The 112,707-nt window shown below is 49.3% G+C and carries 118 protein-coding genes, 12 tRNA genes and 1 riboswitch (2 of these 131 running past the window's edge); of the genes, 97 read left to right on the plus strand and 33 right to left on the minus strand.

The window, feature by feature from the left end:
- A protein-coding gene (secB, locus tag EWA64_RS09940; protein WP_039431246.1) for a protein-export chaperone SecB crosses the window boundary here: on the minus strand, positions 1 to 361 show its 5' portion. 107 nt of this gene lie to the left of the window's left edge; 361 of the gene's 468 nt are visible here — the first part of the coding sequence; its start codon is at positions 359 to 361; its stop codon lies beyond the left edge, outside the window.
- Positions 362 to 541: 180 nt separating this feature from the next.
- Positions 542 to 976, minus strand: a complete 435-nt coding sequence (locus tag EWA64_RS09945) for a rhodanese-like domain-containing protein (protein ID WP_039431244.1) — start codon at positions 974 to 976, stop codon at positions 542 to 544.
- A gap of 430 nt (positions 977 to 1,406) precedes the next feature.
- Here EWA64_RS09945 and gpmM point away from each other — a divergent pair, with 430 nt between their 5' ends.
- Positions 1,407 to 2,939: a 2,3-bisphosphoglycerate-independent phosphoglycerate mutase gene (gene gpmM, locus EWA64_RS09950; protein ID WP_061893651.1), complete on the plus strand. Its 1,533-nt coding sequence runs from the start codon at positions 1,407 to 1,409 to the stop codon at positions 2,937 to 2,939.
- 105 nt (positions 2,940 to 3,044) lie between these two features.
- Here the strand turns inward: gpmM and EWA64_RS09955 are convergent, their stop codons facing one another.
- The 4 genes from EWA64_RS09955 to rsgA form a co-directional block, all read right to left on the minus strand.
- Complete coding sequence (locus EWA64_RS09955; protein ID WP_061893642.1) at positions 3,045 to 3,932, minus strand: DMT family transporter; 888 nt, start codon at positions 3,930 to 3,932, stop codon at positions 3,045 to 3,047.
- A gap of 81 nt (positions 3,933 to 4,013) precedes the next feature.
- Positions 4,014 to 5,429: an SLC13 family permease gene (locus EWA64_RS09960; protein WP_061893643.1), complete on the minus strand. Its 1,416-nt coding sequence runs from the start codon at positions 5,427 to 5,429 to the stop codon at positions 4,014 to 4,016.
- Between the two features lie 180 nt (positions 5,430 to 5,609).
- Positions 5,610 to 6,467 carry an archaetidylserine decarboxylase gene (asd, locus tag EWA64_RS09965; RefSeq protein WP_061893644.1) on the minus strand — a complete coding sequence of 286 codons (858 nt, stop codon included), beginning with the start codon at positions 6,465 to 6,467 and terminating at the stop codon, positions 5,610 to 5,612.
- 99 nt (positions 6,468 to 6,566) lie between these two features.
- Positions 6,567 to 7,625, minus strand: a complete 1,059-nt coding sequence (gene rsgA, locus EWA64_RS09970) for a small ribosomal subunit biogenesis GTPase RsgA (RefSeq protein WP_061893645.1) — start codon at positions 7,623 to 7,625, stop codon at positions 6,567 to 6,569.
- Positions 7,626 to 7,757: 132 nt separating this feature from the next.
- Here rsgA and orn point away from each other — a divergent pair, with 132 nt between their 5' ends.
- The 13 genes from orn (at position 7,758) to EWA64_RS10035 (ending at position 10,038) form a co-directional block, all read left to right on the plus strand.
- Complete coding sequence (gene orn / locus EWA64_RS09975; protein WP_045569281.1) at positions 7,758 to 8,303, plus strand: oligoribonuclease; 546 nt, start codon at positions 7,758 to 7,760, stop codon at positions 8,301 to 8,303.
- A gap of 158 nt (positions 8,304 to 8,461) precedes the next feature.
- A tRNA-Gly gene (locus tag EWA64_RS09980) sits at positions 8,462 to 8,537 on the plus strand.
- Between the two features lie 33 nt (positions 8,538 to 8,570).
- A tRNA-Gly gene (locus tag EWA64_RS09985) sits at positions 8,571 to 8,646 on the plus strand.
- A gap of 33 nt (positions 8,647 to 8,679) precedes the next feature.
- Positions 8,680 to 8,755, plus strand: a tRNA-Gly gene (locus EWA64_RS09990).
- A gap of 33 nt (positions 8,756 to 8,788) precedes the next feature.
- Positions 8,789 to 8,864 (plus strand) — tRNA-Gly (locus tag EWA64_RS09995).
- Positions 8,865 to 8,905: 41 nt separating this feature from the next.
- Positions 8,906 to 8,982 (plus strand) — tRNA-Met (locus tag EWA64_RS10000).
- 34 nt (positions 8,983 to 9,016) lie between these two features.
- Positions 9,017 to 9,092 (plus strand) — tRNA-Gly (locus EWA64_RS10005).
- A gap of 167 nt (positions 9,093 to 9,259) precedes the next feature.
- Positions 9,260 to 9,336, plus strand: a tRNA-Met gene (locus tag EWA64_RS10010).
- Positions 9,337 to 9,370: 34 nt separating this feature from the next.
- Positions 9,371 to 9,446, plus strand: a tRNA-Gly gene (locus tag EWA64_RS10015).
- A gap of 42 nt (positions 9,447 to 9,488) precedes the next feature.
- Positions 9,489 to 9,565: transfer RNA gene (locus tag EWA64_RS10020), tRNA-Met, on the plus strand.
- A 34-nt stretch (positions 9,566 to 9,599) separates the two neighbouring features.
- A tRNA-Gly gene (locus tag EWA64_RS10025) sits at positions 9,600 to 9,675 on the plus strand.
- 167 nt (positions 9,676 to 9,842) lie between these two features.
- A tRNA-Met gene (locus tag EWA64_RS10030) sits at positions 9,843 to 9,919 on the plus strand.
- Positions 9,920 to 9,961: 42 nt separating this feature from the next.
- A tRNA-Met gene (locus tag EWA64_RS10035) sits at positions 9,962 to 10,038 on the plus strand.
- 519 nt (positions 10,039 to 10,557) lie between these two features.
- Here EWA64_RS10035 and queG read toward each other — a convergent pair.
- A complete protein-coding gene (gene queG / locus EWA64_RS10040; RefSeq protein WP_061894831.1) occupies positions 10,558 to 11,679 on the minus strand; it encodes a tRNA epoxyqueuosine(34) reductase QueG in 1,122 nt (373 codons plus the stop codon).
- 192 nt (positions 11,680 to 11,871) lie between these two features.
- Between queG and tsaE the strand changes: the two genes are divergently transcribed.
- From tsaE to hflC, 8 genes are all read left to right on the plus strand, one after another.
- The gene (gene tsaE, locus EWA64_RS10045) at positions 11,872 to 12,336 is read left to right on the plus strand and encodes a tRNA (adenosine(37)-N6)-threonylcarbamoyltransferase complex ATPase subunit type 1 TsaE (RefSeq protein WP_061894834.1); all 465 of its coding nucleotides are present in this window, start codon (positions 11,872 to 11,874) and stop codon (positions 12,334 to 12,336) included.
- Between the two features lie 11 nt (positions 12,337 to 12,347).
- Positions 12,348 to 14,039, plus strand: a complete 1,692-nt coding sequence (locus EWA64_RS10050; RefSeq protein ID WP_244881489.1) for an N-acetylmuramoyl-L-alanine amidase — start codon at positions 12,348 to 12,350, stop codon at positions 14,037 to 14,039.
- 8 nt (positions 14,040 to 14,047) lie between these two features.
- The gene (gene mutL, locus EWA64_RS10055) at positions 14,048 to 16,027 is read left to right on the plus strand and encodes a DNA mismatch repair endonuclease MutL (RefSeq protein WP_061894829.1); all 1,980 of its coding nucleotides are present in this window, start codon (positions 14,048 to 14,050) and stop codon (positions 16,025 to 16,027) included.
- Positions 16,024 to 16,956 (plus strand): tRNA (adenosine(37)-N6)-dimethylallyltransferase MiaA, encoded by a 933-nt coding sequence (miaA, locus tag EWA64_RS10060; RefSeq protein ID WP_061894828.1) that lies wholly within the window; start codon positions 16,024 to 16,026, stop codon positions 16,954 to 16,956. Before mutL ends, miaA begins: the two co-directional genes overlap by 4 nt.
- A gap of 191 nt (positions 16,957 to 17,147) precedes the next feature.
- Positions 17,148 to 17,411, plus strand: a complete 264-nt coding sequence (hfq, locus tag EWA64_RS10065) for an RNA chaperone Hfq (RefSeq protein ID WP_039431220.1) — start codon at positions 17,148 to 17,150, stop codon at positions 17,409 to 17,411.
- A gap of 41 nt (positions 17,412 to 17,452) precedes the next feature.
- A complete protein-coding gene (gene hflX / locus EWA64_RS10070; protein WP_061894827.1) occupies positions 17,453 to 18,742 on the plus strand; it encodes a ribosome rescue GTPase HflX in 1,290 nt (429 codons plus the stop codon).
- A gap of 45 nt (positions 18,743 to 18,787) precedes the next feature.
- Entirely contained in the window at positions 18,788 to 19,987 is a 1,200-nt protein-coding gene (hflK, locus tag EWA64_RS10075) for an FtsH protease activity modulator HflK (RefSeq protein WP_061894826.1), read from the plus strand.
- Between the two features lie 2 nt (positions 19,988 to 19,989).
- A complete protein-coding gene (hflC, locus tag EWA64_RS10080) occupies positions 19,990 to 20,970 on the plus strand; it encodes a protease modulator HflC (RefSeq protein WP_061894825.1) in 981 nt (326 codons plus the stop codon).
- 50 nt (positions 20,971 to 21,020) lie between these two features.
- Here hflC and EWA64_RS10085 read toward each other — a convergent pair whose 3' ends face one another.
- On the minus strand, positions 21,021 to 21,209 hold the full coding sequence (locus tag EWA64_RS10085) for a DUF2065 domain-containing protein (RefSeq protein WP_039431210.1): 189 nt from the start codon (positions 21,207 to 21,209) through the stop codon (positions 21,021 to 21,023).
- A gap of 174 nt (positions 21,210 to 21,383) precedes the next feature.
- Here EWA64_RS10085 and EWA64_RS10090 point away from each other — a divergent pair, with 174 nt between their 5' ends.
- Positions 21,384 to 22,682: an adenylosuccinate synthase gene (locus tag EWA64_RS10090; RefSeq protein WP_061894824.1), complete on the plus strand. Its 1,299-nt coding sequence runs from the start codon at positions 21,384 to 21,386 to the stop codon at positions 22,680 to 22,682.
- A 236-nt stretch (positions 22,683 to 22,918) separates the two neighbouring features.
- Positions 22,919 to 23,554, plus strand: coding sequence for a flagellar protein MotX (gene motX / locus EWA64_RS10095; protein WP_039431206.1), 636 nt, complete (start codon positions 22,919 to 22,921; stop codon positions 23,552 to 23,554).
- An 86-nt stretch (positions 23,555 to 23,640) separates the two neighbouring features.
- Here motX and hmpA read toward each other — a convergent pair whose 3' ends face one another.
- Entirely contained in the window at positions 23,641 to 24,825 is a 1,185-nt protein-coding gene (gene hmpA / locus EWA64_RS10100) for an NO-inducible flavohemoprotein (RefSeq protein ID WP_061894823.1), read from the minus strand.
- A 143-nt stretch (positions 24,826 to 24,968) separates the two neighbouring features.
- On the opposite strand from hmpA, the gene nsrR reads away from it, so the two are divergent.
- The 10 genes from nsrR (at position 24,969) to EWA64_RS10150 (ending at position 40,818) form a co-directional block, all read left to right on the plus strand.
- Positions 24,969 to 25,394 (plus strand): nitric oxide-sensing transcriptional repressor NsrR, encoded by a 426-nt coding sequence (gene nsrR / locus EWA64_RS10105; RefSeq protein WP_061894822.1) that lies wholly within the window; start codon positions 24,969 to 24,971, stop codon positions 25,392 to 25,394.
- 85 nt (positions 25,395 to 25,479) lie between these two features.
- A complete protein-coding gene (rnr, locus tag EWA64_RS10110) occupies positions 25,480 to 27,939 on the plus strand; it encodes a ribonuclease R (RefSeq protein WP_061894821.1) in 2,460 nt (819 codons plus the stop codon).
- A 39-nt stretch (positions 27,940 to 27,978) separates the two neighbouring features.
- Positions 27,979 to 28,722, plus strand: a complete 744-nt coding sequence (rlmB, locus tag EWA64_RS10115; RefSeq protein ID WP_039439242.1) for a 23S rRNA (guanosine(2251)-2'-O)-methyltransferase RlmB — start codon at positions 27,979 to 27,981, stop codon at positions 28,720 to 28,722.
- 81 nt (positions 28,723 to 28,803) lie between these two features.
- The gene (locus EWA64_RS10120; RefSeq protein ID WP_061894833.1) at positions 28,804 to 29,490 is read left to right on the plus strand and encodes a phosphoglycolate phosphatase; all 687 of its coding nucleotides are present in this window, start codon (positions 28,804 to 28,806) and stop codon (positions 29,488 to 29,490) included.
- A gap of 135 nt (positions 29,491 to 29,625) precedes the next feature.
- Entirely contained in the window at positions 29,626 to 30,642 is a 1,017-nt protein-coding gene (gene trpS / locus EWA64_RS10125) for a tryptophan--tRNA ligase (protein WP_061894820.1), read from the plus strand.
- Between the two features lie 139 nt (positions 30,643 to 30,781).
- Positions 30,782 to 32,113, plus strand: coding sequence for an IS4 family transposase (locus EWA64_RS10130; RefSeq protein ID WP_061893439.1), 1,332 nt, complete (start codon positions 30,782 to 30,784; stop codon positions 32,111 to 32,113).
- A gap of 438 nt (positions 32,114 to 32,551) precedes the next feature.
- On the plus strand, positions 32,552 to 33,640 hold the full coding sequence (locus EWA64_RS10135) for a porin (RefSeq protein WP_061896017.1): 1,089 nt from the start codon (positions 32,552 to 32,554) through the stop codon (positions 33,638 to 33,640).
- A 23-nt stretch (positions 33,641 to 33,663) separates the two neighbouring features.
- Positions 33,664 to 36,855, plus strand: coding sequence for an ExeM/NucH family extracellular endonuclease (locus EWA64_RS10140; RefSeq protein ID WP_061896018.1), 3,192 nt, complete (start codon positions 33,664 to 33,666; stop codon positions 36,853 to 36,855).
- A gap of 110 nt (positions 36,856 to 36,965) precedes the next feature.
- Entirely contained in the window at positions 36,966 to 39,875 is a 2,910-nt protein-coding gene (locus tag EWA64_RS10145) for an ExeM/NucH family extracellular endonuclease (RefSeq protein WP_061896019.1), read from the plus strand.
- A gap of 46 nt (positions 39,876 to 39,921) precedes the next feature.
- On the plus strand, positions 39,922 to 40,818 hold the full coding sequence (locus EWA64_RS10150; protein ID WP_061896020.1) for an endonuclease I family protein: 897 nt from the start codon (positions 39,922 to 39,924) through the stop codon (positions 40,816 to 40,818).
- 85 nt (positions 40,819 to 40,903) lie between these two features.
- Here the strand turns inward: EWA64_RS10150 and EWA64_RS10155 are convergent, their stop codons facing one another.
- Entirely contained in the window at positions 40,904 to 42,175 is a 1,272-nt protein-coding gene (locus EWA64_RS10155; protein ID WP_061896021.1) for an NAD(P)/FAD-dependent oxidoreductase, read from the minus strand.
- A gap of 439 nt (positions 42,176 to 42,614) precedes the next feature.
- Between EWA64_RS10155 and EWA64_RS10160 the strand changes: the two genes are divergently transcribed.
- The 5 genes from EWA64_RS10160 (at position 42,615) to EWA64_RS10180 (ending at position 48,335) form a co-directional block, all read left to right on the plus strand.
- Entirely contained in the window at positions 42,615 to 43,193 is a 579-nt protein-coding gene (locus tag EWA64_RS10160) for an aminodeoxychorismate/anthranilate synthase component II (protein ID WP_061896022.1), read from the plus strand.
- Positions 43,194 to 43,557: 364 nt separating this feature from the next.
- The gene (locus EWA64_RS10165; protein WP_061896023.1) at positions 43,558 to 44,769 is read left to right on the plus strand and encodes an aspartate aminotransferase family protein; all 1,212 of its coding nucleotides are present in this window, start codon (positions 43,558 to 43,560) and stop codon (positions 44,767 to 44,769) included.
- Positions 44,770 to 44,868: 99 nt separating this feature from the next.
- Complete coding sequence (gene astA / locus EWA64_RS10170) at positions 44,869 to 45,888, plus strand: arginine N-succinyltransferase (RefSeq protein WP_061896024.1); 1,020 nt, start codon at positions 44,869 to 44,871, stop codon at positions 45,886 to 45,888.
- Positions 45,889 to 45,905: 17 nt separating this feature from the next.
- The gene (gene astD, locus EWA64_RS10175) at positions 45,906 to 47,363 is read left to right on the plus strand and encodes a succinylglutamate-semialdehyde dehydrogenase (protein WP_061896025.1); all 1,458 of its coding nucleotides are present in this window, start codon (positions 45,906 to 45,908) and stop codon (positions 47,361 to 47,363) included.
- A 180-nt stretch (positions 47,364 to 47,543) separates the two neighbouring features.
- Positions 47,544 to 48,335, plus strand: a complete 792-nt coding sequence (locus tag EWA64_RS10180; RefSeq protein WP_061896026.1) for a DUF1338 domain-containing protein — start codon at positions 47,544 to 47,546, stop codon at positions 48,333 to 48,335.
- A 73-nt stretch (positions 48,336 to 48,408) separates the two neighbouring features.
- Here the strand turns inward: EWA64_RS10180 and crp are convergent, their stop codons facing one another.
- The 6 genes from crp to EWA64_RS10210 all read right to left on the minus strand — a co-directional run bounded on the left by crp (position 48,409) and on the right by EWA64_RS10210 (position 54,089).
- Positions 48,409 to 49,041, minus strand: a complete 633-nt coding sequence (crp, locus tag EWA64_RS10185; protein WP_011079297.1) for a cAMP-activated global transcriptional regulator CRP — start codon at positions 49,039 to 49,041, stop codon at positions 48,409 to 48,411.
- A 242-nt stretch (positions 49,042 to 49,283) separates the two neighbouring features.
- A complete protein-coding gene (locus EWA64_RS10190) occupies positions 49,284 to 50,153 on the minus strand; it encodes a phosphoribulokinase (protein ID WP_061896027.1) in 870 nt (289 codons plus the stop codon).
- 130 nt (positions 50,154 to 50,283) lie between these two features.
- On the minus strand, positions 50,284 to 50,496 hold the full coding sequence (locus EWA64_RS10195; protein ID WP_045569696.1) for a YheU family protein: 213 nt from the start codon (positions 50,494 to 50,496) through the stop codon (positions 50,284 to 50,286).
- 43 nt (positions 50,497 to 50,539) lie between these two features.
- Positions 50,540 to 51,517: a hydrolase gene (locus EWA64_RS10200; protein WP_061896037.1), complete on the minus strand. Its 978-nt coding sequence runs from the start codon at positions 51,515 to 51,517 to the stop codon at positions 50,540 to 50,542.
- Between the two features lie 170 nt (positions 51,518 to 51,687).
- Entirely contained in the window at positions 51,688 to 52,170 is a 483-nt protein-coding gene (locus EWA64_RS10205) for a TIGR02444 family protein (RefSeq protein WP_061896028.1), read from the minus strand.
- The gene (locus tag EWA64_RS10210) at positions 52,167 to 54,089 is read right to left on the minus strand and encodes an ABC transporter ATP-binding protein (RefSeq protein ID WP_061896029.1); all 1,923 of its coding nucleotides are present in this window, start codon (positions 54,087 to 54,089) and stop codon (positions 52,167 to 52,169) included. The genes EWA64_RS10205 and EWA64_RS10210 overlap by 4 nt, the downstream gene beginning before the upstream one ends.
- 165 nt (positions 54,090 to 54,254) lie before the next feature.
- Between EWA64_RS10210 and kefG the strand changes: the two genes are divergently transcribed.
- The 5 genes from kefG (at position 54,255) to EWA64_RS10235 (ending at position 58,588) form a co-directional block, all read left to right on the plus strand.
- A complete protein-coding gene (gene kefG, locus EWA64_RS10215) occupies positions 54,255 to 54,833 on the plus strand; it encodes a glutathione-regulated potassium-efflux system ancillary protein KefG (RefSeq protein WP_065819401.1) in 579 nt (192 codons plus the stop codon).
- A complete protein-coding gene (kefB, locus tag EWA64_RS10220) occupies positions 54,817 to 56,619 on the plus strand; it encodes a glutathione-regulated potassium-efflux system protein KefB (protein ID WP_369435793.1) in 1,803 nt (600 codons plus the stop codon). The genes kefG and kefB overlap by 17 nt, the downstream gene beginning before the upstream one ends.
- A gap of 8 nt (positions 56,620 to 56,627) precedes the next feature.
- On the plus strand, positions 56,628 to 56,828 hold the full coding sequence (locus EWA64_RS10225; protein WP_061896038.1) for a YheV family putative zinc ribbon protein: 201 nt from the start codon (positions 56,628 to 56,630) through the stop codon (positions 56,826 to 56,828).
- A gap of 93 nt (positions 56,829 to 56,921) precedes the next feature.
- Positions 56,922 to 57,512: a peptidylprolyl isomerase gene (gene slyD, locus EWA64_RS10230; protein ID WP_061896031.1), complete on the plus strand. Its 591-nt coding sequence runs from the start codon at positions 56,922 to 56,924 to the stop codon at positions 57,510 to 57,512.
- A gap of 134 nt (positions 57,513 to 57,646) precedes the next feature.
- The gene (locus EWA64_RS10235; protein WP_061896032.1) at positions 57,647 to 58,588 is read left to right on the plus strand and encodes an isoaspartyl peptidase/L-asparaginase family protein; all 942 of its coding nucleotides are present in this window, start codon (positions 57,647 to 57,649) and stop codon (positions 58,586 to 58,588) included.
- Between the two features lie 44 nt (positions 58,589 to 58,632).
- Here EWA64_RS10235 and EWA64_RS10240 read toward each other — a convergent pair whose 3' ends face one another.
- Both EWA64_RS10240 and EWA64_RS10245 read right to left on the minus strand, forming a co-directional pair.
- Positions 58,633 to 58,860, minus strand: a complete 228-nt coding sequence (locus EWA64_RS10240) for a SlyX family protein (protein WP_039436824.1) — start codon at positions 58,858 to 58,860, stop codon at positions 58,633 to 58,635.
- Between the two features lies 1 nt (position 58,861).
- Positions 58,862 to 59,842, minus strand: coding sequence for a WD40 repeat domain-containing protein (locus EWA64_RS10245; protein WP_061896033.1), 981 nt, complete (start codon positions 59,840 to 59,842; stop codon positions 58,862 to 58,864).
- A 129-nt stretch (positions 59,843 to 59,971) separates the two neighbouring features.
- On the opposite strand from EWA64_RS10245, the gene fkpA reads away from it, so the two are divergent.
- From fkpA to rplQ, 39 genes are all read left to right on the plus strand, one after another.
- Positions 59,972 to 60,754, plus strand: a complete 783-nt coding sequence (fkpA, locus tag EWA64_RS10250; RefSeq protein WP_039439288.1) for an FKBP-type peptidyl-prolyl cis-trans isomerase — start codon at positions 59,972 to 59,974, stop codon at positions 60,752 to 60,754.
- A gap of 150 nt (positions 60,755 to 60,904) precedes the next feature.
- Positions 60,905 to 61,627 carry a helix-turn-helix transcriptional regulator gene (locus EWA64_RS10255; RefSeq protein ID WP_039431150.1) on the plus strand — a complete coding sequence of 241 codons (723 nt, stop codon included), beginning with the start codon at positions 60,905 to 60,907 and terminating at the stop codon, positions 61,625 to 61,627.
- Entirely contained in the window at positions 61,624 to 62,019 is a 396-nt protein-coding gene (gene tusD / locus EWA64_RS10260) for a sulfurtransferase complex subunit TusD (protein ID WP_061896034.1), read from the plus strand. The genes EWA64_RS10255 and tusD overlap by 4 nt, the downstream gene beginning before the upstream one ends.
- Positions 62,016 to 62,372 (plus strand): sulfurtransferase complex subunit TusC, encoded by a 357-nt coding sequence (tusC, locus tag EWA64_RS10265; protein ID WP_061896035.1) that lies wholly within the window; start codon positions 62,016 to 62,018, stop codon positions 62,370 to 62,372. The genes tusD and tusC overlap by 4 nt, the downstream gene beginning before the upstream one ends.
- Positions 62,373 to 62,381: 9 nt before the next feature.
- Positions 62,382 to 62,657 carry a sulfurtransferase complex subunit TusB gene (tusB, locus tag EWA64_RS10270; protein WP_061896036.1) on the plus strand — a complete coding sequence of 92 codons (276 nt, stop codon included), beginning with the start codon at positions 62,382 to 62,384 and terminating at the stop codon, positions 62,655 to 62,657.
- 176 nt (positions 62,658 to 62,833) lie between these two features.
- Complete coding sequence (gene rpsL / locus EWA64_RS10275; RefSeq protein WP_039436813.1) at positions 62,834 to 63,208, plus strand: 30S ribosomal protein S12; 375 nt, start codon at positions 62,834 to 62,836, stop codon at positions 63,206 to 63,208.
- 112 nt (positions 63,209 to 63,320) lie between these two features.
- On the plus strand, positions 63,321 to 63,791 hold the full coding sequence (gene rpsG / locus EWA64_RS10280; RefSeq protein WP_011079316.1) for a 30S ribosomal protein S7: 471 nt from the start codon (positions 63,321 to 63,323) through the stop codon (positions 63,789 to 63,791).
- A gap of 75 nt (positions 63,792 to 63,866) precedes the next feature.
- Positions 63,867 to 65,966: an elongation factor G gene (fusA, locus tag EWA64_RS10285; RefSeq protein ID WP_039431130.1), complete on the plus strand. Its 2,100-nt coding sequence runs from the start codon at positions 63,867 to 63,869 to the stop codon at positions 65,964 to 65,966.
- Positions 65,967 to 66,119: 153 nt separating this feature from the next.
- Positions 66,120 to 67,304, plus strand: a complete 1,185-nt coding sequence (gene tuf, locus EWA64_RS10290) for an elongation factor Tu (RefSeq protein ID WP_065819404.1) — start codon at positions 66,120 to 66,122, stop codon at positions 67,302 to 67,304.
- 322 nt (positions 67,305 to 67,626) lie between these two features.
- On the plus strand, positions 67,627 to 67,815 hold the full coding sequence (locus EWA64_RS10295; protein WP_082796319.1) for a (2Fe-2S)-binding protein: 189 nt from the start codon (positions 67,627 to 67,629) through the stop codon (positions 67,813 to 67,815).
- A gap of 77 nt (positions 67,816 to 67,892) precedes the next feature.
- Positions 67,893 to 68,366 (plus strand): bacterioferritin, encoded by a 474-nt coding sequence (bfr, locus tag EWA64_RS10300; protein WP_061893311.1) that lies wholly within the window; start codon positions 67,893 to 67,895, stop codon positions 68,364 to 68,366.
- A 459-nt stretch (positions 68,367 to 68,825) separates the two neighbouring features.
- Positions 68,826 to 69,137, plus strand: coding sequence for a 30S ribosomal protein S10 (rpsJ, locus tag EWA64_RS10305; RefSeq protein ID WP_004410492.1), 312 nt, complete (start codon positions 68,826 to 68,828; stop codon positions 69,135 to 69,137).
- A gap of 14 nt (positions 69,138 to 69,151) precedes the next feature.
- A complete protein-coding gene (rplC, locus tag EWA64_RS10310) occupies positions 69,152 to 69,781 on the plus strand; it encodes a 50S ribosomal protein L3 (RefSeq protein ID WP_045571753.1) in 630 nt (209 codons plus the stop codon).
- Between the two features lie 16 nt (positions 69,782 to 69,797).
- Positions 69,798 to 70,400 carry a 50S ribosomal protein L4 gene (gene rplD, locus EWA64_RS10315; RefSeq protein WP_039431099.1) on the plus strand — a complete coding sequence of 201 codons (603 nt, stop codon included), beginning with the start codon at positions 69,798 to 69,800 and terminating at the stop codon, positions 70,398 to 70,400.
- A complete protein-coding gene (gene rplW / locus EWA64_RS10320; RefSeq protein WP_039440295.1) occupies positions 70,397 to 70,699 on the plus strand; it encodes a 50S ribosomal protein L23 in 303 nt (100 codons plus the stop codon). Before rplD ends, rplW begins: the two co-directional genes overlap by 4 nt.
- A gap of 16 nt (positions 70,700 to 70,715) precedes the next feature.
- The gene (gene rplB / locus EWA64_RS10325) at positions 70,716 to 71,540 is read left to right on the plus strand and encodes a 50S ribosomal protein L2 (RefSeq protein ID WP_045571752.1); all 825 of its coding nucleotides are present in this window, start codon (positions 70,716 to 70,718) and stop codon (positions 71,538 to 71,540) included.
- A gap of 21 nt (positions 71,541 to 71,561) precedes the next feature.
- Positions 71,562 to 71,840: a 30S ribosomal protein S19 gene (gene rpsS, locus EWA64_RS10330; RefSeq protein ID WP_011078827.1), complete on the plus strand. Its 279-nt coding sequence runs from the start codon at positions 71,562 to 71,564 to the stop codon at positions 71,838 to 71,840.
- A 10-nt stretch (positions 71,841 to 71,850) separates the two neighbouring features.
- Positions 71,851 to 72,183, plus strand: a complete 333-nt coding sequence (gene rplV, locus EWA64_RS10335; protein WP_005528535.1) for a 50S ribosomal protein L22 — start codon at positions 71,851 to 71,853, stop codon at positions 72,181 to 72,183.
- An 18-nt stretch (positions 72,184 to 72,201) separates the two neighbouring features.
- Complete coding sequence (rpsC, locus tag EWA64_RS10340) at positions 72,202 to 72,903, plus strand: 30S ribosomal protein S3 (protein ID WP_045571751.1); 702 nt, start codon at positions 72,202 to 72,204, stop codon at positions 72,901 to 72,903.
- A gap of 11 nt (positions 72,904 to 72,914) precedes the next feature.
- Positions 72,915 to 73,325: a 50S ribosomal protein L16 gene (gene rplP, locus EWA64_RS10345; protein WP_004728605.1), complete on the plus strand. Its 411-nt coding sequence runs from the start codon at positions 72,915 to 72,917 to the stop codon at positions 73,323 to 73,325.
- Positions 73,325 to 73,516: a 50S ribosomal protein L29 gene (gene rpmC / locus EWA64_RS10350; RefSeq protein ID WP_004398465.1), complete on the plus strand. Its 192-nt coding sequence runs from the start codon at positions 73,325 to 73,327 to the stop codon at positions 73,514 to 73,516. Before rplP ends, rpmC begins: the two co-directional genes overlap by 1 nt.
- Positions 73,516 to 73,770 carry a 30S ribosomal protein S17 gene (rpsQ, locus tag EWA64_RS10355; RefSeq protein WP_039440288.1) on the plus strand — a complete coding sequence of 85 codons (255 nt, stop codon included), beginning with the start codon at positions 73,516 to 73,518 and terminating at the stop codon, positions 73,768 to 73,770. Before rpmC ends, rpsQ begins: the two co-directional genes overlap by 1 nt.
- Positions 73,771 to 73,933: 163 nt before the next feature.
- Complete coding sequence (gene rplN, locus EWA64_RS10360) at positions 73,934 to 74,305, plus strand: 50S ribosomal protein L14 (RefSeq protein ID WP_039431069.1); 372 nt, start codon at positions 73,934 to 73,936, stop codon at positions 74,303 to 74,305.
- A 14-nt stretch (positions 74,306 to 74,319) separates the two neighbouring features.
- A complete protein-coding gene (rplX, locus tag EWA64_RS10365) occupies positions 74,320 to 74,637 on the plus strand; it encodes a 50S ribosomal protein L24 (protein WP_045571749.1) in 318 nt (105 codons plus the stop codon).
- A gap of 26 nt (positions 74,638 to 74,663) precedes the next feature.
- Positions 74,664 to 75,203, plus strand: coding sequence for a 50S ribosomal protein L5 (gene rplE, locus EWA64_RS10370; RefSeq protein WP_039431067.1), 540 nt, complete (start codon positions 74,664 to 74,666; stop codon positions 75,201 to 75,203).
- Between the two features lie 17 nt (positions 75,204 to 75,220).
- On the plus strand, positions 75,221 to 75,526 hold the full coding sequence (rpsN, locus tag EWA64_RS10375; protein ID WP_039431064.1) for a 30S ribosomal protein S14: 306 nt from the start codon (positions 75,221 to 75,223) through the stop codon (positions 75,524 to 75,526).
- A gap of 29 nt (positions 75,527 to 75,555) precedes the next feature.
- The gene (gene rpsH / locus EWA64_RS10380; protein ID WP_039440281.1) at positions 75,556 to 75,948 is read left to right on the plus strand and encodes a 30S ribosomal protein S8; all 393 of its coding nucleotides are present in this window, start codon (positions 75,556 to 75,558) and stop codon (positions 75,946 to 75,948) included.
- 12 nt (positions 75,949 to 75,960) lie between these two features.
- Positions 75,961 to 76,494, plus strand: coding sequence for a 50S ribosomal protein L6 (rplF, locus tag EWA64_RS10385; protein WP_045571748.1), 534 nt, complete (start codon positions 75,961 to 75,963; stop codon positions 76,492 to 76,494).
- Between the two features lie 9 nt (positions 76,495 to 76,503).
- Positions 76,504 to 76,857 (plus strand): 50S ribosomal protein L18, encoded by a 354-nt coding sequence (gene rplR / locus EWA64_RS10390; RefSeq protein WP_039440276.1) that lies wholly within the window; start codon positions 76,504 to 76,506, stop codon positions 76,855 to 76,857.
- A 14-nt stretch (positions 76,858 to 76,871) separates the two neighbouring features.
- Positions 76,872 to 77,375: a 30S ribosomal protein S5 gene (rpsE, locus tag EWA64_RS10395; RefSeq protein ID WP_011078816.1), complete on the plus strand. Its 504-nt coding sequence runs from the start codon at positions 76,872 to 76,874 to the stop codon at positions 77,373 to 77,375.
- 7 nt (positions 77,376 to 77,382) lie between these two features.
- On the plus strand, positions 77,383 to 77,559 hold the full coding sequence (rpmD, locus tag EWA64_RS10400) for a 50S ribosomal protein L30 (RefSeq protein WP_005379565.1): 177 nt from the start codon (positions 77,383 to 77,385) through the stop codon (positions 77,557 to 77,559).
- A 5-nt stretch (positions 77,560 to 77,564) separates the two neighbouring features.
- Positions 77,565 to 77,999, plus strand: a complete 435-nt coding sequence (rplO, locus tag EWA64_RS10405) for a 50S ribosomal protein L15 (protein WP_061893312.1) — start codon at positions 77,565 to 77,567, stop codon at positions 77,997 to 77,999.
- A 20-nt stretch (positions 78,000 to 78,019) separates the two neighbouring features.
- Positions 78,020 to 79,354: a preprotein translocase subunit SecY gene (secY, locus tag EWA64_RS10410; protein ID WP_039431014.1), complete on the plus strand. Its 1,335-nt coding sequence runs from the start codon at positions 78,020 to 78,022 to the stop codon at positions 79,352 to 79,354.
- A gap of 41 nt (positions 79,355 to 79,395) precedes the next feature.
- Positions 79,396 to 79,509 carry a 50S ribosomal protein L36 gene (rpmJ, locus tag EWA64_RS10415; RefSeq protein WP_000868186.1) on the plus strand — a complete coding sequence of 38 codons (114 nt, stop codon included), beginning with the start codon at positions 79,396 to 79,398 and terminating at the stop codon, positions 79,507 to 79,509.
- Between the two features lie 147 nt (positions 79,510 to 79,656).
- Positions 79,657 to 80,013 carry a 30S ribosomal protein S13 gene (gene rpsM / locus EWA64_RS10420; protein ID WP_039430953.1) on the plus strand — a complete coding sequence of 119 codons (357 nt, stop codon included), beginning with the start codon at positions 79,657 to 79,659 and terminating at the stop codon, positions 80,011 to 80,013.
- Between the two features lie 18 nt (positions 80,014 to 80,031).
- Complete coding sequence (rpsK, locus tag EWA64_RS10425; RefSeq protein WP_001118870.1) at positions 80,032 to 80,421, plus strand: 30S ribosomal protein S11; 390 nt, start codon at positions 80,032 to 80,034, stop codon at positions 80,419 to 80,421.
- 27 nt (positions 80,422 to 80,448) lie between these two features.
- Positions 80,449 to 81,069 carry a 30S ribosomal protein S4 gene (gene rpsD, locus EWA64_RS10430; protein WP_039430781.1) on the plus strand — a complete coding sequence of 207 codons (621 nt, stop codon included), beginning with the start codon at positions 80,449 to 80,451 and terminating at the stop codon, positions 81,067 to 81,069.
- 24 nt (positions 81,070 to 81,093) lie between these two features.
- Positions 81,094 to 82,086, plus strand: coding sequence for a DNA-directed RNA polymerase subunit alpha (locus tag EWA64_RS10435; protein WP_039430778.1), 993 nt, complete (start codon positions 81,094 to 81,096; stop codon positions 82,084 to 82,086).
- Between the two features lie 26 nt (positions 82,087 to 82,112).
- Positions 82,113 to 82,496 carry a 50S ribosomal protein L17 gene (gene rplQ, locus EWA64_RS10440; RefSeq protein WP_039430775.1) on the plus strand — a complete coding sequence of 128 codons (384 nt, stop codon included), beginning with the start codon at positions 82,113 to 82,115 and terminating at the stop codon, positions 82,494 to 82,496.
- 297 nt (positions 82,497 to 82,793) lie between these two features.
- Here the strand turns inward: rplQ and bamJ are convergent, their stop codons facing one another.
- Positions 82,794 to 83,414 (minus strand): BamJ family beta-barrel-assembly machinery protein, encoded by a 621-nt coding sequence (gene bamJ / locus EWA64_RS10445; RefSeq protein WP_061895316.1) that lies wholly within the window; start codon positions 83,412 to 83,414, stop codon positions 82,794 to 82,796.
- Between the two features lie 230 nt (positions 83,415 to 83,644).
- Here bamJ and EWA64_RS10450 point away from each other — a divergent pair, with 230 nt between their 5' ends.
- Positions 83,645 to 84,208: a LysM-like peptidoglycan-binding domain-containing protein gene (locus EWA64_RS10450; protein ID WP_061895315.1), complete on the plus strand. Its 564-nt coding sequence runs from the start codon at positions 83,645 to 83,647 to the stop codon at positions 84,206 to 84,208.
- A 15-nt stretch (positions 84,209 to 84,223) separates the two neighbouring features.
- On the opposite strand, the gene EWA64_RS10455 is transcribed toward EWA64_RS10450, so the two are convergent.
- The 4 genes from EWA64_RS10455 to cpdB all read right to left on the minus strand — a co-directional run bounded on the left by EWA64_RS10455 (position 84,224) and on the right by cpdB (position 88,217).
- Complete coding sequence (locus tag EWA64_RS10455; RefSeq protein ID WP_061895314.1) at positions 84,224 to 85,087, minus strand: DMT family transporter; 864 nt, start codon at positions 85,085 to 85,087, stop codon at positions 84,224 to 84,226.
- Between the two features lie 3 nt (positions 85,088 to 85,090).
- Positions 85,091 to 85,540, minus strand: coding sequence for a GNAT family N-acetyltransferase (locus tag EWA64_RS10460; RefSeq protein ID WP_061895313.1), 450 nt, complete (start codon positions 85,538 to 85,540; stop codon positions 85,091 to 85,093).
- A gap of 71 nt (positions 85,541 to 85,611) precedes the next feature.
- Positions 85,612 to 86,184 (minus strand): Crp/Fnr family transcriptional regulator, encoded by a 573-nt coding sequence (locus EWA64_RS10465; protein ID WP_061895312.1) that lies wholly within the window; start codon positions 86,182 to 86,184, stop codon positions 85,612 to 85,614.
- Positions 86,185 to 86,255: 71 nt separating this feature from the next.
- On the minus strand, positions 86,256 to 88,217 hold the full coding sequence (gene cpdB, locus EWA64_RS10470; RefSeq protein ID WP_061895311.1) for a 2',3'-cyclic-nucleotide 2'-phosphodiesterase: 1,962 nt from the start codon (positions 88,215 to 88,217) through the stop codon (positions 86,256 to 86,258).
- A gap of 300 nt (positions 88,218 to 88,517) precedes the next feature.
- Between cpdB and cobA the strand changes: the two genes are divergently transcribed.
- Genes cobA through cysC form a run of 5 tightly spaced genes read left to right on the plus strand, consistent with a single transcriptional unit; the run spans position 88,518 to position 94,205 of the window.
- Positions 88,518 to 89,390: a uroporphyrinogen-III C-methyltransferase gene (gene cobA, locus EWA64_RS10475; protein WP_061895310.1), complete on the plus strand. Its 873-nt coding sequence runs from the start codon at positions 88,518 to 88,520 to the stop codon at positions 89,388 to 89,390.
- A 57-nt stretch (positions 89,391 to 89,447) separates the two neighbouring features.
- The gene (gene cysD / locus EWA64_RS10480; RefSeq protein ID WP_039430753.1) at positions 89,448 to 90,356 is read left to right on the plus strand and encodes a sulfate adenylyltransferase subunit CysD; all 909 of its coding nucleotides are present in this window, start codon (positions 89,448 to 89,450) and stop codon (positions 90,354 to 90,356) included.
- An 18-nt stretch (positions 90,357 to 90,374) separates the two neighbouring features.
- Entirely contained in the window at positions 90,375 to 91,805 is a 1,431-nt protein-coding gene (gene cysN / locus EWA64_RS10485) for a sulfate adenylyltransferase subunit CysN (protein ID WP_061895309.1), read from the plus strand.
- 40 nt (positions 91,806 to 91,845) lie between these two features.
- Complete coding sequence (locus EWA64_RS10490; RefSeq protein WP_061895308.1) at positions 91,846 to 93,570, plus strand: SLC13 family permease; 1,725 nt, start codon at positions 91,846 to 91,848, stop codon at positions 93,568 to 93,570.
- Between the two features lie 11 nt (positions 93,571 to 93,581).
- Positions 93,582 to 94,205, plus strand: a complete 624-nt coding sequence (gene cysC / locus EWA64_RS10495) for an adenylyl-sulfate kinase (protein WP_061895307.1) — start codon at positions 93,582 to 93,584, stop codon at positions 94,203 to 94,205.
- A gap of 16 nt (positions 94,206 to 94,221) precedes the next feature.
- On the opposite strand, the gene EWA64_RS10500 is transcribed toward cysC, so the two are convergent.
- The 7 genes from EWA64_RS10500 to EWA64_RS10530 form a co-directional block, all read right to left on the minus strand.
- Complete coding sequence (locus EWA64_RS10500; protein WP_039440333.1) at positions 94,222 to 95,124, minus strand: TIGR03899 family protein; 903 nt, start codon at positions 95,122 to 95,124, stop codon at positions 94,222 to 94,224.
- A 341-nt stretch (positions 95,125 to 95,465) separates the two neighbouring features.
- A complete protein-coding gene (locus EWA64_RS10505) occupies positions 95,466 to 95,963 on the minus strand; it encodes a DUF3299 domain-containing protein (RefSeq protein WP_039430739.1) in 498 nt (165 codons plus the stop codon).
- Between the two features lie 6 nt (positions 95,964 to 95,969).
- Positions 95,970 to 97,229: an ABC transporter permease gene (locus EWA64_RS10510; RefSeq protein WP_039430736.1), complete on the minus strand. Its 1,260-nt coding sequence runs from the start codon at positions 97,227 to 97,229 to the stop codon at positions 95,970 to 95,972.
- Complete coding sequence (locus EWA64_RS10515; protein WP_061895306.1) at positions 97,226 to 97,930, minus strand: ABC transporter ATP-binding protein; 705 nt, start codon at positions 97,928 to 97,930, stop codon at positions 97,226 to 97,228. The genes EWA64_RS10510 and EWA64_RS10515 overlap by 4 nt, the downstream gene beginning before the upstream one ends.
- Positions 97,931 to 97,995: 65 nt before the next feature.
- Positions 97,996 to 98,673 carry a zinc uptake protein ZrgA gene (zrgA, locus tag EWA64_RS10520; RefSeq protein ID WP_061895305.1) on the minus strand — a complete coding sequence of 226 codons (678 nt, stop codon included), beginning with the start codon at positions 98,671 to 98,673 and terminating at the stop codon, positions 97,996 to 97,998.
- Positions 98,674 to 98,712: 39 nt separating this feature from the next.
- Positions 98,713 to 99,078 carry a DUF2607 family protein gene (locus tag EWA64_RS10525; protein ID WP_052072630.1) on the minus strand — a complete coding sequence of 122 codons (366 nt, stop codon included), beginning with the start codon at positions 99,076 to 99,078 and terminating at the stop codon, positions 98,713 to 98,715.
- Between the two features lie 134 nt (positions 99,079 to 99,212).
- A complete protein-coding gene (locus tag EWA64_RS10530; protein ID WP_061895304.1) occupies positions 99,213 to 99,764 on the minus strand; it encodes a YtfJ family protein in 552 nt (183 codons plus the stop codon).
- A gap of 261 nt (positions 99,765 to 100,025) precedes the next feature.
- Here EWA64_RS10530 and EWA64_RS10535 point away from each other — a divergent pair, with 261 nt between their 5' ends.
- Positions 100,026 to 100,232, plus strand: a complete 207-nt coding sequence (locus EWA64_RS10535) for a DUF1107 family protein (RefSeq protein WP_039440343.1) — start codon at positions 100,026 to 100,028, stop codon at positions 100,230 to 100,232.
- Positions 100,233 to 100,279: 47 nt separating this feature from the next.
- On the opposite strand, the gene msrA is transcribed toward EWA64_RS10535, so the two are convergent.
- On the minus strand, positions 100,280 to 100,912 hold the full coding sequence (gene msrA / locus EWA64_RS10540) for a peptide-methionine (S)-S-oxide reductase MsrA (RefSeq protein WP_061895303.1): 633 nt from the start codon (positions 100,910 to 100,912) through the stop codon (positions 100,280 to 100,282).
- Between the two features lie 226 nt (positions 100,913 to 101,138).
- On the opposite strand from msrA, the gene tamA reads away from it, so the two are divergent.
- The 3 genes from tamA to EWA64_RS10555 are packed head-to-tail and all read left to right on the plus strand — an operon-like array spanning position 101,139 to position 107,011.
- Entirely contained in the window at positions 101,139 to 102,854 is a 1,716-nt protein-coding gene (tamA, locus tag EWA64_RS10545; RefSeq protein WP_061895302.1) for an autotransporter assembly complex protein TamA, read from the plus strand.
- Entirely contained in the window at positions 102,851 to 106,603 is a 3,753-nt protein-coding gene (tamB, locus tag EWA64_RS10550; protein ID WP_061895301.1) for an autotransporter assembly complex protein TamB, read from the plus strand. Before tamA ends, tamB begins: the two co-directional genes overlap by 4 nt.
- 60 nt (positions 106,604 to 106,663) lie before the next feature.
- A complete protein-coding gene (locus tag EWA64_RS10555; protein WP_039430714.1) occupies positions 106,664 to 107,011 on the plus strand; it encodes a gamma-glutamylcyclotransferase family protein in 348 nt (115 codons plus the stop codon).
- Between the two features lie 54 nt (positions 107,012 to 107,065).
- Here the strand turns inward: EWA64_RS10555 and ppa are convergent, their stop codons facing one another.
- Both ppa and fbp read right to left on the minus strand, forming a co-directional pair.
- Positions 107,066 to 107,593 (minus strand): inorganic diphosphatase, encoded by a 528-nt coding sequence (gene ppa, locus EWA64_RS10560; RefSeq protein WP_039430711.1) that lies wholly within the window; start codon positions 107,591 to 107,593, stop codon positions 107,066 to 107,068.
- Positions 107,594 to 107,735: 142 nt separating this feature from the next.
- Complete coding sequence (fbp, locus tag EWA64_RS10565; RefSeq protein ID WP_061895300.1) at positions 107,736 to 108,752, minus strand: class 1 fructose-bisphosphatase; 1,017 nt, start codon at positions 108,750 to 108,752, stop codon at positions 107,736 to 107,738.
- Positions 108,753 to 109,080: 328 nt separating this feature from the next.
- Here fbp and mpl point away from each other — a divergent pair, with 328 nt between their 5' ends.
- The 4 genes from mpl to thiP form a co-directional block, all read left to right on the plus strand.
- Complete coding sequence (gene mpl / locus EWA64_RS10570; protein ID WP_061895299.1) at positions 109,081 to 110,442, plus strand: UDP-N-acetylmuramate:L-alanyl-gamma-D-glutamyl-meso-diaminopimelate ligase; 1,362 nt, start codon at positions 109,081 to 109,083, stop codon at positions 110,440 to 110,442.
- 62 nt (positions 110,443 to 110,504) lie between these two features.
- On the plus strand, positions 110,505 to 111,143 hold the full coding sequence (locus tag EWA64_RS10575) for a flavin prenyltransferase UbiX (protein ID WP_411292408.1): 639 nt from the start codon (positions 110,505 to 110,507) through the stop codon (positions 111,141 to 111,143).
- 29 nt (positions 111,144 to 111,172) lie between these two features.
- Positions 111,173 to 111,293, plus strand: a riboswitch (TPP riboswitch).
- A gap of 77 nt (positions 111,294 to 111,370) precedes the next feature.
- Positions 111,371 to 112,363: a thiamine ABC transporter substrate binding subunit gene (gene thiB, locus EWA64_RS10580; protein WP_061895298.1), complete on the plus strand. Its 993-nt coding sequence runs from the start codon at positions 111,371 to 111,373 to the stop codon at positions 112,361 to 112,363.
- A 9-nt stretch (positions 112,364 to 112,372) separates the two neighbouring features.
- Positions 112,373 to 112,707, plus strand: the 5' end (the start) of a protein-coding gene (gene thiP, locus EWA64_RS10585; protein WP_061895297.1) for a thiamine/thiamine pyrophosphate ABC transporter permease ThiP. 1,261 nt of this gene lie beyond the right edge of the window; the window shows 335 of its 1,596 coding nt (coding positions 1-335); the start codon lies at positions 112,373 to 112,375; the stop codon falls past the right edge of the window.

The following is a 112,707-nucleotide window of genomic DNA, read 5'->3' on the forward strand; positions in this document are numbered from 1 at the left end:
CCACTAGGCTTGAGATGGTCTCACGCGCGTATGGGAAGAGAATGTTCGGACAGAACGCGCCTAGGCAATGAGCTAACTGACCAGCTTCCATTTTCTCTGCGGTGAAAATACCGCCTTGTTGCACTTCACATAGGAATGCCGTTTCTTCAGCGTTTTTCACCGTCACAGTCAGACGCAGAACCACTTCATAAACGCCTTCGCCTAGCTCACGGCTTTGCGTGTCGAGATCCAGTTTCACGTCTGGGTTCCAATCTTTTTGGAACATCATCGGTGAATTAGGTGCTTCAAAAGAAACGTCTTTTAGGAAGATACGTTGAATTGCAAACTGTTGTTGGTTGTCTTGCGGTGCTGCTTCAGCCATTTTTAAATCCTTCAATAATCGTAAATTCAGGCGTGTCAGTGTATGCCTTGAATGTGTCTGCCTTGAGACTAACCGAGCCACACAATGATGACTAGATGAAGCCTTGATTCCGTGCCAAACATCACATCTTTCTTAGCTGACTGCGCTGATTTTAGTCAGTCAGCCAAGATTGGATGGTGATTAACGCTTGCTGCGTACCAGTGGCAGGTTAGCTTCACTCCAGGCAATCAAACCATTTCTGAGTAGGTTTACATTCTCAAAACCAGCTTTAGCCAGTAGGTTTGCACTTTCTTGGGCGGTTTGACCCGTCTTGCATACAACGATGATTGGGTCTGATTTGTGGTTTTCAAGACCAGCAAAATTACCCGCCTTGATTTCTGATGGCAAAATGTGAACTGCGTCGGTGATATGACCTTTTTTGAACTCGTCTTTAGTGCGGATATCGACGACTACGCCATTTTGTCGGTTGATCAGTGTGGTCATATCGTTCACACCGATCACTTTGTAAGCCGCGGTGGCTGATTTTACAAAGCTCATGATCAGAGCGATAAAAATACCAACCCACGCCAGCGACATAATCATGTTCTGCTGAAAAAACTCGATGTACTCTTGCATGTTCCTAGTTCTCGAACCATAAATCTAACAATAAAAGTGGCAAGGAGTATAACGAGGTTCCGCTTGACTGGCGAGTCAGTTAATACTTTCTCACCAATAATTGGGATCTCTTCTAGCGGAATGGTTGCAAAAATACACCCGCTAAAGCTATTAGACCGATTGGTAATATCCACTTTTAAAATCGTGTTAGGTGGTGAATTATAGTGGTATTGACGCCTGACAAATCGGCAGAAACTGGCGCTTAGGGGTAAGTTGCAAAGATATCGCCATTGACAATGTAATATTGCAACAGGAAATCACCAACATAATTTGATCTTATCCTACAGTTTCGCTTAAAAAGTGTAGTAAAATTACGCTAGTTTTGTTTCAAGGCATGCTAGGGCTTGGAGCCCTGCGCCGAAAGTTACTGAAATTTGACGAGGTCATCACTATGTCTGCTAAGAAGCCTTTGGCTCTGGTTATTCTTGACGGTTACGGTTACCGTGAAGACACTGCAAACAACGCTATTGCAAACGCAAAAACACCGGTTATGGACGCGCTGATCGCGAACAATCCGAACACTCTTATCTCTGCTTCTGGTATGGATGTAGGCCTGCCTGACGGTCAAATGGGTAACTCAGAAGTGGGCCACACCAATATCGGCGCAGGTCGCGTGGTTTACCAAGATCTGACTCGTATCACCAAATCTATCCTAGACGGTGAATTCCAACAGACGCCAGCACTAGTTAAAGCGGTTGACGCTGCGGTGAACGCGGGCAAAGCGGTTCACATCATGGGTTTGATGTCTCCTGGTGGCGTTCACTCACACGAAGATCACATCTACGCAGCTGTGGAAATGGCGGCTGAGCGTGGTGCTGAGAAAATCTACCTGCACTGTTTCCTAGATGGTCGTGACACACCACCTCGCAGCGCAGAAGGCTCTTTAAAACGTTTCCAAGATCTGTTTGCCAAGTTGGGTAAAGGCCGAGTGGCGTCTCTGGTTGGGCGTTACTACGCAATGGACCGTGACAACAACTGGGACCGCGTACAAGTGGCGTACGATTTGCTGACGCAAGCGAAAGCTGAGTTCACGGTGGATTCCGCGGTTGCCGGCCTTGAAGCTGCATACGCACGTGGCGAAAACGATGAGTTCGTTAAAGCGACGGAAATCAAAGCCGAAGGCCAAGAAACAGCGGCGATGCAAGATGGCGACGCGGTGATCTTCATGAACTACCGTGCTGACCGTGCTCGTCAAATCACGCGCACGTTCGTGACGGATTTTGCTGGCTTTGAACGTGCCGTATTCCCGGCGGTTAACTTCGTGATGTTGACGCAATACGCGGCAGACATTCCACTAGCTACAGCGTTCCCGCCAGCCTCTTTGGAAAACACTTACGGTGAGTGGCTATCTAAACTGGGCCAAACTCAGCTACGTATCTCTGAAACAGAGAAATACGCGCACGTGACGTTCTTCTTCAATGGTGGCGTAGAAAACGAGTTTGCCGGTGAAGAGCGTCAACTCGTGGCTTCGCCGAAAGTGGCGACCTACGATCTGCAGCCAGAAATGAGCTCACCAGAGCTGACCGAAAAACTGGTTGCCGCCATCAAGTCTGGCAAATACGACACCATCATCTGTAACTATCCAAACGCAGACATGGTTGGCCACACTGGCGTATACGAAGCGGCTGAAAAAGCGATTGAAGCACTGGATGAAAGTGTGGGTAAAGTGGTTGCCGCAATCAAAGAAGTGGGCGGTCAACTGCTGATTACCGCAGACCACGGTAACGCTGAAATGATGGTGGACCCAGAAACGGGTGGTATTCATACCGCGCACACTAGCCTGCCTGTACCACTTATCTACGTGGGTGATAAAGCGGTGGAGTTCAAGGAAGGCGGTAAACTGTCTGATCTTGCGCCGACCATGCTGTCTCTAGCGGGCCTGGAAATTCCAGCAGAAATGTCGGGCCAAGTGCTAGTGAAGTAACCCTAAGCAATGTGATAAAAAGCCTGGAATGAATCCAGGCTTTTTTTGTATCTGTGCATTGTGATTGAGTGGTTTTTTGTTGGTGAGGCTCATCCTTGCAGAGGGTTACTGAACCAAAATTCCAGTGCCAGTCACGGCGATGATCGCACCAAGCCAAGCATAACGGTTTGGACGCTGCTTGGTGTAGATCCACAAGATCGGCAACAACATGATTGGTGTGGTTGAAGAGAGTAGGGCAACCATACCCACGTTGCCTTCTCGCAAGGCATATAGGATCAGTGTCATACCGACCGCCATGGCAAGAAAGCCATTGATTGCCGTGATGTAGAAAATCTGCCAAGTCATATTTTGCGTTGGCCGCGCGATTTTTGCGCCACTAAAACGCAGCGCACTGTGAGCGATGAAGGCACTGATCATTCGAATCGCCGAGGCAGCAACGGGGTCGATGGCTGTTTGCATCACGGGCTTGGCGATAATGCCGCCGAGTGCCTGACACAACGCCGCCGTTAAACCCAAGCCCACACCAATCCACACACTGCCTTTGATCGTTTCTAAACTGTGTTGACGGCTGCCGCGTCGGCCAAAAAATATCGCCAGCACCACACCGGAAAAAACTAAGCTTGAGCCGATAAACTCCATCGTGGAGAGGGTTTCGCTAAACAGGAAATAGCCCAAGATGGTAGAGAACACTGCGTGGCAAGAAAAAAGTAGCCCGGCTTGGCGCGGCCCCATGCGGTTGAGGCAAGCAAACAGTGCCGTGTCACCGATAAAAATTCCAATCAGCCCAGAGAGCATCATGGGCACTAGATGTTCTTGGCCGACACTCGACCAGCCGCCGGTGAACCAAGCCATGCTAGATAGGATGACGGCGGTGCAGCCCATTCTCCAGCGACTGTAGGCAAACGAGCCCAAGTGTTGTGCAGGCGTGACAGAAAGTAAACTGGCGACAGCCCAAAGCAGAGCCGCCGCCAGAGCAAGCCATTCAAATCCCATAGAAAGGTGATCTCGTAAACGAAAAGATCACCAATATGCCTTAACTTCACTAAGGAGCAAAGAGGCGCGCAGAAGAATTTGTTACCCCAAAATCAGCACCGCACCATAAACGATGACCAGACCAATCACACCGACTAACAGCCCCACTTTTGCCATGTCTTTGCTTTCGATCAGACCCGTTGAGTAAGCCAGAGAGTTGGGCGGCGTAGAGACGGGCAGAATCATCCCGAGTGACGCTGAAAAAGCCACTACCACCAGTAAGCCTTGCAAACCGCCTACGGCCGAGAGGGTACTCATTGAGGAGCCAATCGCAGCCGCTATCGGCATGAGTAAGTTGGCGGTGGCGGTATTGGACATAAAATTGGCCATCAACCAACATACCAACGACAGCGTGACGACAATCGCAAAGGGAGAGAGGGTTTGATAGTCGATGGCATGCGCCAGCGCTTTTGCCAGTCCGGTCTTATCCAAGCCGATGCCAATCGCGATCCCCCCGGCAACCAGCCAGAGAACATCCCAGTTGATCTGTTTGAGCTCTTCTTTGCCCATAATGCCAGTTAAGGTGAAGACGGCGAGAGGAATGATCGCCACGACATAGGTATTCATGCCATGCACTTGCGTGGTCATCCACAGCACTATGGTTAGCGCAAAGGTGATGTAAACCACTATCGCGCGCCAACTGCGCTTAAATTTGCCATCTAACTTAAGCGTCATGGTCGCTTCGTTGGACGGGAAAAGTTTCTGCAGCAAAAACCAAGCGATGGTCAGTTGCACCAACACAAAAGGCAGGCCCATCGACATCCAACTGAGAAAGTCGATGCTGTTGGCGCCAGTCAGATACTGTAGAGCGATAGCGTTGGGCGGCGTACCGATGGGAGTTGCAATGCCGCCGGTGTTCGCCGCTATCGGAATACAGAGCACGAGCGCTTTGATACCTAAGTCCCCTTTAGGTGCAGAGGCGACAATCGGCCCAAGCAGCGCCAACATCATCACGGTAGTGGCGGTGTTGGACATAAACATAGAAAAAACCGCGGTGATCAGCATCAGGCCTAGCATAATAAATTTGGGCTGGTGGCCAAAGGGTTTAAGCAACACGCGTGCAAGGTTGTTGTCCAGTTCGTATTTGGAAGCGGCGATCGCGAGAGCAAAGCCCCCCATAAACAAGATGATGATCGGCGACGAGAAGGCAGAAAAAATATCGGTATAGGCGATGAGATTACCTAGCTCATGCCCTTCGGGCGGGCGACGGAAAAAGTGCAAGCCTTTGTTGGATATCATGATCAGTTCAAGCGCGATGATCAAAATAGAAGTCGCAAACACCGGGACGGGTTCGAGTACCCAAAGCAGTGCTGCGAGCAGGAAAATCGCCAGCAAACGGTGTTGGATCAGCGTGAGATTATCGATTGGAATCGCATCAATCGGCATCCACAAGACGCCAATCGGTATGGCAAAACAGATCAGCAGTTTCCATACCACGTCAGAAGTCAGTTTTGGCATGCATCGCACCTTAGCAATTTACGGTGGCATCAGGTTAAACGATTGTGAATGTTGCGTCTTAGAGGCGGGTTGAAGTTTCTGAACTTGCGCTGTTTTTCCATCGATGGTTTGTTTTTTGTCAAAAAAACAAAAAAGCCCTTGCAAGGTGCAAGGGCCGATTTATTGGTCGCTGTTTAGCGCTTACTGTTTGTGCGCATAAGGTGTGCCGAGCAATGTCGGAGCGCCGTTCTGCATTGAGTCATCGAAGCGGATCGCGTCTTTGGCAAACAGGTTGATAACGGTTGAACCCAGTTTAAAGCGGCCCATCTCGTCCCCTTTCTTCAGAACTACCGCGTTGTGCCCTTGAGCGGGGTAATCCCATTTGTGCACTGTGTTGCCACGTGGTGGGGTAATCGTCCCTGCCCAGACTTGCTCAATACTGCCGACAATCGTAGCGCCGACCAACACTTGAGCCATTGGGCCGAAAGCGGTATCGAAAATGCACACCACACGCTCGTTGCGTGCGAACAGGTTCGGAACGTTTTCAGCCGTTAGCGGGTTTACCGAGAAGAGATCGCCAGGAACGTAAATCATCTGACGCAAGGTGCCATCACAAGGCATATGCACGCGGTGATAATCACGGGGTGAAAGATACAGAGTGGCGAAAGTGCCGTCTTTGAACTCTTCTGCCAGCGCCGCATCGCCGCCAAGCAGCTCTTGCGCCGAAAAATCATGGCCTTTGGCTTGGATTAGACGACCATCGGTGATCGGGCCAAACTGGCTAACACAAGCGTCAGCCGGATGAGTGATGATCTCATCACCCTGAGCGATGGGGCGCACGCCATCTTTTAATTCGCGAACAAAGAATTCATTGAAGGTTTTGTAGTGAGCAGGATCGGCGTGTTTCGCTTCTGCCATATTCACATTGTATTGCTTGATGAACCAGCGAATGATCGCTGTGGTTAGACCGCCAGCTTTGGCTGAGGCCAGTTTACCCACTAAGCGTGTTAGGCCATGTTGTGGAATCCAGTACTGCAGTCCAACTTTAATCTTATCCATTGTAAATACCGATAATGTTTGTGTGATTCTTGTTTCGGGCGCGTGATGTTACTGAAATTTATTTCTCTTGTCAGTAAGTGGTGACGAAATCTTACACAACTACAGATCCGCTTTTTTGTTGCGCGAGTACTGTCGATTGGCTTTATTTTCCGCCATGCTTTCAATAATACGGTGGTAGTTTTCGTAACGAATAGGGCTTATTTCGCCTTTCTCCACCGCCTCACGCAGAATGCAACCTGGGTCATCACCATGTTTACAATCGCGGAACTTACAAGCCCCCAGATAGGGGCGAAATTCGATATAAGCGTTGGTTACTTCATCGGCTTCGAGATGCCACAAGCCAAACTCACGCACCCCGGGTGAGTCAATCAGATCGCCGCCGGAAGGAATATGATACAAACGAGCGGCCGTGGTGGTATGTTGGCCCAAGCCGGACATTTCGGACACTTCACCCTCTTCCACATCCAGTTCTGGGATTAACGCATTCACCAAGCTGGATTTGCCCACCCCTGATTGACCGACGAAAATGTTGATGCGTTCCCCAAGCTGCGCTTCGAGGTCGGCAATGCCTTCGCCCGATCGCTTACTCACGTATAGGACTTTGTAGCCAATCTTTTCGTATTCTGCTAACCAAGTCTTGTATTGCTTGAGATCTTCATCTCGCAGCAGATCAATCTTGTTTAGCACTAAAATTGGGGCGATATTCAGCGTTTCTGCGGCGATTAGGTAGCGATCGATAATATTGAGCGAAAGCTCCGGTAAGACGGAAGAAACGATGATCATTTGATCGATGTTGGCCGCAACCGGCTTAAGGCCGTCGTAATAGTCCGGACGAGTTAAAATCGAACTCCTTGGCTCGACAGCTTCCACCACCCCAGAAATGCCCGCCATCGATTCGAGTCCTTTTCGCCAAATCACTTTGTCTCCCGACACCAGTGATTCAATACCACGACGCAGATTGCAGCGCTCGATATCGCCGCTTTCCAAATCTTCAATATCGGCGTGTTGGCCAAAACGAGTGATCACCAATCCACGCTTGCTGTCACCGAGCATGGCCTCATCCCACTGCACAGTATCAGATGGTTTATTCAAACGTTTTTGTTGATTGTCACGTACCCGACGTACTTGACCTTTGGTTAACTTTTTCTTTTTTGCCACGATAAGTTACTTAATTTATTGAGCGATAACGCGACAAGTATGACGGTTTTGTCGCTTTTGTCGAAGTATCTTGTTGCCACTATTTTGAGGTATAGTACCCGTTTTATCAGCAAACAAATAGGCAACTCCTCTATGTCCTTTAGCGATCAAAACTTAATTTGGATCGATCTTGAGATGACAGGTTTAGATCCTGACACGCATAAAATCATCGAAATCGCTTCTATTGTCACCGATAGCGAGCTGAATATTTTAGCGGAAGGACCAGTATTGGCGATTCATCAATCGGATGAAGAGTTAGCAAAAATGGATGAGTGGTGCACCAATACACATACAGCCAGCGGCCTTGTTGATCGAGTGCGTGCCAGCATGGTATCGGAGCAGGAAGCGGTTGAACAAACGCTGCGTTTTCTAGAGCAGTGGGTTCCACAAGGCGTGTCGCCAATTTGTGGCAACAGTATTGGGCAGGACAGACGTTTTCTGTACCGCCATATGCCTAAACTCGAAGAGTATTTCCACTATCGTTACATCGATGTCAGCACGCTAAAAGAGTTGGCGAAACGTTGGAACCCTGAAATCCTTACCGGTTTTTCAAAGCGTGGCACCCACCTGGCTCTTGATGACATTCGCGAGTCGATTGCCGAATTGAAGTACTATCGTCAGACTATCTTTAACATCTGATAGGGCGAGGTTTTCTTCACTGGGCGGCGAACTTTTGCTTTGTTTGGATGTTTTTTCAACGAGTAAAAAAAAATTAAGTTTTTTTTCACTAAAGGACTTGCATCACTTAGAAATGCTCTTATAATTCGCAGCCCTGAACAGCGGAAAACGTTGTGAATGCGACACTAGCTCAGTTGGTAGAGCGCAACCTTGCCAAGGTTGAGGTCACGAGTTCGAACCTCGTGTGTCGCTCCAAATTGAAGTTGTCATCGTACTTGACGATGAAATGCGACACTAGCTCAGTTGGTAGAGCGCAACCTTGCCAAGGTTGAGGTCACGAGTTCGAACCTCGTGTGTCGCTCCAAATTGAAGTTGTCATCGTACTTGACGATGAAATGCGACACTAGCTCAGTTGGTAGAGCGCAACCTTGCCAAGGTTGAGGTCACGAGTTCGAACCTCGTGTGTCGCTCCAAATTGAAGTTGTCATCGTACTTAACGATGAAATGCGACACTAGCTCAGTTGGTAGAGCGCAACCTTGCCAAGGTTGAGGTCACGAGTTCGAACCTCGTGTGTCGCTCCAAATTGAAGTTATCATCGTACTTAACGGTGACACAATACGGACGCGGGATGGAGCAGCTTGGTAGCTCGTCGGGCTCATAACCCGAAGGTCGTTGGTTCAAATCCAGCTCCCGCAACCACATTCTGTATTAAGTGCTCCGGCATTTAATCATTGCGACACTAGCTCAGTTGGTAGAGCGCAACCTTGCCAAGGTTGAGGTCACGAGTTCGAACCTCGTGTGTCGCTCCAAATTGAAGTTGTCATCGTACTTAACGATGAAATGCGACGCTCGCTCAGTTCATAGAGCGCAACCTTGCCAAGGTTGAGGTCACGCCTTTTTGCTTTAAAAGAAGGGAACCTCGTGTGTCGCTCCAAATTAATGGTCCTCATCGTACCTAACGATGACACAATACGGACGCGGGATGGAGCAGCTTGGTAGCTCGTCGGGCTCATAACCCGAAGGTCGTTGGTTCAAATCCAGCTCCCGCAACCACATTCTGTATTAAGTGCTCCGGCATTTAATCATTGCGACACTAGCTCAGTTGGTAGAGCGCAACCTTGCCAAGGTTGAGGTCACGAGTTCGAACCTCGTGTGTCGCTCCAAATTAATGGTCTTCATCGTACCTAACGATGACACAATACGGACGCGGGATGGAGCAGCTTGGTAGCTCGTCGGGCTCATAACCCGAAGGTCGTTGGTTCAAATCCAGCTCCCGCAACCACATTCTGTATTAAGTGCTCCGGCATTTAATCATTGCGACGCTCGCTCAGTTCATAGAGCGCAACCTTGCCAAGGTTGAGGTCACGAGTTCGAACCTCGTGTGTCGCTCCAAATTGAAGTTGTCATCGTACTTAACGGTGAAATGCGACGCTCGCTCAGTTCATAGAGCGCAACCTTGCCAAGGTTGAGGTCACGCCTTTTTGCTTTAAAAGAAGGGAACCTCGTGTGTCGCTCCAAATTAATGGTCTTCATCGTACCTAACGATGACACAATACGGACGCGGGATGGAGCAGCTTGGTAGCTCGTCGGGCTCATAACCCGAAGGTCGTTGGTTCAAATCCAGCTCCCGCAACCACATTCAAAGCTCTCACTGTGCTTAACAGTGATAAAATACGGACGCGGGGTGGAGCAGCTTGGTAGCTCGTCGGGCTCATAACCCGAAGGTCGTCGGTTCAAATCCGGCCCCCGCAACCAATTTCTTCTGGCCCGTATACCACCGCTCTTTAGTAATGCTGAGAAGCATGAACCCCTAACAATGAAATAAACATCCGGAAAATGCCTTCGGATGTTTTTCTGCCTCTTATTTTTGAGTCAATTATTTAGCCTAGCTTTCTTAGGAAAACTAGGTATTTTCCTATTTCACTAACAGACTTATCCACACCGCTTATGTTGTGGATAACTTGGTTGATAACCCGTTCTTGAGTAGTTGACTTTCTTCCGAATAAAGGATCTTTGTTCTTTCCCTTAATAAGTGTCTCGTGGCTTTCTTTGTTAACTATTTGTTTTTTATTGAGTTTTATTGTGTGGTCTAGTTGGGCATGCGTTATGTTTGGATCAAAATGGTATCTTTTTTTGATCCTAGTCATTTATTGGATATGTGCTTAACTTTTCCTTGAAGGCAATAGAATGCGTTGTTCCTGCATTTTTTCCACATTTTGGAAAATTGAGAGGGAGGTCAAATATTGCACTGTGTTTCTGTGCTCTGCCCGCACCTCACGCGTCCCTAGGCAGACCTTTTTCAACGATACGGATTAGCCTTTGGTTTTTGATATCGATAGTAGAGGAATCAGCCGATTGGTTCCGTTGTTCTGCTAGCGCCCAATCGATGTGAACATCCAGTAGTTCATTCTGTCCTTTGCGTTCTTGCAATGCCTGTACAATCTTTAGTGAGTAAGGGGCGTTCCCCATGGCTATCGCCAAGTTTCTCAACCACTGCAAGTGACCAATGCGACGGATCGCCGAACCTTCCATCTTTTTCAGAAAGGTGGGTTCATCCCATAGAAACAAATTCACAAGGTCAGCTTGATGTAGCGAGTCACGGCGATGGAAGTCGCTCTGTTCGGTGAGTTCCGCTTCGCGATTCCACGGGCAAACTAACTGACAATCATCACAGCCGTAAATTCGGTTGCCTATTGCTTTGCGAAATTCTTCAGGAATGACTCCGGAAAACTCTATGGTCAGGTAGGAGATACAGCGTCTAGCATCGACGATTTTGTCGTCGACGATGGCTTGGGTAGGGCACGAGGTGATACACGCTTTGCATTTTCCACAGTCATCAGCGCTTGGTTCGTCGACAGGTAAAGGCAAATCGACCAGCAGTTCGCCGAGGAAAAACCAAGAGCCAGCTTCTTTATCTAAGATTAGTGAATGTTTCCCAGTCCAGCCAAGTCCGGCTTTTTGCGCTAAAGGTCGTTCCAAAATGGGAGCTGAATCGACAAAAGGCCGATAACCAAAGGCACCGACCGCGTTTTCAATACGTTTGCCGAGTTCACTGAGCTGCTTTCTAACCAGTTTATGATAGTCACGGCCCAGGGCATAGCGGCTGATGTAGGCTTGAGTTTTGTCAGCCAGATTTGCAGCAAACTGCGCTTGTGGAGGAAGATAGTTGATGCGCACGCTGATCACTCGGATGGTTCCGGGAAGCAACTCGTTGGGGCGAGCACGCATCATGCCGTGTCTGGCCATCCAATCCATGCTGCCGTGATAGCCTGCATCTAGCCACTTTTGCAGCTCGGCCTCGTGCTCACGCAGATCAACATCGCAGATCCCGACTTTTTGAAAACCGAGTTCGGCTCCCCAAATTTTGATCTGTTGTGCGAGTTGCTGGTAATCCATGCGAGTTGCCTGAAGAAAAACGGACGCGGATCTTACTGGATCTTCAGCCAAGGTTCTAGCTTAGCGAGCGATCTCGGAGGATTTTTCCACGAAATGACATTTAGGCGCTTGTCTCTCAAAACAGACACAGTTTACTATTCCTGTTCTTTTGATTTTTATATAGTCAGTTCCCAGATTCAGAGACCGATGATCATGCACGTAAAGCAGTTCGAACTTAAAGATGAGCAGGCCACCATTAATCTTGGCGCACAGCTTGCCAATCTTTGCTCCCAACAAACCACCATCTATTTGCATGGGGACTTGGGTGCAGGAAAAACCACATTCAGTCGTGGTTTTGTTCGTGCTCTGGGTCATGAGGGCAATGTTAAAAGCCCGACCTACACCTTAGTTGAACCCTATCAGTTAGCCAACTGGCAGGTATACCACTTCGATCTTTATCGTTTGGCAGATCCTGAAGAGTTGGAGTTTATGGGGATTCGCGACTATTTTACCGCCGATGCTGTCTGCCTGGTGGAATGGCCAGAAAAAGGCGCGGGGCTGCTGCCCGAGCCGGATTTAGATATCGACATTCGCTATCAAGGTGACGCTCGCATCGCGCAACTAACAGCAAATAACCCGTATGGCATTGAGCTGCTCAGTAAATTGGAGTTAAGTTGAGTTTAAAGTGCATCAAAACCGCTGCGATATGGCTGTCAGCGGTTTGTCTTCTTCTGCCAGCGTGGGCTTTTGCCAACGTACTGCAAAGTGTCAGGGTTTGGCCTTCTCCGGATGAAACCCGCGTGGTGATCGATTTAGCGGATGAGGCGGATTTCAGTTATTTCTCCCTCACTAAGCCAGACCGTTTGGTGGTTGATTTAAAGAAGACGAGTTTGGGCGCAAAACTGCCAGTCATGGTGGCAGACAGCCCGGTATTGAGCAAAATCCGTAAAAGTTCGCCTCCAGAATCGGGCACTTACCGACTAGTGTTTGAACTGAAAAAACGCTCTCAGGCGGAGCTGTTTAAGTTGGCACCGACCCCTGGCGGCGGTTATGGTCACCGTTTGGTGATCGATTTACCGCATAAAGAGCGCACAACGAACGCATCGATCTCACAGACACCCAGTGTCAGTAAAGACATTCAATCTGTCCATCGAGCGGAAGAAATTCTGATTGTGATTGATCCGGGACACGGAGGTGAAGATCCCGGCTCTATTGGCCCAACACGCCGATACGAAAAAAATGCCACCTTAAGTATCTCAAAAAAGATCGCGGCAGAGCTCGACGCTGTGCCGGGAATCAAAACCCAGCTCACTCGCTCTGGCGACTATTTTGTCAATTTAAACCGTCGCGTTGCGATTGCCCGCGAAAACGAGGCTCATCTGCTGATCTCGATTCACGCCGATGCCTTTACCTCGCCACAGCCTCGAGGTGGGTCGGTATTCGTTCTCAATACACGTCGCGCCAATACAGAGATTGCTCGTTGGGTAGAAAACCACGAGAAACAGTCGGAGATTTTGGGCGGGGCAGGTACTGCATTTGCGAACGTCAACGACAAAAACGTTAACCAAACCTTGCTGGATCTGCAATTTAGCCATTCGCAGAAAGAGGGCTACAAGCTTGCCACTGAGATCCTCGGCGAAATGGGCAAGGTAGCAAAACTGCACAACGAAAACCCGATCAATACCAGCTTAGCGGTGCTACGCTCACCACAGATCCCATCGGTGCTGGTCGAAACGGGATTTATCTCCAACCCGACCGAAGAGAAACTGCTGTTCCAACGTGCTCACCAAGACAAGCTCGCGAAGGCCATTTCTAAAGCGGTGATTAAATACTTGCAAGATAACCCACCGGAAGGAACGGTTTTCTCTGCCAATGCAAAACCGATTTGGCATACGGTGAAGCGCGGTGAATCGCTGTCGCTGATTGCCAAACAATATGGCACAACGACGCAAGCGATTATGCGGGACAACAAACTGAAAAGTTCCACTTTGGCGATTGGGCAAACGCTACGCATCGACAATGGCGCGCCGACCGCGGCGATTATTCCGGAAAAGCCAAATACAGTGGAGACGGAGCGCATTACTCATACTGTCGGCCGTGGTGAGTATTTAGGCAAGATTGCCGAGCACTATAAGGTGAGCGTCGATGATATTCGGAAGGAGAACAATCTGAAGTCCGATACCTTATGGGTTGGGCAGAAGCTAAAAATCACCGTCAGTTTAAAAGACAAGCCGATCCGCAAACACAAAGTGGTGCGCGGTGAGTACCTGAGCAAAATCGCGGCCAAGTATGATGTTAGCGTATCCAGCATCCGCTCGGCCAATAATCTGCGTTCCGACGAACTTGCGGTTGGGCAGATATTGATTATTCCCAACAAGTAGGCGGGCGTATGGCAATCAAAATATTACCCGCTAGGCTCGCCAACCAAATTGCTGCCGGGGAAGTGGTTGAAAGGCCCGCTTCGGTGGTGAAAGAGTTAGTGGAAAATAGCCTCGACTCCGGGGCGACTCGCATTGATATCGATATCGAGAAAGGCGGCGCTAAGCTGATTCGAATTCGTGATAACGGTTCGGGTATTTGCAAAGACGAATTAGGTCTGGCGCTTAGCCGTCATGCGACATCGAAAATTCATACTTTAGATGATTTAGAAGCGATCATGAGCCTTGGTTTTCGCGGCGAAGCGCTGGCGAGTATCAGCTCTGTCTCACGTCTTACGCTCACGTCTCGCCCGGCGACCCAAGAGCAAGCTTGGAGTGCGTATACGGAAGGGCGCGACATGCAGGTGAATCTGCAACCGACCGCTCACCCGATTGGCACAACAGTTGAAGTGTTAGACCTGTTTTTTAACACCCCTGCGCGGCGCAAATTCCTGCGTACGGAAAAAACCGAATTTGCCCATATTGATGAGCTGCTCAAACGTATTGCGCTCAGCCGTTTCGATGTCAGTATCACACTGCGTCATAATGGCAAGGTGGTTCGGCAGTATCGAGCGGCGAAAACGCCCAGCCAAGCAGAAAAGCGCTTGGCTTCAGTTTGTGGCAATGCGTTTGTTCGCCATATGTTGGCGATTGAGCTGGAGCATCAAGGGTTAAAACTTCATGGCTGGATCACCACGCCAGAGGGGGCGCGCCAGCAAAGTGATTTGCAGTATTGTTATGTGAATGGACGGATGATGCGCGATAAGCTCATCAACCATGCGATCCGTCAGAGCTACGAAAATAGTTTAAAACCGGAACAGTTTGCCGCCTATGTGCTGTTTATTGAACTGGATCCTCATCAGGTCGATGTCAACGTCCATCCAGCCAAACATGAAGTTCGTTTTCACCAAGCGCGCTTAGTGCATGACTTCATCTACCAAGCGCTGGCCAGTGCTTTGGCACAAAGTGACGTGATTGAAGCGCCGCAGATAAGTGCTTCCGCATTTCATCATCCCGCCGAGCCAGAAAATGAATCTGCGGCCGATGAAGCGGTTGATGCAGTACCAGAGTCCGTTTATCAAGCGATAGATCAATCGCCGGCTTATCCGCGTAAGCAAGTGGCACATGACAGTGAAGCCGCCTCAGGCGTTGCCGAAGCTTTTGTCTCTCCCACTCGTGGCGAAAAACCGCCAGCGCGTCAGGCTTGGCAAGAATCTCGCCCATCTTCATCGGGGCGTGGTGGCGCAGAATATCAGCCCACACCAGCGCCCTCTAAACAGCAAGTCAAAACTTATCAAGAGCTATTGCAGACGCCGGAGATGCCTTCTTCAGCGGAGACAATACCGCGCGTTGAGTCTTTGCAAACACAGACCGCTCATACGCCGAGTGAGCTAGGTAAGGCGGTCGCGATTGTAGAGCAAGCCTACGTGCTGATGGGCAGCAAATCAGGCAGTTTTCTACTGTCTTTGGCTAGGGCAGAGTATTATCGCTGCCTAGGTCAGCTCAATACCACTGAACAAGCATTGAAATCTCAACCCTTGCTGGTGCCACTGTCACTCAAATTGAACGCAGAGCAGATGTCAGTCTCTGCGCAGCTAGAGCAAACTTTTGCGCGTTTTGGCCTTCAGTTTAAACCTCGCAATGACAAAGCTTTGCTGGTGATGGGGGTCCCTGCGCCGCTTCGGCAACAAAACCTACAACTTCTGATCCCAGATCTGCTATCTTACGCAGCTTCATTTGCTCAGGAAGCTAGGAATGAAAGTTGTGCTTCGCTGCTGGCCCATTGGCTTGCTCTGCGTATCACCAAAGTGAAAAGTCACTATACTCTTTCTGAAGCAATTCAAATTATTTCGGAACTCGAACAGCTCTGGCAGGGTCTACTTCCATTGCAAGATGGCAAATTGCTCACAGAGATCGATTTCTCAGCGACGATAGCAAAACTGAAACCATGACAGACAGATTACCTTTGGCCTTGTTTTTGATGGGGCCTACCGCATCGGGAAAAACGGAACTGGCCATTCGCTTACGTCAGAAATATCCGGTTGAGATCATCAGTGTCGACTCCGCGCTGATCTATAAAGGCATGGATATTGGCACGGCAAAACCGGACGAGCGGGAGCAGCAGTTAGCGCCGCATCGATTGATCGATATCTTGGATCCTGCGCAATCTTATTCAGCGGCAGATTTTCGCCGAGATGCGTTGCAAGCGATGAACGAGATTGCTGCGCAGGGGAAAATACCTCTATTGGTTGGCGGTACCATGTTGTATTTTAAGGCGTTATTAGAAGGTTTATCACCATTACCTGCCGCAAACCCTGAAATACGTCAGCAAATTGAGCAAGAGGCATTGACTAAAGGTTGGTCAGTATTGCACGATGAACTCAAAGAGATCGATCCTGTGTCGGCGGCGAGAATTCATCCTAATGATCCACAAAGATTATCTAGGGCATTGGAAGTTTTTCGCATTTCAGGTAAAACTCTTACTGAGTTGACGCAAACCAAAGGCGAAAGCTTGCCGTTTCGTGTCAAACAGTTTGCAATAGCTCCCAAGGATAGGGCAGAACTCCATCGTCGTATTGAGCTGCGCTTCGACAAAATGATGGAAGCGGGATTTGAACAAGAGATGAGAACCTTGCACGCACGCGAGGATCTTCATCCGGATCTTCCTTCTATTCGATGTGTCGGTTATCGGCAGATGTGGGACTATTTAGACGGAAATGGCACTCTAGACGAAGCGATTTATCGCGGCATCTGCGCCACCCGTCAATTGGCCAAGCGACAGATTACCTGGCTGCGCAGCTGGGATAACCTAACTTGGTTAGATAGCGAGGACATTGAACAGTCATTAGAAACTCTTTCAGAAGCCATAGCATCTGATTGAGATAGCTGTGTATAATGTGATCGTTTTTGCGTGAATACACTCACTGAAGGATCGTTATTGGCGACGTTGGTGACAACTGGCGAATAACTAGAGTGTTATTTTGTTCGTTTAGCTCAGATGCAAAGGCAGTCTCTTTTGCAGTGCACCACTAGCTAAATAATTACAACTACAAATTAAATAAGGAAAATAAAATGGCTAAGGGGCAATCTCTACAAGACCCATTTCTAAATGCACTCCGTCGTGAGCGTATTCCAGTGTCTATCTATTTGGTAAACGGCATCAAACTACAAGGTCAAATTGAATCATTTGATCAGTTTGTGATCCTACTAAAAAACACCGTTAACCAAATGGTTTACAAGCACGCTATCTCTACCGTTGTACCGGCGCGTCCAGTAAGCCACCACAGCGGCGAGCGTAGCCCATCGGATCGTCCACAAGATAAATCTGAAGATTAATCTTTTCGTCGATCGTGTTACTACATTAAGGAGTTGATTGCTTGTTTGACCGTTATGAATCCGGTGAGCGAGCCGTACTTGTTCATATCAACTTCACGCAAGAAGGTGAGTGGGAAGACTTAGCAGAATGCGAAATGCTGGTCTCTTCTGCTGGGGTAACGACACTGCAAGTGATTACGGGCAGTCGCCGTTCCCCGCACCCTAAATACTACGTCGGAGAGGGTAAGGCGCAGGAAATTGCACAGGCAGTGCAAATGACTGGTGCTGAAATTGTGATATTTAATCACGCCCTCTCTCCTGCCCAGGAACGCAACCTCGAAAGACTGTGTCAGTGTCGTGTTATCGATCGCACAGGTCTAATTCTTGATATCTTCGCTCAACGAGCACGCACTCATGAAGGTAAACTTCAAGTCGAACTGGCTCAACTGAGACATATCTCTACGCGCTTAATTCGTGGTTGGACGCACCTGGAAAGACAAAAAGGTGGTATTGGTCTGCGAGGACCGGGTGAAACCCAGTTGGAAACGGACCGCCGTTTATTGCGTGAACGGATCAAAGCGATTCTTCGCCGCCTAGAAAAGGTATCGAAGCAACGTGAACAGGGGCGTCGTGCTCGAAATCGCGCTGAAATCCCCACCCTTTCATTGGTCGGGTACACCAACGCGGGTAAATCTACCCTATTTAACCGCATTACCGAAGCCGGTGTTTACGCTGCGGATCAACTGTTTGCCACGTTGGATCCGACGCTACGTAAAATCGACTTGATGGATGTTGGCCCTGCAATTCTGGCTGACACCGTTGGCTTTATTCGACATCTGCCACATGATTTGGTAGCTGCATTTAAAGCCACCTTGCAAGAGACGCAAGAAGCTGACATTTTGTTACATGTTGTTGATGCCAGTGACGAGCGTTTTCGTGAGAATATTCAAGCTGTTCACGATGTGTTGGCGGAAATTGATGCACATGAAATCCCGACTTTGGTCGTGATGAACAAGATCGACAACATGGAAGATCAGCATCCACGCATCGAGCGTGATGATGAAGGTGTTCCTCGAGTTGTTTGGGTCTCAGCTATGGAAGGAAAGGGCATCGACTTGTTGTTCGCAGCGCTCACCGAACGGTTAGCGTCTCAGATCATCGAGTATCAGTTGCGAATTCCTCCACAGCATCAAGGAAGAATTCGCAGTATATTTTTCCAAATGAAGTGTATTCAGCAGGAAGAATACGACCAGGATGGTAACTTGTTGATCGATATTCGAATGCAGCAAGTAGATTGGTCTAGACTTGAAAAAAAAGAAGGGGCAGTTTTGCGTGACTTTATCGTTACTTAAAGGACTGCTACAGTATAACGTCATATCAAATGATGGAGCTTTCTAATGGCGTGGAATGAGCCTGGAAATAACAACGGCAACAATGGCCGCGATAATGACCCTTGGGGTAACAATAATCGCGGTGGCCAGCGTCCGGGGGGCCGAGACCAAGGGCCGCCGGATTTGGATGAAGTGTTTAACAAACTAAGTCAAAAGCTGGGTGGCAAGTTTGGCAACAAAGGGGGCAAAGGGCCTTCTCTTGGTGGTGGTGGTGCGATCGGTTTTGGTGTGATCGCCGTTATTGCCGTTGCTGTCTGGTTTTTTGCAGGTTTCTACACCATCGGCGAAGCCGAACGTGGTGTCGTACTGCGCCTTGGCAAATATGATCGCATTGTCGATCCCGGCCTGAACTGGCGCGCACGTTTTATTGATGAAGTGACGCCAGTCAACGTACAGGCAATCCGTTCGCTACGTTCATCTGGATTGATGCTGACAAAAGACGAAAACGTCGTGACGGTGTCGATGGATGTGCAGTACCGTGTTGCCGATCCTTACAAGTACCTTTACCGCGTGACCAATGCTGATGATAGTTTGCGTCAAGCAACCGATTCTGCGCTGCGTGCTGTGATTGGTGATTCTTTGATGGATAGCATCCTGACCAGTGGTCGTCAGCAGATTCGTCAAAGTACGCAAGAAACGCTGAATCAAATCATCGACAGCTACGATATGGGCCTAGTGATTGTGGACGTCAACTTCCAGTCCGCTCGTCCGCCAGAGCAAGTGAAAGATGCGTTTGATGACGCGATTGCAGCACGTGAGGATGAAGAGCGTTTCATTCGTGAAGCCGAAGCGTACAAGAACGAAATCTTGCCGAAAGCGACAGGTCGTGCTGAGCGTCTGAAAAAAGAAGCGCAAGGTTATAGCGAGCGTATCGTTAACGAATCTTTGGGTCAGGTCGCTCAGTTTGAGAAGCTATTGCCTGAGTACCAAGCGGCTCCAGCGGTTACCCGTGATCGTCTCTACCTTGATACGATGGAAGAAGTGTACTCAAACACGTCGAAAGTGCTGATTGATTCGCAATCGAGTGGCAATCTGCTCTATCTGCCGATTGATAAGCTGACCAGCCAAAGTGGTCAAGCAGAGAGCAAACGTAAAGATCCGTCTTCGGCGGCGTACGACCAGATTCAACTAGAGTCTCAGAGCAACAGTGATGATGCGCAGAGTACGCAGTCGCGCAACACTGGCTCACGTCAAGGGAGATACTAATCATGCGTAAATTAATGATCCCTGTGTTAGTGATTGCCCTTGCATCACTCCTAATGTCCTTGTTTGTCATCCCTGAAGGTGAGCGAGGCATTGTGGTCCGTTTTGGTCGAGTGTTGAAAGACAACAATGACATCACTCGTATCTACGAACCGGGTCTGCACTTCAAGATGCCGCTGTTTGACCGCGTGAAGACGTTGGATGCGCGTATTCAAACCATGGATGGCCGTTCAGATCGCTTCGTAACGTCTGAGAAAAAAGACGTGATTATCGATACTTATGTCAAATGGCGTATTGAAGATTTCGGCCGCTACTATCTTGCAACTGGCGGTGGTAATTCACTGACGGCGGAAGCGCTACTCGAACGTAAAGTGACCGACGTGCTACGTGCTGAAATCGGTGCTCGCGAGATCAAACAGATCGTTTCAGGACCACGTAATACTGACGTTTTACCACAAGACGTGACCAGTGCGGACGTGAATACTGAAGCGGCGCGTGAAGCGTTGGAAATTGATGGCGAACGTGATTTGATCATGTCTGAAGTGCTCAACGATACACGTGAAAGTGCGATGAAAGACTTAGGTGTTCGTGTGGTTGATTTCCGAATGAAGAAGATCAACCTGCCTGATGAAATCAGCGAATCTATCTACCGTCGTATGCGAGCGGAGCGTGAATCGGTTGCGCGTAAGCACCGTTCACAAGGTCGTGAAAAGGCTGAAGTTATCCGGGCGCAAGCCGAGCTAGAAGTGGCGACGATTCTCGCGGAAGCGGACAAAACTGCGCGCGTAACACGTGGTGAAGCGGATGCGAAGGCGGCGAAGATCTATTCTGAAGCGTACAACAAAGATCCTGAGTTTTTCAGTTTCTTACGCTCTCTAAGAGCCTATGAGAAATCCTTTAGCTCCAAGAGCGATATTCTGGTTTTGGATCCGAAGAGTGATTTCTTCCAGTATATGAACAGTGGTAAAGGCGTTGAAGCTAAGTAAGCGCTAAACCGCACAAATCGAAAGGCTCCCGTTGTTGGAGCCTTTTTTTATCAGTGACTCATCATGTAAGCGATCACAGCCCCAGCAACCACTAGGCAACCGCCAATGCGGCGCAACTGATGGTCGGGTTGCTCGCTGAGCTGCGCCACCATGCTGCGCCATCCTCGAGGTGCGAGCAAAGGTCCCAGCCCTTCAACAATCAAAACAAGCCCCAATGCAACCCAAAGTGAATCTGCCATAGAATCCATATCCAACTAAAAAGCAAGAAAGCATGGTAGCAGTGAAGTATGGGATGAAAAAGTATGCATTCGTTTTTTCAGTTTTTGTTCTCAAGTCGTGTGAACAAAAAATGACTGCAAGACGCGTAATTCGGTGCTAGAATCCTTTTTTAACTATCAATCAGATTTGGAAAGATGGCAAATAACGTAGTCGTTCTGGGCACCCAATGGGGTGACGAAGGTAAAGGCAAAATCGTTGACCTTTTGACTGAAGATGCAAAGTATGTGGTTCGCTACCAAGGCGGTCACAATGCTGGTCACACTCTTGTAATCGACGGTGAGAAAACCGTTCTCCACTTAATCCCATCAGGTATTCTGCGTAATAACGTTAAATGCGTTATCGGTAACGGCGTTGTGCTTTCACCTGAAGCGCTCATCAAAGAGATGAAACCTCTTGAAGAGCGTGGTATTCCAGTTCGCGAACGTCTGTTCATTTCTGAAGCTTGTCCTCTGATTCTTCAATACCACGTTGCGCTCGACCAAGCGCGTGAAATTGCGCGTGGTAAGAAAGCGATTGGTACTACTGGTCGTGGTATTGGTCCTGCGTACGAAGATAAAGTGGCTCGCCGCGGTCTGCGCGTGGGTGACTTGTTCGATATGGTATCCTTTGCGGAAAAACTGAAAGAAGTGATGGAGTACCATAACTTCCAACTGGTGAACTTCTACAAAGCGGAACCAGTAAGCTACGATGAAGTGCTTGAGCAAGCAAAAGGCTATGCTGAGCTGCTTACATCTATGGTAATTGACGTGACGGACGAACTTGACGCAGCACGCAAGCGTGGCGACAAGATCATGTTCGAAGGTGCTCAAGGTACACTGCTGGACATCGACCACGGTACTTACCCATACGTGACGTCGTCTAACACCACTGCTGGTGGCGTTGCTGCAGGTTCTGGTTTTGGTCCTCGTTACCTTGGCTATATCCTAGGTATCGCAAAAGCTTACTGTACTCGTGTAGGCGCTGGTCCATTCCCAACTGAACTGTTTGACGATGTCGGTGAACACTTAGGTGTGAAAGGGCATGAGTTTGGTGCAACCACAGGTCGTAAGCGTCGTTGTGGCTGGTTTGATGCTGTTGCGATGCGTCGCGCCATTCAAATCAACTCAGTGTCTGGTTTCTGTCTGACTAAGTTGGACGTACTGGATGGTCTGAAAGAGCTGAAAATTTGTACCGCTTACCAAATGGAAGATGGTTCAATCCTAGAAGTCTCTCCAATGGCGGCAGAAGCGTTTGAGAAGGCGACACCAATCTACGAAACCATGCCTGGTTGGTCAGAGAATACTTTTGGCGCTAAATCACTGGCGGATTTACCAAAAGCGGCGATCGATTACATCAAGCGTATCGAAGAGCTTACCGGCGTACCGGTAGACATTATCTCTACTGGCCCAGATCGTAATGAGACCATCATTAAGGTTCATCCTTTCGAATCTTAATCTTTGCTCACGAATGATAAGAAACCGACCAGGCTGGTCGGTTTTTTTTATCCCAGCAGTTTGTCTTGTGCTTTTTTTGAGCTGACTGGTGCAAATATCATCACGGCGTGGCAATCTATTGCCTGTGGATGGCAACTTTTGTCTAAAGCTGTGCGATACGTTGCCGATAATGTTATCAAGCCCGCGAGATCCTCCGGAGATCCTGGTTGCCAGATAAACATTAAAGAGTGATGAATATGAAATTACGAACGGTGGCTGCTTCGCTACTGTTGGTGTTGAGTGCTCCTTTTACTAAAGCCAGTGTTGCTGATGTCGGGGCGCCGGTACCCATCTATACCGAAGCAGAGCTTATCAAGCTGATTGAGCAGAATAAGCACCTGGAACGAGTACGGGCAGATAACTGTCAGCTGGTGGAAGATATTGTCGCGCGTGCTACACGGATCAGCTTGCCCGCATACGAATTTTTGTACGGTGATATGTTGGCGTGGGGTGTGTGTGTTGATCAAGACGTCGAGCTCGGTCTCTACTACATGGAAAACGCGGCGCATCAAGGTTTGCCTGCTGCGCTGGAACAGCTTGGGCGTTACTACTCGCGTGGAACTTTAGTACAGCAAGATAAAGAGCGCGCCATTCCTTACTTACGTGAGGCTGCGGCCATGGGTAATTTAAATGCGCGGATACACTTAGCGGAACTGCTGCTGCGTGATTATGGCAGCCCTTTAGATTACGAAGATGCCTATCGCTGGCTATATAACTCCGTCACGGCGGATCAAAGGCAGCACCAACGCATCTCTATGTTGCGTCAAGGGTTAGAGCAGCGCATGCCAGAGAACATCATTGCCCGAGCTAAGCGGCGCGACACCTTCTGGTAGCAGTCAAATTTTCTCACTCTTTATAACAAAGCCCACTTCGCTGAGTGGGCTTTGTTGTTTCTGTTGAGTCTTAATGTTTAGCCAAGTTACATCACTTTATGTGGGCCAAAACACTCGTAATGGATTTGCTCACTGGTGAGGCCAAGCGTAACTAACTGCTTGGCGGCATATTGCATAAAACCAATGGGCCCACAAAGGTAAACTTGCGCATTCTCTGCTTGTAGCTTGTCGCGTATCTCATCCAGTTTGAGCAAACCCGTGAAATGAAAATCATCACCGAGGCGATCTTCGGCGCGTGGCTGATTGTACCAAATTGCTGTTTGCCCCTGTTCGAGCTTGGAAACTAAAGCCTTGGTGTGCTGTTTAAAGGCGTGCTGCTGGCCATTTTCCGTTGCATGTACCCAAGTAAGCGGTGCTTGATGCTCAGATAAGCTTTCCAGCATGGCAAGCATCGGGGTTAAGCCGACACCTGCAGAGATAAGCACGACTGGGGTTTGGGGCGTGACGTCGAGGTAAAAATCCCCCGCAGGTGCGGTGAGTTTGACCGTTTCGCCTACTTGCAGTGTATCGTGCAGATAGCTGGACACCAAACCGCCGAACTCGCGTTTTACGGAAATACGGTAGAAACCCTCTTGTGGCGCACTCGATAAACTGTATTGACGGATCTCTTGATGCTCGAGGCTTGGGTGCTGGATATGAATGCCAATGTATTGCCCCGGTTTATAGCGAGCAACGTTTAAGCCATCGGTGGGTTTGAAAACGAAGCTGCAAATGGTGCTGCTTTCATAGTGTTTATCGATCAATTCAAATTCGCGTACCCCACGCCATCCGCCTTCTTGCGCTTGATTATGCTGATAAATCTGCTCTTCTCGGGCAATAAAGAGATTGGCTAACACGCCATATGCTTCGGCCCACGCATTGAGCACGGCTTCTCCTGGCGAAAAAAGCTCATCAATGGTGGCAAGCAAGTGGCTGCCAACAATCTGGTATTGGTCGGCAGAGATGAGAAAGCTGGAATGCTTGTGGGCGATTTTTTCGACCGCTCCCAGCAGGGCAGGAAGGTTGTCTATGTTGTTGGCATACGCGCAAATTGCATTAAACAACGCTTCTCGCTGATCGCCGTTACGCTGATTACTCATGTTAAAAATTTCTTTGAGTTCGGGGTGATGGGTAAACATGCGTTGGTAGAAATGCGCGGTCAATTGAGGACCCGTTTCTGCCAGAAGTGGCGCGGTGGATTTAACAATCTGGATGGTGTTTTCGCTGAGCATCGCGGGCTTCCTTTGAAGAGTGAGCAGTTTTTATTAGTAATAAGTTTTAAGTTGCATTATCAATGCATGTTTAAAGTTGTATCTCAAATGTATCTTTCACGCAAGAAAAGTTTTAGACTTTCAAAACGACACAGGAGAGCAAAATGCAACTAACCAGTTTTACCGATTACGGTTTACGTACCCTGATTTATCTTGCTTCCTTACCCGAAAATCAGTTGACCAATATTACGGAAGTAACTGATCTGTTTTCCGTTTCTCGAAATCATTTAGTGAAAGTGATCAATCGTCTTGGTCAACTTGGCTACATTCAAACCGTGCGAGGAAAAAACGGCGGCATTCGTCTCAATCGTCCGGCTAGCACGATCTCGGTCGGTGAAGTGGTCAGAGACTTAGAACCTTTGGTGCTGGTCAACTGTTCAACTGAGTTTTGTCACATCACCCCTGCATGTCGTTTGAAAGAGCGACTGGCGCGTGCAAAACAAGCGTTTTTAGCGGAACTGGATCAATGCACGATTGACGATTTATTGAGTGATAATGCAGAACTGATGATCCTTCTTGCTAGAGCGTAGCCATTCTTTTTCAAAGCAATTCTGTAGCTTATCGAGAGACTCGGATATACTAACGCTATACCTTCCTTGCTAAATAGGCGTGCCTATGTCAGACGTAATTCAAAACGATCCTTTTGCTGATCGTGAATCAGAAAACTACGAAAATCCCATTCCGAGCAGGGAGTTCATTCTTGAATTCCTCGCGCAGGCTGGCGTTCCGATGAATCGCAACGATTTGTTTGAAGCGCTGCATCTCAAAGATGAAGAACAGTACGAAGGGCTAAGACGCCGCTTGCGTGCCATGGAGCGCGACGGGCAACTGGTGTTTACGCGTCGTCAGTGCTATGCCTTGCCTGAAAAGCTGGAGATGATCAAAGGTTACGTGATTGGACACAAAGACGGGCACGGCTGGGTAAGGCCGGATGGCAGCACCAACAAAGATGATGACATCTTGCTGCCGCACCACCAGATGCGTAGCGTGATCCACGGCGATTATGTCTTGGTGCAACCGACCGACAACAGCAAGCGAGGGCGTCGCGAAGGTCGTCTTGTACGCATTCTTGAAGAGCGCCAATCGCAAATCGTCGGCCGTTTCTTCCTTGAGTATGGCTACTCTTATGTGGTGCCAGATGATTCGCGCATTAGCCAAGATATTCTGATCCCGAATGAACTCAAAGCGGGAGCGCGCATGGGCAATGTGGTCGTTATTGAGATCACCGACCGTGGCGCTCGCTCTCGTGGCATGATGGGCAAAGTGGTGGAAGTGTTAGGCGAGAACATGGCGCCGGGTATGGAGACGCAGATTGCGATTCGTACCCACCAGATCCCACACGAATGGCCGCAAGAAGTGGAAAAGCAAATCGCCAACTTAGGTGAAGAAGTGCCTGAAGAGGCCAAAGTTGGACGTGTGGATCTGCGTCAACTGCCACTTGTTACCATTGATGGCGAAGACGCCCGTGACTTCGACGATGCCGTTTACTGCGAGAAGAAAAAAGGCGGTGGCTGGCGCTTGTGGGTGGCGATTGCTGACGTGAGTTACTACGTGCGGCCAGATACGGCGCTTGACAAAGAAGCCATCAACCGCGGTAACTCCGTTTACTTCCCATCGCAAGTGGTACCTATGTTGCCGGAAGTACTGTCAAATGGCTTGTGTTCTTTGAACCCACAAGTTGATCGCTTGTGCATGGTGTGCGAAATGACCATTTCCGACACCGGAAAACTCTCAGGGTACAAACATTACGAAGCGGTGATGAATTCGCACGCCCGTTTGACTTACACCAAAGTGAGCGACATTCTCGAGGGCGATGAGGAGTTGCGTGAACGCTACGCAGCTTTAGTGCCGCATCTGGAAGAGCTGCATGCGATGTACAAAGTGCTCAAAGCGGCTCGCGATCAGCGCGGTGCGATTGAGTTTGAAACGGTGGAAACTAAGTTCATTTTCAACCCTGAGCGTAAGATCGAAAGCATTGAACCTGTGATTCGCAACGATGCGCACAAGATCATCGAAGAGTGTATGATCATGGCGAACATCGCTTCGGCCTCTTTGGTGGAAAAAGCCAAAGAGCCCGCTCTGTACCGCGTTCATGAATCTCCTGGAGAGCTGCGTTTGCAAGGTTTCCGCGATTTTCTCAGCGAGCTAGGGCTTGATCTGAAAGGAGGCTTAGAACCTTCGCCGACCGATTATGCGGATTTGGTCAAACAGATTGGTGAGCGAGCCGATAAAGAGTTGATCCAAACCATGCTGCTGCGCTCGATGAAGCAAGCGGTCTACAATGCCGACAACGCCGGTCACTTTGGCTTGGCGCTGAAGCGTTACGCACACTTTACCTCACCTATCCGCCGCTATCCGGATCTCTTGCTGCATCGTGCAATCAAATACCTGATTGCCAAAGAAGAGGGACGTAATCAGGACCGTTGGACGCCGACGGGCGGCTACCACTACTCTTTCGATGACATGGATTTCTACGGTGAGCAGTGCTCAATGACTGAGCGCCGTGCTGATGATGCGACTCGTGAAGTGGCCGATTGGCTTAAGTGTGAGTACATGCAGGATCATGTTGGCGATGAACTCGACGGTGTGATTGCCAATGTAACCAGTTTTGGTTTCTTTGTGCGCTTAACTGAGCTGCACATCGATGGCTTAGTGCACATCTCGACCCTAGCAAATGACTACTATCAGTTTGATCCGATTGGCCAAAGATTGATTGGCGAAAGCTTTGGGCACATCTATCGTCTCGGTGATGCAGTTAAAGTGAAAGTGCTGTCGGTCAATCTAGACGATAGACAAATTGACTTTGAGTTGGTGGGAACCAGCCGTAAGCTACGCGGCGAAGGAAAAACCGCGAAAAAACGTGTCGCTGAAGCGAAAGAAAAGGCCAAAGCGAAGAAAAAAGGCATCGCCAAGGCCTCTGGCAAAACCATGCGCCATGAGCCAGTGATCGAACCAACCAAACGTCCTGCCCCCGTTGAAGGAGCAGACAAAAAGCAGAAAGTAAAAAAAGCGCGTAAGAAAAAACCACACAGTAAGCCAAAGAAAACCAAGCGCAGTGCAAAAGCAGCTGAGTGAGCAGGCAGTGGTCTTCTACACGAGTAAACAGGTTAAGCAATGAGTAATGAATTTATTTACGGTATTCACGCGGTAAAAGCGGTTTTAGCGCGTGAGCCAGAACGTTTTATTGAAGCCTATGTGCTGAAAGGCCGTCAGGATGATCGCCTGATGCCGATTTTAGGCGAGCTGCAAATGGTGGGGGTTTCCATTCAGCAAATGGCACGAAAAACCTTAGATGACAAAGCGCACGGCGCGAACCATCAGGGTATTATTGCCAAAGTGAAACCCGCTAAGCAGTTGAACGAAAACGATCTGGATGACATTTTAGCTCAGCATACGACGCCACTATTGCTGGTGTTGGATGGGGTGACCGATCCGCATAACTTAGGCGCGTGTTTACGCAATGCGGACGCGGCTGGTGTGGCTGCTGTGATTGTGCCGAAAGACAAATCAGCGCCAATGACCGCGACGGTGAGCAAAGTGGCGTGTGGCGCAGCGGAAACGGTGCCGCTGATTCGTGTGACCAACTTAGCGCGCACCATGCGTCATCTGCAGGAAAAAGGTATCTGGTTTGTTGGCACGGCAGGTGAAGCAACGCACGATATTTATCAGGCCAAGCTGACTGGCCCGTTGGCGATTGTCATGGGCGCTGAAGGTGACGGCATGCGCCGTTTGACTCGGGAAACGTGCGATGACTTAATCAAAATTCCGATGGCGGGCAGTGTCTCTAGCCTCAATGTGTCGGTGGCGTCGGGTATTTGCCTTTTTGAAGCGGTGCGTCAGAGACTGGCGTCACAGTAAGCGGACAGGTATAGTACCCGCAACGGTCATTTAGAAAGGATGGGCATGCCCATCCTTCGTTTTTTAGAGAATTTCCATTTTATGTTTCAACAAGACATTCAACTGATCGCTTTTGATCTCGATGGCACATTGCTCGACAGTGTGCCTGATCTGGCGGTCGCTGCGGATCAAGCGGTACAAGCCTTGGGCTTTCCTAGTGTGAGTGAAGTGCAAGTGCGCGATTACGTTGGCAACGGGGCTGATATCTTGATTGGTCGCGCGCTGAGTCAAAACTTGACCATTGACCCGAGTTTGAGTGATGAGCTGCGCGGCAAAGCGCGTGAGCTGTTTGATGATTTCTATCAGCAGACAGGGCATCGCTTGAGTCATTTGTACCCGACGGTCAAAGAGACGCTGCAAGAGCTGCATCGTGCGGGCATAAAAATGGCGCTGGTTACCAATAAACCGAGCAAATTTGTTCCGGATGTTTTAGTGCAGCATGGTATCGCCGACTATTTTGTGGACGTGATCGGTGGAGATACTTTTGCTGAGCGCAAACCCAACCCGATTGCGCTCAACTGGCTGCTGGAAAAGCATCAGTTGACTGCTGCGCAAATGCTGATGGTCGGCGACTCGAAAAACGACATTCTTGCGGCGAAAAATGCTGGTTGTGCCTCATTTGGTTTGACGTATGGCTACAATCACGGAGAGCCAATAGCCAACTCCAACCCTGATTATGTCGCGGATTCTCTAGCCAAACTGCTGGATGTGGTGCTCGTTTCTGCCTGAAGTGCGATTCGTCTCGGCCCAACGCAGTGAAAACCACTAGAAAAATACTCATCAATGAGTACACTGAGAAAACCGTGCGCCGAGTCTGCACGGTTTTTCATTTATTTAAGATTAAGAAGTCAAAGGAAGCATTTCATGAGCAAACCCATCGTATTGAGTGGTGTTCAACCGTCAGGTGAACTAAGTATCGGTAACTACTTGGGTGCTCTACGTCAATGGCAACAGATGCAAGACGACTATGATTGCCAATATTGCGTGGTTGATCTTCATGCCATCACGGTTCGCCAAGATCCGAAAGCATTGCATGAAGCGACCCTCGATGCATTGGCCATCTGTCTCGCAGTTGGTGTTGATCCGAAGAAGAGCACGCTATTTGTTCAGTCCCATGTACCAGAGCATGCTCAGCTTGGTTGGCTTCTTAACTGTTATACCCAAATGGGCGAATTGAGCCGCATGACTCAGTTTAAAGACAAATCTGCCCGTTACGCCAACGATGTGAACGTTGGTTTGTTTGGTTACCCAGTGTTGATGGCCGCGGATATTTTACTCTACGGTGCGCACCAAGTGCCCGTGGGCAGCGATCAGAAGCAGCATCTGGAACTGGCTCGTGATATTGCCACTCGTTTCAACAACATCTACTCACCAGACAACCCAATTTTCACTATTCCTGAGCCATACATTCCAACGGTTAACGCTCGTGTTATGAGCTTGCAGGATGCGACCAAGAAGATGTCGAAATCGGATGACAACCGTAAGAACGTGATCACCTTGCTGGAAGATCCAAAATCGATTCTCAAGAAGATCAACAAAGCGCAAACGGATACTGAAACGCCACCGCGTATCGCCCATGATTGGGACAACAAAGCGGGCATCTCGAATCTGATGGGGCTGTACTCAGCAGCCACAGGGATGAGCCTTGCAGAGATCGAAGCCAAATACCAAGGCGTAGAAATGTATGGTCCATTTAAGAAAGATGTTGGTGAAGCACTGGTGGCAATGCTTGAGCCGATTCAAGCCGAGTACCATCGCATTCGTGAAGATCGCACTTATATGAATGAAGTGATGCGCCAAGGTGCAGAAAAAGCGTCAGCACGCGCCGCGCAAACACTGAAACAAGTTTACCAAGCCGTGGGTTTTGTGACGCGTCCATAAATCAGAAATATTTTGCAAATAATAGAAGGTCGTCAATCAGTGCGTAATGCCGATCAGTTAAGAAAAGTTTTTGAGATCATTTGACCGATCCTCAAAAGGCTTCAAAATCCGATATTAGGAAACTAATATCGGATTTTTCATGTCTTTAGAGAGCCAACTTGCGAGTACTTTTCGCTCATGCAATACCTTCCATCACTTTGACAAATACTCTGAAATTCTTAGTCCAGAGCTTATCCAGCAAGGTTTTGAAAAAGCTGGCGTAGCAACAGTTAGAAGAAGACGTTTACCCTTGGAAGCAGTACTTTGGTCCGTTGTTGGAATGAGTCTTTTTCGGCAACAATCTGTTTGGGATATTGCTAACCAACTTGATATTGTCCTACCAGACAAACGGCGCTTTGTTGCGCCAAGTGCTGTTGTCCAAGCTAGGCAGAGATTAGGCGAAGAAGGTGTTAAACAAGTCTTTAAGACGATGGCGGCTCAGAGTTATCAATCTTCTAAATTTGAAACTTGGTGTGGACTCAATCTCCTATCTGTCGATGGTGTCGTTTGGAGAACAGCGGATACACCTGAAAATCATCAAGAGTTTAAAGCACAGCGTAATCAGTCATCTGAAAATATTTACCCTAAGGTACGCATGGTTTGCTTGATGGAGCTTACAAGCCATCAGCTCATCGATAGTGCATTCTCTGACTATCGAACCAACGAAATGCGGCTTGCAGAAGAGCTCATAGAACAAACGCCAGACCATTCTCTGACTATTTTTGACAAAGGATATTACTCTCTGGGACTGCTGAACCGCTGGAACAAAGTCGGCCAAGAGAGGCATTGGATGCTTCCTGTGAGAAAAGACTTCCAGTATGAAGTCGTTCATAGGTACAGCAAGAGTGATGCAATCGTTGCGATTAAAACCACTCCTCAGGCAAGAAAGAAGTTTAGTGAACTTCCTGATGTAGTTGAAGCAAGGCTAGTCTCGAAAATCATTAACGGTAAAGAGTATCAGATACTTACCTCAATGCGTGACGGGTTACGTTTTCCTGGCGAAGAAATTGTAGAGCTCTATCGTTATCGCTGGGAAATCGAATTAGGCTATCGGGAAATGAAGGAAACCTTGCTTGACAGAGAGTATACATTGCGAAGCAAGCGTCCAGATATGGTTAAGCAGGAGCTCTGGGGTATTCTACTAGCCTATAACCTTATCAGGCAGGTTATGACAAAAGCGGCAAGTAGGTTAGATAGTGTCTGGCCAAATCAACTGAGCTTTACGAGCAGTGCTATGGCTGTGACGCAATACTTTGCAGCGTTGCCTTTAACAAGCCCAGGAAAGCTCCCTAAACACTATGAAGTATTACTGGAGCATGTATCCATGTTTATCCTACCACCTCGAAGAGAAGATAGAAGTTATCCTCGATGGGTGAAGTTGAAACCCAAGAAGTACGCGACAAATAGAAAAAATGCCAGTCAGCTTAACTGACTGGCATTACGCCAATCAGTGCGGCCTTTTTTATTATTTCTTGCCTGCACTAATATATTTCATCGGCTTATCATAATTAAAAATGTAAAACTGAGCGTTTGCTCTAACTTTGTCAATGTTGAGTTATTGTTGTTTATATTAACAACGATATTTGTTGAAAATATAAAACCCTTCGTATTAATACTTTTATAATTGTGAAACATTTCGCATTTAACATGCTTATCTCTTTTCTTTTTGCATAAAAGAGAGACATTAGTCCAGTTTAGATAAGATCTGGTTAAACGGAACCTCTCCTCGCAGCGAAAGAAGCGAGCACGGCTTTGTGTGCCTAAAATTTGACCGATAAATATCCTGTTGGCCAATCAATGTAATAACAGAGCCCTGTTTACCATACAGAACATCATTCCAAGTTGGATTTTAAGATACAAGGAAATAGCAATGTTAAAACGAAATGCAGTGGCAATAGCGATATCTTCGCTATGTATGGCGACCGCAGTGAATGCTGCCACTATTTATCAGGACGATAATGGTGATTACCTGAAATTATATGGTGAAGTCGGCGTTGGTGGTCATATCGGGGCAAATTACGAATACGGCGAGTTTTTCAAAGACCAAAGCTTCATCGATGACTCATTCGCTACCATGGGCGTACGTGGCAAAAACGATCGCATGCACTACCGTTTAGAGCTCGATTACGAACGCGAAAACTGGGCAGGTGGCTCTGGCGATTTAGTGCTAAGTATCGACAAACTTTTTATCGGCTATGACGTGGTTCAAAGTCAGCGATTTAGCCAATACGTTGAAGTGGGCCTGACCGATACGGCGTTCGATGATTACGACAAATGGGGCGACTTTACCTTTGATACCACGGTGGAAACTGGCGAAGCGGGTGACCAAGACATCACGGCCAAGTACGAAGGGCAATTCTTCACCTACCTCAAAACGGGTGTCTCTTATACCTATGGTGGTAAATCTTCTTCTGGTGACGAGCTAGGCGATATTGTTAACGGCTATATTGGTTTCTTCCACGACAGCTTCTCTGTCGTACTTGGCCTAGAAGGCCGTGGTGGTTCAGACGGTGCAACAAAATACGGCGAGCAACGCCTGGTTGGTCTGGGCGCACGATTGGCTGTCACCGATACCATCCATCTTGGTATCAATGGTTTCTTCGAGAAAGAAGATATTGCACAGAACAAAGCCTTACAGTCTGTAGATACTACGACAGGGAAGAAAACCTACATTCACAATGAATATGAAACAGAAGAAAACAAGGGCTACCTTGCTTCTGCTAAATACATTTTCAGCAAGAACTTGGAGTTCACCGCTTCCTACAACTTTGAAGAGTATGAGAAGTGGGAGAAAAACAATCAGAAGTTAAACGCAAACCAGTATAGCTGGGGGGATAGCCGCACTTGGGGCACGGTTGGCGTGAACTACAAACCAACCAAATCCAGTGTGATTGCGCTTGAGTTAAACGCAGGTGAAGCCGCACAAGATGCCTATGCGTATGCGCGTGTTTACTTCTAATCGTGTCAGAGGGAATGAGAAAAATGAATAGAAAAATGACTTTACTTGCTGGTGCGATTAGTAGCGTATTAAGTGGCGCAGCGCTAGCGGATATTAACCACATCTTAATTTCAGAATATGTTGATGGCTCAGGTAGTTATGCTAAGAATACTGCCGTTGAATTGACCAATACAGGTAGTACAGATTACACCTTCGATGACACTGTTGGCCTTTTCTACAGCTCTTATAAGAACCAAGTATTGGTAGCGGGTTCTGGTGATGGTCAAGGCAAAGGCAATGGAACATCGATTTTGACCGGAAAAACCATTCCAGCAGGTAAGAGTCTGGTGATTGTCAATGGCGATGCAACTGCGGAGCTCACAGATTATGTCGAGCAAAATGGCGGCATTTTGCTGAAAACAGGTAACTGGTCGACTGACCGCTATGACTCATTGAACTTCAATGGGGGTGAAGCGGTTTGGATCGGTAGCAAAGATGCGCCGCTCGATATCATCGGTGAAAACAGCAACAACTGGGGCGCGGACGTTACCTACAAACGCGTCAATACCGCGATGACGCAGAACGCGGCATTTGTGGAAGCGAACTGGGCCGCTGAAGCGGTGGACACTTTCGCTGATCTGGGTAAGCCAACGTTTGTTGAGCCACCTGCGCCGCCCACACCTCCAACTGAAGTTACTCTTGCTGAAGTGCAAGGTTCGGGAATGTTCTCGCCATTGATTGAGAAAGAGCATGGCAGCGATCTTAAGGAAGATAAGTTCTACGAAACCGAAGAAAACTATAAGTTGACCGCACGTGTTAGCCATGTGTTGACCAGTGCCAACAACGGCATCTCGAAAGGTTTCTTCCTCTACGATGAAGACAACAATCCAGCCACTTCCAATGGCCTTTTTGTTTACTCGAACAAAGCCAACGCAGATATGGTGGGCCAAGAGATCACGGTGATCGGTAAGGTACGTGAATACTTCGGCCAAACGCAGTTTAAACTGGAAACGGATGGTGAGTGGGTTGTTACCGATAGCAATAAAATCACGATTGCTCCTGCGGAAATGAAACGTCTTGAGTCTGATGGAGCATCTTTTGCTAAAACGCTGGAGCGTTACGAGGGCATGCTGGTTAAGCTGGTTGAAGACATGGATGATGCCCAAGAGGGCAATCAAAGTATGCGTGTCACGCGTGCCTTTAACTTCGACTTTGAGCTTCTAGACAAAAAGCAGTACCGAAACAACATGGTGCTTGCGTATGAACGTCCGAACTTCCACCCGAACCAAGATCACGTGGCAGGCAGTTTCGAATCTCTTATGCAGTTAAGTCAAAACAGAGATCGTACTCTGTTTATTGACAGTGCCGTTGCGCCAAAGAATGGTGAAATTCCTTATTACCCAGCGTTTAATAGCGACCCACAGAAAAACTATATTCGTATCAACGATACGGTCAAAAACCTTGAAGGTGTCATGACCTACAGTTACGACGAATATCGTCTAGTGCCAAGCAATCAGTTGAGTACCAGTGACATCGTACACAATACGCCACGCACGACTGCGCCAAGTATCAATACCGATAATGGTTCTGACGGCTTTGTTATTAAAGTGGCAACACAAAACGTACTCAACTATTTCAACTCGCCATTCGGTGGGTCAGATAACAAGTTTGGTGATAACCGTGGTGCCGAATCCTCGCTGGAATTTGAACGTCAGCAGGCAAAAATTGTTGAGGCCATCAATGGCTTGAATGCCGATATCGTCGGTTTGATGGAAGTGGAAAACAATGGTTTTGGTGACTTTGGTGCAATCAAAACCTTGTTGGCTGCCATTAATGCGAAGTATGACTATGAAGATTATGGCGATCGCAATCATGCTCGCTCGATCCACAATCGTTATGTCTTTGTTGGCTTTGATAAAAATGGCGACCAAGTGTTGGATGATCTCGACACCATCGGCAGTGATGCGATCACCACAGGCTTAATCTATCGCCCTTCTAAAGTGTCACTACAGTTTGGCAAAGTCATCCCAATGCCTGAGCAGCATGCTCCGATGATTGAATACCCAGAAGGGGGCGCGATTGTTGGTGAAGATGGTGAGATCCGTGAAAGCGGCGCCAACTTCCAGCGCAATACCATTGCTGCGACCTTTAGCGTACTCAATACCGGTAAGAAACTGACTGTTGCTATTAACCATTTGAAATCAAAAGGCTCAACCTGTTATGAAGATTGGGCTGGATGGCAGAACTGGGCGAATTTCAACCCAGTGACCGACGATGTTCGCGATGACGACTACCAAGGCGCATGTGAGAACTTCCGTGTTGCAGCCGCAGTGCATCTGGGCGAAGAGATGGCCAAGCTTCCGGGTGATAAAGTGCTGCTGGGCGACATGAACTCCTACGCGCACGAAGATCCTATGCTGGTTCTGACCAATAACTCAACGGGCAAAGCGCTATACGCAGCAGGTTATACCTATATCGATGGTCAGCCACAGTATGGTCCTGAAGGTGCTCGCATCACCAAAACGTATGGCTACCTGAACGCAGTGGATCTATTTACTGAGCAAGGTGAAACGTCATGGAGTTACTCGTATAACAATGAGATTGGTTCGCTTGACCATCTCTTGGTTTCGCCATCAATGAAAGATCGCTTAGTGGATGCGAAAGACTGGCACATCAACGCGCCAGAATCGAACCTCTACGATTATGGTAACTATAAGAAAGAACCGAGTGAACAGAGCAATCCATTCTACGCGCAAACGCCGTACCGTTCATCAGACCATGACCCTGCGCTACTGGTGATTGGTTACAAATATGGTGAAGCGGGTGAAAACCCAGTCACTGTTGCGGTGAAAAGTGGCCGAGCGGACATTGCTTTCCCAGTGTCAGCCAAAGCGAAGAAAGGAGACGTAGCTGAGATCGCTATCTCGCCTCGCCCTGCAGGCGTCGCGCTGCCGAAAGTAACTTTGAGCAATGATGGTGCGCAAACGGTGATGTTTGATGTGGTTGGCCTGAATGCGGGCGAGTACACCTTCACCATGACGCTGAAGCGTGATGCGGTTGAGAAGAGCGCAGCACAAGAGACCGTTGAAAGCAAAGCGCTGGAAATGTCGGTGGTTAAACGTGACTCAAGCAATGTGAAGCCAGTGTATCCAGAGAACGACGGTTCTGGTGGTAGTTTCGGCTTTGGTGCCCTGCTGTCACTCCTTGGCCTAGGCCTGCTACGCCGTCGTCGTTGATCGGCTCTGAAAGGGTTGGCGCTGCTGCGTCAGCCCTTTTCCTTCTTCAAGTGGATGGCTCAACACGGGCACTCACACATCAAAAACTTGTTTACCGATGAGGGTTAACAATGAAAAAAAGTCTTATAGCCGCCGCTATTGGGGCGGTGGTTGCACCTAGTGTGCATGCCAATATCGTCATCTCGGAGATCACTGAAGGCAGTGGTAATAACAAAGCGATTGAAATTGCAAACGTCGGCACAGCGTCAGTGTTGCTTGATGGCTACACCGTGGAGCTGGCGGGCAACGGCAAAGATTGGGGAAATAAGCTCTCTCTCGATGGCGTGACCTTGGCCTCTGGGCAAACCTACGTGATCATCAATAGCGGAGCGGCTGCGGACCTCAAAGCAAAAGGCAACGTTGAATCAACCGTCACTTATTTTAACGGTAACGACGACGTAGCGATTAAACAAAATGGCACTGTGATTGATATTGTAGGCAATCGTGACGGTGTGGATTTCAACAAAGATGTTACGTTAAGACGCACCGACTTCTCGCCATCGACCACTTATGATGCCAATAAGTTTGCCACCGTGGATATGAATGATTGGAGTGATTTTGGCAACGTCGACCTCGGCGGAGGCACCAATCCCGATCCTGACCCAGATCCCGATCCAGATCCACAGCCGCAAGTGCTGATCAGCGCTCTGCAAGGCAGCGGCTGGGCATCGCCTTATACTGATCCGGCCAACGGCAAGTTTATCTCTAGCGAGAGCTTTACTGTTGAAGGGGTGATCACGGCGATTCAAACGCAAGCGTTGGACGGGGATTTACCAGTCGGTTTCTTCATGCAAGATGAAACGCCAGATAGCGATGCGAAAACGTCAGACGGTATTTTTGTGGCGGCCAGTGTGGATGGGCTTGCCGTTGGCGACAAAGTACGTGTTACTGGCCCTGTCGAGGAAAACTACGGCTGGACACAAATGCCAGCGACCGCAGTCGAGAAAACCGGAACGGGAAGCGTGAGCGCGGTTGCGGTGACGGCACTCAGCGACGACGCAGAGTTTGATTTTACCTTAGAACGCTACGAAGGCATGCTGGTGAAGCTGACTTCCACCACCGACATGAAAGTGTCTCGCAGCTACAGTTTTGATGAAGGACCACAGCGTTACAACTTGGTGCTGACTCAGGGCAAAGTGAATGTCCACCCGAATCAATCTTTCTTCCCCGGAACACAACAAGCAGCGCAAGCGGCTGATTGTAATGATGATGCTCGTCTAGTGGTGGAATCATTTAGCAAAGATACTCAAGGCCAACCAAGTTGGTACCCTGAGTTCGGCAAAACAGACATCGACCAAAACGGCTCGAGTGAAGATTACATTCGAGTGGGTGACCGCGCGAGCAATCTGCAAGGTGTGCTCGGCTATTCTCACTCGGACTACCGTCTGTATGTCACGGAAGAGGCGAACAACGATACCTTTATTGCTCGTGGCAACAACCGTACTCAGGCGCCAGTGCTGAAATCAGGCGACGTGCGCATTGCGACTTTCAATACCGATGAATACTTCAATAGCTTGGTTGGTAATGGCGAGGCGAATCCGTATCTCAGCGCAGGGCAAACTGCGGGGGCAGAAAATGCCACGGTATTGCAACAGCAAACGGCTAAATTGGCTGCGGCATTGGTTGCACTCGATGCCGACATCGTTGGTGTGATTGGGGTAGAGAACAATGGCTTTGGTGAAAGCTCTGCGATTGTGCAGTTGGTGTCTGCCGTCAATGCCAAACTGCCAGAAGCGAAAAAGTATGAGATCGTCAAAGAGAAAGATCTTACGCACATCGGTCGCTTGGCGAGCAGCAACTATGTCATCTATCGCCCTAGCGTTGCGGGTATAAAAGCCACTCAGGTGATTGCGATGCCAGAGCAGCGTTTGGATGGTGGGCAAGTCATCGCTCAGTCAGATGCGCTGGTGCCTGAGTTCTCTTTTAAAGATCGTGACGAAACACTGACGGTTGCCGTAACGCAATTTGTCGATAAAGATCAAGCGTGTTTGGAGGATACCTCCAATAGCGATAGACAAGGTGCATGTGAGAACTTGCGCGTCTCTGCTGCCGATTATCTTGGCCAGAAACTGGCTGGCATCGACGGAGAGAAGGTGATTCTCGGTAACCTCAATAGCTATGGCAAAGAAGACGCCATCACCGTTCTGACTAATCGCACCGCGTTGCCAGCGGGCTACAAAGTCAAAACCGCGGCTCAAACGTTTGTTGAAGACAAAGCGTTTGATAGCGAGAGTCGTGTGATCGAGGCCAGCTACGGATACGAAAATGTGCTCGATATTGTGGCACCAAAGAGCTTCAACAGCTTGAACGGCGATGAAAGTGGCAATTTGGATTACATCCTCACATCCGCTGGCTTGAAAGCGAATGTACTGGATGCTGGTCATTGGCACATCAATGCCGCTGAATCTGCCTTGTTTGCGGCTGATCACAGCCTAGGACAAAACTATGCAGATGCCTACCGCGCGGCTGAAATCGATCCTGTTGTGGTGGACATCTCCTTTGCTGGTAAGCCGCTTGATCCTGTCGATCCAACGCTGCCTGGTGATAAACCGATCGTTGTTGGGACACCGATTGCACTGCCAAGCGAACCGATCAATGAGCCGCGTCTCGAAGCGCCGTCAACGGCTGGTTTTAAATATCTTGTCGATCTAACCGCGTACACGGGCTCTTCTTATCTCAAAGTGGGTGACGAAGTGGTGGTGAGCTTTAGTGACGCCAATGCAGCTTCTGTCGCTACCTCGTCCAGTGTTGCCAAAGACGTGCTGGATGAGTTTGAAATCGCACTGGGTTGGACTGAAGTGCCTATCACGGGTATTGCTGCTGGTGAATATACGGTGACCACTAGTATTGATGGCACGGTATTAGAGCGTAAACAAGTGGCGGTTGCTGATAACAGCAGTGACTCGGATGGCGGTAGCACTGGCTTAGGCGCGCTGTTGGCGTTACTCGGCCTTGGCTTCTTACGCCGTAAGTTCAACTAATTCGCTGCCTAAAGGAGAGGAGTGCTTGCACTCCTGAGCAAAAGATATGAAAAAGACATTATTGACTTTACTGATTCCATGCGCGTTTAGTGCGAGCGCCGCTTACCAGCAAGCCCACGATCCTCATGTGGTGGGCGGGTTGCCTACCGTGACCTGTCAGATGGAAATCGTGACACCGCCCGTCACTCCGGGAGAAACCCATAACCCGGATGGTTACTACGATAGCGCGCTCGATCTGAGCGGAGATGTCCTGAAAGCGGCGCTAAACCAAATCATTTCGACTGGCATCACCAAGCTACCGTACTCTTCGAGCAGCTTTGATGTGTGGGATGCACTGGATATCACCGATGAAGATCCAAACAACAGTAACAATGTGATTCTACTCTATACCGGACGTTCACAAGCGAAAGGGCAGAAATCAGGTCAGGGCTCGCTGGGTCAAGATAACTGGAACCGCGAGCATACCTATCCGAAATCGAATGGTGGCTTTGATAACAGCAACGCTTACGCGTACACCGATATCCACCACCTGCGTCCAGCGGATGAATCGGTCAATGGTAGACGAGGTAATCTGGAGTTCGATAACGGCGGCTCTGAAGTAACAGAAGCGCCCGGAAACTACGTTGACAGTGACTCGTTTGAGCCACGTGATGCCGTGAAGGGCGATGTGGCGCGTATGATGTTCTACATGGCGACTCGCTATGAGGGCAAAGACAACAGCGACCCGGCTAATCCAGATCTTGAGCTCGTACCTGCGGTCACCAACAATGGTACCGCGCTGGGCAATGTGTGTGTGTTGCTGGAGTGGAACAGCCAAGATCCGGTGGACAATTTCGAGTTCGAACGCAACGCCAAGATCCAGAAGATTCAGGGTAACCGCAACCCGTTTGTAGATAACCCACACTGGGCTGAGTCTATCTTCCGCAAAGATTGTACGCAGTAGATTTCGAACGGGATATAACCCTTACTATCCAAGGCCAGCGCATGCTGGCCTATCTCCACCCATCCATTACTTCTCTGTTTAACACTCACTTAGTGCGTTCAATGCCTGCTGCTTTCAAAATGTACTTCTCATAGATTGGCTCGCTGGTGCCCTTTTTCACTTTGTAGAGGAAATACTTTTCGAAGGCGATTTTGGCTAAATGCACCCATTGTCCCATCCCGGTCCAGTTGGTATTACGTGGGGGGTTCTGTGGTAGGGCAACAAAGGCCGCGCCTTTATCTCCCATGTCAGCAAGGCATAGTGCGTTCAAGGTCGGTTTGGTATGCATCTGTTCGCCTTTTTCTAGGCTGAGAATGTTTTCTACAATCGTCGTCGTCATGGATTCAATCATAAAGCCCGTTTTTGGTGCACCAACAGGAACCGGTGTTTCTTCCAAGGGAGGAATGGCTACACACACGCCTGCCGCAAAAATTTCAGGATAGACAGGGCTGCGTTGATATTCGTCGGTGAGCACAAACCCTTTGGGATTGCAGAGATCAGGAACCGCAGCAATCGGCGCTGCGCCTTTAAACGGTGGTAGAAACATTGCCATGGTGAAGGGCAGGTGATGTTCAAAATCCACTTCACCTTTGCGATTGAGTTCTTCAATGTGTGCCGTACCGTCTTCAAAGTGCGTGGTTCTGGCGTTACAGATCCATTTGATGCCCCTCTCGCGAAACTCATGTTCCATCAGCGCTTTGGAATCCCCAACGCCCCCCAATCCCATATGACCCACGTACGGTTCACTGGTTATAAAGGTCATTGGAACACGGTCGCGCACTTTCAGTTTTCGCAATTGGCTTTCCAGAGAGAGAATGTATTCGTAGGCCGGGCCGAAACAACTTGCGCCTTGCAGTGCCCCAACGATGACGGGGCCTGGGTTTTCAACCAACTGTTGATAGGCTTGATGGGATTTAACGGCGTGATCAACCGTGCAAATCGACTGGGTAAAGCCATTTTCTGGTCCGGCTCCCGGCACGGTTTCAAACGCCAATTTAGGCCCTGTACAGATCACCAAATAGTCGTAATGATATTCTTCACCATCGCCCGTTTTTAGTCGGCATGCTTTGGCATCAATATGTGCCACACCGGAGACATTGAAAGGAATATTAAATTTTTTTACATAAGGCGTGAGCTCTAAAACGACTTGCTCTTTGGTGCGTTCTCCCAATGCCACCCATGGATTGGATGGAATAAAATGAAACTCCGATCCTTCGTTAATGAGCATGACTTCATGATCGCTGGGCAATTTTTGTCTGAGTTCATACACGACCGACATGCCACCTAAACCGGCACCAATGACTATGGTTCTCTTCATTTTTAATTCCCTTTATTAGCTATTACTAAAGTAATTTTAGGTAAATAATGGTGAACTGCCAAAGCGGAAGTGTCGTCTGGATCATAAAGTGAAGGAAAAGCGTGTTATTGATTGAATCTGTAAGCCGGATTCGTAGAATGCTAAAGTTTTCATCGCTAGGGTCTGTTGACCTTTTGAGATGATTTTTGCAGCAGTTTGTGGGTTCTTTGTGCAAGGCAGAGGCTTTGAATTGTAGTGGCCTACATGATAAGCCGATAACGCAGCAAAAAGGAGCCACAAACGCTGCCCGAAGGGTTCGGCTAAAAGCGTTTTACTCTTTGTTGAGAGGTGTTTTGCTTAGAATGACTAGGCGACAAACCTCTCGTCGCGATTAAAACGCTTTTATCTCGAACAAAATTTAACCGCAAAAGGTCAACAGACCCTAGGCTAAGACAAATTTATGCTGCTGATCATCGACAACTACGACTCGTTTACATACAACCTCTACCAGTATTTCTGTGAACTGGGTGCTGATGTGCGCGTGGTGCGGAATGACGAGATCGATATTGCCGGGATCGAGCATCTTCAACCTACCCATCTGGTGATTTCCCCCGGGCCATGTACGCCCAATGAGGCAGGGATCTCTTTAGCGGCGATCACTCACTTTGCGGGTAAACTGCCGATCCTCGGCGTCTGTCTTGGCCATCAGGCGATTGCCCAAGCCTTTGGTGGGGAAGTGGTACGCGCACGGCAAGTCATGCATGGTAAAACCTCAGCCATTGAGCACAACGGGAAAAGCGTGTTTCGCGGCTTGAACAACCCACTCACCGTTACCCGCTACCACTCGCTGGTGGTCAAAAATGACACCTTACCTGCCGACTTCGAACTCACCGCTTGGACGACGCTGGCAGATGGCTGTATCGACGAAATCATGGGCTATCAGCACAAAACGCTGCCGATTGACGCCGTGCAGTTTCATCCTGAGTCGATCAAAACCGAGCAAGGGCACGCGTTGCTGGCCAATTTCCTCGCCCGTTGAGCGCGTAACCCTGATCTTGATCACCATTCTTAACATTTTCTTCATCTTTTTTTCAGCCAAGGCGAAGTGCAAAACTATTCGCCACTTTTTGCTTTTCCCTTCCCATTTTGCCAGTAAACCAAGTGATTTGTTGCTCGATTAAAAAAATGCTTCATAATTTGCGGAACATGATGCATAAATAATCATAGATAGTGACTATGTGGTATTCCTCCGGGTTGTAAAAAGAATATTTCACTATTGAATTCGTTAATTAATTGTAAATACAATGCCGCATCAGCTTAAATGCAAAACAATATTTGCCGGCCAGTCACAGTCGGTTGGATTCGCTCTCTGCTAGGCGTGCGGTATCAAGAAGGAATGTGCAATGACAGTGGAAATGAAAGTAGATCGTGGTTTGTTTGATGAGGTGATGGTGCCTTGCTACAACCCAATGGAGATGATCCCAGTGAAAGGTGAAGGTTCACGTATTTGGGATCAAAGCGGCAAGGAATACATCGATTTCGCGGGCGGAATCGCGGTGAGTTGTCTGGGCCACTGTCATCCGGTTATGGTCAATGCGCTGACGGAGCAAGCGGGTAAACTGTGGCATTTAAGCAATGTCATGACCAACGAGCCCGCACTGCGACTGGCGAAAAAACTGACCGAAGTGAGTTTTGCCGAGCGCGTCTTCTTTGCCAACTCGGGTGCAGAAGCGAACGAAGCTGCGCTGAAGCTGGCTCGTCGTTACGCGGCGGACGTTTACGGTGCAGAAAAATCTGAAATCATTGCTTTTAAACAAGGTTTCCACGGACGTACTTTCTTTACTGTTACCGTCGGTGGTCAAGCGGCTTACTCGGATGGTTTCGGTCCAAAACCCGGCGATGTGACGCATCTGCCTTACAACGATATCGATGCCTTGCAAGCGCACATTTCCGATCGCACGTGTGCAGTGATGATGGAGCCACTGCAAGGGGAAGGCGGTATCGTGCCACCGACGCCTGAGTTTGTGCAAACCGTGCGCGAGCTGTGCGACAAGCACAATGCCCTGCTCATTTTTGATGAAGTGCAAACGGGCAACGGACGTACAGGTGATTTTTATGCTTATCAAGGCCTTGGTGTGACGCCTGATATTCTCAGCACTGCCAAATCACTCGGTGGCGGCTTCCCAATTGGCGCGATGCTGACGACAGAAAAACTGGCCGCGCACATGAAAGTGGGCACGCACGGTTCGACTTACGGTGGTAACCCGCTCGCTTGTGCGGTCGCGGAAGCGGTGGTGTCAGAAGTCTCCAAGCCAGAAACCTTGCAAGGCGTGAAAGAGCGCGAAGCACTGTTTCGCGAAGGGCTAAGCAAAATTAACGATAAATATCAGATTTTCTCTGAAATCCGTGGCAAAGGCTTGTTGCTCGGCGCGGCGCTCAATGAAGAGTGGCAAGGCCGTGCACGCGACATTTTGGTTGCTGCGGGTAAAGAGGGACTGCTGGTGCTGGTGGCGGGCATGAACGTTGTGCGTTTCACCCCATCACTGGTGATTACCAAACAAGAAATAGAAGAAGGCTTGGCGAAACTGGATAAAGCAATCGCCACTCTGGTTTAAACGCCTCTCAAACAGACGCCTGTCCAGGAAGCGACGGGCGTCTACATCACTTCCTAGGTAGTAAACCTAGGGCCTTCTATGCATCTGGAGGGAGTATTGATGCTAGTTGTTCGCCCTATTGCAATGTCGGACTATGACGCACTGCACACCTGTGCAGTGGAATCGGGACACGGATTTACATCTCTGCCGGTTAATGAAGAACTGTTAACCAATCGAATTACACACTCTGAATACAGCTTTGCCAAACACAACGTTGGTGAGCCGGGCGATGAAGGCTACCTGATGGTCGGCTTTGATGCCGAAAGCGGGGAAGTTGCCGGAACCACAGGTATTGAAGCGGCGATTGGCTGGGACGTGCCTTTTTACTCGTACCACATCAGCAAAATTGTCCACTCCTCGCCAAAACTTGGCGTCAACAATGTGGTGAAGCTGCTCACTTTTGGCAACAACTACACCGGTTGTAGTGAAATTTGTACCTTGTTCTTGCGGGAAAAATTCCGTGAAGGACTCAACGGTCGCTTGATGTCGAAATGCCGCTTTTTGATGATGGCTGAGCATCCGCATCGCTTCTCGAAAACCATTTTCGCCGAAATGCGTGGTGTGTCGGATGCCAATGGCAACTCGCCATTTTGGCAATGGCTTCAGGACCATTTCTTCTCCATCGATTTCACCATGGCGGATTACCTCACTGGTATCGGCAAAAAAGGCTTCATCGCCGATTTGATGCCTAAGCTGCCGATTTACATCAACTTGCTAAGCCCAGAAGCGCAAGCGGTGATCGGCGTGGTGCATGAAAATACTCGTCCAGCGCTCAAGCTGCTTGAGAAAGAAGGTTTTACCAGCCGTGGCTACGTTGACATCTTTGATGGCGGCCCCACGGTGGAGTGTGACCTGCGTAATATTGAATCGGTACGTCACTCAGTGCGAGCGAAAGTGCGCGTTGCGGAGCACTCCAGCTCGCAAGACTTTTTAATAGCCAATACCTCATTTGAAAACTTCCGCGCCACGGCAGCCAAAGCCGCCTATGACCAAGCCTCGTCCAGTGTGATTTTGTCACCGAAAGTGGCACAGGCTCTGATGGTTGAAGATGGCGAATACGTCCGCATGCTAGCGCAGTAATGATTAAGGGAAAGACGATGACACAGTGGATTGCAGGTGAATGGGTAGAAGGGCAAGGCGAAGAGTTCACCTCCTTGTCGCCTTATGACAACCAAGTGGTTTGGCGTGGCAAAGGTGCCACTGAGCCGCAAGTCGAGCAAGCAGTGAAAGCGGCGCGTCACGCATTTCTGAGTTGGAAGAAGCTCACGTTTGCCGAGCGCGAAGCCTACGTGCTGGCCTTTGCCGAGCGTGTCAAAGCGCGCAGCGAAGAGATTGCTCAAGTGATTGCCAAAGAGACTGGCAAACCGCTGTGGGAGACGCGCACCGAAGCGGCGGCAATGGCAGGCAAAATTGCCATTTCGATCCGCGCTTATCATGAACGCACTGGCGAGTCGCAAAAAGAAGCGGCGGGCAACCAAGTTGTCTTGCGCCACCGCCCACTGGGTGTGATGGCCGTCTTTGGCCCGTATAACTTCCCAGCGCACTTACCAAACGGCCACATTGTGCCTGCGTTATTAGCTGGCAATACCGTGGTGTTTAAACCGTCTGAGCAAACGCCTTGGACGGGAGAGCTTGCGATGAAACTGTGGCAAGAAGCGGGTCTGCCAAGTGGCGTGCTAAATCTAGTACAAGGTGGTAAAGAGACTGGGATTGCCTTGTCGCAGTCCAAAGGCATCGATGGCCTGCTGTTTACTGGCAGCGCCAACACGGGTCATCTGCTTCATCGTCAGTTTGCTGGTCAACCCGGCAAAATGCTGGCACTGGAAATGGGCGGTAACAACCCGATGGTGATTTCAGAGCAGTACGGCGATCTCGAGGCGACGGTTTACACCATCATTCAATCGGCATTTATCAGTGCTGGTCAGCGCTGTACTTGTGCACGCCGTTTGTATGTGCCGTTGGGTGAAAAAGGCGACGCACTCATTACTCGTCTGGTGGAAGCGGTGCAAAAGCTTAAAGTCGACCAGCCGTTTGCCGAGCCTGCGCCTTTTATGGGGCCACAAATTTCGCAGGCGGCCGCGCGCTTTATCTTAGACGCGCAGGCCAATCTGCAGTCGCTCGGCGGTGAAAGCTTAATTGAAGCCAAAGCGGGCGAGGCCGCCTTTGTTTCACCGGGGATTATTGATGTCACTCATATCGCGGATTTGCCTGATGAAGAGTACTTTGGACCACTGCTGCAAGTGGTGCGCTATCAAGGCCTCGAGCGTGCGGTTGAGCTGGCGAATGACACCCGCTTTGGTTTGTCGGCTGGCTTAGTCTCGACCGACGATAACGAGTGGGCGTACTTTGTCGATCACATCCGTGCTGGCATTGTTAATCGCAACCGCCAACTGACAGGTGCTAGTGGTGATGCGCCATTTGGCGGACCGGGTGCGTCGGGTAACTTACGTCCGAGTGCTTACTATGCCGCCGACTATTGCGCGTACCCAATGGCATCAATGGAAGGGGCGCAAACGGAACTGCCCGCCACGCTCAGCCCGGGTGTTGAACTTTAATAACGATAACGACCTTTAGGTCTCTGACCTGCGCCGCTTCGAGCCATGAGTCGCGCAGGCTTGTTTGCTTTCAAACAATGAACGTCACAGGTTGAGGATTGCGGCGGTGATGTCTGCACGCACCGCCGCAATCCACTCCCAATACTCTGATAATGTGAACCGATACAACAAGGAGGCGTTATGACGCCAGCTGTGTTATTTGAATCGCTATGGAACGACTATATTCAACGCCTGTGTCCTTCCGCGGCAAAAGTGCATCGACTATTGCAAGAGGATGAAGCCCTGATCAACGACCACATCGCGCTACGAACGTTTAACGTCGAGCCGCTGGGCATTGAAACGCTGGCGAAGCCGTTTATCGAATTAGGCTACAAAGCGTGTGGCGACTATCTGTTTGAAAGCAAAAAATTAGTGGCCAAACATTTTGAGCATCCTGATCCGACTCAGCCTAAAGTCTTTATCAGTGCGTTGAAAATCGATGAATGCTCAGAGGCGCTGCAAGCGATTGTGAAAAAATTGGTTGCTCAAGTGGATACGAGCCAACTGCAAGGCCACGAGTTCCTTTCCGCAGGTCGCTTGTGGGAGTTGAGCTTTGCGGACTATCAAACGCTGGCAAAAGAGAGTGAATATGCCTCTTGGTTGGCGGCGCATGGTTACGGCGCGAACCACTTTACGGTCAGTGTCAATCAGCTCAAAGCATTTGACTCGGTGAAAGGTGTGAACGATCACTTACGTCAAGCGGGTTTTACCATCAATGAAATTGGTGGTGAAGTGAAGGGCACACCGGAAGTGCTGCTGGAGCAATCTTCCACGATGGCAGACAAAGTGGCAGTGCAGTTTATTGAAGGCAGTGAAATCATTCCCGGTGGTTTTTACGAGTTTGCCAAACGCTACCCGATGGAAAATGGCGATCTGTACCCAGGCTTTGTAGCCGCGTCGGCAGATAAGATCTTTGAAAGCACCAACGGTTAAGACGTATCGCGAGAACAAAAAAAGCCACCCAGGGTGGCTTTTTGCAATTTGAACGTCGATTTCTGGCGTGAAATTAACGAGTCCCGTAAACAACAATGGTTTTGCCGTGCGCAGAGATCAGGTTCTGCTCTTCCAGCATTTTCAGAATGCGGCCAACGGTTTCACGTGAACAACCAACAATCTGACCAATCTCTTGACGAGTGATCTTGATCTGCATGCCATCTGGGTGCGTCATCGCATCAGGCTGTTTTGCTAGGTTCAGCAGTGTCTGAGCGATACGGCCAGTCACGTCCAAGAACGCCAAGTCTCCGACTTTCTGGCTGGTCACTTGTAGGCGACTTGCCATCTGCGCCGACAAGCGCATAAGAATGTCTGGATTGACTTGGATTAACTGACGGAATTTCTTGAATGAAATTTCAGCCACTTCACAAGGAGATTTTGCACGAACCCAAGCAGTACGCTCTTGGCCTTCTTCAAACAAGCCTAGCTCACCGATAAAGTCACCTTGGTTCAGGTAAGAAAGAATCATTTCTTTACCTTCTTCGTCTTTGATAAGCACGGCAACAGAACCTTTCACGATGTAGTACAAAGTTTCTGCTTTTTCGCCCGCGTGGATCAGCGTGCTTTTTGAAGGGTACTTATGAATATGACAGTGTGAAAGAAACCACTCTAGTGTTGGGTCGGTTTGAGGTTTACCTAGAACCATAATATCTCACTTCCTCTGCAGGGTACGCTTGCCGCTATCCATATTTTAGCCAAGCCTTGTTATTGACTTGCTAGAATAAGAGCTCTTGATTGATGCTGCAAGCTATCTTGTGTTTCGGTTTGAAATAGTATCCTTTTTCGAAAACGATTTCTTGATTTTAATCGTGTCGAGAATGGGATTTTCTACGCAAAATTGTGCACATGATCACGGTATGAAAAGTAAGCGTGAACCGGCCTCAAATTTTAGCCAATTTTGCCTGTTTCAATCAGTTGTTGCAGGATTGGCTGTACAATCAGTTCCATAGCGAAACTCATTTTGCCTCCCGGCACCACTAAGGTATTGTGTCGCGACATAAAGGATCCGTCGATCATCGCCAATAGATAGGGGAAGTCGACGTTCTTGATGCCGCGCAGGCGAATCACCACAAAACTCTCATCTAAACTCGGGATACCTTTGGCATTGAGTGGGTTGGACGTATCCACCGTCGGCACGCGCTGAAAGTTAATGTGAGTGCGTGAAAATTGCGGGGTGATGTAGTTGAGATAGTCGTCCATTGAACGCACAATCGAATCCATTACCGCTTCGCGCGAATGACCGCGATCACGCGTATCGCGCACGTATTTTTGAATCCATTCCAAGTTGACGATCGGTACCATGCCGATCAAAAAGTCCACGTGCTGCGCAACGTTGACTTCACCATCAACCACCCCGCCGTGCAGCCCCTCATAGAAAAGCACATCGGTGTTTTCGGGCAGCTTTTGCCAGGGTGTGAAGGTACCGGGCATTTGGTTGTAAGGCACGGCTTCGTCAAAGGTGTGCAGATAACGGCGCACTTCGCCAGTGCCCGATTTGCCGTACTGACGGAAAAACTCCGACAGGGCAGGAAAATCGTTGGCTTGTGGTCCAAAGTAGCTGATGTGTCGACCTTGCTCGCGCGCTTTACGGATCTCAACGTCCATCTCTGGGCGAGTGAAACGGTGAAAACTGTCCCCTTCAATCCAAGCTGGCTTGATGGACATCATATTGAACATTTTGCGAAATGCTTCTGACGTTGTCGTCGTGCCGGCACCGGACGAACCTGTGACGGCGATGATTGGATGCTTTGCTGACATGACAAACCCTGTCGTTGTAGTACTTACCTGTCGGGCCGGAATGTGGCTTCCGGCATGTGCAATCGTTTGGCCACTATAACACGTTCCACGTGCTTGTCATGGGATAAGGTGCGGTAAAAATCTCGGCCAACTAAAATTTTTGCTTGAGCTGAATATCAACGGTTTCATGCAGTTCTGAGAAAACGATCACCGCTTCACCTCGCTTGAGCTGGGTTTTTACTTGCTCGATTTTTTGCTCTAATGAGACTTCGCTTTCGCCATAGTCAGTGCCTTCACGCAGAACGAATTCGCGGATCAAATTACTCAGCGCATCGGCACTGATCTCTTGCCAAGGAATGATCATAAATACCTCTTTACTTTATGCTCAATAAGGAAATGCCGCGCTATTATGCCGAAACCGCCAAGCTTTCATAGTAGCTCGGCAAGGCTTCTTCTAGCCAAAAGCGGGGATGCAGCGCGCTGCCAGTTAAAAAGCCGACATGGCCGCCGTGATCAAACAGGCGATAGTCAATGTTGTCGGGCAAGACAAATTTGGGGATCACTGCATCGGTCATAAACGGATCGTCTTTGGCGTGAATGATCTGTGTAGGAATGCGGATTTCACGTAACTTGTGCAAACCCGAACACTGCTGGTAGTAATCGAGCGCATTTTTAAACCCGTGCAGTGGCGCGGTGATCAGATCGTCAAACTGATATAAGCGAGTGAGCTTTTTGATCGAATGTGGCGATATCGCCAACGCATTTGATAGTAGGTGATGCTTTTGTAGGGCGTTCTTTTTCAGTGACGAGAGCAAGTAACGGCGATAGACGCGAGAAAAGCCTTGCTCGATACGTTCTGAGCAAGCCGAGAGATCCAGTGGCGCGGAAACGATGGTGGCGGCGTCCACCAGAGGATCGTCTTGATAAGTGGCAAGGTAGTTGGCCAGCATGTTGCCACCAAGTGAGATGCCAAGTGCCACTTTGCGATTCTGCGGAAAATGACGCTGAAGGTGCTGTAAAAAATAGCGTGCGTCTTCGGTTTCCCCTGAGTGATACGCACGTGCGAGGCGGTTAGGTTTGCCGCTGCAACCGCGAAAATGCATCATCACGGATAGCCAGCCAGCGTTGGCAAAGGCGTTCATCAGGCCGTTGGCGTAGGGGCTAAAAAAGCTGCCCTCCAGGCCGTGAAACAGCACAAAGAGTGGCTTTTTACTCGCATTTTTACTGCTAGGATCTTCACTCCACGCGAGATCAAGAAAGTCGCCGTCTGGGGTGTCCAGCGTTTGCCAAACAGGTTCAAACAGTGCTTTTTTGCGGATAAAGCGGGGCAGTAAGGTTTGCAGGTGGGGGTTTTTGATCCCTTTTGCGGCAGTAAATTGAGTCATACTTTTCACTCATGGTTCCATTGCGGGCTCGTCATACGCGTTGTGATGTCTGCTGCGTGTGTCGCTCTCTTTTTCTCAACGTTGAGCCAACTTTATTAAGGCTCGATTGTTTAGGCGGGTCAATGTTCCGCAGAAACGTACTCGATAACTCGGGCTCGGGATCACAGAAACTAGCTAGATTTTGCCAACGGGGCAGAGGGCGGTTTAAATGCCGCGTAGAGGTGAGCTGCGCCTAAATGACGGCAGTAGACCTGGGTGAGTGGTTCTGTATGATTGGGGCGCAGAGCCAAAGTGTTAATGCACTCGACCAGATCAGCTTGTTGTTGTTTTTCCAATTGCAGCTCGAACTGCAACGCTTCGCGATAGAGAGTATCAGGTAGATGCTGTTTGCATTGACGACGTAATTCGCGATAGGTATGCAGCAGCGTTTCGGAGCGGCCTAAGCAGCTTTGCAACTTGTGCCACTCCTCTTCATCGAAACTGAGCTGTTGTTCATCCAGCCATTTAAGCAACAGCAACAGGTTAACGTTGCCGTTAAACTGATTTTGCAAACTCAAACACGCCGCTTTTACCTCTTTCACGCCATAGTATTGCAGGCTGAATTGCCACAGCCGCTCAAGCGTAAGTAAAGGTGGGGCGTGTTGATTGCTCATTGACTGCTGAACTCCTGTTCCATCTGCTCTAGCACTTCCTGCTGGGCCATCCATTCCATTTCGACCTCTTCCAGCGCACTCTTGTTTTGCGCCTGAATGGCCAGTACTTGAGTAAGTTTAGCTTTGTTTTCGCCATCATACAGTGTGTTATCTGACAATTGCTGTTCAGCCTCGGCCAGTACTTGCCCGAGCTTATCCATCTTCGCTTCAAGCTGTGTCAGCGTTTTGCGAATTGGCGCAGTGAGTTTACGAAAATCCGCTTCACGCCGTTTCTGCTCTTTTTTCGCCGCCGCGCTGTTGTTGCCATCTTTGGCTGGCAGCTCGGCTTGCGCTTCTTTGCGTTCGGCTTTCTGTTGCTCTGTCAGCCACTTGTAGTAATCGTTGAGATCGCCATCAAAGGGAGCCACTTGGCGGTCGTGCACCAGATAGAGATCGTCGGTAGTGGCACGCAGTAAGTAGCGGTCGTGCGAAACAATCACCATCGCCCCTTCGAAAGTTTGCAAGGCCAACGTCAGCGCCTGACGCATGTCGAGATCAAGGTGGTTGGTCGGTTCATCGAGCAGTAACAGGTTGGGCTTTTGCCACACAATCAGGGCCAGCACCAAGCGTGCTTTTTCGCCGCCCGAAAAGGGCGCCACTTTTTCCAGTGCTTTGTCGCCATGAAAACCAAAACTGCCCAGGTAGTTACGCAGTTCCTGCTCGGTTTTGTCGGGCGCTATCTGCATCATGTGTTGCAGTGGCGTCTCTTCTGGGTGCAACGTTTCCAACTGATGCTGCGCAAAGTAGCCAGTTTTGACCCCTTGAGAGAAAGTCAAATCGCCACCTTGCGCTTTGAGCTCGCCCGAGAGCAGTTTGATTAAGGTCGACTTACCTGCGCCATTGCGCCCAAGCAGACCAATGCGGCTGCCGGGAACCAGATTAAGGCGGATTTGCTGCAAAATCAGTTTATCACCGTAACCGGCGGAGACTTCATCCATCATCATGATTGGATTTGGCAGCGCTGTGGGCTCGCGAAATTCAAAGCTGAACGGGTTATCAAACTGGGCTGGCAGCACCTTTTCCAACTTCTCTAGCGCTTTGATGCGGCTTTGCGCTTGGCGCGCTTTAGAGGCTTTGTAGCGGAAGCGGTCGATGTAGCTTTGCATGTGCGCCATCTGCTTCTGCTGTTTCTCAAACATCGATTGCTGCAAGATCAGCTTTTGCGCGCGTTGGTTTTCAAACGAAGAGTAGTTGCCGGTGTATTCGTTGAGCTTCTGGTTTTCGATATGAATGATGCGATTGACGATCGGATCAAGAAAGTCGCGGTCGTGCGAGATCAGCATCAGAGTGCCCGGGTAAGATTGCAGCCAGCGTTCCAGCCACATCACCGCATCGAGATCCAAGTGGTTGGTGGGTTCGTCCAGTAGCAGCAAGTCGGAGCGACACAGTAGTGCTTGGGCCAAGTTTAAACGCATTCGCCAACCACCAGAAAATTGGGTTAGCTTCCAGCTCATCTGCTCTTGGCTAAAGCCGAGGCCGTCTAGCAACTCTGACGCGCGTGCGCGGATACTGTAGCCGCCGATGGTTTCAATTTTGCCGTGGATCTCTGCGACTAAGGTGCCGTTATCGGCTTGTTCTGCGGCGGCGAGTTGCGCTTCCAAGTCGCGATACTCGCGATCACCATCTATCACATATTCAATTGCGCTGCGCTCAAGGGCTGGAGTTTCCTGAGCAACCCAAGCCAGTTCCCAGTGCGCTGGTTTACTAAACGAACCAGCGTCGGTAGAAAGCTCGTCTTTAATCAGAGCAAACAGGGTCGATTTGCCGCAGCCGTTCTTGCCGACCAGACCAATTTTGTCTCCCGGATGAATGGTTGCAGAAGTTTGGTCCAAGAGCGGGAAACCGCCGCGGAGCAGTTGAATGTCGGAAAAGGTAATCATATCGCTTAGCTCAGTTGATGCCGAATAGTCTGTGCGTTTATCGCTGCGAATAGTAGGAGGAATGAGGATAAATGTCGATCATTATGCAAATTTGAGTATGATGATTAACATCAAGATAACACTTTGTTTTTCTATCACCGTTTGCGCTCAGGGAAGGTTCGCGGAATGTCAGAGAAAAAAATCGCCTCAGCCAGTCTGCCAAAAGTTCTGGTGCTTTATGCCCATCCCGAGCCGCAAAATTCGGTGGCCAACCAAGTGATGTTGAAAAAAATCGCCTCTCTGCCGCACGTGACCATTCGCGATTTGTACGGCCTTTATCCCGATTTCTTTATTGATGTAAACCAAGAACAGCAGTTGTTGCGCGAACACGAGGTGATCGTCTTCCACCATCCCATGTATATGTACTCTTGCCCGGCGCTGCTCAAAGAGTGGCTTGACCGCGTCATGAGCAAAGGGTTTGCTTTTGGCAGTGGCAATGCCCTTGAAGGTAAGTATTGGCGCAGTGTAATTACCACAGGTGGCAAGAAAGAGGCGTTCAGTGCGAAGGGGTACAATAAGTATCCGCTGGAGGAAATCTTACAGCCATTTGAGCTGACGGCCGCTTTGTGCCAAATGCATTGGCTTGAACCGCTGGTGCTTTACTGGGCCAGAAACGTCTCCGATGTCGAGCGTTATCAACACGCTGAGCAGTATCGCCAATGGCTGCTCAATCCGCTAGGAGGTGGGCATGGCGCTGACCAGTGATTTTCTGCAAACCAGTGTGATCTTTCTCTCTGCGGCGGTCGTGGCTGTACCGCTTGCGCAGCGTTTTGGTTTGGGCTCAGTGCTCGGCTATTTGCTGGCGGGCGTTGCGATTGGTCCTTGGGGGCTGGGGGTTATCAGCGATGTTGACGCCATTTTGCATTTTGCCGAGCTGGGTGTGGTGCTTTTACTATTTTTAATTGGCCTAGAACTTAACCCGAAAAAACTGTGGCAAATGCGCGTGCCGATCCTCGGGCTTGGCGGTGCTCAAGTGCTGGTCACCACTTTAGTGATCGCCAGCATCGTGACCTTGTTTGATCTGGCTTGGACGTCGGCGTTGGTGATTGGCATGGGATTGGCGCTCTCCTCAACCGCAATTGCCTTAAAAGTGCTGGAAGAGCAGGGCTTGGCCCGCACCGAAACCGGGCAGTCGGGATTCGCGGTGCTGCTTTTTCAAGACATTGCGGTCATCCCGATGTTGGCGCTGTTGCCTTTGCTCTCGGGCGGCGGTATGAGCGGCGATTGGCTGAGCGCAGTTGCAACCTTGGCGGGAGTTGGCGCGCTGCTAGTTGGTGGCCACTTTTTGCTGCGCCCGCTGTTTCGCTATGTGGTGATGACGGGGGTACGCGAGCTGTTTACCGTCACTGCGCTGCTGGTGGTGCTAGGGATTGCGATGTTGATGCAGCAACTCGGACTCTCTATGGCGCTGGGCACCTTTTTAGCGGGCGTGCTGCTGGCCGAAAGTGAGTATCGCCATGAGCTGGAAATTGCCATTGAGCCTTTCAAAGGCCTGCTGCTGGGGCTGTTTTTTATCGCGGTTGGCATGGCGGTGAATTTGGGGCTGCTGGTGGCGTTTCCGCTGGAGATCCTCTTGGCGGTGCTCGGTTTGGTTGCGGTGAAAGGCGCGGTGCTCTATCTGCTCGGACGTTTAGTTGGCATGCGGGCGAAGGCACGCAGCAAAATGGCAGCGATCCTCAGTCAGGGCGGGGAGTTTGCGTTTGTGATTTTTACCGCTGCCAGCAAAGAGGGGCTGCTCAATCACAACGAAGTGGCATTTTTGCTGGTGGTGGTGAGTTTATCGATGGTCACGACGCCGCTCCTGCTCTCGTTGCAAAATGGCTGGTATGCAAGAACCTTGAACCAGGAAAGTGAAGCGCTCTCACCGGATGTGGTTGATACGGAGCTGCGTGTCATCATTGCGGGCTTTGGTCGCTTTGGGCAGATTATTGGCCGCCTTCTTTATGCCAATAAGATTAAAATCACCGTGCTGGAAAGTGATGCCAGCCAGATCAAATTGCTACGCAAATACGGCTACAAGGTGTTTTACGGCGACGCCACCCAACTCGATCTTTTGCGTGCCGCGGGGGCTGAAAAAGCAGAAGCGCTCGTGATCTGCACCGATTCGCCGGATCAAGTGATGAATATTGTGGAGCTGTGTCGCCAACACTTTCCTAATCTCAAGTTAATGGCGCGTGCCCGTAGCCGAGTTGAAGCGTATCAACTGCTCGGGTATGGCATTCATACCTATTCGCGGGAAACGTTTCTCGGTGCCTTGGACTTGGGGCGACAAACTTTAGTCGAACTGGGGATGCATCCTTATCAAGCCAAACGCGCCGAGGCGCATTTCCGCAAATTAGATAATGCGATGCTCAAAGAGTTATTGCCGCAGCACAATGAAGATAAAAAACTGGCTCAACGCGCCAAAGAAGCGCGTAAAGAGCTGGAAGAGATTTTTGCCCGGGAGATGGAAAACGATCGCCAATCCCGCAATTTCTGGGAAGAAAAGTAGTGAACCAAATGAAAAGTAAAAAACGCTTTATTGCCGGGGCAAGTTGCCCATCCTGCCAGCAGCAAGACACTTTAATGTGGTGGATAGAGAACAACATAGAGTTGGTCGAATGCGTGGAATGCGATTTTAAAGAGCAGCGTATGCCCAAATCTGTAGAAAAAAATAAACACGCAGATCAGGAAATGATCGGCATTTTTAAGCCGGAATAATTGTGTTTCTCCATTTGATCCCCATAATAGCGGGATTGATCTTTCGTCCTGACCTATCTATTCGTCAGGCAAATTGACCTCTCTGGAGTAGTTATGAAAATTGAAAAGAACGTCGTTGTTAGCCTTGCATATCAGGTTAAGCTGGAAGATGGTATCGTCGTTGACCAGTCAACGGCTGATGCACCACTGGATTACCTGCATGGTCACAACAACCTGATCACTGGTCTAGAAAACGAGCTAGAAGGTAAAGTGGCGGGTGATAAATTCACCGTGACTGTTGCACCAGAAGACGCATACGGCGAGCACAGTGATGCACTGGTTCAACGCGTTCCTGCAGAAGTATTCCAAGGTGTTGAGCAAATCGAAGTCGGCATGCGTTTCCTCGCAGACACTGACCAAGGTCCAATCCCAGTGGAAGTGACGGAAGTTGATGGCGATGAAGTGGTGGTTGACGGTAACCACATGCTAGCAGGTCAAACGCTGACCTTTGATGTTGAAGTGATTGCGGTGCGCGAAGCAACGGCAGAAGAGATCGAGCACGGCCATATCCACCAAGATGGTGGCAGCTGTGGTGGTCACGACCACGATCATGAAGGCGGCTGTTGTGGCGGCGAAGGCCATGGCCATCACCACCACGGTGAAAAAGATGGCTGCTGCGGTGGCGGTAGCTGCGGCTCTCACTAATCGTATTGGGCATTCTCAGGCGATCGCCTTGAGATGTTAAACCGATAATAAAGCGCAAGTTGAGTAATCAACTTGCGCTTTTTGCTTTTCTGCGCTGAGATAACCCGTCCCTTGTTAGTTGTTGAGTTGAGAGCATGAACAAACCGATTTCAATCGCCATTCATGGTGGCGCTGGCACCATTTTACGCACGCAAATGAGTGCGGAGTTGAAGCAGGCGATCTTGAACGATCTGCAGCGCGCCGTACAGGCAGGCTACGCGCTGTTGCAAGAGGGGGCCGATGCGTTGGACGCGGTGGTTGCCGCGGTCAAAGTGATGGAAGATTCACCGCATTTTAATGCGGGAAAAGGCTCGGTGCTGACCAACAATGAGATGGTTGAAATGGACGCGTCGCTGATGCATGGACGCGATTTGCAAGCTGGCGCGGTGGCTGGAGTGCGTCACATCAAAAATCCGATTGAACTGGCACGTGACGTGTTGCGAAACAGCCCACATGTGCTGCTAATTGGTGAGGGGGCGGAGAAATTCGCTTTTGAACAGGGCCACGCTTACACCGAACAAGATTACTTCTTTACCGATCGCCGTTACGAGCAACTGCTGTCGATGCGTGAAAAAGGCTTGTTTGCCCTTTCCGAAGCCAAATATCCGGATGATAAAAAGCATGGCACTGTGGGGGCTGTGGCGCTGGACGCGCAGGGAAACCTTGCCGCCGCAACCAGTACTGGTGGTGTGACCAACAAAAAGTATGGCCGGGTCGGTGATTCGGCGCTGATCGGCTGTGGCACGGTGGCAGAAAATGGGGTCGTCGCGGTATCGGCCACGGGAGTGGGGGAGTTTTTTATTCGTAAACGCGTGGCCGAAGATGTGGCAGCGCGTATGCGTTATTTAAAAGAAGATGTGCATACTGCCTGTGAACACATCATTCAAGGCGAGCTGAAAAGTATGGGTGGCGAAGGTGGGTTAATCGCACTGGACGCACACGGTGAGATTCATTTTGCCATGAACAGCTCTGGCATGTACCGCGCCTCAATAGACGTTGCGGGCAATCTGATTGTGAAAATTTACGCTGACGAATAACCTTAAGTTCAAGAGCCTGCAAAGTGCGAGGCTCTTGCTCTTTCTCAATAGTGCGGCGGTGGCGGTTCTTTGGCTGGATCGGCCAAGTTCGACGTCTCCATGTTCTTCATCTTGCCAACCATATACTTCATCTGATGCTGCATTTTGCCGATCAATAATTGCTGTTGTGCCAAGGCATCATTGAGCTCTTCAATGGTTTGTTCCTGAAAAGCAAGCTGGCATTCAAGGTCGTTAAGCCGATTTTCCAATTGTGCAATGGTTTTGTCTGTCATGTTAATTCTCTAGTGTCCAAGCTTGCGCAATGCCAGCGGATGTCGCAGTAATTACTCTGCGCTTGGCATCGAAAGCGGCATCATACACTACCGCGCGTGGTGGGCGAGCATCTTTTAGCGGCTCAACCTCATAACTTTCCTTCTGCTTGCCGCTGGTGGTGTTCCACAGTGCTACCTGCCCAGAGGGCGTGCCCGTGAGCAGCCAGCGGCCATCGTCGGAAAAACGCGCCGTGGAGAAAATCAGCTGTCGCGCCCAGCTTTTAAGCTGTGTCACCTGCTCACCACTGGTTAAGTCCCAAATCACCGCCTGATTGCCGCCATCAGAGGTAAAGGCTAATTGACCATCACGCTGCAACGCTACCCGGTTGACCCGCTCTTCATGTTCGAACGTGCGCAAAATCAGCCCAGTTTCGGTGTCCCACAAATAGGCTTTATAGTCATTTCCTCCCGTCAAGGCAAAGCGGCCATTGGCCGACAGGGCGACCGAGTTGACTTTTTCTTGATGGGCGAGGAACTCCATGCGTCTGCCGCTGACTAAGTTGACGTAAATGGCTTTGCCGTTAGACAAACCAAGCAACACTTGCTCGCCATTGCTGCTGATATCGGCGTCGCGAATAATGCCATCAGAGATAGACCAGAGGCCCTGAGCTTGAGTCCAGCCTAAATCCCAAACCGCAAAGTTCATTTGTGTTGCGGTAATAGCAAAACGACCGTTGTCTGAAATGCGAATATTGGAGACGACGTTGGCTTGTGGATCTTGCGCGCCTAACTGAGAGAGTTCTTTGTTTTCCACCAGATCCCAAAGAACCAGTTGGCGAGAGGTTGAATAAAGCAGTGCAAAGCGCCCGTCACGGCTTAGTGCGAAACTGGTGGCGCCTTGCGGTTCTATCTCCCAGCGTTGGACGTCCTGCTTGGAAAAAAAACAGCCATTTAACACGGTGATGACAATCAACAGTAGCGAGGAATGAAAAATTCTTTGCATCACATCTAATATTCCGGTTTGTGTCCCAAGACATATCACTAGTATATTGGTATAACGATGGACTTCACCAATCTGTTACGAGATTTGTGCACAATAACCAATGGTTTAACCCATTAACTGGAGAGTTTAATGAAATCAGTTTTAAAAGTGTCACTGCTTGCAGCGACAGTTATGCTGGCGGTAGGCTGTCAGAAAGAAGAAGCAAAACCAGACGCTGCGCCAAAAGTTGAGCAAGTGCAGGCTGAAACTGGTAAAGCGGTTCAATTTAATTCAGAAGATGACAAAGCGGCTTACGCAATTGGTGTCTCTTTTGCAAACTACCTAAGCGCCAGCTTAGACAAGCCAAGCGAAATTGGCATTACACTGAACAAAGATTTGGTTCTTAAAGGGATCGAACACGTCTTTGCGGGTAACCCAGAGCTGAATGAAGCCGACACACGTGCTGCGCTAGAAGCGCTTGATAAGCGTGTTGCAGAGACCATGCAGAAGAAAGCCGCGGAAAAAGCGGACGCAGCGAAAAAAGCGGGTGACGAGTTCCGTGCTGAGTTTGAGAAACAAGAAGGCGTGGTTAAGACCGAATCTGGCTTGCTTTACCAAGTGCTGACGCCAGCTGAAGGCGAGAAGCCGAAAGACACTGACACAGTGCAAGTGCACTACAAAGGCACACTCACCAACGGCGAGCAGTTCGACAGCTCTTACGATCGCGGTGAGCCAGCCACCTTCCCGCTGAACCGTGTTATCCCAGGTTGGACTGAAGGGGTACAACTGATGCCTGTGGGTTCTAAGTTCAAGTTTGTTATCCCACCCGAACTGGCTTACGGCACGCAAGACACACCAAGCATCCCAGCAAACTCAACGCTGGTGTTTGAAGTGGAACTGCTGAAGATTGAAAATGGTGACGCTGCGCAGTAATTTATCGCGCTTTATCATCGACAAGGGCCTGAATTTTTTCGGGCCCTTTTTTGTTCTAAGTCACTAGTTCGAGAGTTTGCTAGGTGTTCTGTTCAAAATTTCTGATAAACTTACAGCAATTTGTTGATTTTTCGCTCGAAGGCTACAACAGTGACAACTACAGAAACATTAACTGCGGACATGTTGCTCGAGATGGAATCCGTTCACGTGAAACCATTTACCGAGCACGACAAAATCATTTTGCGATCTTACGAGGCGGTCGTTGACGGCATCGCCAGTTTGATCGGCCCTTTTTGTGAGATCGTTCTGCACTCACTTGAAGATCTCAATACGTCGGCGATTAAAATTGCTAATGGTGAGAATACCGGGCGTCAGGTAGGTTCACCCATTACCGATTTAGCACTGAAAATGCTAAGGGACATCGAGGGTTCGGAGCGCAATTTTTCCCGTTCCTATTTCACGCGTGCCAAAGGTGGCGTGTTGATGAAATCGATCACCATCGCGATTCGTAATGGGGAAAATCGCGTTATTGGCCTATTGTGTATCAACGTCAACCTTGATGCGCCGTTTTCTCAGGTGCTGCAATCGTTCATGCCAACCGAAGAAGCCAAGCAAGCAGCGTCATCGGTCAACTTTGCCAGTGATGTCGAAGAGCTGGTGGATCAAACCGTTGAACGGACCATCGAAGAGATTAACGCAGACAAGTCGGTCTCCAACAACACCAAAAACCGTCAAATCGTTATGGAGCTGTTTGATAAAGGCATTTTTGATATCAAAGACGCTATCAATCGCGTGGCGGATCGCCTCAATATCTCCAAACACACGGTCTACCTCTACATTCGTCAACGCAAGACTGAGGATGATGAGAAGTGAGCGCTTTGACGTACACCCTCGTCGTGACTGGGCCAGTGTATGGTACGCAGTCGGCGCGCAGCGCGTATCAGTTTGCGAAGGCTCTGATTGAACAAGGCCACACCTTAGTGAGCGTTTTTTTCTATCAAGAGGGTGTCAACAATGGTAGTGGCTTGACTGTGCCAGCGAATGATGAGTTCGATTTGGTCAAAGCATGGCAAAAGCTTGCTACACAGCACAAAGTGCGGCTGGAGACTTGTGTCGCGGCGGCGCTTCGCCGTGGTGTGATCGGAGAAGAAGAGGCCCAGCAGCATGCCTTAACGCAGCATAATTTAGCCGAGGGTTTTACTCAGGCAGGGCTTGGCAGCCTCGCTGAAGCCATGTTAGTGCAAGATAGGGTGGTGCAGTTTTGAGTCAATTAACCTATTTATTCCGCACAGCGCCGCATGGCAGTGCTTCTGGCCGAGAAGGCATTGATGCGCTTCTCGCCGCCTCTGCCTACTGTGAAGACATTAGTGTGATTTTCATGGGGGATGGGGTTTATCAGCTCTTACAAGGGCAGCAGCCTGCGGGTATTCTTAGTAAAGACTATGCACCAATGCTGAAACTGTTTGACCTTTATGATATCGAGCAAGTCTACGTTTGTACCCAGTCGCTAATAGAGCGAGGGGTTGCGCTCGCTGATTTGGTTATCGAAGCCCATCAAGTCGATAAGCTGCAGTTGCAAACCAAACTTCAACAAGCCGGTAAGCTGCTCACCTTCTGAGAGAGAAATATGCTGCACATTGTCAAATCCGTTTCCGCCATTGCCGAGCTTATTTCGGCTGTCACAGAGCAAGATGAGATCATTCTGATTGAAAATGCGGTGTATGCGGCGAACCCGCAGCATCGAGATTTTCAACAAATTCGCCCGCTTAATGTCTACGTGCTTGATAATGACTTACTGGCCAGAGGCCTGGCTGAGCGAGTTAGTCCCACCTTTTCACGGGTCGATTATCTTGGTTTTGTGGCGCTAACCGCAAAGCATGACAGTTCACTGACTTGGAACTAAGTCCTTATCCTCTAAGGGCTGGCATCAAGTATGCCTATGCACTGGACAAAAAAGATCCGCATATTTCTTGACACACTTCTCACTGCTGCATAGAATTTTGCGTCCCTAACTCGCTCACGTGGGTTGGGGACTAGATTTTTCACAAAGCTTACTTTAAGTAAATCAGGAGCTAGTTAATGGCAACTATTAACCAGTTGGTACGTAAGCCACGTGCTAAGCAAGTTGTTAAAAGCAACGTGCCAGCACTAGAAGCGTGCCCACAAAAACGTGGTGTATGTACTCGTGTTTACACTACTACACCAAAAAAACCTAACTCAGCACTTCGTAAAGTTTGTCGTGTACGTCTGACAAACGGCTTCGAAGTAACATCGTACATCGGCGGTGAAGGTCACAACCTTCAGGAGCACTCAGTTGTTCTTATCCGCGGTGGCCGTGTTAAAGACCTTCCAGGTGTTCGCTACCACACAGTACGTGGTGCACTTGACTGTGCAGGCGTGAACAACCGTAAGCAAGCACGTTCTAAGTACGGTGTGAAACGTCCTAAGTCTTAATTCCCTTCTTTTTAGTAAGAAGCGTTAAGTAAGGCCAAACACTAAAATTATTTTTAATTTTGAAGAAACTGAAAAGTTTTGGATAACCTGAAGAAGACAACGGAGAATATCCATGCCACGTCGTCGCGTTATTGGTCAGCGTAAGATCCTTCCAGATCCAAAGTTCAAATCTGAACTGCTGGCAAAATTCGTTAACATCCTTATGGTTGACGGTAAAAAATCTGTTGCAGAGAAAATTGTTTACACTGCACTAGACACCATGGCTGAGAAATCTGGCAAAGATCACTTAGCTGTATTTGAAGAAGCTCTTGAAAATGTTCGCCCAGCGGTAGAAGTTAAATCTCGCCGTGTAGGTGGTTCAACTTACCAAGTGCCAGTAGAAGTACGTCCGGTTCGCCGTAACGCACTTGCTATGCGTTGGTTGGTTGAAGCTGCGCGTAAGCGTGGTGAAAAATCTATGGCTGCTCGCCTAGCTGCTGAAATGCTAGATGCGTCAGACAACAAAGGTACTGCTGTTAAGAAACGTGAAGACGTTCACCGTATGGCAGAAGCGAACAAAGCGTTTGCTCATTACCGCTGGTAATGCCTTCTGTGCTGCGAGGTCCTCTCGCAGCACTTTTCTACACTCTAAGGATTCCCTTAGTAAGAGGATACAATCGTGGCTCGTAAAACTCCTATTGAGCGCTACCGTAACATCGGTATCTGTGCTCACGTAGATGCAGGTAAAACAACCACAACTGAGCGTATTCTGTTCTACACTGGCCTTTCTCACAAAATCGGCGAAGTTCACGATGGTGCGGCAACCATGGACTGGATGGAGCAGGAGCAGGAGCGTGGTATCACAATCACCTCGGCTGCGACGACTACCTTCTGGCGTGGTATGGAAGCACAATTCCAAGATCATCGCGTAAACATCATTGATACCCCTGGACACGTTGACTTTACTATCGAAGTAGAGCGTTCACTTCGTGTACTCGATGGTGCAGTGGTGGTGTTCTGTGGCTCATCTGGTGTTGAACCTCAGTCTGAAACTGTATGGCGTCAAGCAGATAAATATCATGTTCCACGCATGGTATTTGTGAACAAAATGGACCGTACAGGTGCAGATTTCCTACGCGTTGTGAAACAAATTAAAAATCGTCTTGGTGCGAACCCAGTTCCTATCCAACTGAACGTTGGTGCGGAAGAGGAGTTCAAAGGTGTCATCGACCTAATCAAGATGAAATTCATCAACTGGAATGAAGCCGATCAGGGCATGACCTTCACTTATGAAGAGATCCCGGCGGATATGGTTGAGTTGGCAAATGAATGGCGCAACAACTTAGTTGAAGCCGCCGCTGAAGCCAACGAAGAGTTGATGGACAAATACCTTGAAGAAGGTGAACTGAGTGAAGCAGAGATCAAGCAAGGTCTGCGCTCGCGTACACTAAACAACGAAATCGTGCTAGCCACTTGTGGTAGTGCGTTTAAAAACAAAGGTGTACAAGCGGTGTTGGATGCCGTGATCGAATATCTGCCATCACCAGTAGATGTACCAGCCATTAAAGGTGTGGATGAAAACGACAATGAAGTTGAGCGTCATGCTGACGACAACGAACCGTTTTCCGCGCTTGCCTTTAAAATTGCGACAGACCCATTTGTGGGTACGCTGACCTTTATGCGCGTCTACTCAGGCGTGGTCAATACGGGTGATGCGGTTTACAACTCGGTTAAGCAGAAGAAAGAGCGTTTTGGCCGTATCGTTCAGATGCATGCCAATAAGCGCGATGAGATCAAAGAAGTTCGCGCGGGCGATATCGCCGCCGCGATTGGCCTCAAAGACGTTACCACTGGCGATACACTTTGCGATGTTAACCACAAAGTGATTCTGGAGCGTATGGAGTTCCCAGAACCTGTCATCCAGATCGCGGTAGAACCACGCTCGAAAGCCGATCAAGAAAAAATGGGTATCGCGCTAGGTAAACTGGCAGCAGAAGATCCATCATTCCGTGTCGAAACGGATGCAGAAACAGGTCAAACGTTGATTTCAGGTATGGGTGAACTGCACCTGGACATCATCGTTGATCGCATGAAACGTGAGTTCAGCGTGGATTGCAACGTAGGTAAACCTCAAGTCGCTTATCGCGAAACCATTCGTGGTAAAGCAGAAGTCGAAGGTAAGTTTGTTCGCCAGTCTGGTGGCCGTGGTCAATATGGACATGTCTGGATCAAACTCGAGCCTTCTGAACTTGGTGCAGGTTTTGTCTTCGTTGATGAAGTGGTTGGTGGTGCCATTCCTAAGGAATTCATTGCTCCGGTTGCGAAAGGTATCGAAGAACAGATGAATAGTGGTGTTCTGGCTGGTTACCCAGTTTTGGATATTAAAGCTACACTATTTGATGGCTCTTACCACGATGTCGACTCGAGCGAGATGGCGTTTAAAATCGCTGGTTCAATGGCATTCAAGAAGGGGGCGCTTGAAGCGCAACCTGTTATTCTTGAGCCTATGATGAAAGTTGAAATAACTACACCGGAAGACTGGATGGGTGACGTAGTCGGCGACCTTAATCGTCGTCGTGGCATCATTGAAGGTATGGATGAAGGCGTCGCGGGTCTAAAGATCATTCGCGCGCAGGTTCCGCTGTCCGAGATGTTTGGTTATGCAACAGACCTACGCTCTGCAACTCAAGGTCGTGCCTCATATTCAATGGAATTCCATGAGTATGCTGAAGTCCCTAAAAATATTGCTGAAGCAATTATTGCAGAACGCGGTTATTAAATAGGACGTAGATCTGGGAAAAAGTGTTCTCTTTTTTACAGATCAACACGCCCAAATATTGCGCTGACGAGCGTTGGCGCATAAAATATCAATTTCTGGCGCGTCATGATCAACAGAGATCGTGGCGAATCATAACTAGGAAGGAACACGATCGTGTCTAAAGAAAAATTTGAACGTACGAAACCGCACGTAAACGTTGGTACTATCGGCCACGTTGACCACGGTAAAACAACTCTAACTGCAGCTATCTGTACTACTTTGTCAAAAGTTTACGGTGGTAAAGCACGTGACTTCGCATCTATCGATAACGCACCAGAAGAGCGTGAGCGTGGTATCACAATCTCTACTTCTCACGTAGAGTACGACACACCAAACCGTCACTACGCACACGTAGACTGTCCTGGACACGCTGACTATGTTAAAAACATGATCACTGGTGCTGCACAGATGGACGGTGGTATCCTAGTTGTTGCTGCAACAGATGGTCCAATGCCACAAACTCGTGAGCACATCCTACTAGGCCGTCAGGTTGGTATCCCTTACATCATCGTATTCATGAACAAATGTGACATGGTTGATGATGAAGAGCTTCTAGAGCTAGTAGAAATGGAAGTTCGTGAGCTTCTATCTGAATACGATTTCCCAGGTGATGACCTACCAGTTATCCAAGGTTCTGCACTAGGCGCACTAAACGGCGAAGAGCAGTGGGAAGCGAAAATCGTTGAACTAGCAGAAGCGCTAGACAACTACATCCCAGAGCCAGAGCGTGCAGTAGACATGCCGTTCCTGATGCCAATCGAAGACGTATTCTCAATCCAAGGTCGTGGTACAGTAGTAACTGGCCGTATCGAGCGCGGTATTCTGAAAGTTGGTGATGAAGTAGCAATCGTAGGTATCAAAGATACTACAACCACTACTTGTACTGGTGTTGAGATGTTCCGTAAGCTGCTAGACGAAGGTCGTGCAGGTGAGAACGTTGGTGCACTACTACGTGGTACTAAGCGTGATGAAGTAGAACGTGGCCAAGTACTAGCGAAGCCTGGTTCAATCACTCCACACACTAAGTTCGAATCAGAAGTATACGTACTGTCTAAAGATGAAGGTGGTCGTCACACTCCATTCTTCAAAGGCTACCGTCCACAGTTCTACTTCCGTACAACTGACGTAACTGGTGATATCTCTCTACCAGAAGGCGTAGAAATGGTAATGCCAGGCGACAACATCCAAATGGTTGTTGAGCTAATTGCACCTATCGCAATGGACGAAGGTCTACGTTTCGCAATCCGCGAAGGTGGCCGTACTGTTGGTGCTGGTGTTGTTGCGAAGATCATCGCTTAATTCTCTGAGTTAAACGGAATCTTGCACTTTTCTTCAGCTTGAAGAACAGCGCGCAAGAAAAGAGGAAGCTTCGGCTTCCTCTTTTCGTTTTAGTTATAAAAAAATCGACATTTTCCTCTGAGTTTTCACGTGGATATCTAATGTTTTCAACATCTTCTTTGCGTATGAGGAGATTGAAAAACAAGCCTAAGTGGGCCTGGGTGTTTGCTGTTGCTAATTTTAATAACAATTCGATCTATCAGACACAATCAATAATGCTGGAAATAAGAATGATTCTCTTTTATTCTTTGTGGGTGTTATCAATTCAGGTTTGTGTTTGTATATGTACGTTTGCTTATGTCACGGTGTTTCAGATAAGAAGATTCGTCAACTTGTTCTGGAAGAGGGAGTGACGGACATTAGAGGGATAAAGAAGTGCACAGCACTGGGAAGCCAGTGTGGTAAATGTGTCAGAACCGCTAAAGAAGTGATGAACGAAATTGTGCCAGTTCTCTTCAGAGAGGCGAGTTAACATAGTTAGGTGTCGAGTTTTTTGACTCTTCCTTATTTGGTTCTAAAGTTAATAGAGCCAAATAGGAGGGCTATGTTATGAAAGGCGATCCAATCATCATTCAACATCTCAACAAAGTACTCGGAAACGAGCTTGTCGCTATTAATCAATATTTTCTGCACGCTCGCATGTATAAAGACTGGGGTTTGAAGCACTTAGCGGACAAAGAGTACCACGAATCGATTGACGAGATGAAACACGCTGATCATCTTATTGAGCGTATCTTATTCTTAGAAGGGCTCCCTAATTTACAAGATCTTGGTAAACTCATGATCGGAGAAGATACTCAAGAGATGCTTGAGTGTGACCTAAAGCTTGAAATGATGGCTATCCCGGATCTAAAAGATGCCATAGCCTACGCGGAAGATATCAGAGATTATGTCTCCAGAGATCTATTCCAAGAAATATTGGAAGATGAAGAAGAACACGTAGACTGGTTAGAAACACAACTGGGCTTAATCCAAATGACTGGGCTAGAAAATTACTTACAGGCTCAGTTTGTCGAAGAATAGCAGAACTCCAACCTATATTTATTGAAAGGGCATACGGCCAGATGATGTCGACAATGTGTCTACATCAGACAGCGTCTTTTTGTCTAGGCGATGCCTTTTTTCTCTAGCTGATACACGCCCCCCATCTATTCAACGTTTATTTTTCAAACAGTACTTGCAAGCCGTTTTGTGATCTGTATAATACGTCGCACTGACATGTTCAGTTGTGAACCAATGAGCAGCGAGGAGCCGACAAATCCTAATGATTTGAAGGGTAACGTAAACTCAGCTTATGTTCGCAGTTAATACAATTAGTAAACAACTTCACTTGTGATAGCTGAATGCTAATCGAAAATTAACTGACAATGTACCCAATTGTGGTACTACGGTTTCACATAAATCAATCGGCATTCTCTCGCTATATGCGAGTCTGAGTGGCGATATTGTTTGTGTAATTTTTAATAATTGGAGCTCTGTCTCATGCAGAACCAACGTATCCGTATCCGCCTAAAAGCTTTCGATTACAAACTGATCGATGCTTCTACAGCGGAAATCGTTGAAACAGCTAAGCGCACTGGCGCACAGGTTCGTGGTCCAATCCCACTACCTACTCGTAAAGAGCGTTTCACCGTTCTTATCTCTCCACACGTTAACAAGAAAGCTCGTGACCAGTACGAAATTCGTACTCACAAGCGTCTAATCGACATCGTTGAGCCAACAGACAAAACTGTTGATGCTCTGATGCGTCTAGACCTTGCTGCAGGCGTTGACGTTCAAATTAGCCTAGGTTAAGGGAGATTAGAAGAATGATTGGTCTAATCGGTCGTAAAGTGGGCATGACCCGCGTATTTACTGAAGAAGGCGTTTCTATCCCAGTAACAGTTGTTGAGGTTGAAGCGAACCGTGTTGCTCAAGTTAAATCTCTTGAGTCTGACGGCTATGCAGCAATCCAAGTTACTACTGGTTCTAAGAAAGCTAACCGTGTAACTAAGCCAGAAGCTGGTCACTTTGCGAAAGCGGGTGTAGAAGCTGGTCGCGGTCTTTGGGAATTCCGCTTAGAAAACGGCGAAGAGTTCGAAGTTGGTGCAGAACTAACTGTTGAACTGTTCAACGAAATTAAGAAAGTAGACGTTACTGGTACATCTAAAGGTAAAGGTTTCCAAGGCACTGTTAAGCGCTGGAACTTCCGTACTCAAGATATGACTCACGGTAACTCTTTGTCTCACCGTGCTCCTGGTTCTATCGGTCAATGTCAGACTCCAGGTCGCGTATTTAAAGGCAAGAAAATGGCAGGTCACATGGGTGCTGAGCGTGTAACGACTCAAAACCTAGAGATCGTACGAGTTGACGCTGAGCGCAATCTGCTTCTTATTAAAGGTGCAGTCCCAGGCGCAACTGGCGGTAACGTGATCGTCAAACCAGCTGTTAAAGCATAACGTCTAGGAGTAAGTAATGGAATTGATGGTTAAAGGTGCTAACGCACTAACTGTTTCCGAAACTACTTTCGGACGTGAGTTCAACGAAGCTCTTGTACACCAAGTAGTTGTTGCGTACGCAGCAGGTGCTCGTCAAGGCACTCGTGCTCAAAAGACACGTTCAGAAGTTTCTGGCGGTGGTGCTAAGCCATGGCGTCAAAAAGGTACTGGCCGTGCACGTGCTGGTACAATTCGTAGCCCAATCTGGCGTACAGGTGGTGTTACTTTTGCTGCGAAACCACAAGATCACAGCCAAAAAGTAAACAAGAAAATGTACCGTGGTGCGATGAAGAGCATTCTTTCTGAGCTAGTTCGTCAAGAGCGTCTAATCGTTGTTGATAACTTCTCAGTAGAAGCACCAAAGACAAAAGAGCTAGTAGCTAAGCTTAAAGAACTTGAGCTTAACGATGTACTCATCGTTACTGGCGAAGTAGACGAGAATCTATTCTTAGCTGCTCGTAACCTATACAAAGTTGACGTGCGTGACGCATCTGGTATCGATCCAGTAAGCCTAATCGCGTTTAACAAGGTTCTAATGACTGCAGCAGCAGTTAAGCAAGTTGAGGAGATGCTGGCATGATCACTGAAGAGCGTCTACTAAAAGTTCTACGTGCACCGCACATCTCTGAAAAAGCAACTATGGCTGCTGAGAAAGCGAACACTATCGTTTTCAAAGTAGCGAAAGATGCAACTAAGAAAGAGATCAAAGCAGCTGTAGAAAAGCTATTTGAAGTTGAAGTTAAGTCTGTAAATACTCTTATCACTAAGGGTAAGACCAAGCGTCAAGGTCTACGCCAAGGCCGTCGTTCAGACGTGAAGAAAGCGTACGTGACGTTGAAAGAAGGTCAAGATCTTGACTTCGTTGGCGGCGCGGAATAACAGGAGTAGTTGAATAATGGCTATTGTTAAATGTAAGCCGACTTCGGCTGGTCGTCGTCACGTTGTTAAAATCGTAAATGCTGACCTGTACAAAGGTAAGCCATACGCACCTCTTCTAGAGAAAAACTCTAAGAATGGTGGTCGTAACAACAACGGTCGTATCACAGTACGTCACATCGGTGGCGGTCACAAGCACCACTACCGTGTAGTTGACTTCAAACGTACTAAAGATGGCATCCCAGCGAAAGTTGAGCGTCTAGAATACGATCCAAACCGTAGCGCAAACATCGCTCTAGTTCTGTACGCAGACGGTGAGCGTCGTTACATTATTGCACCAAAAGGTTTGCAAGCGGGTGACGTTATCCAATCTGGCGTTGATGCGCCGATCAAAGCGGGTAACACTCTACCAATGCGCAATATCCCAGTGGGTTCTACCGTTCACTGTGTTGAACTAACTCCTGGTAAAGGTGCACAGTTGGCTCGTTCAGCGGGTGCTTACGCTCAGCTAGTAGCTCGTGATGGTTCTTACGTAACTATCCGTCTGCGTTCTGGCGAAATGCGTAAAGTTCTTTCTGAAGGCCGCGCAACGATCGGTGAAGTTGGTAACTCTGAGCACATGCTTCGTGAGCTTGGTAAAGCGGGTGCATCTCGCTGGCGCGGTGTTCGTCCAACCGTTCGCGGTGTGGTAATGAACCCGGTTGACCACCCACACGGTGGTGGTGAAGGTCGTACTTCTGGTGGCCGTCACCCAGTTTCACCTTGGGGTATGCCAACTAAAGGCTACAAGACTCGTAGCAACAAACGCACTGACAAGTACATCGTACGTCGTCGTAACAAGTAATCTATATAAAGAGGAATCGCCATGCCACGTTCTCTCAAGAAAGGTCCATTTATTGACCTACACTTGCTGAAGAAGGTAGAGAAAGCGGTGGAAAGCGGAGACAAAAAGCCACTTAAGACTTGGTCCCGTCGTTCAATGATCATCCCTACGATGATCGGTTTGACCATCGCTGTCCATAATGGTCGTCAGCACGTTCCAGTTTTCGTTACCGAAGAAATGATCGGTCACAAGCTGGGGGAATTCGCACCAACACGTACTTACCGCGGTCATGCTGCGGATAAGAAAGCTAAGAAGCGTTAAGGAGTAAATAATGGAAGCTATTGCTAAACATAACTTTGCTCGCATTTCGCCTCAGAAAGCTCGCTTAGTTGCGGATCTAATTCGTGGTAAATCTGTTGACCAAGCTCTTGAAATCCTAACTTTCAGCAACAAAAAAGCGGCTGTACTAGTTAAGAAAGTTCTAGAGTCTGCTATCGCTAACGCGGAGCACAACGAAGGTGCGGATATTGACGATCTGAATGTCGCAAAAATCTTTGTAGATGAAGGCCCAACCATGAAGCGTATTATGCCTCGTGCTAAAGGTCGTGCGGATCGTATCTTGAAGCGTTCAAGCCACATCACTGTTGTTGTAGCAGATCGCTAGAGACTAGGAGAGTAAGCAATGGGTCAAAAAGTACATCCTAATGGTATTCGTCTAGGCATCGTTAAGCCTTGGAATGCTACATGGTTTGCTAACACCAAAGATTTCGCTGACAACCTAGACGGCGACTTCAAGGTACGTCAGTTCCTAACTAAAGAACTGGCTAAAGCGTCTCTATCACGCATCGTTATCGAGCGTCCTGCTAAGAGCATCCGTGTGACTATTCACACAGCTCGCCCAGGTGTTGTCATCGGTAAGAAAGGTGAAGACGTAGAGAAACTACGCACAGCTGTAGCAAAAATTGCAGGTGTACCAGCGCAAATTAACATCGCTGAAGTACGTAAGCCTGAACTAGATGCGCAACTTGTTGGTGACAGCATCGCGTCTCAGCTAGAGCGTCGTGTAATGTTCCGTCGTGCTATGAAGCGTGCGGTACAAAACGCAATGCGTCTAGGTGCTAAGGGTATCAAAGTGGAAGTAAGCGGTCGTCTAGGCGGCGCTGAAATCGCACGTTCTGAGTGGTACCGTGAAGGCCGTGTGCCTCTACACACTCTACGTGCAGACATTGATTACGCAACTTCTTCGGCTCACACCACATACGGTGTAATCGGCATTAAAGTTTGGATCTTCAAAGGTGAGATCCTAGGCGGTATGCCAGCAGCAACTGAAGCTGCAGAGCCAAAGGCTGACAAGCCTAAGAAGCAGCGTAAAGGCCGTAAGTAAGGAGTCGACAGATGCTACAACCTAAACGTACTAAGTTCCGTAAGGTTCATACTGGTCGTAACCGCGGTCTAGCTAAAGGTACTGAAGTAAGCTTTGGTTCTTTTGGTCTTAAAGCTGTTGGCCGTGGTCGTTTGACTGCTCGTCAAATCGAAGCTGCACGTCGTGCTATGACGCGTCACATCAAGCGTCAAGGTAAAATCTGGATCCGTGTGTTCCCAGACAAACCTATCACTGAAAAACCACTTGAAGTTCGTCAAGGTAAGGGTAAAGGTAACGTTGAGTACTGGGTAGCCCAAATCCAACCTGGTAAGGTTATGTACGAAGTTGATGGTGTACCTGAAGAATTGGCGCGTGAAGCGTTCCGCCTAGCGGCTCGCAAACTGCCATTCAAGACTACATTTGTAACTAAGCAGGTGATGTGATGAAAGCACTAGATCTACGCGAAAAAAGCGTTGAAGAGCTTAACGCTGAGCTATTGAATTTGCTACGTGAACAGTTCAACTTGCGCATGCAAGCAGCAACTGGTCAACTACAGCAAACTCATACTCTGAAAGCTGTACGCCGTGATATCGCACGTGTGAAAACTGTTTTGACTGAGAAGGCAGGCGCATAATGAGCGACAAAATTCGTACTCAACAAGGTCGTGTTGTTAGTGACAAAATGGACAAGTCTATTGTTGTTGCTATCGAGCGCATGGTGAAGCACCCTATCTACGGTAAATTCGTTAAGCGCACGACTAAAGTTCACGCACACGACGAAAACAACGAATGTGGCATTGGCGACACCGTTGAAATTCGTGAGTGTCGTCCATTGTCTAAGACTAAATCTTGGACTTTGGTAAAAGTTGTAGAAAAGGCGAAGATTTAATCTTACCTCTTCTGTGAACGCGAACGGCTCCAAAATTATTTTTTGGAGCCGTTTATTTTTTGACTACCCAATCACAAAAAAGGGTGGTACAATTCGCGTCCCTTATAAAGAGGCAGCCCGACCCGAGAGGGTCTAGTTTTTTAATATTTAGCGGAGCACTAACATGATCCAAATGCAAAGTATGCTGGACGCAGCTGATAACTCAGGCGCTCGCAGCGTAATGTGTATTAAGGTTCTGGGTGGCTCTCACCGTCGTTATGCACACATCGGTGACATCATCAAAGTTACTGTTAAGGAAGCAATTCCACGCGGTAAAGTTAAGAAAGGTGATGTACTGAAGGCGGTGGTAGTTCGCACCCGTAAAGGCGTACGTCGTCCAGACGGTTCTGTCATTCGCTTCGACCGAAACGCTTGTGTACTGTTGAACAACAACAGTGAACAACCTATCGGTACACGCATCTTTGGTCCTGTGACTCGCGAACTTCGTGGCGATAAGTTCATGAAGATCGTTTCACTGGCTCCAGAAGTTCTGTAAGGAGCGGCAATATAATGGCAGCTAAAATCCGTCGTAATGACGAAGTAATCGTTCTTGCTGGTAAAGATAAAGGCAAGAAAGGTAAAGTAACTAAGGTTCTAGCAACTGGTAAAGTTATCGTTGAAGGTATCAACCTTGTTAAGAAACACCAGAAACCTGTTCCTGCACTAGGTATCCAAGGCGGTATCGTAGAGCAAGAAGCAGCAATCGACGTTTCTAACGTGGCTATCTTCAACGCTGCAACTGGTAAAGCTGACCGTGTCGGTTTCCGTTTTGAAGACGGCCAAAAGGTTCGTTTCTTCAAGTCAAACGGTGAAACCGTTTCTAACTAATTTAGAAAGTAATTTGGAGTTCTACTATGGCGAAACTGCATGATTACTACAAGTCGTCTGTAGTCGCTGAACTGACCAAACAGTTCGGTTACACAAGCGTCATGCAAGTCCCTAGAATCGAGAAAATCACCCTGAACATGGGTGTTGGCGAAGCTATCAACGATAAAAAACTGCTAGAAAACGCAGCTTCTGATATGGCAACGATCTCTGGTCAAAAGCCTCTTATCACTAAAGCGCGTAAATCTGTTGCAGGTTTCAAAATCCGTGAAGGCTACCCTATCGGTTGTAAAGTAACCTTGCGTGGCGAACGTATGTGGGATTTTATGGAGCGTTTAATCTCTATCGCTCTTCCACGTGTACGTGACTTCCGTGGTGTTAACGCTAAGTCTTTTGACGGTCGCGGTAACTACAGCATGGGCGTTCGCGAGCAAATCATCTTCCCGGAAATCGACTTTGATAAAGTTGATCGTGTACGCGGCCTAGACATCACTATTACGACGTCTGCTGGTACTGATGAGGAAGGCCGTGCTCTGCTGGCTGCCTTTAACTTCCCATTCCGTAAGTAAGGTGAAGGGTTACTGTTATGGCTAAACAATCAATGAAAGCACGTGAAGTAAAACGTGCAAAGCTAGTAGCTAAGTTCGCTGAGAAGCGTGCTTCTCTAAAAGCTATCATCAGCGATGTAAATGCATCAGAAGAAGATCGTTGGAATGCGGTTCTAAAACTGCAAACTCTTCCACGTGATTCAAGTGCGTCACGTCAGCGCAACCGTTGTAACCAAACTGGTCGTCCACACGGTTACCTACGTAAATTCGGTCTGAGCCGTATCAAAGTTCGTGAAGCTTGCATGAAAGGCGAGATTCCTGGACTTCGTAAGGCTAGCTGGTAATTGCCACTTAATCATTTGGAGTAAATCATATGAGCATGCAAGATCCGATTTCGGATATGCTGACCCGTGTTCGTAACGGTCAGGCAGCAAACAAAGTTGCTGTTAAAATGCCTTCTTCAAAGCTGAAAGTTGCAATTGCTGCACTACTTAAAGCTGAAGGCTACATCGCTGACTTCGCTGTTGAAGGCGACGTAAAACCTGAGCTAGAAGTAACTCTTAAGTACTTCCAAGCTAAACCAGTAATCGAGCAACTGAAGCGTGTTTCACGTCCAGGTCTGCGCGTCTACAAGAAGAAAGACGAGCTGCCATCTGTAATGGGTGGTCTAGGTGTTGCTATTGTTTCCACTTCCAAGGGTCTGATGTCAGACCGTGCTGCTCGTAAAGCAGGTCTTGGTGGTGAGATCATCTGCTACGTAGCTTAATAGGAGTAGAATATGTCTCGTGTTGCTAAAGCACCTGTCGCTATTCCAGCTGGCGTAGAGGTGAAACTGAACGGCCAAGAAGTTACCGTTAAAGGTGCTAAAGGTGAACTAACTCGCGTTCTAAACAACGCAGTAGTTATCGCTCAGGAAGAAAACAAGCTAACTTTCGGTCCTCGCGAAGGTGTTGCTAACGCATGGGCTCAAGCAGGTACTGCTCGCGCTCTAGTTAACAACATGGTTGTTGGTGTTACTGAAGGCTTCACTAAGAAGCTAACTCTTAAGGGTGTTGGTTACCGTGCTGCAATTAAAGGCAATGCGGTAGGCCTGACTCTTGGCTTCTCTCACCCAGTTGAGCACGAGTTGCCAGCGGGTATTAAAGCTGAGTGTCCAAGCCAAACTGAGATCGTACTAACTGGTTGTGACAAGCAGTTAGTGGGTCAAGTTGCGGCAGACATCCGTTCTTACCGCGCACCTGAGCCTTACAAAGGCAAAGGTATTCGTTACGCAGATGAAAATGTGCGTAGTAAAGAAGCTAAGAAGAAGTAAGGTAACACTATGGATAAGAAAGCATCTCGCATCCGTCGTGCTACACGTGCACGTCGTAAGATTGCAGAACTTGGTGCAACTCGCCTGGTAGTACACCGTACTCCTCGCCACGTTTATGCTCAAGTTATTGCGGCAAACGGCTCTGAGGTTATCGCAGCAGCTTCTACTGTAGAAAAAGCGATCCGTGAGCAAGTGAAATACACTGGTAACATCGATGCGGCTAAAGCAGTGGGTAAAGCTGTAGCAGAGCGCGCTCTTGAGAAAGGCGTAACTGCAGTTGCATTTGATCGTTCTGGTTTCCAATACCACGGTCGAGTAGCGGCGCTAGCAGATTCTGCTCGCGAAGCTGGTCTGAAATTCTAAGGTAGGGTTGGAAGATGGCTAAAGAACAACAAGTTCAAGCGAATGATTTGCAAGAAAAGCTAATCGCAGTTAACCGTGTTTCTAAAACGGTTAAAGGCGGTCGAATCATGAGCTTCACTGCACTGACTGTAGTTGGTGACGGTAATGGTCGCGTAGGTTTCGGTTACGGCAAAGCACGTGAAGTACCTGCAGCGATCCAAAAAGCAATGGAAAAAGCGCGTCGTAACATGGTTACTATCGCGCTTAACGAAGGCACTCTTCACCACCCAGTGAAAGGTCGCCACTCGGGCTCTAAAGTTTACATGCAGCCTGCTGCAGAAGGTACTGGTGTTATCGCAGGTGGTGCGATGCGTGCAGTACTAGAAGTTGCTGGTGTACACAACGTACTGTCAAAAGCGTACGGTTCTACTAACCCAATCAACATCGTTCGTGCAACGATTGATGCACTAGTAGACGTTAAGTCACCAGAAATGGTTGCTGCTAAACGTGGTCTAACTGTTGAAGCTATTTCGGAGTAAGAACACCATGGCAACTATTAAAGTAACTCAAACTAAAAGCTCAATTGGTCGCCTGCCTAAGCACAAAGCTACTTTGCGCGGTCTAGGTCTTCGTAAAATCAACCACACTGTAGAACTTGAAGATACACCGTGTATTCGCGGTATGATCAACAAAGTTTACTACATGGTTAAAGTTGAGGAGTAATCATAATGCTTTTGAATACTCTATCACCGGCTGCGGGTTCTAAGCCTTCTAAGAAGCGCCTAGGTCGTGGTATCGGTTCAGGCCTCGGTAAAACTGGTGGTCGTGGCCATAAAGGTCAAAAGTCACGTTCTGGCGGCAAAGTTCGTCCAGGTTTTGAAGGCGGTCAAATGCCTCTGAAACAACGTCTACCTAAGTTCGGTTTCACTTCTCGTAAGAGTCTAGTGACAGCTGAAGTTCGTCTAGCAGAGCTGGCGAAAGTATCTGGTGACGTAGTAGATCTAAACAGCCTAAAAGCGGCTAACATCATCACTAAGAACATCGAATTTGTTAAAGTTGTTCTTTCTGGCGAGCTTAGCAAAGCGGTGACTGTGAAAGGTCTACGTGTGACTAAAGGCGCTAAAGCTGCAATCGAAGCTGCAGGCGGTAAAATCGAGGAATAATCTCGAGGAACGAGGTACAGATGGCTAAAAAACCAGGACAAGATTTTCGTAGTGCTCAGAGCGGCTTAAGTGAACTGAAGTCGCGCTTATTATTCGTAATTGGTGCACTTTTAGTATTCCGAGCTGGCTCTTTTGTGCCGATTCCTGGTATTGACGCTGCTGTACTTGCCGATTTGTTCGAACAGCAAAAAGGCACCATCGTTGAAATGTTTAACATGTTCTCCGGTGGTGCACTTTCGCGTGCATCTATTCTAGCTCTGGGCATCATGCCGTATATTTCGGCATCGATAGTTGTTCAGTTGCTAACAGTAGTTCATCCAGCGTTAGCGGAACTCAAAAAAGAGGGTGAAGCAGGCCGTCGTAAGATCAGCCAATATACACGCTACGGCACGCTTGTACTTGCAACTTTCCAAGCTATTGGTATTGCAACGGGCTTACCAAACATGGTCGACAATCTGGTTGTTATCAATCAAACCATGTTTACGCTTATTGCAACCGTGAGTTTAGTAACCGGTACCATGTTCCTAATGTGGTTAGGTGAACAAATTACAGAGCGAGGAATTGGTAACGGCATTTCGTTGCTGATTTTTGCAGGTATTGTTGCTGGATTGCCTCAGGCAATCGGACAAACAATCGAGCAAGCGCGTCAAGGTGAATTGCATGTACTTCTTCTGCTGTTAATTGCAGTACTGGCTTTTGCAGTCATTTATTTCGTTGTTTTCATGGAGCGTGGTCAACGACGTATTGTTGTTAACTATGCAAAGCGTCAACAAGGTCGTAAAGTATTTGCAGCCCAGAGTTCACATTTGCCATTGAAAATAAATATGGCTGGTGTGATTCCTGCGATTTTCGCATCAAGCATTATTTTGTTCCCAGGAACATTGGCGCAGTGGTTTGGCCAAAATGGTGAAAGCAGCGCGTTCGGTTGGCTAACTGACGTGTCTTTGGCTCTTAGCCCAGGTCAGCCTCTGTATGTAATGTTGTATGCAGCAGCAATTATTTTCTTCTGTTTCTTCTATACGGCGTTGGTTTTCAACCCGCGTGAAACAGCAGATAACCTGAAGAAGTCTGGTGCATTCGTACCCGGTATCCGCCCAGGTGAGCAGACAGCCAAATACATTGATAAAGTGATGACGCGTTTGACCTTAGCTGGTGCGCTCTACATTACCTTTATCTGTCTGATTCCGGAGTTCATGATGGTCGCGTGGAACGTTCGTTTCTACTTCGGCGGAACATCACTACTAATTGTAGTGGTTGTTATCATGGATTTTATGGCACAGGTACAGACACATATGATGTCTCATCAATATGAGTCTGTGTTGAAGAAAGCGAATCTGAAGGGCTATGGCCGTTAATTCGGTAATAGACTCAGCAGTTTCAATTACGGAGTTTAGCAATGAAAGTTCGTGCTTCCGTTAAAAAAATCTGCCGTAACTGTAAAGTAATCAAGCGTAACGGTGTTGTTCGCGTGATTTGCAGTGAGCCAAAGCACAAACAGCGCCAAGGCTAATTCAGCAGAAATTTTTACTTGAAATATAAGGTAGTGTCGAGTATATTCCTCGGCCTACCTTTTGCGTGCAAAAGAAGTAGTATCCCGCAGCGTATCCATCACGGGCTTTGCTGCGGATAATTCTTTTATGAAACCTAGGAGTGAATAATGGCCCGTATTGCAGGCATTAACATTCCTGATCAGAAACATGCTGTAATCGCTCTAACAGCGATCTACGGTATCGGCAAAACTCGCTCTAAAGCTATCTTAGCTGAAGTGGGTATTGCTGAAGATGTTAAGATCAGTGAACTAACTGAAGAGCAGATCGATCAACTGCGTGATGGTGTAGCTAAATACACTGTAGAAGGTGATCTACGTCGTGAAGTTTCCATGAACATCAAGCGCCTAATGGATCTTGGCTGTTACCGTGGTCTTCGTCATCGTCGCAGTCTACCTCTACGTGGACAGCGTACTAAAACCAACGCTCGCACCCGTAAGGGTCCGCGTAAGCCGATCAAGAAATAATCGGGAAGGTAGAGTACAATGGCTAAACAACCAACTCGCGCGCGCAAGCGCGTACGCAAGCAAGTTGCGGATGGCGTTGCGCACATCCATGCTTCTTTCAATAACACAATCGTAACCATCACTGACCGTCAAGGTAACGCTCTTGCATGGGCAACTGCAGGTGGTTCAGGTTTCCGTGGTTCTCGTAAGTCTACTCCGTTCGCTGCACAGGTTGCTGCTGAGCGTTGTGCTGAAATGGCTAAAGAATATGGCCTAAAGAACTTGGAAGTTATGGTTAAGGGTCCTGGTCCAGGTCGTGAATCTACTGTTCGCGCACTGAATGCAGCTGGTTTCCGCATCACAAACATCGTTGATGCTACACCAATCCCTCATAACGGTTGTCGTCCACCGAAGAAACGTCGCGTTTAACGTTTCTAGGAAGATTGGAGAAGAATCATGGCAAGATATTTGGGTCCTAAGCTGAAGCTTAGCCGTCGCGAAGGCACTGACTTATTCCTTAAGTCTGGTGTTCGCGCGATCGATACCAAGTGTAAAATTGATAACGCACCAGGTGTACACGGCGCTCGTCGCGGTCGTCTATCTGAGTATGGCGTTCAGCTTCGTGAGAAGCAAAAAGTACGTCGTATGTACGGCGTTCTAGAAAAACAATTCCGTAACTACTACGCAGAAGCTGCTCGCCTGAAAGGCAACACTGGTGAAAACCTACTTCAGCTTCTTGAAGGTCGTCTTGATAACGTAGTTTACCGCATGGGCTTTGGCGCAACTCGCGCAGAAGCGCGTCAGCTGGTTAGCCACAAAGCTATCCTAGTTAACGGTAAAGTTGTAAACGTTCCTTCTTTCAAAGTAGCGGCTAACGACGTTGTTTCAATTCGCGAGAAAGCTAAACAGCAAGCTCGTATTAAAGCGGCTCTAGAAGTTGCTGAACAACGCGAAAAACCAACTTGGATTGAAGTAGATGGCGGCAAAATGGAAGGTACATTCAAGCGTATGCCTGAGCGTTCTGACCTGTCAGCTGACATCAACGAACAATTGATCGTCGAGCTTTACTCTAAGTAAGGTTTAAACTAAAGAGAGGACACAATGCAGGGTTCTGTAACAGAATTTCTTAAGCCACGTCTAGTTGACATTGAACAGATCAGCTCGACCCACGCAAAAGTAACTCTTGAGCCATTAGAGCGTGGTTTCGGCCATACTCTGGGTAATGCACTTCGCCGTATTCTGCTTTCTTCTATGCCTGGTTGTGCAGTGACAGAAGTAGAAATTGAAGGCGTACTTCACGAGTACAGTACTAAAGAAGGTGTTCAGGAAGATATTCTTGAAATTCTTCTAAACCTTAAAGGTTTGGCTGTGCGCGTTGCCGAAGGCAAAGATGAAGTGTTCATTACACTGAATAAATCAGGCTCGGGCCCTGTGGTTGCAGGTGACATCACCCATGATGGTGATGTAGAGATCGCTAACCCTGAACACGTTATTTGTCATTTAACCGATGACAATGCTGAGATCGCAATGCGTATCAAAGTAGAACGTGGTCGTGGTTATGTTCCAGCTTCAGCTCGTATCCATACTGAAGAAGATGAGCGTCCAATCGGTCGCCTACTTGTCGATGCTACTTTCAGCCCAGTAGACAAAATTGCCTACGCCGTTGAAGCAGCTCGTGTAGAACAGCGCACTGACCTCGATAAGCTTGTTATCGATATGGAAACCAACGGTACTCTAGAACCTGAGGAAGCTATTCGCCGCGCGGCAACAATTCTTGCTGAGCAGTTGGATGCATTCGTAGATCTTCGTGATGTACGAGTTCCTGAGGAGAAGGAAGAGAAGCCAGAATTCGATCCGATCCTACTCCGTCCTGTAGACGATCTTGAACTAACAGTTCGCTCTGCTAACTGTTTGAAAGCAGAAGCGATTCACTACATCGGTGATCTAGTACAACGTACCGAGGTTGAGCTACTTAAAACGCCAAACCTTGGTAAGAAATCTCTTACTGAGATTAAAGACGTACTGGCGTCACGTGGTCTGTCTCTGGGCATGCGCCTAGAAAATTGGCCACCTGCATCAATCGCTGAAGATTAATCGATACTAGTTAGAAGGATTAGGTCATGCGCCATCGTAAGAGTGGTCGTCAACTCAACCGCAACAGCTCACATCGTAAAGCGATGTTTAGCAACATGGCTAGCTCTCTTGTACGTCATGAAGTTATCAAGACTACATTGCCAAAAGCAAAAGAGCTACGTCGCGTAGTTGAGCCTTTGATTACACTAGCTAAGACTGACAGTGTTGCTAACCGTCGTCTTGCGTTTGCACGTACTCGTGACAACGAAGTAGTTGCAAAACTATTTAACGAACTAGGTCCACGTTTTGCTGCTCGTCAGGGCGGTTACACTCGTATCCTAAAAGCTGGCTTCCGTGCTGGTGATAAAGCTCCAATGGCTTACATTGAGCTTGTAGATCGCCCAGCTGCTGAAGAAACTGCTGCTGAGTAATCAGGTTCGTAAGAACGGAAAAGCCGAGCGATAGCTCGGCTTTTTTGTTGACATCATACTGAGATTTTGGCAAAAATTTCGCACCTCGCACCTCGCACCTCGCACCTCGCACCTCGCACCTCGCACCTCGCACCTCGCACCTCGCACCTCGCACCTCGCACCTCGCACCTCGCACCTCGCACCTCGCACCTCGCACCTCGCACCTCGCACCTCGCACCTCGCACCTCGCACCTCGCACCTCGCACCTAAAAAAAGCCGACCGAAGTCAGCTTTTGTTATCCGTGTAGAAATCCGTGCTTAAACGATAGCAAGCAGTTCCACTTCAAAGACGAGTGCTGCAAATGGAGGAATCGATGCACCAGCGCCACGCTCACCGTAAGCAAGGTCATGTGGGATGTACAGTTTCCATTTTGAGCCAACAGGCATCAGTTGCAGTGCTTCTACCCAACCTTTGATTACGCCAGTTACTGGGAACTGTGCAGGCTGACCGCGAGACACTGAGCTATCAAATACTGTTCCGTCAACGAGTTCACCGTGGTAGTGAACGCGAACGGTTTTGTCTGAAGTTGGGATCTCGCCATTACCTTCAGTGATGATTTCATACTGTAGGCCAGAGTCTAGAACAGTCACTTCAGAGCGTAGTGCATTGTCTTTTAGGAATGCTTCGCCATCAGCAGCGGCCGCTTTTGCAGCCTCTGCACGTGCCGCTTCTGCACGTGTGTAAAGTTCTTGCAGGGCTTTGTTGATCTCGTCAACCTCGATTGCTGGCATGTCACCAGTCAGTGCGGTGGCAATACCCGCAGCAATGGCATCTACGTTCAGACCGTCAAGGCCAGAACCCGCAAGTTGTTGACCCATTTGTAGACCAATACCGTAGCTGGCTTTTTGTTCTACCGTTTCAAATTTAATATCAGACATAAAAGTCGCTCTTTTATCGCGTAACAAAGCCTCAAAGGATAACAGTTTCGACTAGAGGTTTAAATCTTTCTACTTCACAACGATGTAACTTATGTGCTGTGACGAGGCTCGTACTCTTGGCGGAATGTCAGCTTTTTTACCGTCTACTGACCGAGTTTGAGGGTAATTCTCTATACTCTGGTGGTTTGTATTTTTATACTAGAGAACAAAGGGGTTTGGAGAAGTTTGCAATGAATCGTCGTAGAAAGAAGAAGCCACAAACTGACTATTTGGCGCTTGCAAAAGAGAACGTGACCAAGATTGAGTTCAAGCCATTGTTAATGCGAGTTCGCCGCTTGTGGGCTTTCCTGCCGATCTTGCATCGCCGAGCTCTTGCGGTATTAGTACCAATACTGCTGATTCTTTTGCTTTGGCCGACGAAGAAACTCGACCCTCAACCTGTGGTAGAAAAAGCACCGCAACGAGTTGCGCTTGACATCAATACTCGTGGATTGAGCGAGCAGCATGATTTACAGCAAGCTGATAGCAACTCGGCGATGTGGCAAGAATACTTGGTGCAAAATGGCGATACGCTTGCACAAGTGTTTCGCACTAATCAATTGGCGATGGGCGATCTGAATGCTTTGGTTAAAATCGAAGGCGCCGACAAACCACTGAGTCACATCAAACAAGGTCAATTGGTCCGATTTAAGCTTAATGAGGCCGGACAGCTTGATATTTTGCAGTTGGAAAAAGGCAACAGCTCGGTGATGTTCTTTCGTCTTTCTGATGGGGGCTTTGGCCGCAGTAAGTAGCCGCTTGGCCTCAACTTATTCTGCGAACCGCCCGTGACGCAGCTTGGCAAAGACGCTTTGCCAAGGGAAAAGTGGTAACACAATCAGTAAGATACCAGCCCAAGTGACACGATCAGGGTATTCGGCGAAAGCATACATGCCAATCAAGGTCACAAACAGCAAGCCCGAGTATTCCGCTAACGCGATTTGTCCGGCGGGCGCTTTTCGATACGCCGCGACCGCGAGACCGTTATAACCCAAAATACACACTGAGCTGGCTAAAATATACCCAGCAAGCGTGGGTGTGAGTGGTTGCCAACAGAGCAGCGCCAGCAACAGGGAGACAGGCAGTGACAACAGCGTTGTCCACCACAAAGTGGTTACTACTGTCTGCTCCGCGGGCAGTTTTCTCACCAACACATTAAAGAAAGCCAGAGTGAGCGCGGTGCCGAGCGCAAAACCGGCTGCCCAATGAAATTGCTCAGGGCGCAATACCACCAACACACCGACAAATCCCACCATCGTCCCGAATACTTTTGCCAGAGAAGGTCTCTCTTTGAGTAACCAGACGGACAGAGGCAGCATCAACAATGGCGCGGCGTAAAATACGGCGTTTGCGGTTGCCAAGGGTAAATAGGTAATGGAAACCATCATACAACCGCTGCCGATCAAGATTAGATGGGCGCGGGCTAAGGTAATGCGCGGCTGGGCCAGTGCTCGTTGTGTTTTGCGCTGCATCAGCCACAGTGGCGTGATCACCAATAATGAGAATAGCTGCCGGAGAAACATGTATTGAAATGGTGAGACGTTACCATCAATCAGTTTCACCGCGACATCAGACAGCGTTGCCAGCAAGTTGCCGACAACCAGTAAGACGATCGCGTAGCTCGCGGGCGTCACGGCTTAAGCTCGCTTCATGTCGACATGCGGAATGCCATCTTCCAGATACATCTCGGAAGTGACTATAAAACCGTGTTGCTGGTAAAACGGTTTAAGGTGTTCCTGCGCGCCGATTTCAATCGCCTCATTAGGCCACAACTGCTGGCAATGCATAATCGACTGTTGCATCAGCTGATGCCCCAAACCGCCACCGCGTGCGTTATGTTTGGTCGCCACACGGCCAATGCTGACGCTGTCGTAAGTGGTGCCAGCGGGGAGAAGACGAGTACACGCTACCAGCTCGCCGTTTTTATAACCGAGCAAGTGATGCACTCCGTGCAGAATGTCGTTGCCATCCAGTTCAGGGTAGGGGCAGTTTTGTTCGACCACAAACACGTCGACTCTCAGTTTGAGTAGTTGATACAACTGAGTGGTTGAAAGTTGTGAGAAAGGCACAAGATGCCATTGGATCATGGTGATGTTGTCCGCTTAACAATAAGAAGCATACTGTACGCCTTGCGGGCGATTTTTGGCATTAACATAAGTTAAAGTTTTTCATCCAGTTGGCGTTTTTTGATCCGACTGAGGCTTACCGGAGTGATACCCAGGTACGCGGCAATTTGCCGATCACTGAGCCTTTCGAGTAACACGGGAAACAACTGCTTAAATAGGTGGTACTTTTCCTCTGGGGTGTGTAGCAGCAGGAAACGTTCTTTGCGTTCTTTGTAAATCAGTTGGGTTTCGAGCAAGTGGAGATATAACGGATGAGCGGACGCTCGCCAAGCTTGCAAGCATTCGATAGGAAAGGTGAGCAAATGAACTGGGGTGAGACTTTCCAGCAGAAATGGACTGCCTTGCTCGCGGATCAGGCTTTCAAAGCCGATCATCCAATCGACTTCCCAGTAAAACTCTTTGCTGAACTCTTTGCCAGAGTCTGTCAGATAACAGGCGTGACAGAGTCCATCCAACAGGAAATAGCAGTGCTGCGGCGCTTCGCCTTGATGAATCAAGATGTGCCGAGTCGGTAACTGCAACTCTTTGGCGTTGGCGAGTACGTCTTGAATGGCCTCGTTTGAGAGGTTGAGCTGTTGTAGATATTGGGTGAAACGAGCAACCATAGCGATCCCTAAAAAAACCGCTGCCAAGTGACAGCGGTTTTGAGTTTAAGGATTTCTCTTCGACAGGAAAGTTATTTCTGCAAATTCAAGCGATACACCGCAAAGCCGACCTCATCGGTCGCCACTTGCTCCATCGGATAAATGCCTTTCGCTTTGATGAACTGCGCCGCTTTGTCGCTCGGTGAAGTTTCAAAGCGGATATCCAGCGCTTTTTCCGACTGAATAGGAGCAAAGGTCCAGTTGTTATCGGCGCTTGGGGTCACCTGTCCTTTCTCTTGGCTCACACGTGAGATGTAGCTGGCCAGCACACTGCGGTTTTCATCCGGTGAATCAAACGCCACAAATTCCGCGCCAGTACCTGGGAACTTGTTGCTGTACGCGCGGTAGTTGTTGGTCGCGATGATAAACGTCTGTTTCACGTCAATCGGCTTACCTTGATAGGTTAGATCAAGAATGCGCTGCGCTTCTGGATGAATCAGTTTACAGTCGCCGTCATATTTAGCGGGCTGCGTAACGTCGATTTGGTAGTTCACGCCATCAATCACATCGAAGTTATAAGTGCGAAACCCATCCCAGTCGATCAAAGATTGCGGCGCGCTGCTGTTGACATCGATCTGCTTGAACTGGCCAGCGCTACACTCCAACCACTCTTTGACTTGCTGTCCGCTGACTTTCATCGCGACCAGAGTGTTCGGGTAGAGATACAGATCGGCGGCGTTACGGAAGGTCAGTTGACCGGACTCCACTTCGGTAAAGTTGGCGGGATCATTCTTACGCCCGCCCGCTTTAAATGGCGCAGCGGCAGAAAGAACGGGTAGCCCAGCGAGATCTGGATCGCCTTGGATAAAGCGCTCAACGTAATCTTTTTGCGCCAAGTTGACGATTTGTACCGTGGGATCATCCTGCACTAGGGCAAGGAAGCTGTACATCACGTCATTGGCTTTACCAATAGGTTGGTTGACAAAATCACGCGTGCCTTTGTGATCGGCGGCAAGCGCATCGACAATCGCGCTGTCGGCGTCAACTAAGGGCTTTTGGCTCGCTTTGTCAAAAATTGGCCGTGCTTGCGTTTGCCCTTTGACCACCGACCATTTACCCTCTTTTTGTTGCAGCTCTAAATCGATGATGCCGACATGGCTGCCCCAGCGACCCGGCATCACCGCGGCCACGCCATTGATGGTGCCCTTTTGGTTGTCGACGCCTTGAATATGGTCAAACCCCTTGCCCGGGAAAACCGCGTGCGAGTGGCCAAAGGCAATCGCATCAATCCCTTTGACTTGTGAAAGGTAGTAGACCGAGTTCTCTGCGCCGATTTTGTAGGGATCGGAAGAGACGCCGGAATGAGGGATCGCAACGATCACATCCGCGCCCTCTTTTTTCATCTGTGGAACTAGGGCTTCGGCGGTCTCACGAATGTCTTTGGCAAACACTTTGCCTTCGAGGTTCTTCTTGTCCCACACCATGATCTGCGGTGGCACAAAGCCGATGTAACCCACTTTGATCGTATGTTCTGCGCCATTCACATCTTTAAAGCTGTGCTCTTTAATGAGGTAAGGCTTGAAGTAGTGCTTGCCGGTCTTTTGCTCAAACACGTTGGCGTTGATGTAGGGGAAGTTGGCGTCATTAATAGTTTCGGCGAGAAATTCCAAACCGTAGTTAAACTCGTGGTTACCGATATTGCCGACATCGTAGTGCAATTGGTTCATCGCCTTATACACTGGATGAACTTCACCCGCTTTGATGCCCTTAGCTGCCATGTAGTCACCCATCGGGCTGCCTTGGATCAAATCACCGTTATCCACCAACACACTGTTGGTTACTTCGGCTTGTGCTTGCTTCACCAAAGTCGCGGCACGGGTTAGGCCAATTTGCTGTGAAGGTTTATCTTTGTAGTAGTCGTAGTCCATCACATTGGTGTGAATATCGGTGGTTTCGATGATTCGCAATTGAATGGTTTCGGCCATCGCCGGGCCCGCGATAGCGAGCATGCTGGTTAAAACGGCTAGAGAGAGAGGGTTCACTGCCACTTTCATTTTTTGCTCCACAAGAGTCAGAGAGGAAGATTCGGTGACTAATGTAACAAAATATAATGAAAGCCATATTTAACTGGCTAAAAAAGTGTGATTTCAGCCGATTACTTTATGCCATTCTGTGCACTGCTTGCCATCTTTTGCCGTAGTGAGGCTTGTTGTGTGAGCAAAAGAGAAAAGTGCATGAGTTAGATAGAAAACTTCTTAGCAGTTTTTTGAATAAAAAATGAAATTTTAGAATTTCAGGTAATATAAAGAGCTCGCCATAATGCGCTTATCAAAAGTTCAATGGAAGCACGGCGTATGACCAGCAAGGAATCAGGAACGGTCTTTCCCTTCAAAAAGCCAACACTCGTTGCCGACAATCGCGCAGTGCCGAGTCGCTTTGCGCGCAGTCAACTCAAGTCTGGGGAAGTGGCTCTGGTGGGGGCTGGGCCGGGCGATCCTGAACTGCTCACGCTCAAAGCCTTGACCTATCTACAACAAGCTGATGTCGTGTTGTACGACTACTTGGTCTCCGATGAAATCATGGCTTTAGTGCCGAGTGACGCCATCTTGGTCTGCGTGGGTAAACGCGCCGGGCACCACAGTGTGCCGCAGGAAAAAACCAACCAACTGTTGGTTGATTTTGCCCAGCAAGGCTACAAGGTGGTGCGGATTAAAGGCGGCGATCCGTTTATTTTTGGCCGTGGTGGAGAAGAGTTGGAAGTGTTGGCAGACGCCGGGATTCGCTTTCAGGTGGTGCCGGGCATCACCGCAGCAGCGGGGGCAACTGCGTATGCGGGCATTCCTCTGACTCATCGCGACTACGCCCAGTCAGCGCTGTTTATTACCGGTCACCTTAAGGCAGAAAGCGATCAGATGGATTGGTCGACACTCGCGCGAGGTCAGCAGACTCTGGTGATCTACATGGGGCTGATGAAATCGAGCTATATCCAAGAGCAGCTTATCGCGCATGGCCGCGTCTCAAGTACGCCGATCGCCATCATTGAACGTGGCACACAGCAGACGCAAAAAGTATTTAAAGGGCAACTGGCTGATTTAGCCACTTTAGCCATACAGGCTGAAGCTCCTGCGCTGATTGTCGTAGGGGAAGTTGTTCAGCTATCCGACAAGTTAGATTGGTTTCTTGGTGACGAACAGGTAAATCTGAGCACATTGGCTCAGTCTGTTTAACCCCGAAGCCAACGTAATGGACCCATTCAGGCCGTCGAGCCTTAAAAGGAAAGAGATATGAATCAACAACGCTTGACTCATTTAAAGCAGCTCGAAGCTGAGAGCATTCACATCATCCGTGAAGTGGCTGCCGAGTTTGATAACCCAGTGATGATGTACTCGATAGGCAAAGACTCGTCGGTGATGCTGCATTTGGCGCGCAAAGCGTTTTATCCAGGAAAAATTCCCTTTCCACTACTGCATGTTGATACTGATTGGAAATTTCGCGAGATGATCGAGTTTCGTGATCGCACCGCGGAGAAATATGGCTTTGAGCTTTTGGTACATAAGAACCCAGAAGGTCTGGCGATGGGCTGTAGCCCGTTTGTGCATGGCTCCTCTAAGCATACCGATATCATGAAAACCCAAGGGTTGAAGCAAGCGCTCAACAAATATGGTTTTGATGCGGCCTTTGGCGGCGCGCGCCGCGATGAAGAGAAATCACGTGCCAAAGAGCGTGTCTACTCGTTTCGCGATAAGAACCACACTTGGGATCCGAAGAATCAGCGCCCGGAGCTGTGGAAAACCTATAACGGCCAGATCAACAAAGGCGAGAGCATTCGTGTCTTCCCACTTTCAAACTGGACCGAACTCGATATTTGGCAATACATCTATCTGGAAAACATTGAAATCGTGCCGCTTTACTTGGCCGATGTGCGTCCTGTGGTTGAGCGCGACGGCATGCTCATCATGGTGGACGACGACCGCATGAAATTGCGTGACGGTGAACAGATTGAACACAAGAGTGTGCGTTTTCGCACCTTAGGTTGCTACCCATTGACAGGGGCGATTGAATCGGAGGCCAATACCTTGACCGGCATTATCGAAGAGATGCTGGTGGCTACTTCGAGTGAGCGTCAAGGTCGGGCGATCGACCATGATCAGTCTGGATCGATGGAGCTGAAAAAGCGCCAAGGTTATTTCTAAAGGGATCGAGGATACATTATGAACAGTGCAGTTGAAGCGCAATTGGCTGAATTGGGTATTGAAGGTTACCTAGAGCAGCATCAAAACAAATCATTACTGAGATTCCTGACCTGCGGTTCGGTGGACGACGGCAAGAGCACCTTGATTGGTCGTTTGCTGCATGATTCGAAGCAGATCTACGAAGATCAACTGGCGGCGGTCCATTCAGACAGCCAACGTGTTGGCACTACAGGCTCGCGTCCGGATCTGGCGCTGCTGGTGGATGGTCTGCAAGCCGAGCGTGAGCAAGGGATCACCATTGATGTGGCCTATCGTTACTTCTCGACGCAAAAGCGTAAATTCATCATCGCTGACACCCCGGGACATGAGCAGTACACGCGCAACATGGCAACCGGTGCGTCAACCTGTGATCTGGCGGTGATCTTAATCGATGCGCGTAAAGGCGTGTTGGATCAAACTCGTCGCCACTCGTTTATCTCCAACCTGCTTGGTTTGAAACATTTTGTTGTTGCGGTCAATAAAATGGATCTGGTCGATTTCTCTGAGCAACGTTTTGAAGAGATCAAAGCGCAGTATCTGGCCTTCTCACAAAATCTGCGTGGTGAAACCAACATTCAGATCATTCCTATTTCGGCATTGGAAGGGGATAACGTGGTGGAGCCAAGCCAACACATGAGTTGGTATCTGGGCCCGTCACTGCTGGAAATTCTGGAAAGTGTCGATGTAGAAAAGGCCAAAGAGGCGGGCGAGTTCCGTTTCCCAGTGCAGTATGTCAGCCGTCCAAACCTCAACTTCCGTGGTTTTGCCGGCACCATTTCATCTGGCACGGTGAACGTGGGCGATCGCATTAAAGTGCTGCCGTCAGGTAAAACTTCCAGCGTGGCGCGAATTGTGACCTTCGACGGTGATTTGCAACAGGCGCAAGCGGGCCTAGCGGTGACGCTGACGCTGGCTGACGAAATTGATATCAGCCGTGGCGATCTGCTGGTACTGGAAGAGGCACAAGTGCAATCGACCAACCACCTGCTTGCCGATGTGGTGTGGATGACGGAGCAGCCGTTACAACCGGGGCGCGATTACGACATCAAGATTGCTGGTAAAAAGACCATCGGCCGTGTGGAAAGTATTCGCCATCAGTACGACATCAACCATCTTTCGTCGCACGGCGCCGCAGAGCTGCCGCTCAACGGTATTGGTCTGTGCGAGTGGACGCTCAACGAAGCGGTGGCGCTGGATAACTACCAAGAGTGTGCTGATACCGGTGGCTTTATCATCATCGACCGTTTGACCAATGTCACCGTAGGTGCGGGCATGGTGAGCGAGAGCCTTGCCGCGGTCGCTCAGGCAAGTGGTGATTTCAGCGCATTTGAAGTTGAACTGAACGCTTTGATCCGTAAGCACTTCCCACATTGGGATGCCAAAGATCTCAGTGCGTTGATTAAGAAGTAGTAGTTAGTGATGGGAGCGTGCTCCCCAGTGAGGATGAGGTATGTGGGAGCAAGGAATGGTTTTGGCGATGCTGCTGGGCATCATCACATGTTTGCTCGTCACGAAAATTAAGCCGAGCTATATTTTCGCTGCCGCCGCGTTTGTGGCTTTTATGGCGGGAATGAGCGACTTAACCACCATTGCGGCCAACTTTACCAACTCCTCACTGCTGACTTTAGTGCTGTTGATCTTGGCCTCCACGGCACTGGAAAAAACGCGCTTGATTAGTTGGGTGAGCCGCAATATTTCCGAAGGCCGTTTAGCGACTGTGATTGCTAAATTGGGCTTGTCGACTGCGCTACTCTCCTCGTTTACCAACAACACCGCAGTGGTGGTGTCGTTGATTGGTGCGGTCAAACGTAATCAGCAGCATGCGCCGTCAAAGCTGCTGATCCCGCTCTCTTATGCGGCGATTTTTGGTGGTACGCTCACCTTGATTGGCACCTCGACCAACCTGATCATCAACAGTTTCGTTGAAGACGCGGGCTTGCCGAGCATGTCTTTCTTTGCGCCGACCTTGATTGGTTTGGCGGTATTGCTGGGTGGGGTGCTAATCTTAATCCCGCTCAGTTATCTGTTGCCAGATTACGACGAGCAAGGACAAGATGATCTGCCGTACTTCTTAGAAGCGCGTGTTGAACCCGGCTCTCCTTTGGTTGGGCGTAGTGTGACCGAGAACAATTTGCGCGCTTTGCGTAAGCTGTTTTTGGCTGAAGTGATCCGCAATGGCGAAACAGTTTCTTCGGTTGGTCCGGATTTTGTTTTGCAAGCCAAAGATCGACTGCTGTTTTGTGGTGACGTAGACAGTGTCTCAACATTGCAAGAGATCCCTGGGCTGACGCTGTTCGGTCAGCAGCATCTTAACGGACAGAACTTTGTCGAAGTGGTGGTGAGCTCTTCGGCCAGCTTTTGCAACAAGACACTGAAATCGAGCCGTTTTCGCGATCGCTTTGATGCTGTCGTGGTGGCGATTCGCCGCGGTCATGAGAGGCTGGAAGGCGGTTTGGGTAACATTAGCTTGGCTGCGGGCGACACTCTGGTTTTGGTGCCGGGCAAGCGTTTTGAAGCTGAGCGCCAAGCACATCGCAAAGAGTTTGTCTTGGTTAACGATCTCGATTCCAGCGCTCGCCTCGACAGCCACAAATCGACGTTAGTGTTACTGGGTTTTGTCGCGGTGATTGCGGCGGCACTGCTTAACCTTGTGCCGATCATCAAAGGGCTCGCCATCTATTTATTGGCCTTGCTGCTGTGCGGAATCGTACAGATCAGTGAGCTCAGACGCCGCTTCCCGCTGGATATTGTGGTGATAGTCGGCTCAGCCTTGTCGATCGCGCAATTGATGATCTCGTCGGGTTTTTCGGCGCGCATGGGCGGCATGTTTATCGAAGCATTTAATGGTTGGGGCGTATTCGGCGCACTCGTCGCCACCTACATGATGACGCTGATCCTCACTGAGTTAGTGACTAATAATGCAGCGGCGGCATTGGCGTTTCCGATCGGCTACAGTATGGCGCTAGGCTATGGGGTGGATCCGATGCCGTTTATTATGGCGGTGCTGTTTGGCGCGAGCGCCAGTTTTATCTCCCCGTATGGCTATCAAACCAACTTATTGGTTTACAGTGTGGGCAACTATCGCCTGTCGGATTATCTGAAAATTGGCGTGCCAGTGTCATTGGTCTACTCCACCTTGGTCCTTACTTTTATTCCGATCTTTTTCCCATTTTAAAAGGATTTGTTATGAGCAGCGTGAGCGCGAACAACGATGAAAATATTGTCTGGCATCAGCATATGATTGATAAATCGTATCGTGCCGGGCTCAAACAGCAAAAGCCAGCCGTGCTTTGGTTTACTGGCTTGTCGGGTGCGGGCAAATCGACCATTGCGGGGGCGCTGGAAACACGTTTGGCAGAGCTGGGCTATCACACCTACTTATTAGATGGTGATAATGTGCGGCACGGTTTGTGTAGCGATCTTGGCTTTTCTCAGCAGGATCGCCGCGAAAACATTCGCCGCATTGGTGAGTTAGCCAAGTTGATGGCCGATGCCGGCTTGATTGTCCTCACCGCATTCATCTCACCGCATCGCGCTGAGCGCCAGTTAGTGCGGGATCTGTTGCCCGACGGCGAGTTTATTGAAGTGTTCGTCAACACCTCATTGCAAGTGTGTGAGCAGCGTGATCCGAAAGGCTTATATAAGAAAGCTCGCGCCGGGGAGATTGCCAACTTTACTGGCATCGATTCGGATTATGAAGCGCCACTCAATGCAGAGATCGATCTGCCTGCCGGAGAGAAACCCATTGAGGCGCTGGTGGATCAATGCATTGAAACGCTGGTGGCTCGCGGGATCATTCGCTCATCCTAACCACCAGTGAGCGGCATCATACTGTATGGTGAATGCCGCTTTGCACATCACTCTGTACGGTAAATTTTTGATTAAGCATCGCCAGCATCTGATCGTAATACTGGCTGTTGGGTTTATTGCCGAGCAGTTTACACAGTTCATTGCCCGTTGGTGTAAAGCGGTAATAGAGCAGGCGCACGCCTTTACTCAGCACATTCAACTGCAAGTTGCGTCCTTGATAACTTAAAATCAGCGGCGTTTCGATTTCGATTTCACCCGATTCCAACTCAGTGCCATGCAGCAGGCCCAATTCAATCAGCACCAACAAGCTAGAAAACGACAACTGGAAGCTGCCCATGTTGATGTTGGTGGTGGTGTCGCGTTTGCCAAAACTGAAAATGCCGCCTTGAAAACGATAGCCAATCAGCAGCTTACGACTGTTGTCTGCACCAAAGCTGCAAGCGAGTGACGATGCGCGTTGTAAGATGTGCGCCTCTTTCGGTGTCATGTCATGCAGTACCTTCAAGGCTTTCATCGAGGTGGAACCTGGGTTGGTCACTTCTCGTTTCAGCACTTGTGCCCACAGTTTCTGCATCGCTGAGTTGTGGATCTCTTGCGCCATATCGAAAAAGCGGTACAGCCAATCTTGATCCGGATCGCCTGCGGTTTCATCTTTGCAAGAGAGATGGGCCAGTTTCAAGATCTGTTCAAGGTTACGCTGGCGCTGCTCTTTGCGTTTCTCTTCACGCAACAAAGCCCGTTCGATGGTGGTTTTTTGCGGCGGATCTTTTTGCAGCAGCGCGTCTAAGCCATAGGTTTGCGCGATCGTCGTGATGCGGCTGGCGCTGTCACGAATGTAACCACTTTTCTTCTCTTGGCTGCTGTGCGGCTTGGGATCGGCTTCTTGGTCAATCACGACCGGCGTTCGGCTATCCGCCATCGTACCTTCCTTTCCATTGCAGGGTGAATGCTAGGCTCAATGTACTCCTTATCGCCAAACCAGTGCAACAACGAACAATCACACTCTTGATGATCAATTTGCGCTTAGAGCGGCGAAAATCGTGATCTCGGTAAAAATGCACTGTCACAAATGATAATAAGTTGTTAAAATTGTTATTGTCTTTTGTGAGGAGCTTATGAAGTATTTCGGAGAGAATAAACTTAAAAAGCACCTGCCAACCGCACTGCTATTGATTGCTTATTTGGTCACGTTGGTCTATTTAGCCAAATATATCGCCTGAGCCAGTGAAATTGACAGGTTACGTCGATGTTTAAAATTGGTTACATGTCATCGTAAGCTTCAATCGCATCCCCTTGGATGACATAAGCCGTTTCGGCCAACTCGTGGCTGACGGTTTCCGTTTTCAGCGTTCCCACCACGTAAATCACATCCCACAGCTCTTGGACTGGCGCACCTTTGGGGAACTTAACGTAAATAATTTGGTTTGGCGGCGGTGGTGGCACATGGATACACGCGCCAAAGTAAGGTACCAACAAAAACTCGGTCACTTTATTGGCATCCCCTTCCAGCGGAATCACAAAACCGGGGATCTTCACTTTACTGCCATTGAGCTCTGGACGAACGCCTCCCAATTTGGTTTGGCTGACCGCATTACCGGAATGGTCGGCGGCGGGCATGCCGACGCTGTCGAAGAGTTTTCTCTCTTGCTCGGGCACCAGATCGATCCAGTCCAGCGTCATCACATCCTGGCTGGCTGCCAAGGCGGGAAACCAAGGCGTTAAAATTAAGCTTAATAGCAAGATAACTTTGCTTTTCATGAACGATTAAATCCTTATGGTCATTCCATCACTGAGAGATTGTTTGTAAGCCCGGAAAGCAGGAATAAAGCCGATGAAGATTCCTGCCCCTTGGACACAAGCAAGGAGCAGCCACTCATGTGCCGAGATGGCCGTCATCGCAATATTGATTCCGTATTGTTGCTGAATCAGCGGGTGAGCGACGGCGATCAGCGCGTACACCCCGGCTACCCCAGTCACAATCCCGACAAACGTGAGCAGGCTCGCTTCACTTATAAGCAGGGTAAAGACATGCCGTGGGCGCGCGCCCATTGCCCTGAGGATCGCCATTTCACGCCGCCGTTCTTGTAAGCTGGTGAGTAGGCTGCTGAGCATACCCAAAAGACCCGCGACGACCACAAACACCGACACCGCCAGCAGCGCTTGCTCGGCAACCGACATCATCCCCCAAAGTTCATGCAAAGCGACACCTGGCATAATGGCGCTAAGCGGCTCTTGCGGGTAGGTGTTGATCTGTCTTTGTAGGGCGAACGTTTGAATGCGCGACTTGAGGCCAATCAGCATCGCGGTGATCTGCTTGGGCTGGAAGTCTCTGTGTGCCAGTTGCGTTGCATCGGGCGTTGGGCCCATGCGCGCACCAGATTCCCAGCCGACGTGAATCGCTTCAATCGCCTCAAGTGAGACGTGCACGGTTTTGTCTACGGGTGTGCCTGTCGGGGCTAAAATGCCGACCACTTTGAAGGGCAAATTGTCATGGCGACTGAAGCCGACATCGCTGATGCCGTGCGCGATGACTATCTCACTGCCTAGCTGGTAACCGAGTGTTTTCGCCACATCGTAGCCAAGCACGGTTTCAAACAAGCCGTTGAACGCTTTACCTTGGGAAAAAGTCAGTGGTTGCTTACTTCCGTACTTGTAGTGCTCAAAGTAGCTGTGGTTGGTGCCCATCACCCGAAAACCTTGGTGCGAATCGCCGAGCGAGATGGGAATAGCCCATTCAACCGAGCGATGGTTGGCAAACTCTTGGTAGCTTTTCCAGTCGATATTGTTGGTGGCGTTGCCAATACGAAATACCGAGTAAAGCAGCAAGTTCACTTGGCCAGATCGGCCTCCGACAATGAGGTCTGTGCCGGAAATGGTATTGGCAAAGCTCTCTTTGGCTTGGGTGCGAATTCGCTCCACGCCCATCAGCAGCAGCACAGAAATGGCGACCGTCATGACCGTCAGTGCGGCGGTGGCTTTACGGTTACGTAAACTTTTCCAAGCGAGATTGAAGATGGCACTCATGCGATAACTCCTGCTTGGTTCAATTCACGTAAGTCGATAGTGCGGTTAAACAGCGCTTCCAAACTCGGATCGTGGCTGACGAAAATCAGGGTGGCGTTGACCGAGTTGGCTTGCTCCATCAGCAGTTCGATAAAGGCGCTGCGGTTGTCGTAATCGAGCGCGGAGGTGGGTTCATCTGCAATGACTAACTCTGGCGCGCCGATCAGCGCGCGCGCCGCCGCCACGCGCTGTTGCTGGCCGATACTCAGTTCGCTGACGGGTTTGTTGTGCAGCGCGGGCGGCAGATGCAGGCGCGTTAACAGCTGTATTGCCCGCTCGTGTGCCTGACCGCCAACTTGTCCCGCGCGCAGCTTGGAAAACTGACAAGGTAGCAGTACGTTTTCCACTACATTGAGATAGGGCAACAAATTGAACTGCTGGAAAATGTAGCCGATGTGATCGGCGCGAAACTTGTCTCGCGCACTGGGCGACAAGCTGCCGAGATCGGTGCCGAGAATACGTAGTTGCCCAGATTGCAGCGCGTTAATGCCAGTCATTAGACTGAGCAACGTCGATTTGCCACAACCGCTGGGGCCTTTTATAAAAACGTGCTCACCACGCAAAATACGCAGCTCCGGGATGTGTAAGATCGGCTGCTGCGCATCTTTCCATGTAAACGTGGCCTGATTGAGCCAAACCACTTCAGACGAAGTATTTACCATAGATTTTCACCATGCTCTGTGCTTTTCAGAAAAAGCAGGTAAGTAAACACTTACCTGCTCGGTTCTTATTTCAAAGAGATTCGTGCGTTTTCAGCCGATAGTTGCGTGGCACTCTGCTTTTTATCGGTAAGCACATTCGCGGTGATGGATTGGGTCGCGGCAAAATGGCTGAACCACTGGGTATCTAGCGTACTCAGTTCGGTCAGATTGTCACAATGGTATTGATATTGAACGGTAAATGCGCCATGACTATCGTGGTCGTGGTCGTGGTCGTGGTCGTGGTCGTGGTCGTGGTCGTGGTCGTGGTCATCATGATGTTTTTCATGATCGTGTTTGTCACCCTCATGGTGTTCATGTTCATGTTCATGTTCATGTTCATGCTCATCGGCATCGTGGTGATCATGATGATGCTCGTCACCCGCTAAGGTATGGGCTACATCGACCTTCTCAATCTGGCATTTGGCCTTGGCATTGAGGGTAACGATCTGATCAGCTTGTTGCAGTAAGGCGATGCTCTTTTGCAAGCGTTGCTCTTGCTCTGCGTTTTCAGGTGCGTGCTCAAAGCCGACCACATCAGCACCGGGTGCGGTGATCTCGATCAACAGATCGTGACCATCTTGAGCGACGTTAAATTCCACTTGGCCATGAACATGGGCATCGTGTTGGCGAAATCCTTCTTCAGCTGTTGCGAGAGAGGAGAAAGAGAGGCCAACCAAAACGGCCAATGAAGTTTTGCGTAACATGAATAAATTCCTTATTTGTCTGAATTGTCGATATTTGGTTTAACAATAGGTCAAATAAGGCGGTGAACGCGCGAGGTAAGCCGAAAAGCTCTCAGCACGGGTCTCGCTTTGCCAGATGAAAACAGGGCAAAGTGTCGCAGCCGTGACTGCTGTGTGCTGCGGCAGGCTTGCGCCAAGGCCGTGGCTGGCACTGGCAAACTGCTCGCAATGGTGTTGCAGGTGGTGTTCGGGGTTGAAGTCCAACTGATGGGCAAGGCTGGCAAAGCTGAGAAATAGCGTCAACACCACCGCCAAGTAGGCAGTGTAGTGGAATCTGAAATGACGAAGACGTATCCAACCCGGCATGTTTACGGCGACCAGTGACAAGGTGTTACAATATAACAGCTGTAGCGCAAAAAAGTTCACTCATTTTTCTATAAATAGACTTTTTATAAAACGATTTTATTAAAATTTTCTCATTCAATGACAAAAACCCATACCGTGTGAGTATGGGTTTTGTGCACAGGCTGCGACGCCGCTCTCGCTGAGCCAATCGTGCGTTAGATATTCGCTTTGACTAGTGCGATCACTTGAGCAATTTCGCTGTCAGAAAGCGCACCTTCTTTGACAAACAACACCTTGCCCTGCCTGTCTTGCACTATGATGGCGGAGCTTTCTTCTTTTAGCGCCCAATTTTTGGCGACCACACCATTTTCATCCAGCACCAGAGAAGACCAAGGAAACTCCACTTTGCTGTCTTGGGCGGAGGATTTGACAAACGAGCCTGTTCCCCATATCGCATCATCTTGATTGATGATGGTGGTGGTTTGGTAATGCTCTGCTGGAAACTGAGCCGCGGTGATCGCTTGCATCAGAGGGGCGTTCATCTCTTTTGAGCTGCTGCGGCCAGCGATGGCTTGGATTACGCGGACTTTGCCAAGCATCTGCTGCGATGCCCAAGGTTGGAACGCAGTGCCTTTGCCTTGCAGAACGATTTCGCCATACGCATCAACATTGACCGCAGGCACTGCGCTGCCGAGTGAAAGGTTGTGGGCCGCCGCGCCGAATGACGCGCTAAGCAGCGCAAGAGTGAGGAGAGTCTTTGGTTTCATGAGTGTTTTTCCTTATCAAGACAATTTGTCCATTTTATCGTGAGCGGCCACAGTATAATACGTCGCAGGGAAAATTTACTGGCTTTAGGTAACATTTTTTTAACACTTTGCCGGGCGTTGGTTTATCTCACTATGGGCTTGCTGTATGATAGCGTCCATTAGCCAACGCTAAAGTGATAAAAACACAGCGAAGGCAGATGCCCGAAAGAGGCAGATAAAGGGGATTCCCCCCGTTTCTCAAACGGAATTTGAGGATGATGTATGTTGCGCGAGTTTGCTGTTTATCGACCACGCCAAGTGGCTCGATTCGTTAAGACCCAATTTAAAGGGGACTTTTTCATTCAAGGGATCGGCGAGTTTCATTTCGACCAAGGCAAGGTGCAGTTGCCCGATCTGAGTAATCCGCAAAAATTGGCGGTGTTTCGCGAAGTGAACGCGGAAATTGCTGCGCTCTCTTTGGTGGCGTAAGTTAAGGTAAAAACGCTACCGCAGCGTGGCGACGGTAGCGTATAAAATCAGGCTTGTGGTGGGAAGCAGACCCCAGTACCACCGAGACCGCAGTAACCATCCGGGTTTTTCGCTAAATATTGTTGATGATACGTTTCAGCGAAGTAGTACTCTCCTGCCGGAGCGATTTCGGTGGTGATTGTGCTACGCTGGCTGTCGCTGAGCGCGCGTTGATACGCTTGTTTCGATGCAGTGGCGATGGCCAGTTGCTCATCGCTGTAGGTGTAAATCACCGAGCGGTATTGGGTGCCAAGATCATTGCCTTGTCGCATTCCCTGAGTGGGGTCATGGCGTTCCCAAAATTTCTCTAGCAACTGTGACAACGAAATCTGCTGCGACTCGAACACTACGCGCACCACCTCAGTGTGGCCCGTTTGCCCGCTACACACCTCTTCATAGGTTGGGTTTGGTGTAAAGCCACCGCTGTAACCGACCGAAGTCGACACCACGCCATCCAATTGCCAGAACAGGCGTTCAGCGCCCCAGAAGCAGCCCATACCCAGCAAGATCTCTTGTTGGGTACCGACCACGGGTGCGGTGATATCGCTGTGGTTGACGAAATGCTGTGTTTCAACGCGAAGCGGTGTTGCACGACCGGGCAGTGCACTCTCTTGGCTGACCATGATTTGTTTGTTAAGCATGTGATTTCCCTTTGTTCATCTGTGATAAAGCGGCGGACTAAATCCGGATATCGGTTGTTCCTTTTGGGGGCGAATGCTATCTTGCACTCTCATGACAGACCGGACGAAATGGTGAGCTATTTTACTGCCATTGTCTCCAGTGCATCGGTCTGCGAACTCTTGGAAAGCGCTTGTGGCTCTCCGTCGCCTGAACGATATCAAGCCCTCGTTTTGTACGTACTAAAGCATGATAAGAAAAGTTATTCCAGCCTTTATCGGCATGATCTTCGCCAGTCAAACCTTTGCGTCCAGCGAGGTGGATTTGACTTTGGAAGGCGTTAGCGGTGCCTTAAAAGAGAATATTGAAGCTCATTTATCCTCCATTCCTAGCGAGGATTACGCCACTTCCCTGCGTTTTCAATCTCGGCTTGATAACATTATCAATGAAGCGCTCAAGGCGTTAGGTTACTACCACGCTTCGGTGGAATATCAAATCTCCCCAGACAACGATGAGTTGACAGCGATCATCTCGCCCGGCGACGTGATGAAACTGGCTGAGGTGGACGTGCGTTTCACCGGTGAAGCCGCCAGTGATGACCGTTTTGCTGCGCTTTTAGAAAACTCATCGCTTAAGGTGGGGGCGGCGCTTAATCATGGTGATTACGACGCGCTCAAAGCCTCGATTCGTAATCTTGCTCTGCAACGGGGTTATTTCAAGGGCGATTTTACTGCGGCGCGTTTGGAAGTGTCGCCCGATCTTAATAAAGCCTTTGTACGTTTGCACTATGACAGCGGCATTCGTTACCAATTCGGTGACACACAAATTGTTGGTAGCCAGATTGAAGAAGCTAAAGTGCGCTCCTTGCAGCCGTATAAAAGCGGCGAGCCTTATCTGGTCGCCAAAGTGGGGGAGTTTAACCAAAATCTTTCAAACACCGACTGGTTCTCTTCGGTACTGGTGGAGCCCGATATCAGCGCGCTGGATGAACGCCGCGATCTGCCGATGAAAGTCTCTTTGGCGCCTCAGAAAAAAAATCAGTTGGAAACGGGTATCGGTTATGCCACCGACGTGGAGTTGCGCGGCACGCTCAAATGGAAAAAGCCGTGGCTCAATGAGCAAGGCCACAGCTTCGACAGCAGTTTGTCGCTTTCTAAACCGGAGCAGACTATCACGGCGGGCTACCAGATCCCGCTGGAGGATGTGTTGCACGACTACTACCGAGTTCAATACGCGATGAAAAATGTCGACAGTCGCGATACCAAAAGTTTGGAGTCTAACCTCGCGGTTGAGCGCCACTGGCTGTTGGACAACCGTTGGCACCGCACCGTGTTTGTCCGTTATTTGATTGAGAACTATGAACAAGGTTTGCAAGACGATGTGGCACAGTTTGTTTTGCCGGGCATCTCTTTTTCTCGCAGCCGGACTCGCGGCGGCGGTATGCCGATGTGGGGGGATAAACAGAGCATTACTTTAGAGTTCGGGGATGACTCTTTTGTTTCCGAAACACGCGTATTGCGTTTGCAAGGCCGCACATCCTGGATCCGCAGCTTGGGTGAAAATCACCGTGGCATTGCTCGTTTGGAAGGGGGCGCTAACCTCACCGAGGAGTTTGAGCGTCTATCACCGTCACTGCGTTTTTTCGCGGGCGGTGACAATAATTTGCGCGGCTACGCTTACGAGTCCATTTCCCCCCGAGACGACAGCAACGCACTGACTGGGGCAAAGTACATCGCCACCAGTACGCTAGAGTACCAATATCGTCTGTATGGTAACTGGTGGGCGGCAGCTTTTTTCGACTATGGCGACGCGTTTAACGACGCGCCAGAGTGGAAACGCGGCGCTGGCGTGGGCATTCGTTGGGGCTCGCCAGTCGGGCCGATTCGCTTGGACTTTGCTTGGGGGTTGGATGCCACACCCGGAGAGGAGTTTCGTATCCATTTCACCTTAGGGCCTGAGCTATGATCAAACGAATGTTTCGTTGGAGCAAATGGTGCTCTGCCGCGCTCGTTATGTTGCTTTTGTTGGTGTCACTACTGGTTGGGCTCGCGCTTTTTACCAATCTTGGCCTAAACAGCTTGGTTTCATTGGCAGAAAAAGCCATGCCGCAGCTCAGTGTGGGCAGCGCCGAAGGGGCACTGTTGCCCAAGTTCACTTTGCGTGAGGTGCGTTTTCAAGACGATGCTCTTCACCTTGAAACGTCGGTCGACGAACTGGGCTTGGCGATCGATATGGGCTGCTTTTGGCAAGGACGACTCTGCGTTGATGATTTGAGATTACACGGTTTGGCGTTAAGCTTGCCCGAGCTTGCGCCGTCACAGCAAGAGCCTGAACCAGAGAGCCCGCCGCTGACGATGATTAGCACTCCGCTCCCCATTGCGGTGCGCAATCTTGATCTCAGTGACATCAAGCTGGATATCCTTGGCAACCAAATCGATTGGCGGGAGTTTCGCTCTGGTCTTGCCATGCGGGGCGATCGTCTAACCATCACGCCAACGCGATTCAATGATGTCAATGTCACGCTCGCAGAAAGTGAGCCATCCTCAGCCAATCCACCTGTGGCTGAACCTAAACAAGATATCGTGCTGCCCGAGGTGTGGATACCACTCACGATTGAACTGCAACGTTTTGATCTCAATCGCTTTACTCTGCATCAAGCCACTCCGGTTGAGATCGAGCATCTTGGTCTTGAACTCAAAGCGGCCCAGCACCAAGTGCAAGTTCGCACCTTGGAGCTGGAGATGCCGCAAGTGAGCGCTCAGATTTCTGCGCAAACGGAGCTCCGCGGCGATTATCCACTCGAACTCACGCTCAAAGCACAGCTAAAAGAGAGCGAATTGCAAGGGCAGGTGATCAATCTCTCAGCCAGCCAAAGCGTAGCGAATCTCGCCGTGCAAAGCGATCTTTTAGGGCCCGTGCAAGCGCAGGTCACCGCTGAGTTACAGCCGCTAAAAGCACAGTTGCCCTTCAAAGTCGATTTGCAACAGCTCAAAAGCCAATGGCCCCTGAGCGGCCAAAGTGAATACCAAATTGAGGTGGCGAGTTTACGCGCGGACGGCTCTTTGGATAGTTATCAACTGGCGCTGCAAACCCACCTTGAAGGGGAAGCGATTCCGCCGCTGGATGTCGACCTCTCGGGTGAAGGCTCTTTGCAGCATATAAAGTTGGATAAACTGGTTTTGGCGACGTTAGGCGGGCAAGTGAGCGGTCAGGTTAGGGCCGACTGGCATGATACGGTGAGCTGGCAGGCCGATTTAGCCCTGCAAGACATTCAACCTGGGCAACAGTGGCCACAAGCGCAAGGTTACATTAGCGGTAAGCTCTCGACTTCGGGTTCCTTGACCGAACAAGGCGGTTGGCAAGTGGCGTTGCCGCTTTTAGATATTGATGGTGTGCTGCGTGATTACCCGCTCAATATCGAAGGGGATCTGCACATCGCCGATCGCCAAGGCAATGGCGATCTCAACGTGGACACGGCCGGATTAACCCTGTCGCATGGCCCTAACGGAATTACCGCCAAAGGCAAGCTGGATAAACATTGGTTGATGGACGTGCAGGTTCATTTCCCCGATTTGAGCAAAACCTTGCCGGATGTTGCTGGGCGCCTACAAGGCGACATTGCGTTGCGGGGCGAATTGCGCCAGCCCGATGTGCGTTTGGCACTGCAGGCCCAGGCGCTGAAATGGCAGCAACAAGCGAGTATTGAGCAGCTTTCGCTGCGTGGAACGCTGACGCCGCTGCCGACGGCACAAGCGGATTTGCGTTTGCAGGCGCGCGCGCTGCGCTATGAAGAAAAGCAGCTGGATTCGGTTGATCTCAGCCTCACTGGCAGTGAGCAGCAACATCAGTTGACGCTCGATGTGCTCTCGACACTTTTCTCCACCAGCCTCGCTATCGATGGCCAATTGAGTCGCGACAAAGAGATGGTCTGGTCTGGGGCGCTGCAACGAATGCAAGCCAGCAGCGAGCAGGGGACTTGGATTCTTGCCAATGCCGCCAAGCTCGCCGCTAATCTGGATACGCAGCAGTTTGATGTGAGCGCGCACTGCTGGCAGCAACAGCAGTCGAGTGTGTGTCTGACCCATGACATCCGCGTTGGCGAGCAAGGCGAAGCGGAAATCGCCATAAGCCAGTTCGATTTTGCGCAAATCGGCATGTTCTTGCCCCAAGAGAGCAAACTACGCGGACAATTGGACGCGACGCTTTGGGCTAATTGGGCGGCGAAACGCGCGCCGCATGTCAAAGTGGCGCTGACGATGCCAGCAGGAGAACTGGAACAGAGCCTAGACGAAACGCTGACCATAGGTTGGGACAGCGTGATGCTTAACGCCGAGTTGCAAGACGATGCACTTCGCGCCGATTGGCAGTTCAACATTCGCGACAACGGCGATGTGAGTGGTCAACTGAAGGTCGACAATGTGCAGGCCAAAGAGCCGCAGTTGGATGGCACCTTAGCGCTTGGGCAATTCAATCTCGATTTTCTCGCCCCATTAATTGGCGAATACAGTTCTCTGCAAGCGCTGATCTCTTCTCAGTTGGCGATCCGCGGTTCGGCATATCATCCGCAAGTGTTTGGTCAAGTGCTGGTGGATGAGATCCAAGTGCATGGCGATATCAGCCCGGTGGATGTGCAGCAAGGGCGAGTTGAGGTGCAGCTCAATGGCTATGATGCTGCGCTCAGTGCTGGCATTGTCACACCGGATGGTGAGCTAAAAGTGGACGGTACGGCCAACTGGCAGGATCTAGCCAACTGGCATAGCAAGTTGCGCGTGTTTGCCGATGAGCTGCAAGTGAACATGCCGCCGATGGTCCATATTAAACTGGTGCCGGACATGACCATCGAGGCTAAGCCTGGGCTGGCGAAAATCTCTGGGGATCTTGCTCTGCCCTGGGGGCGGATTGTGGTCGAAGAGTTGCCACCAAGTGCCGTGAGCATCTCCAAAGATCAGGTGCTGGTTAACGCCGAGTTGCAACCAGTAGAAAGTAGCGCGCCGATGCCCATCAATATCGAAACTGACATCAATATTCGTATTGGGGATGACTTTAAGCTGAGCGCTTTCGGCTTAGAGGGCGGTTTGCAAGGGCGCTTGAATGTGACGCAAAAAGACAAAGGGCCGTTTATTTTGGGTGAAGTGAACATTGTCAACGGCACCTATCGCTCTTTCGGGCAGGATTTGCAGATCCAAGAAGGCAAGGTGCTGATGAATGGCCCGGTGGATCAGCCCTATGTAGCAATCAAAGCGATTCGTAACCCGAACAATACCCAAGATGACGTGATTGCGGGAGTGAAAGTGACCGGACCGGCCAGCGAACCGATCATTACCATTTTCTCTGAACCTGCGCTTCCTCAGGCTAACGCGCTCTCTTATCTGCTGCGCGGGCAAAATATTGACGCCGAATCGGGTGGGGGCAATGCCATGACCACCGCGTTGATTGGGTTGAGCTTAGCCAAAAGTGGCAAAGTAGTGGGCGAGATTGGCGCGGCGTTTGGTGTGCAAGATCTGCAACTGGATACCACAGGTGCGGGCGATGAGTCTCAAGTGACGGTCAGTGGCTACATCATGCCCGGTTTACAAGTGAAGTATGGCGTGGGCATTTTCAAGCCGTTGGGTGAGTTCACTGTGCGCTACCGTTTGATGAAAGATCTCTACCTCGAAGGGGTGTCAGGAATCGAAAGTGCGGTGGATTTGATCTACCAGTTTGAATTTGATTAAAACGCTCGTGCATGCTATTTCTCATCCCAAGAGCATGCACCACAGAAGCAGGGAGAGCGTATGCAGCATTTGGTCTTTGTTTATGGAACCCTTCGCAAAGGGGAAGCAAACCACCACTATCTAGCGCAAAGTCAGTGTTTGGGCAGTTGTCAAAGCGGGCTGGATTATAAATTGTATGATCTGGGAGAGTATCCTGCGGTAAGTGATGGCAACACGGCCATCAGTGGTGAGGTGTATCTGATTGACGATCATACTTTACAGGCGCTCGATAAGCTGGAAGACGTGCCTGTGGAGTATCGTCGAGAAACCATTGAAACACCGTTTGGCACCGCATGGATTTATCTCTATCAAGACAGCAGTAAGCTGGTCAACGAGATCGCATCCGGAGACTGGTGCCAGCGGGTTTAAGCGAAAAAGAGCCAGACTTGTCTGGCTCTTTTGCTCTGGACAACGAGCGCTGGATTACTTTTGCGCGCGTTGGTAAGACTCTAGGATCTCTTTGCGAGCCGACTCGACATCTTCCCAGCCATCCACTTTCACCCATTTACCCGTTTCCAGCTCTTTGTAGCGCTCGAAGAAGTGGGTGATTTGCGCTTTGAGCAACTCAGGTAGATCGCCAACATCTTGGATGTGGTCATACTCTTTGGACAACTTAGAGTGCGGTACCGCGACCACTTTTGCATCTTCACCCGATTCGTCGGTCATTTTCAACACGCCAACTGGGCGGCAACGAATCACAGAACCCGGCATCAGTGGGTAAGGGGTTGGGACGAGCACGTCAACTGGGTCACCGTCTAACGAGAGCGTGTGGTTTACGTAGCCATAGTTACATGGGTAGAACATTGGTGCCGACATAAAGCGATCAACAAAAACCGCGCCAGACTCTTTATCGACTTCGTATTTGATTGGGTCAGCGTTGGCTGGGATCTCAATGACGACATACAGATCATCTGGTAGCGACTTACCCGCAGGTACGTTGTTTAAGCTCATGACTTTTCCTTTTCTGTTATTTTTGGGCTGAATGGCCCCAATTTAGCCGCAAATCACTCAGGATGTAAACCAGTGAGAAAGGCGTTTTTCATCGCATCTAACAAAAAAGCGCCTGCGGTTGCAGGCGCTTTGCGAGAAGGTTTTAGGCTTCGTCACGATGCAGTTCGAGGAACTCCTCGACTTTCTTCACCATATTGGTTGAACCGACGAAAAACGGCACACGCTGATGCAGTTCAGTCGGCTTGAGATCGAGAATACGGTTCACCCCGTCAGAGGCAAGGCCGCCAGCTTGCTCAATCAGAAAGGCCATTGGATTGCATTCATACAGCAGACGTAGCTTACCGTTCGGGTGGCTCTGTGTGCTCGGGTAGAGATAGATGCCGCCTTTAAGCAGATTGCGGTGAAAATCCGCCACCAGCGAGCCAATATAGCGTGACGTATACGGGCGACCATCTTCAGGCACATTCTCTTGGCAGTACTTGATGTATTTTTTGACGCCCATTGGGAAACGAATGTAGTTGCCTTCGTTGATGGAGTAAATCTTGCCATCTTGCGGGATCATCATGTTTTCATGCGATAGACAGAACGTGCCAAGCGATGGGTCGTAAGTAAAACCGTTAACGCCATTACCTGTGGTGTACACCAACATGGTGGATGAGCCGTAAATCACATAGCCCGCTGCCACTTGCTTGTGGCCGGGTTGAAGGAAATCTTCTTGTGTCGGTGGTGTGCCAATTGGCGACACGCGACGATAAATCGAGAAGATGGTGCCGACGGAGACGTTGACGTCGATGTTCGATGAGCCGTCCAGCGGATCCATCAACACAACGTATTTGGCATTCTTGTTTAACTCTTTGTTAAACGCGACCGCTTCATCTTCTTCTTCGCTGGCGACACCACACACTTGGTCGCGAGCTTCTAACGCAGATTTGAATTTCTCATTGGCGTAAACGTCGAGCTTTTGTTGAGCTTCGCCCTGCACGTTTTCCGTACCGACAGAACCGGTGATATCAACCAGACCCGCTTTGTTGATTTCACGGTTGACGATTTTCGCCGCCAGTCGAATGGACGACAAAAGAGATGACAGATCACCGCTAGCGTGGGGGAAGTCCGCTTGTTTCTCAACAATGAACTCGCCAAGGGTGCGCATTCCAGACATGTTATTTCCTTAAACTTCTCTGAATTAATCGGGGGTAGTGAGCGAGCATCTCTTATGGATGTTATCGTTTGCGCTCGCGATAAGTGTAAGGTTTAGATCTTATTAATGGTAATGAACTAACCGACCGAGATCTCAATTTGCTTGTCGACTATTAGCGAAGAAATTACATCAACTTAGGCGGGAGCTTGTGGCGATGTTGCACAAAAAAAGCGCAACAAAGTGGCGGAATTTTGCGCCGCCGAGCAGAAGCCAGATGATCGCCCTCGCTTTTCCGAGCGTTATCGCGATAATGGGAGGGACAAAAATTTCATAGAGCAGGATGAGCAACATGCATATTCATATCTTAGGGATCTGTGGCACTTTTATGGGCGGCGCCGCGATTTTGGCCCGGCAGTTAGGCCATAAGGTGACGGGGTCGGACGCCAACGTTTACCCACCAATGAGTACGCTTTTAGAATCTCAAGGTATTGAAATTATAGAGGGTTTTGACCCTTCTCAGTTGAACCCTGCTCCTGATCTTGTGGTGATTGGCAATGCCATGAGCCGTGGCAATCCGTGTGTTGAATACGTACTTAACCATAATTTGCGTTATACCTCTGGGCCGCAGTGGTTGCAGGAGTTCTTACTGCACGATCGCTGGGTGTTGGCGGTGTCAGGCACGCATGGCAAGACCACCACTTCAAGCATGCTGGCGTGGATTTTAGACGCATGCGGCTATCAGCCGGGATTTTTGGTCGGTGGTGTGCTCGGCAACTTCGGTGTCTCGGCGCGTTTGGGAGAAAGCATGTTTTTTGTTGTGGAAGCCGATGAATATGACAGTGCTTTTTTCGATAAACGTTCTAAGTTCGTTCACTACCATCCACGCACCTTGATTATGAATAATCTTGAGTTCGATCATGCGGATATCTTTGATGATCTGGAAGCGATCAAGCGGCAATTCCACCATCTGGTGCGCACGGTTCCTGGCAACGGGCGCATTCTCGCTCCACAGCAAGATGCGGCTTTGGCAGACGTTTTGCAACGTGGCTGCTGGAGCGAGCAGGAGTTTTCTGGCGCAGATGGCCAGTGGCAAGCAGAAAAGCGAGTCAAAGATGGTTCGCACTTTGCGGTCTTCTTCCAAGGTGAATGCGTGGGCGAAGTGAACTGGGACTTAGTGGGCGATCATAACGTCGACAATGCGCTGATGGCGATTGCGGCGGCGCGCCATGTCGGTGTGACGCCCGATATTGCCTGTCAGGCCCTCGGCCAATTTATCAATACCAAGCGCCGTTTAGAGCTGAAAGGCGAAGTGAACGGGGTGGCTGTGTATGATGATTTCGCGCATCATCCCACCGCGATTGAACTGACTCTCGGTGGTTTACGTAATAAGGTGGGCGACAAACCGATCTTTGCGGTTTTGGAGCCGCGCTCTGCAACAATGAAACGTGGGGTGCATAAAGAGACGCTTGCTGCTGCGTTAGCCCATGCTGATGAGGTGTTTTTATTTCAACCGCCGGGTTTGGATTGGTCGGTCGAGGCCGTGGCGGCACAATGTCAACAGCCTGCGTTTACCAGTGACAATATGGATGAGTTTGTTGCGCAAATTGCCAGCCGTGCCAAATCTGGGGTGCAAATCTTGGTGATGAGTAACGGCGGTTTTGACGGCATTCATGGCAAGTTGCTGGCGGCACTGGACAAGGCGTCTGACTGACTCGGCCCATAACTATGCCAACTTAAATCGTGCCAACTGAAATCATGCCAATTGAAATGACGATGACTGAAAAACAAAAAACAATCACACTGGCGTTTACGGGCGCATCTGGTGCGCCGTATGGTTTACGCCTGCTTGAATGCCTGCTTGCGGCGGATTATCAGGTCTACCTGCTGATTTCTTCCGCCGCGCGCGTGGTGCTAGCTACTGAGCAGGGGCTGAAGTTGCCCGCCAATCCACAAGCTGCACAAAGCGCGCTGGTGAACTATCTGGGCTGCTCGGCCGAGAAGCTGGTGGTGTGCGGTAAGGACGATTGGTTCTCGCCCGTTGCTTCCGGCTCCGCCGCGCCAAAGCAGATGGTGGTGTGCCCTTGCTCTGCGGGCAGTGTTGCGGCGATAGCACACGGCATGTCGGACAATTTAATTGAGCGCGCCGCTGATGTGGTGCTAAAAGAGCGTGGTCAATTGATCCTCGTGGTGCGCGAAACGCCGTTTTCCACTTTGCATCTGGAAAACATGCACAAGTTATCGCAGCTTGGTGTGACCATCATGCCCGCAGCGCCGGGGTTTTACCATCAACCACAACGTATTGAAGATCTGGTCGACTTTATGGTCGCACGCATTCTTGACCATCTTGGGGTCGAGCAAGGCTTAGTGCCGCGCTGGGGGTACGATAACCGCTCGCGTGACGAGCACGTATAGCCAAAGCGAACGTTTCGCATTACAATCCGCCTCACTCATCGGGGAGCTCATCTGCGCATTTTTGTCGCAGAAGCTGAGATCAGGCCATCGCCTGGGACCCGTATACCTGAACCAGATAATGCTGGCGTAGGAATTGAGTCAGGAATTTAATTCGCAATGGAAGATTAAAACCGACTTCAAACCTGTGCCGCTCCACTCATGTCATGAACGCAAATGGAGAGCGAGCCGTGAAAACCACTCTTAACCTGATTGCCCTAGCGATGGTCACTTCTGCCCCCGCTTTGGCTGCCGATAACACCCTCACTGTTTACACTTACGACTCTTTTGCCGCCGATTGGGGCCCGGGCCCGACGATCGAAAAAGCGTTCGAAGCGAAATGTGGCTGTGACGTCAACTTTGTTGCGCTGGATGATGGCGTGTCGATCCTTAACCGTCTGCGTCTTGAAGGCAAGAACAGCAAAGCGGATGTGGTGCTCGGGCTGGACAACAACTTGATGGCTGAAGCCAAAGCAACGGGTTTGCTGGCAGAACATCAGGTTGATACCCGTGCAGTTACGCTGCCAAAGGGTTGGTCTGATACGACGTTTGTCCCTTACGATTACGGCTACTTTGCTTTTATCTACAACAAAGAGACGCTGGCTAACCCGCCGAAGAGCTTAAAAGAGTTGGTGGAGCAGCGCCGCGATCTCAAAGTGATCTATCAAGATCCGCGCACCTCAACTCCAGGGCAAGGTTTGCTGCTGTGGATCAAATCCGTTTACGGCGATAGCGCTGTCGAAGCTTGGCAGCAACTGGCGAAAAAGACCGTGACGGTTACTAAGGGCTGGTCGGAAGCTTACTCTATGTTCCTCAAGGGCGAGTCCGATATGGTGCTGTCGTATACCACTTCTCCGGCCTATCACCTGATTGCGGAAAAGGACGCGAAATACGCGGCGGCGGGCTTTTCTGAAGGGCACTACATGCAAGTGGAAGTGGCGGCAAAAGTGAAAAGCAGCCAAAAACAGCAACTGGCCGATGAGTTTATGCGTTTTATTCTAAGTGACGAATTCCAAGCGGCGATGCCAACGGGCAACTGGATGTATCCGGTCACCGACGTAAAACTGCCTGAGGGTTTTGACACCTTAACTGTGCCGGTGAAATCACTCAGCTTCACTCCTGAAGAGGTGGCCGAAATGCGCAAGCCTTGGATCCGCGAGTGGCAAAGCGCGCTGACGTTTTAAGGCTGTACGTTGAACTCTGTACCTAAAGCGGGCATTGGGGTCGCGGTGATGATCGCGACCTTTGTCATTGCTGCGCTGGCAGCGCTCCTTTCTACGGCGCCCTCGCTGGATGTGAGCGTCATCTGGCGCGATCCTTACTATCGTCATGTCACCCAGTTCAGTTTCTGGCAGGCTTTTTTGTCGATGTTGCTCAGCGTCAGTTTGGCGATCCCGGTGGCGCATGCGTTGGCCAAACGACGTTTTCCTGGCCGCGCTCTGCTGTTGAAGCTGTTTGCTTCAACGCTGGTGTTACCGGTGTTGGTCGGGGTGTTTGGTCTTTTGGCGATTTATGGCAACAGTGGTTG

It is taken from the genome of Vibrio cidicii (genome assembly GCF_009665415.1).
Taxonomy (GTDB): Bacteria; Pseudomonadota; Gammaproteobacteria; order Enterobacterales; family Vibrionaceae; genus Vibrio; species Vibrio cidicii.

Bases quoted from the DNA above. Each gene is read 5' to 3' on its own strand.
- EWA64_RS09945 (WP_039431244.1), bottom strand. From the start codon at position 976: ATGCAAGAGTACATCGAGTTTTTTCAGCAGAACATGATTATGTCGCTG.
- gpmM (WP_061893651.1), top strand. From the start codon at position 1,407: ATGTCTGCTAAGAAGCCTTTGGCTCTGGTTATTCTTGACGGTTACGGT.
- EWA64_RS09955 (WP_061893642.1), bottom strand. From the start codon at position 3,932: ATGGGATTTGAATGGCTTGCTCTGGCGGCGGCTCTGCTTTGGGCTGTC.
- EWA64_RS09960 (WP_061893643.1), bottom strand. From the start codon at position 5,429: ATGCCAAAACTGACTTCTGACGTGGTATGGAAACTGCTGATCTGTTTT.
- asd (WP_061893644.1), bottom strand. From the start codon at position 6,467: ATGGATAAGATTAAAGTTGGACTGCAGTACTGGATTCCACAACATGGC.
- orn (WP_045569281.1), top strand. From the start codon at position 7,758: ATGTCCTTTAGCGATCAAAACTTAATTTGGATCGATCTTGAGATGACA.
- queG (WP_061894831.1), bottom strand. From the start codon at position 11,679: ATGGATTACCAGCAACTCGCACAACAGATCAAAATTTGGGGAGCCGAA.
- tsaE (WP_061894834.1), top strand. From the start codon at position 11,872: ATGCACGTAAAGCAGTTCGAACTTAAAGATGAGCAGGCCACCATTAAT.
- mutL (WP_061894829.1), top strand. From the start codon at position 14,048: ATGGCAATCAAAATATTACCCGCTAGGCTCGCCAACCAAATTGCTGCC.
- miaA (WP_061894828.1), top strand. From the start codon at position 16,024: ATGACAGACAGATTACCTTTGGCCTTGTTTTTGATGGGGCCTACCGCA.
- hfq (WP_039431220.1), top strand. From the start codon at position 17,148: ATGGCTAAGGGGCAATCTCTACAAGACCCATTTCTAAATGCACTCCGT.
- hflK (WP_061894826.1), top strand. From the start codon at position 18,788: ATGGCGTGGAATGAGCCTGGAAATAACAACGGCAACAATGGCCGCGAT.
- hflC (WP_061894825.1), top strand. From the start codon at position 19,990: ATGCGTAAATTAATGATCCCTGTGTTAGTGATTGCCCTTGCATCACTC.
- EWA64_RS10085 (WP_039431210.1), bottom strand. From the start codon at position 21,209: ATGGCAGATTCACTTTGGGTTGCATTGGGGCTTGTTTTGATTGTTGAA.
- EWA64_RS10090 (WP_061894824.1), top strand. From the start codon at position 21,384: ATGGCAAATAACGTAGTCGTTCTGGGCACCCAATGGGGTGACGAAGGT.
- motX (WP_039431206.1), top strand. From the start codon at position 22,919: ATGAAATTACGAACGGTGGCTGCTTCGCTACTGTTGGTGTTGAGTGCT.
- hmpA (WP_061894823.1), bottom strand. From the start codon at position 24,825: ATGCTCAGCGAAAACACCATCCAGATTGTTAAATCCACCGCGCCACTT.
- nsrR (WP_061894822.1), top strand. From the start codon at position 24,969: ATGCAACTAACCAGTTTTACCGATTACGGTTTACGTACCCTGATTTAT.
- rnr (WP_061894821.1), top strand. From the start codon at position 25,480: ATGTCAGACGTAATTCAAAACGATCCTTTTGCTGATCGTGAATCAGAA.
- rlmB (WP_039439242.1), top strand. From the start codon at position 27,979: ATGAGTAATGAATTTATTTACGGTATTCACGCGGTAAAAGCGGTTTTA.
- EWA64_RS10120 (WP_061894833.1), top strand. From the start codon at position 28,804: ATGTTTCAACAAGACATTCAACTGATCGCTTTTGATCTCGATGGCACA.
- trpS (WP_061894820.1), top strand. From the start codon at position 29,626: ATGAGCAAACCCATCGTATTGAGTGGTGTTCAACCGTCAGGTGAACTA.
- EWA64_RS10130 (WP_061893439.1), top strand. From the start codon at position 30,782: ATGTCTTTAGAGAGCCAACTTGCGAGTACTTTTCGCTCATGCAATACC.
- EWA64_RS10135 (WP_061896017.1), top strand. From the start codon at position 32,552: ATGTTAAAACGAAATGCAGTGGCAATAGCGATATCTTCGCTATGTATG.
- EWA64_RS10140 (WP_061896018.1), top strand. From the start codon at position 33,664: ATGAATAGAAAAATGACTTTACTTGCTGGTGCGATTAGTAGCGTATTA.
- EWA64_RS10145 (WP_061896019.1), top strand. From the start codon at position 36,966: ATGAAAAAAAGTCTTATAGCCGCCGCTATTGGGGCGGTGGTTGCACCT.
- EWA64_RS10150 (WP_061896020.1), top strand. From the start codon at position 39,922: ATGAAAAAGACATTATTGACTTTACTGATTCCATGCGCGTTTAGTGCG.
- EWA64_RS10155 (WP_061896021.1), bottom strand. From the start codon at position 42,175: ATGAAGAGAACCATAGTCATTGGTGCCGGTTTAGGTGGCATGTCGGTC.
- EWA64_RS10160 (WP_061896022.1), top strand. From the start codon at position 42,615: ATGCTGCTGATCATCGACAACTACGACTCGTTTACATACAACCTCTAC.
- EWA64_RS10165 (WP_061896023.1), top strand. From the start codon at position 43,558: ATGACAGTGGAAATGAAAGTAGATCGTGGTTTGTTTGATGAGGTGATG.
- astA (WP_061896024.1), top strand. From the start codon at position 44,869: ATGCTAGTTGTTCGCCCTATTGCAATGTCGGACTATGACGCACTGCAC.
- astD (WP_061896025.1), top strand. From the start codon at position 45,906: ATGACACAGTGGATTGCAGGTGAATGGGTAGAAGGGCAAGGCGAAGAG.
- EWA64_RS10180 (WP_061896026.1), top strand. From the start codon at position 47,544: ATGACGCCAGCTGTGTTATTTGAATCGCTATGGAACGACTATATTCAA.
- crp (WP_011079297.1), bottom strand. From the start codon at position 49,041: ATGGTTCTAGGTAAACCTCAAACCGACCCAACACTAGAGTGGTTTCTT.
- EWA64_RS10190 (WP_061896027.1), bottom strand. From the start codon at position 50,153: ATGTCAGCAAAGCATCCAATCATCGCCGTCACAGGTTCGTCCGGTGCC.
- EWA64_RS10195 (WP_045569696.1), bottom strand. From the start codon at position 50,496: ATGATCATTCCTTGGCAAGAGATCAGTGCCGATGCGCTGAGTAATTTG.
- EWA64_RS10200 (WP_061896037.1), bottom strand. From the start codon at position 51,517: ATGACTCAATTTACTGCCGCAAAAGGGATCAAAAACCCCCACCTGCAA.
- EWA64_RS10205 (WP_061896028.1), bottom strand. From the start codon at position 52,170: ATGAGCAATCAACACGCCCCACCTTTACTTACGCTTGAGCGGCTGTGG.
- EWA64_RS10210 (WP_061896029.1), bottom strand. From the start codon at position 54,089: ATGATTACCTTTTCCGACATTCAACTGCTCCGCGGCGGTTTCCCGCTC.
- kefG (WP_065819401.1), top strand. From the start codon at position 54,255: ATGTCAGAGAAAAAAATCGCCTCAGCCAGTCTGCCAAAAGTTCTGGTG.
- kefB (WP_369435793.1), top strand. From the start codon at position 54,817: ATGGCGCTGACCAGTGATTTTCTGCAAACCAGTGTGATCTTTCTCTCT.
- EWA64_RS10225 (WP_061896038.1), top strand. From the start codon at position 56,628: ATGAAAAGTAAAAAACGCTTTATTGCCGGGGCAAGTTGCCCATCCTGC.
- slyD (WP_061896031.1), top strand. From the start codon at position 56,922: ATGAAAATTGAAAAGAACGTCGTTGTTAGCCTTGCATATCAGGTTAAG.
- EWA64_RS10235 (WP_061896032.1), top strand. From the start codon at position 57,647: ATGAACAAACCGATTTCAATCGCCATTCATGGTGGCGCTGGCACCATT.
- EWA64_RS10240 (WP_039436824.1), bottom strand. From the start codon at position 58,860: ATGACAGACAAAACCATTGCACAATTGGAAAATCGGCTTAACGACCTT.
- EWA64_RS10245 (WP_061896033.1), bottom strand. From the start codon at position 59,842: ATGCAAAGAATTTTTCATTCCTCGCTACTGTTGATTGTCATCACCGTG.
- fkpA (WP_039439288.1), top strand. From the start codon at position 59,972: ATGAAATCAGTTTTAAAAGTGTCACTGCTTGCAGCGACAGTTATGCTG.
- tusB (WP_061896036.1), top strand. From the start codon at position 62,382: ATGCTGCACATTGTCAAATCCGTTTCCGCCATTGCCGAGCTTATTTCG.
- rpsL (WP_039436813.1), top strand. From the start codon at position 62,834: ATGGCAACTATTAACCAGTTGGTACGTAAGCCACGTGCTAAGCAAGTT.
- rpsG (WP_011079316.1), top strand. From the start codon at position 63,321: ATGCCACGTCGTCGCGTTATTGGTCAGCGTAAGATCCTTCCAGATCCA.
- EWA64_RS10295 (WP_082796319.1), top strand. From the start codon at position 67,627: ATGTACGTTTGCTTATGTCACGGTGTTTCAGATAAGAAGATTCGTCAA.
- bfr (WP_061893311.1), top strand. From the start codon at position 67,893: ATGAAAGGCGATCCAATCATCATTCAACATCTCAACAAAGTACTCGGA.
- rpsJ (WP_004410492.1), top strand. From the start codon at position 68,826: ATGCAGAACCAACGTATCCGTATCCGCCTAAAAGCTTTCGATTACAAA.
- rplC (WP_045571753.1), top strand. From the start codon at position 69,152: ATGATTGGTCTAATCGGTCGTAAAGTGGGCATGACCCGCGTATTTACT.
- rplD (WP_039431099.1), top strand. From the start codon at position 69,798: ATGGAATTGATGGTTAAAGGTGCTAACGCACTAACTGTTTCCGAAACT.
- rplW (WP_039440295.1), top strand. From the start codon at position 70,397: ATGATCACTGAAGAGCGTCTACTAAAAGTTCTACGTGCACCGCACATC.
- rplB (WP_045571752.1), top strand. From the start codon at position 70,716: ATGGCTATTGTTAAATGTAAGCCGACTTCGGCTGGTCGTCGTCACGTT.
- rpsS (WP_011078827.1), top strand. From the start codon at position 71,562: ATGCCACGTTCTCTCAAGAAAGGTCCATTTATTGACCTACACTTGCTG.
- rplV (WP_005528535.1), top strand. From the start codon at position 71,851: ATGGAAGCTATTGCTAAACATAACTTTGCTCGCATTTCGCCTCAGAAA.
- rpsC (WP_045571751.1), top strand. From the start codon at position 72,202: ATGGGTCAAAAAGTACATCCTAATGGTATTCGTCTAGGCATCGTTAAG.
- rplP (WP_004728605.1), top strand. From the start codon at position 72,915: ATGCTACAACCTAAACGTACTAAGTTCCGTAAGGTTCATACTGGTCGT.
- rpmC (WP_004398465.1), top strand. From the start codon at position 73,325: ATGAAAGCACTAGATCTACGCGAAAAAAGCGTTGAAGAGCTTAACGCT.
- rpsQ (WP_039440288.1), top strand. From the start codon at position 73,516: ATGAGCGACAAAATTCGTACTCAACAAGGTCGTGTTGTTAGTGACAAA.
- rplN (WP_039431069.1), top strand. From the start codon at position 73,934: ATGATCCAAATGCAAAGTATGCTGGACGCAGCTGATAACTCAGGCGCT.
- rplX (WP_045571749.1), top strand. From the start codon at position 74,320: ATGGCAGCTAAAATCCGTCGTAATGACGAAGTAATCGTTCTTGCTGGT.
- rplE (WP_039431067.1), top strand. From the start codon at position 74,664: ATGGCGAAACTGCATGATTACTACAAGTCGTCTGTAGTCGCTGAACTG.
- rpsN (WP_039431064.1), top strand. From the start codon at position 75,221: ATGGCTAAACAATCAATGAAAGCACGTGAAGTAAAACGTGCAAAGCTA.
- rpsH (WP_039440281.1), top strand. From the start codon at position 75,556: ATGAGCATGCAAGATCCGATTTCGGATATGCTGACCCGTGTTCGTAAC.
- rplF (WP_045571748.1), top strand. From the start codon at position 75,961: ATGTCTCGTGTTGCTAAAGCACCTGTCGCTATTCCAGCTGGCGTAGAG.
- rplR (WP_039440276.1), top strand. From the start codon at position 76,504: ATGGATAAGAAAGCATCTCGCATCCGTCGTGCTACACGTGCACGTCGT.
- rpsE (WP_011078816.1), top strand. From the start codon at position 76,872: ATGGCTAAAGAACAACAAGTTCAAGCGAATGATTTGCAAGAAAAGCTA.
- rpmD (WP_005379565.1), top strand. From the start codon at position 77,383: ATGGCAACTATTAAAGTAACTCAAACTAAAAGCTCAATTGGTCGCCTG.
- rplO (WP_061893312.1), top strand. From the start codon at position 77,565: ATGCTTTTGAATACTCTATCACCGGCTGCGGGTTCTAAGCCTTCTAAG.
- secY (WP_039431014.1), top strand. From the start codon at position 78,020: ATGGCTAAAAAACCAGGACAAGATTTTCGTAGTGCTCAGAGCGGCTTA.
- rpmJ (WP_000868186.1), top strand. From the start codon at position 79,396: ATGAAAGTTCGTGCTTCCGTTAAAAAAATCTGCCGTAACTGTAAAGTA.
- rpsM (WP_039430953.1), top strand. From the start codon at position 79,657: ATGGCCCGTATTGCAGGCATTAACATTCCTGATCAGAAACATGCTGTA.
- rpsK (WP_001118870.1), top strand. From the start codon at position 80,032: ATGGCTAAACAACCAACTCGCGCGCGCAAGCGCGTACGCAAGCAAGTT.
- rpsD (WP_039430781.1), top strand. From the start codon at position 80,449: ATGGCAAGATATTTGGGTCCTAAGCTGAAGCTTAGCCGTCGCGAAGGC.
- EWA64_RS10435 (WP_039430778.1), top strand. From the start codon at position 81,094: ATGCAGGGTTCTGTAACAGAATTTCTTAAGCCACGTCTAGTTGACATT.
- rplQ (WP_039430775.1), top strand. From the start codon at position 82,113: ATGCGCCATCGTAAGAGTGGTCGTCAACTCAACCGCAACAGCTCACAT.
- bamJ (WP_061895316.1), bottom strand. From the start codon at position 83,414: ATGTCTGATATTAAATTTGAAACGGTAGAACAAAAAGCCAGCTACGGT.
- EWA64_RS10450 (WP_061895315.1), top strand. From the start codon at position 83,645: ATGAATCGTCGTAGAAAGAAGAAGCCACAAACTGACTATTTGGCGCTT.
- EWA64_RS10460 (WP_061895313.1), bottom strand. From the start codon at position 85,540: ATGATCCAATGGCATCTTGTGCCTTTCTCACAACTTTCAACCACTCAG.
- EWA64_RS10465 (WP_061895312.1), bottom strand. From the start codon at position 86,184: ATGGTTGCTCGTTTCACCCAATATCTACAACAGCTCAACCTCTCAAAC.
- cpdB (WP_061895311.1), bottom strand. From the start codon at position 88,217: ATGAAAGTGGCAGTGAACCCTCTCTCTCTAGCCGTTTTAACCAGCATG.
- cobA (WP_061895310.1), top strand. From the start codon at position 88,518: ATGACCAGCAAGGAATCAGGAACGGTCTTTCCCTTCAAAAAGCCAACA.
- cysD (WP_039430753.1), top strand. From the start codon at position 89,448: ATGAATCAACAACGCTTGACTCATTTAAAGCAGCTCGAAGCTGAGAGC.
- cysN (WP_061895309.1), top strand. From the start codon at position 90,375: ATGAACAGTGCAGTTGAAGCGCAATTGGCTGAATTGGGTATTGAAGGT.
- EWA64_RS10490 (WP_061895308.1), top strand. From the start codon at position 91,846: ATGTGGGAGCAAGGAATGGTTTTGGCGATGCTGCTGGGCATCATCACA.
- cysC (WP_061895307.1), top strand. From the start codon at position 93,582: ATGAGCAGCGTGAGCGCGAACAACGATGAAAATATTGTCTGGCATCAG.
- EWA64_RS10500 (WP_039440333.1), bottom strand. From the start codon at position 95,124: ATGGCGGATAGCCGAACGCCGGTCGTGATTGACCAAGAAGCCGATCCC.
- EWA64_RS10505 (WP_039430739.1), bottom strand. From the start codon at position 95,963: ATGAAAAGCAAAGTTATCTTGCTATTAAGCTTAATTTTAACGCCTTGG.
- EWA64_RS10510 (WP_039430736.1), bottom strand. From the start codon at position 97,229: ATGAGTGCCATCTTCAATCTCGCTTGGAAAAGTTTACGTAACCGTAAA.
- EWA64_RS10515 (WP_061895306.1), bottom strand. From the start codon at position 97,930: ATGGTAAATACTTCGTCTGAAGTGGTTTGGCTCAATCAGGCCACGTTT.
- zrgA (WP_061895305.1), bottom strand. From the start codon at position 98,673: ATGTTACGCAAAACTTCATTGGCCGTTTTGGTTGGCCTCTCTTTCTCC.
- EWA64_RS10530 (WP_061895304.1), bottom strand. From the start codon at position 99,764: ATGAAACCAAAGACTCTCCTCACTCTTGCGCTGCTTAGCGCGTCATTC.
- EWA64_RS10535 (WP_039440343.1), top strand. From the start codon at position 100,026: ATGTTGCGCGAGTTTGCTGTTTATCGACCACGCCAAGTGGCTCGATTC.
- msrA (WP_061895303.1), bottom strand. From the start codon at position 100,912: ATGCTTAACAAACAAATCATGGTCAGCCAAGAGAGTGCACTGCCCGGT.
- tamA (WP_061895302.1), top strand. From the start codon at position 101,139: ATGATAAGAAAAGTTATTCCAGCCTTTATCGGCATGATCTTCGCCAGT.
- tamB (WP_061895301.1), top strand. From the start codon at position 102,851: ATGATCAAACGAATGTTTCGTTGGAGCAAATGGTGCTCTGCCGCGCTC.
- EWA64_RS10555 (WP_039430714.1), top strand. From the start codon at position 106,664: ATGCAGCATTTGGTCTTTGTTTATGGAACCCTTCGCAAAGGGGAAGCA.
- ppa (WP_039430711.1), bottom strand. From the start codon at position 107,593: ATGAGCTTAAACAACGTACCTGCGGGTAAGTCGCTACCAGATGATCTG.
- fbp (WP_061895300.1), bottom strand. From the start codon at position 108,752: ATGTCTGGAATGCGCACCCTTGGCGAGTTCATTGTTGAGAAACAAGCG.
- mpl (WP_061895299.1), top strand. From the start codon at position 109,081: ATGCATATTCATATCTTAGGGATCTGTGGCACTTTTATGGGCGGCGCC.
- EWA64_RS10575 (WP_411292408.1), top strand. From the start codon at position 110,505: ATGACTGAAAAACAAAAAACAATCACACTGGCGTTTACGGGCGCATCT.